The 115,343-nt window shown below is 43.5% G+C and carries 98 protein-coding genes and 1 other annotated feature (1 of these 99 running past the window's edge); of the genes, 75 read left to right on the forward strand and 23 right to left on the reverse strand.

Going from position 1 to position 115,343, the window contains the following annotated elements:
• Window positions 1-451: 451 nt before the first annotated feature.
• Both mnmA and ACTW1R_RS01945 read left to right on the forward strand, forming a co-directional pair.
• Window positions 452-1,570 carry a tRNA 2-thiouridine(34) synthase MnmA gene (mnmA, locus tag ACTW1R_RS01940; protein WP_026008140.1) on the forward strand — a complete coding sequence of 373 codons (1,119 nt, stop codon included), beginning with the start codon at window positions 452-454 and terminating at the stop codon, window positions 1,568-1,570.
• 197 nt (window positions 1,571-1,767) lie between these two features.
• Window positions 1,768-2,058, forward strand: coding sequence for a hypothetical protein (locus ACTW1R_RS01945; RefSeq protein WP_240935759.1), 291 nt, complete (start codon window positions 1,768-1,770; stop codon window positions 2,056-2,058).
• A 57-nt stretch (window positions 2,059-2,115) separates the two neighbouring features.
• Here the strand turns inward: ACTW1R_RS01945 and ACTW1R_RS01950 are convergent, their stop codons facing one another.
• Window positions 2,116-2,976 (reverse strand): AAA family ATPase, encoded by an 861-nt coding sequence (locus ACTW1R_RS01950; RefSeq protein WP_118215020.1) that lies wholly within the window; start codon window positions 2,974-2,976, stop codon window positions 2,116-2,118.
• 311 nt (window positions 2,977-3,287) lie between these two features.
• Between ACTW1R_RS01950 and ACTW1R_RS01955 the strand changes: the two genes are divergently transcribed.
• Window positions 3,288-3,665: a DUF1033 family protein gene (locus ACTW1R_RS01955; RefSeq protein WP_005227251.1), complete on the forward strand. Its 378-nt coding sequence runs from the start codon at window positions 3,288-3,290 to the stop codon at window positions 3,663-3,665.
• Window positions 3,598-5,670, forward strand: a complete 2,073-nt coding sequence (locus ACTW1R_RS01960; protein ID WP_489927380.1) for a DNA topoisomerase III — start codon at window positions 3,598-3,600, stop codon at window positions 5,668-5,670. Before ACTW1R_RS01955 ends, ACTW1R_RS01960 begins: the two co-directional genes overlap by 68 nt.
• A 77-nt stretch (window positions 5,671-5,747) precedes the next feature.
• Here the strand turns inward: ACTW1R_RS01960 and ACTW1R_RS01965 are convergent, their stop codons facing one another.
• Genes ACTW1R_RS01965 through ACTW1R_RS01975 form a run of 3 tightly spaced genes read right to left on the reverse strand, consistent with a single transcriptional unit; the run spans window position 5,748 to window position 9,742 of the window.
• On the reverse strand, window positions 5,748-7,301 hold the full coding sequence (locus ACTW1R_RS01965) for a response regulator (protein ID WP_489927381.1): 1,554 nt from the start codon (window positions 7,299-7,301) through the stop codon (window positions 5,748-5,750).
• Window positions 7,279-8,727, reverse strand: coding sequence for a sensor histidine kinase (locus ACTW1R_RS01970; RefSeq protein ID WP_074934406.1), 1,449 nt, complete (start codon window positions 8,725-8,727; stop codon window positions 7,279-7,281). The genes ACTW1R_RS01965 and ACTW1R_RS01970 overlap by 23 nt, the downstream gene beginning before the upstream one ends.
• 10 nt (window positions 8,728-8,737) lie before the next feature.
• Window positions 8,738-9,742 carry an ABC transporter substrate-binding protein gene (locus ACTW1R_RS01975; protein WP_005227255.1) on the reverse strand — a complete coding sequence of 335 codons (1,005 nt, stop codon included), beginning with the start codon at window positions 9,740-9,742 and terminating at the stop codon, window positions 8,738-8,740.
• A 232-nt stretch (window positions 9,743-9,974) separates the two neighbouring features.
• Here ACTW1R_RS01975 and chvE point away from each other — a divergent pair, with 232 nt between their 5' ends.
• From chvE to ACTW1R_RS01995, 4 genes are all read left to right on the forward strand, one after another.
• A complete protein-coding gene (gene chvE / locus ACTW1R_RS01980) occupies window positions 9,975-11,075 on the forward strand; it encodes a multiple monosaccharide ABC transporter substrate-binding protein (protein WP_005231478.1) in 1,101 nt (366 codons plus the stop codon).
• A 146-nt stretch (window positions 11,076-11,221) separates the two neighbouring features.
• Entirely contained in the window at window positions 11,222-12,751 is a 1,530-nt protein-coding gene (mmsA, locus tag ACTW1R_RS01985; RefSeq protein WP_489927382.1) for a multiple monosaccharide ABC transporter ATP-binding protein, read from the forward strand.
• A 1-nt stretch (window position 12,752) separates the two neighbouring features.
• Window positions 12,753-13,949, forward strand: a complete 1,197-nt coding sequence (gene mmsB, locus ACTW1R_RS01990) for a multiple monosaccharide ABC transporter permease (protein WP_005227258.1) — start codon at window positions 12,753-12,755, stop codon at window positions 13,947-13,949.
• A 12-nt stretch (window positions 13,950-13,961) separates the two neighbouring features.
• Complete coding sequence (locus ACTW1R_RS01995; RefSeq protein WP_261222812.1) at window positions 13,962-14,297, forward strand: PTS sugar transporter subunit IIB; 336 nt, start codon at window positions 13,962-13,964, stop codon at window positions 14,295-14,297.
• A 508-nt stretch (window positions 14,298-14,805) separates the two neighbouring features.
• Here the strand turns inward: ACTW1R_RS01995 and ACTW1R_RS02000 are convergent.
• From ACTW1R_RS02000 to ACTW1R_RS02010, 3 genes are all read right to left on the reverse strand, one after another.
• Window positions 14,806-15,915, reverse strand: coding sequence for an ABC transporter ATP-binding protein (locus ACTW1R_RS02000; protein ID WP_005227260.1), 1,110 nt, complete (start codon window positions 15,913-15,915; stop codon window positions 14,806-14,808).
• Window positions 15,916-16,022: 107 nt separating this feature from the next.
• On the reverse strand, window positions 16,023-16,853 hold the full coding sequence (locus ACTW1R_RS02005) for a helix-turn-helix domain-containing protein (RefSeq protein WP_074934403.1): 831 nt from the start codon (window positions 16,851-16,853) through the stop codon (window positions 16,023-16,025).
• A 205-nt stretch (window positions 16,854-17,058) separates the two neighbouring features.
• Window positions 17,059-17,925 (reverse strand): SHOCT domain-containing protein, encoded by an 867-nt coding sequence (locus ACTW1R_RS02010; protein WP_074934402.1) that lies wholly within the window; start codon window positions 17,923-17,925, stop codon window positions 17,059-17,061.
• Window positions 17,926-18,074: 149 nt separating this feature from the next.
• Here ACTW1R_RS02010 and ACTW1R_RS02015 point away from each other — a divergent pair, with 149 nt between their 5' ends.
• The 5 genes from ACTW1R_RS02015 to ACTW1R_RS02035 all read left to right on the forward strand — a co-directional run bounded on the left by ACTW1R_RS02015 (window position 18,075) and on the right by ACTW1R_RS02035 (window position 25,504).
• On the forward strand, window positions 18,075-19,181 hold the full coding sequence (locus tag ACTW1R_RS02015; RefSeq protein ID WP_016609602.1) for a GntR family transcriptional regulator: 1,107 nt from the start codon (window positions 18,075-18,077) through the stop codon (window positions 19,179-19,181).
• 4 nt (window positions 19,182-19,185) lie between these two features.
• Complete coding sequence (locus tag ACTW1R_RS02020; RefSeq protein ID WP_087626834.1) at window positions 19,186-20,781, forward strand: xylulokinase; 1,596 nt, start codon at window positions 19,186-19,188, stop codon at window positions 20,779-20,781.
• Window positions 20,782-20,800: 19 nt separating this feature from the next.
• Window positions 20,801-21,496 (forward strand): L-ribulose-5-phosphate 4-epimerase, encoded by a 696-nt coding sequence (locus ACTW1R_RS02025; RefSeq protein ID WP_008376133.1) that lies wholly within the window; start codon window positions 20,801-20,803, stop codon window positions 21,494-21,496.
• A 19-nt stretch (window positions 21,497-21,515) separates the two neighbouring features.
• Window positions 21,516-22,940 carry an L-arabinose isomerase gene (araA, locus tag ACTW1R_RS02030; RefSeq protein WP_005227266.1) on the forward strand — a complete coding sequence of 475 codons (1,425 nt, stop codon included), beginning with the start codon at window positions 21,516-21,518 and terminating at the stop codon, window positions 22,938-22,940.
• Between the two features lie 197 nt (window positions 22,941-23,137).
• Window positions 23,138-25,504: a phosphoketolase family protein gene (locus ACTW1R_RS02035; protein ID WP_005227267.1), complete on the forward strand. Its 2,367-nt coding sequence runs from the start codon at window positions 23,138-23,140 to the stop codon at window positions 25,502-25,504.
• Window positions 25,505-25,632: 128 nt separating this feature from the next.
• Here ACTW1R_RS02035 and ACTW1R_RS02040 read toward each other — a convergent pair whose 3' ends face one another.
• Window positions 25,633-26,553, reverse strand: a complete 921-nt coding sequence (locus tag ACTW1R_RS02040; RefSeq protein WP_005227268.1) for a LysR family transcriptional regulator — start codon at window positions 26,551-26,553, stop codon at window positions 25,633-25,635.
• Window positions 26,554-26,679: 126 nt separating this feature from the next.
• Between ACTW1R_RS02040 and ACTW1R_RS02045 the strand changes: the two genes are divergently transcribed.
• From ACTW1R_RS02045 to ACTW1R_RS02100, 12 genes are all read left to right on the forward strand, one after another.
• On the forward strand, window positions 26,680-27,834 hold the full coding sequence (locus ACTW1R_RS02045) for a cobalamin-independent methionine synthase II family protein (RefSeq protein ID WP_005227269.1): 1,155 nt from the start codon (window positions 26,680-26,682) through the stop codon (window positions 27,832-27,834).
• Window positions 27,835-27,960: 126 nt separating this feature from the next.
• Window positions 27,961-28,195 (forward strand) — a binding site (T-box leader).
• Window positions 28,196-28,503: 308 nt separating this feature from the next.
• Window positions 28,504-29,148, forward strand: coding sequence for an amino acid ABC transporter permease (locus ACTW1R_RS02050; protein ID WP_010748717.1), 645 nt, complete (start codon window positions 28,504-28,506; stop codon window positions 29,146-29,148).
• A gap of 12 nt (window positions 29,149-29,160) precedes the next feature.
• Window positions 29,161-29,793 carry an amino acid ABC transporter ATP-binding protein gene (locus ACTW1R_RS02055; RefSeq protein ID WP_005227272.1) on the forward strand — a complete coding sequence of 211 codons (633 nt, stop codon included), beginning with the start codon at window positions 29,161-29,163 and terminating at the stop codon, window positions 29,791-29,793.
• Between the two features lie 13 nt (window positions 29,794-29,806).
• A complete protein-coding gene (locus tag ACTW1R_RS02060; protein WP_005227273.1) occupies window positions 29,807-30,610 on the forward strand; it encodes an amino acid ABC transporter substrate-binding protein in 804 nt (267 codons plus the stop codon).
• A gap of 174 nt (window positions 30,611-30,784) precedes the next feature.
• A complete protein-coding gene (locus tag ACTW1R_RS02065) occupies window positions 30,785-31,102 on the forward strand; it encodes an AbrB/MazE/SpoVT family DNA-binding domain-containing protein (RefSeq protein ID WP_005227274.1) in 318 nt (105 codons plus the stop codon).
• A 7-nt stretch (window positions 31,103-31,109) separates the two neighbouring features.
• Complete coding sequence (locus ACTW1R_RS02070; RefSeq protein WP_005227275.1) at window positions 31,110-31,547, forward strand: PIN domain-containing protein; 438 nt, start codon at window positions 31,110-31,112, stop codon at window positions 31,545-31,547.
• A 130-nt stretch (window positions 31,548-31,677) separates the two neighbouring features.
• Complete coding sequence (locus ACTW1R_RS02075) at window positions 31,678-34,116, forward strand: FtsK/SpoIIIE family DNA translocase (protein ID WP_005231469.1); 2,439 nt, start codon at window positions 31,678-31,680, stop codon at window positions 34,114-34,116.
• 41 nt (window positions 34,117-34,157) lie between these two features.
• Window positions 34,158-34,859 carry a GntR family transcriptional regulator gene (locus tag ACTW1R_RS02080; RefSeq protein WP_005232219.1) on the forward strand — a complete coding sequence of 234 codons (702 nt, stop codon included), beginning with the start codon at window positions 34,158-34,160 and terminating at the stop codon, window positions 34,857-34,859.
• 61 nt (window positions 34,860-34,920) lie between these two features.
• Window positions 34,921-35,721, forward strand: a complete 801-nt coding sequence (proC, locus tag ACTW1R_RS02085) for a pyrroline-5-carboxylate reductase (protein ID WP_005227278.1) — start codon at window positions 34,921-34,923, stop codon at window positions 35,719-35,721.
• Between the two features lie 46 nt (window positions 35,722-35,767).
• Window positions 35,768-36,442 (forward strand): HAD family hydrolase, encoded by a 675-nt coding sequence (locus tag ACTW1R_RS02090; protein ID WP_074934395.1) that lies wholly within the window; start codon window positions 35,768-35,770, stop codon window positions 36,440-36,442.
• A gap of 287 nt (window positions 36,443-36,729) precedes the next feature.
• Window positions 36,730-39,435 carry a YhgE/Pip domain-containing protein gene (locus tag ACTW1R_RS02095; protein WP_074934422.1) on the forward strand — a complete coding sequence of 902 codons (2,706 nt, stop codon included), beginning with the start codon at window positions 36,730-36,732 and terminating at the stop codon, window positions 39,433-39,435.
• Between the two features lie 217 nt (window positions 39,436-39,652).
• Window positions 39,653-41,476 carry an APC family permease gene (locus tag ACTW1R_RS02100; RefSeq protein ID WP_005227281.1) on the forward strand — a complete coding sequence of 608 codons (1,824 nt, stop codon included), beginning with the start codon at window positions 39,653-39,655 and terminating at the stop codon, window positions 41,474-41,476.
• 71 nt (window positions 41,477-41,547) lie between these two features.
• Here the strand turns inward: ACTW1R_RS02100 and ACTW1R_RS02105 are convergent, their stop codons facing one another.
• Entirely contained in the window at window positions 41,548-42,438 is an 891-nt protein-coding gene (locus ACTW1R_RS02105; protein ID WP_005227282.1) for an ArsR/SmtB family transcription factor, read from the reverse strand.
• Between the two features lie 315 nt (window positions 42,439-42,753).
• On the opposite strand from ACTW1R_RS02105, the gene ACTW1R_RS02110 reads away from it, so the two are divergent.
• The 10 genes from ACTW1R_RS02110 to ACTW1R_RS02155 all read left to right on the forward strand — a co-directional run bounded on the left by ACTW1R_RS02110 (window position 42,754) and on the right by ACTW1R_RS02155 (window position 53,667).
• Entirely contained in the window at window positions 42,754-44,004 is a 1,251-nt protein-coding gene (locus ACTW1R_RS02110; RefSeq protein ID WP_311903399.1) for an extracellular solute-binding protein, read from the forward strand.
• 46 nt (window positions 44,005-44,050) lie between these two features.
• A complete protein-coding gene (locus ACTW1R_RS02115; protein WP_005227284.1) occupies window positions 44,051-44,941 on the forward strand; it encodes a carbohydrate ABC transporter permease in 891 nt (296 codons plus the stop codon).
• A gap of 12 nt (window positions 44,942-44,953) precedes the next feature.
• Window positions 44,954-45,805 (forward strand): carbohydrate ABC transporter permease, encoded by an 852-nt coding sequence (locus ACTW1R_RS02120; protein WP_005227285.1) that lies wholly within the window; start codon window positions 44,954-44,956, stop codon window positions 45,803-45,805.
• Window positions 45,806-45,813: 8 nt separating this feature from the next.
• Complete coding sequence (locus ACTW1R_RS02125; protein WP_010748727.1) at window positions 45,814-46,230, forward strand: hypothetical protein; 417 nt, start codon at window positions 45,814-45,816, stop codon at window positions 46,228-46,230.
• Window positions 46,231-46,245: 15 nt separating this feature from the next.
• Window positions 46,246-47,202, forward strand: coding sequence for a glycoside hydrolase family 43 protein (locus ACTW1R_RS02130; protein WP_016609615.1), 957 nt, complete (start codon window positions 46,246-46,248; stop codon window positions 47,200-47,202).
• Window positions 47,203-47,220: 18 nt separating this feature from the next.
• The gene (locus tag ACTW1R_RS02135; protein ID WP_271814270.1) at window positions 47,221-48,843 is read left to right on the forward strand and encodes a glycoside hydrolase family 43 protein; all 1,623 of its coding nucleotides are present in this window, start codon (window positions 47,221-47,223) and stop codon (window positions 48,841-48,843) included.
• Window positions 48,844-48,853: 10 nt separating this feature from the next.
• Window positions 48,854-50,299 carry an alpha-N-arabinofuranosidase gene (locus tag ACTW1R_RS02140; RefSeq protein WP_271814272.1) on the forward strand — a complete coding sequence of 482 codons (1,446 nt, stop codon included), beginning with the start codon at window positions 48,854-48,856 and terminating at the stop codon, window positions 50,297-50,299.
• Window positions 50,300-50,303: 4 nt separating this feature from the next.
• On the forward strand, window positions 50,304-50,570 hold the full coding sequence (locus ACTW1R_RS02145; RefSeq protein ID WP_005227303.1) for a DUF6171 family protein: 267 nt from the start codon (window positions 50,304-50,306) through the stop codon (window positions 50,568-50,570).
• Between the two features lie 136 nt (window positions 50,571-50,706).
• Window positions 50,707-51,633, forward strand: a complete 927-nt coding sequence (locus ACTW1R_RS02150) for an AraC family transcriptional regulator (protein WP_016609618.1) — start codon at window positions 50,707-50,709, stop codon at window positions 51,631-51,633.
• A 33-nt stretch (window positions 51,634-51,666) separates the two neighbouring features.
• Window positions 51,667-53,667: a glycoside hydrolase family 31 protein gene (locus ACTW1R_RS02155; RefSeq protein WP_153883001.1), complete on the forward strand. Its 2,001-nt coding sequence runs from the start codon at window positions 51,667-51,669 to the stop codon at window positions 53,665-53,667.
• A gap of 123 nt (window positions 53,668-53,790) precedes the next feature.
• On the opposite strand, the gene ACTW1R_RS02160 is transcribed toward ACTW1R_RS02155, so the two are convergent.
• A complete protein-coding gene (locus ACTW1R_RS02160) occupies window positions 53,791-55,056 on the reverse strand; it encodes a glycoside hydrolase family 27 protein (RefSeq protein WP_271814276.1) in 1,266 nt (421 codons plus the stop codon).
• Between the two features lie 120 nt (window positions 55,057-55,176).
• Between ACTW1R_RS02160 and ACTW1R_RS02165 the strand changes: the two genes are divergently transcribed.
• The 9 genes from ACTW1R_RS02165 to ACTW1R_RS02205 all read left to right on the forward strand — a co-directional run bounded on the left by ACTW1R_RS02165 (window position 55,177) and on the right by ACTW1R_RS02205 (window position 68,559).
• Window positions 55,177-56,076 (forward strand): helix-turn-helix domain-containing protein, encoded by a 900-nt coding sequence (locus tag ACTW1R_RS02165; protein WP_060792630.1) that lies wholly within the window; start codon window positions 55,177-55,179, stop codon window positions 56,074-56,076.
• Between the two features lie 40 nt (window positions 56,077-56,116).
• Window positions 56,117-57,760, forward strand: a complete 1,644-nt coding sequence (locus ACTW1R_RS02170) for a sensor histidine kinase (protein WP_271814277.1) — start codon at window positions 56,117-56,119, stop codon at window positions 57,758-57,760.
• Entirely contained in the window at window positions 57,735-59,285 is a 1,551-nt protein-coding gene (locus ACTW1R_RS02175) for a response regulator transcription factor (protein WP_271814279.1), read from the forward strand. The genes ACTW1R_RS02170 and ACTW1R_RS02175 overlap by 26 nt, the downstream gene beginning before the upstream one ends.
• A 121-nt stretch (window positions 59,286-59,406) precedes the next feature.
• On the forward strand, window positions 59,407-60,993 hold the full coding sequence (locus ACTW1R_RS02180; RefSeq protein WP_271814282.1) for an extracellular solute-binding protein: 1,587 nt from the start codon (window positions 59,407-59,409) through the stop codon (window positions 60,991-60,993).
• Window positions 60,994-61,095: 102 nt separating this feature from the next.
• Entirely contained in the window at window positions 61,096-62,019 is a 924-nt protein-coding gene (locus ACTW1R_RS02185; protein ID WP_271814284.1) for an ABC transporter permease, read from the forward strand.
• Window positions 62,020-62,031: 12 nt separating this feature from the next.
• Window positions 62,032-62,925, forward strand: coding sequence for a carbohydrate ABC transporter permease (locus ACTW1R_RS02190; protein WP_271814286.1), 894 nt, complete (start codon window positions 62,032-62,034; stop codon window positions 62,923-62,925).
• A 4-nt stretch (window positions 62,926-62,929) separates the two neighbouring features.
• Window positions 62,930-63,562 (forward strand): DUF624 domain-containing protein, encoded by a 633-nt coding sequence (locus ACTW1R_RS02195; RefSeq protein WP_060792627.1) that lies wholly within the window; start codon window positions 62,930-62,932, stop codon window positions 63,560-63,562.
• A 49-nt stretch (window positions 63,563-63,611) separates the two neighbouring features.
• Window positions 63,612-65,552: a glycoside hydrolase family 127 protein gene (locus tag ACTW1R_RS02200; RefSeq protein WP_270290067.1), complete on the forward strand. Its 1,941-nt coding sequence runs from the start codon at window positions 63,612-63,614 to the stop codon at window positions 65,550-65,552.
• A 175-nt stretch (window positions 65,553-65,727) separates the two neighbouring features.
• Entirely contained in the window at window positions 65,728-68,559 is a 2,832-nt protein-coding gene (locus ACTW1R_RS02205) for an endo-beta-N-acetylglucosaminidase (protein WP_375853071.1), read from the forward strand.
• A 131-nt stretch (window positions 68,560-68,690) separates the two neighbouring features.
• On the opposite strand, the gene ACTW1R_RS02210 is transcribed toward ACTW1R_RS02205, so the two are convergent.
• The 4 genes from ACTW1R_RS02210 to ACTW1R_RS02225 are packed head-to-tail and all read right to left on the reverse strand — an operon-like array spanning window position 68,691 to window position 72,092.
• The gene (locus ACTW1R_RS02210) at window positions 68,691-69,353 is read right to left on the reverse strand and encodes an ABC transporter permease (RefSeq protein WP_005227316.1); all 663 of its coding nucleotides are present in this window, start codon (window positions 69,351-69,353) and stop codon (window positions 68,691-68,693) included.
• 4 nt (window positions 69,354-69,357) lie between these two features.
• Window positions 69,358-70,278, reverse strand: a complete 921-nt coding sequence (locus ACTW1R_RS02215) for an osmoprotectant ABC transporter substrate-binding protein (RefSeq protein WP_087626851.1) — start codon at window positions 70,276-70,278, stop codon at window positions 69,358-69,360.
• Complete coding sequence (locus ACTW1R_RS02220) at window positions 70,278-70,913, reverse strand: ABC transporter permease (RefSeq protein WP_016609633.1); 636 nt, start codon at window positions 70,911-70,913, stop codon at window positions 70,278-70,280. Before ACTW1R_RS02220 ends, ACTW1R_RS02215 begins: the two co-directional genes overlap by 1 nt.
• A 3-nt stretch (window positions 70,914-70,916) precedes the next feature.
• Window positions 70,917-72,092 (reverse strand): betaine/proline/choline family ABC transporter ATP-binding protein, encoded by a 1,176-nt coding sequence (locus tag ACTW1R_RS02225; protein ID WP_005227327.1) that lies wholly within the window; start codon window positions 72,090-72,092, stop codon window positions 70,917-70,919.
• Window positions 72,093-72,444: 352 nt separating this feature from the next.
• On the opposite strand from ACTW1R_RS02225, the gene queA reads away from it, so the two are divergent.
• Window positions 72,445-73,476: a tRNA preQ1(34) S-adenosylmethionine ribosyltransferase-isomerase QueA gene (gene queA, locus ACTW1R_RS02230; protein ID WP_010748742.1), complete on the forward strand. Its 1,032-nt coding sequence runs from the start codon at window positions 72,445-72,447 to the stop codon at window positions 73,474-73,476.
• A gap of 450 nt (window positions 73,477-73,926) precedes the next feature.
• Here queA and ACTW1R_RS02235 read toward each other — a convergent pair whose 3' ends face one another.
• Window positions 73,927-74,637, reverse strand: coding sequence for a DUF975 family protein (locus tag ACTW1R_RS02235; RefSeq protein ID WP_010748743.1), 711 nt, complete (start codon window positions 74,635-74,637; stop codon window positions 73,927-73,929).
• Window positions 74,638-74,835: 198 nt separating this feature from the next.
• Here ACTW1R_RS02235 and tgt point away from each other — a divergent pair, with 198 nt between their 5' ends.
• Together tgt and yajC are read left to right on the forward strand one after the other, a co-directional pair.
• Window positions 74,836-75,981 carry a tRNA guanosine(34) transglycosylase Tgt gene (gene tgt, locus ACTW1R_RS02240; RefSeq protein WP_005227333.1) on the forward strand — a complete coding sequence of 382 codons (1,146 nt, stop codon included), beginning with the start codon at window positions 74,836-74,838 and terminating at the stop codon, window positions 75,979-75,981.
• Between the two features lie 83 nt (window positions 75,982-76,064).
• Window positions 76,065-76,406, forward strand: coding sequence for a preprotein translocase subunit YajC (yajC, locus tag ACTW1R_RS02245; protein ID WP_005232170.1), 342 nt, complete (start codon window positions 76,065-76,067; stop codon window positions 76,404-76,406).
• A gap of 131 nt (window positions 76,407-76,537) precedes the next feature.
• Here the strand turns inward: yajC and ACTW1R_RS02250 are convergent, their stop codons facing one another.
• Entirely contained in the window at window positions 76,538-76,969 is a 432-nt protein-coding gene (locus tag ACTW1R_RS02250) for an Hsp20/alpha crystallin family protein (RefSeq protein WP_005227339.1), read from the reverse strand.
• A 247-nt stretch (window positions 76,970-77,216) separates the two neighbouring features.
• Here ACTW1R_RS02250 and ACTW1R_RS02255 point away from each other — a divergent pair, with 247 nt between their 5' ends.
• The 8 genes from ACTW1R_RS02255 to adhE all read left to right on the forward strand — a co-directional run bounded on the left by ACTW1R_RS02255 (window position 77,217) and on the right by adhE (window position 86,476).
• Window positions 77,217-78,059: a YitT family protein gene (locus ACTW1R_RS02255; RefSeq protein ID WP_005227341.1), complete on the forward strand. Its 843-nt coding sequence runs from the start codon at window positions 77,217-77,219 to the stop codon at window positions 78,057-78,059.
• 26 nt (window positions 78,060-78,085) lie between these two features.
• Window positions 78,086-78,814 carry a GntR family transcriptional regulator, LSA1692 subfamily gene (locus tag ACTW1R_RS02260; RefSeq protein ID WP_016609636.1) on the forward strand — a complete coding sequence of 243 codons (729 nt, stop codon included), beginning with the start codon at window positions 78,086-78,088 and terminating at the stop codon, window positions 78,812-78,814.
• 25 nt (window positions 78,815-78,839) lie between these two features.
• Entirely contained in the window at window positions 78,840-80,141 is a 1,302-nt protein-coding gene (locus tag ACTW1R_RS02265; protein ID WP_271814292.1) for a Sapep family Mn(2+)-dependent dipeptidase, read from the forward strand.
• A 124-nt stretch (window positions 80,142-80,265) separates the two neighbouring features.
• Complete coding sequence (locus ACTW1R_RS02270; RefSeq protein ID WP_271814294.1) at window positions 80,266-81,213, forward strand: glycosylasparaginase; 948 nt, start codon at window positions 80,266-80,268, stop codon at window positions 81,211-81,213.
• Between the two features lie 77 nt (window positions 81,214-81,290).
• Window positions 81,291-81,584 (forward strand): PTS sugar transporter subunit IIB, encoded by a 294-nt coding sequence (locus tag ACTW1R_RS02275; RefSeq protein ID WP_489927383.1) that lies wholly within the window; start codon window positions 81,291-81,293, stop codon window positions 81,582-81,584.
• A gap of 68 nt (window positions 81,585-81,652) precedes the next feature.
• On the forward strand, window positions 81,653-83,008 hold the full coding sequence (gene celB, locus ACTW1R_RS02280; RefSeq protein WP_005227350.1) for a PTS cellobiose transporter subunit IIC: 1,356 nt from the start codon (window positions 81,653-81,655) through the stop codon (window positions 83,006-83,008).
• Between the two features lie 17 nt (window positions 83,009-83,025).
• Window positions 83,026-83,544, forward strand: a complete 519-nt coding sequence (locus ACTW1R_RS02285) for a GrdB-related putative oxidoreductase (protein WP_271814295.1) — start codon at window positions 83,026-83,028, stop codon at window positions 83,542-83,544.
• Between the two features lie 340 nt (window positions 83,545-83,884).
• The gene (adhE, locus tag ACTW1R_RS02290) at window positions 83,885-86,476 is read left to right on the forward strand and encodes a bifunctional acetaldehyde-CoA/alcohol dehydrogenase (RefSeq protein ID WP_010748754.1); all 2,592 of its coding nucleotides are present in this window, start codon (window positions 83,885-83,887) and stop codon (window positions 86,474-86,476) included.
• Between the two features lie 244 nt (window positions 86,477-86,720).
• On the opposite strand, the gene arfA is transcribed toward adhE, so the two are convergent.
• Window positions 86,721-88,253, reverse strand: coding sequence for an arabinosylfuranosidase ArfA (arfA, locus tag ACTW1R_RS02295; protein ID WP_077453702.1), 1,533 nt, complete (start codon window positions 88,251-88,253; stop codon window positions 86,721-86,723).
• A gap of 101 nt (window positions 88,254-88,354) precedes the next feature.
• Here arfA and ACTW1R_RS02300 point away from each other — a divergent pair, with 101 nt between their 5' ends.
• The gene (locus tag ACTW1R_RS02300) at window positions 88,355-89,170 is read left to right on the forward strand and encodes an AraC family transcriptional regulator (RefSeq protein ID WP_271814297.1); all 816 of its coding nucleotides are present in this window, start codon (window positions 88,355-88,357) and stop codon (window positions 89,168-89,170) included.
• Between the two features lie 43 nt (window positions 89,171-89,213).
• Window positions 89,214-89,699 carry a hypothetical protein gene (locus tag ACTW1R_RS02305; RefSeq protein ID WP_271814300.1) on the forward strand — a complete coding sequence of 162 codons (486 nt, stop codon included), beginning with the start codon at window positions 89,214-89,216 and terminating at the stop codon, window positions 89,697-89,699.
• A 244-nt stretch (window positions 89,700-89,943) separates the two neighbouring features.
• Here the strand turns inward: ACTW1R_RS02305 and ACTW1R_RS02310 are convergent, their stop codons facing one another.
• Complete coding sequence (locus ACTW1R_RS02310) at window positions 89,944-91,779, reverse strand: DUF2264 domain-containing protein (RefSeq protein ID WP_311903391.1); 1,836 nt, start codon at window positions 91,777-91,779, stop codon at window positions 89,944-89,946.
• Between the two features lie 169 nt (window positions 91,780-91,948).
• Here ACTW1R_RS02310 and ACTW1R_RS02315 point away from each other — a divergent pair, with 169 nt between their 5' ends.
• Together ACTW1R_RS02315 and ACTW1R_RS02320 are read left to right on the forward strand one after the other, a co-directional pair.
• Complete coding sequence (locus ACTW1R_RS02315) at window positions 91,949-92,797, forward strand: hypothetical protein (protein ID WP_060792614.1); 849 nt, start codon at window positions 91,949-91,951, stop codon at window positions 92,795-92,797.
• Window positions 92,794-94,461 (forward strand): heparinase II/III family protein, encoded by a 1,668-nt coding sequence (locus tag ACTW1R_RS02320; RefSeq protein ID WP_271814306.1) that lies wholly within the window; start codon window positions 92,794-92,796, stop codon window positions 94,459-94,461. Before ACTW1R_RS02315 ends, ACTW1R_RS02320 begins: the two co-directional genes overlap by 4 nt.
• Window positions 94,462-94,520: 59 nt before the next feature.
• On the opposite strand, the gene ACTW1R_RS02325 is transcribed toward ACTW1R_RS02320, so the two are convergent.
• Window positions 94,521-95,564: a LacI family DNA-binding transcriptional regulator gene (locus ACTW1R_RS02325; RefSeq protein ID WP_005232137.1), complete on the reverse strand. Its 1,044-nt coding sequence runs from the start codon at window positions 95,562-95,564 to the stop codon at window positions 94,521-94,523.
• Window positions 95,565-95,741: 177 nt separating this feature from the next.
• Here ACTW1R_RS02325 and ACTW1R_RS02330 point away from each other — a divergent pair, with 177 nt between their 5' ends.
• The 16 genes from ACTW1R_RS02330 (at window position 95,742) to ACTW1R_RS02405 (ending at window position 111,703) form a co-directional block, all read left to right on the forward strand.
• Window positions 95,742-96,164, forward strand: coding sequence for a hypothetical protein (locus ACTW1R_RS02330; protein WP_087626860.1), 423 nt, complete (start codon window positions 95,742-95,744; stop codon window positions 96,162-96,164).
• Window positions 96,127-97,968 carry a DUF2264 domain-containing protein gene (locus ACTW1R_RS02335; RefSeq protein ID WP_271814310.1) on the forward strand — a complete coding sequence of 614 codons (1,842 nt, stop codon included), beginning with the start codon at window positions 96,127-96,129 and terminating at the stop codon, window positions 97,966-97,968. The genes ACTW1R_RS02330 and ACTW1R_RS02335 overlap by 38 nt, the downstream gene beginning before the upstream one ends.
• Window positions 97,952-99,103 (forward strand): glycoside hydrolase family 88 protein, encoded by a 1,152-nt coding sequence (locus tag ACTW1R_RS02340; protein WP_087626862.1) that lies wholly within the window; start codon window positions 97,952-97,954, stop codon window positions 99,101-99,103. The genes ACTW1R_RS02335 and ACTW1R_RS02340 overlap by 17 nt, the downstream gene beginning before the upstream one ends.
• Window positions 99,104-99,148: 45 nt before the next feature.
• On the forward strand, window positions 99,149-100,420 hold the full coding sequence (locus tag ACTW1R_RS02345; protein ID WP_034857867.1) for an ABC transporter substrate-binding protein: 1,272 nt from the start codon (window positions 99,149-99,151) through the stop codon (window positions 100,418-100,420).
• 86 nt (window positions 100,421-100,506) lie between these two features.
• Complete coding sequence (locus ACTW1R_RS02350) at window positions 100,507-101,409, forward strand: carbohydrate ABC transporter permease (RefSeq protein WP_081117115.1); 903 nt, start codon at window positions 100,507-100,509, stop codon at window positions 101,407-101,409.
• Window positions 101,410-101,422: 13 nt separating this feature from the next.
• A complete protein-coding gene (locus tag ACTW1R_RS02355; protein WP_005232123.1) occupies window positions 101,423-102,295 on the forward strand; it encodes a carbohydrate ABC transporter permease in 873 nt (290 codons plus the stop codon).
• 11 nt (window positions 102,296-102,306) lie between these two features.
• Entirely contained in the window at window positions 102,307-102,963 is a 657-nt protein-coding gene (locus tag ACTW1R_RS02360; RefSeq protein ID WP_271814319.1) for a YesL family protein, read from the forward strand.
• Between the two features lie 60 nt (window positions 102,964-103,023).
• Entirely contained in the window at window positions 103,024-103,566 is a 543-nt protein-coding gene (locus tag ACTW1R_RS02365) for a GNAT family N-acetyltransferase (protein WP_010748768.1), read from the forward strand.
• A gap of 186 nt (window positions 103,567-103,752) precedes the next feature.
• Entirely contained in the window at window positions 103,753-103,893 is a 141-nt protein-coding gene (gene mazE / locus ACTW1R_RS02370; RefSeq protein ID WP_489927555.1) for a type II toxin-antitoxin system PemI/MazE family antitoxin, read from the forward strand.
• Between the two features lie 75 nt (window positions 103,894-103,968).
• Window positions 103,969-104,319 (forward strand): type II toxin-antitoxin system PemK/MazF family toxin, encoded by a 351-nt coding sequence (locus ACTW1R_RS02375; protein WP_271814323.1) that lies wholly within the window; start codon window positions 103,969-103,971, stop codon window positions 104,317-104,319.
• A gap of 304 nt (window positions 104,320-104,623) precedes the next feature.
• The gene (gene sufC, locus ACTW1R_RS02380) at window positions 104,624-105,397 is read left to right on the forward strand and encodes a Fe-S cluster assembly ATPase SufC (protein ID WP_005232112.1); all 774 of its coding nucleotides are present in this window, start codon (window positions 104,624-104,626) and stop codon (window positions 105,395-105,397) included.
• Window positions 105,398-105,410: 13 nt separating this feature from the next.
• Window positions 105,411-106,751: a Fe-S cluster assembly protein SufD gene (gene sufD, locus ACTW1R_RS02385; RefSeq protein ID WP_015508910.1), complete on the forward strand. Its 1,341-nt coding sequence runs from the start codon at window positions 105,411-105,413 to the stop codon at window positions 106,749-106,751.
• On the forward strand, window positions 106,748-107,992 hold the full coding sequence (locus ACTW1R_RS02390) for a cysteine desulfurase (RefSeq protein WP_271814325.1): 1,245 nt from the start codon (window positions 106,748-106,750) through the stop codon (window positions 107,990-107,992). Before sufD ends, ACTW1R_RS02390 begins: the two co-directional genes overlap by 4 nt.
• A complete protein-coding gene (gene sufU, locus ACTW1R_RS02395) occupies window positions 107,970-108,464 on the forward strand; it encodes a Fe-S cluster assembly sulfur transfer protein SufU (RefSeq protein WP_156237073.1) in 495 nt (164 codons plus the stop codon). The genes ACTW1R_RS02390 and sufU overlap by 23 nt, the downstream gene beginning before the upstream one ends.
• 29 nt (window positions 108,465-108,493) lie before the next feature.
• Window positions 108,494-109,885 carry a Fe-S cluster assembly protein SufB gene (gene sufB, locus ACTW1R_RS02400; RefSeq protein WP_005232103.1) on the forward strand — a complete coding sequence of 464 codons (1,392 nt, stop codon included), beginning with the start codon at window positions 108,494-108,496 and terminating at the stop codon, window positions 109,883-109,885.
• 948 nt (window positions 109,886-110,833) lie between these two features.
• Window positions 110,834-111,703: an Abi family protein gene (locus tag ACTW1R_RS02405; RefSeq protein WP_128489780.1), complete on the forward strand. Its 870-nt coding sequence runs from the start codon at window positions 110,834-110,836 to the stop codon at window positions 111,701-111,703.
• Between the two features lie 1,328 nt (window positions 111,704-113,031).
• Here ACTW1R_RS02405 and ACTW1R_RS02410 read toward each other — a convergent pair.
• The 4 genes from ACTW1R_RS02410 to ACTW1R_RS02425 form a co-directional block, all read right to left on the reverse strand.
• Window positions 113,032-113,217: a DUF6440 family protein gene (locus ACTW1R_RS02410; RefSeq protein ID WP_060792949.1), complete on the reverse strand. Its 186-nt coding sequence runs from the start codon at window positions 113,215-113,217 to the stop codon at window positions 113,032-113,034.
• 495 nt (window positions 113,218-113,712) lie between these two features.
• Window positions 113,713-114,114 carry a VOC family protein gene (locus ACTW1R_RS02415; protein ID WP_195961056.1) on the reverse strand — a complete coding sequence of 134 codons (402 nt, stop codon included), beginning with the start codon at window positions 114,112-114,114 and terminating at the stop codon, window positions 113,713-113,715.
• Between the two features lie 123 nt (window positions 114,115-114,237).
• Entirely contained in the window at window positions 114,238-114,483 is a 246-nt protein-coding gene (locus ACTW1R_RS02420) for a hypothetical protein (protein ID WP_016609659.1), read from the reverse strand.
• 809 nt (window positions 114,484-115,292) lie between these two features.
• Window positions 115,293-115,343: the 3' portion of a hypothetical protein gene (locus ACTW1R_RS02425; RefSeq protein WP_142968030.1), read on the reverse strand. 528 nt of this gene lie beyond the right edge of the window; the window shows 51 of its 579 coding nt (coding positions 529-579); its start codon lies off the right edge, out of view; its stop codon occupies window positions 115,293-115,295.

Raw genomic sequence — 115,343 nt, forward strand, 5'->3', positions numbered from 1 at the left:
ATAGCGGCATTTCTGCATTTCCTGAAGAATTCCATACGATTTTATGACAAACGACCGTTTAAAAGGTGAAATGCGGCTTCTTAGCATTCGCTTATCTAGTGGTCTTTGAACAATGGGAGTCGTTTGGACGGCTGTCGATAAGATACACAAAAAGCAGCGCTTCTTCTATTGGGCTGAATGGGGGAAGAACGAACAGCGGGTTTCCTCCAGATGACTTTTCTAAAAATGATTTTGCCCCTAGTGATTTATTACGCCAAGAACAGCAGTAATAAAAGGACGGCTGTGGATCGAATGAAAGAAGAACTTATCTAGTAACAAGGAATTTATAAGAAAAGACAGCAAACAGTGAACTTTTTTGTGTTTTGTTGTATAATGCAAATTACTGAAAAGTTGCGACCTTCAAATCGTAGATGATTTCAGAATCTATAATTGAAATGATGGTGAAACGATCATGTCTAACGAAAACACCCGTGTGGTGGTTGGAATGAGTGGCGGGGTAGACTCGTCAGTAACAGCACTTTTGCTGAAAGAACAAGGGTATGATGTTGTCGGGATCTTTATGAAAAATTGGGATGATACCGATGAAAACGGTGTTTGTACCGCAACAGAAGACTACAAAGACGTAGCCAAAGTGGCTGCGCAAATCGGGATTCCTTATTATTCAGTGAATTTCGAAAAAGAATATTGGGACCGTGTATTTGAATATTTCCTTGCAGAATACCGTGCCGGACGGACACCTAATCCAGATGTCATGTGTAACAAGGAAATCAAGTTCAAAGCCTTTTTGGATTATGCGATGGATCTTGGTGCCGATTATGTAGCAACTGGCCATTATGCGCAAGTGACCGTTGATGAAAACGGCGTGACTCATATGTTGCGTGGCGTGGATAACAACAAAGATCAAACGTATTTCTTAAGCCAATTGTCACAAGAACAATTGAGCAAAACCATGTTCCCACTAGGCGGCATGGAAAAATCAGAAGTACGAGCGATCGCTGAACGGGCAGGTCTAGCAACAGCCAAGAAAAAAGATTCCACGGGTGTCTGCTTTATCGGAGAAAAGAATTTCAAACAATTTTTGAGTAATTACTTGCCAGCGAAAAAAGGCAATATGGTTACATTAGATGGCGAAGTCAAAGGACAACACGATGGCTTGATGTACTACACCATCGGACAACGTCAAGGCTTAGGCATTGGCGGCGGCGGTGCCACTCAAGAACCATGGTTTGTCGTAGGAAAAGACTTGGCGACCAACACTTTGTATGTGGGGCAAGGATTCCATCACCCCGCATTGTATGCAGATCGCTTGGAAGCAAGCCAAATCCACTTTACTACAGAACAAGACCGCGGCACGGAATTTTCATGCACAGCAAAATTCCGCTACCGTCAACAAGATGTACCAGTAACGGTGCGTCTATTAGATGGAGATCGAGCAGAAGTGATTTTTGACGAACCAGTCCGCGCCATCACTCCTGGACAAGCAGTCGTTTTTTATGACGGGATGGAATGCTTGGGCGGCGGTTTGATCGATGCAGCCTACAAAGAAGCCAAAGAATTACAATATGTTTAACCACTAACACAATCAGTCCTAGCTAAGAACACTGAACCAATCAGTTGCACTTAGCTAGGGCTTTTTATCAATCAATTCGAAAATCCGAATAGAGCGAGCGCTTTCTATTTTAAAAAAATAGTCAAATTATGCTATAATTTAGATAGAAAATGAATGTTTTTGATGCATTGGCATTTTTAAAAGAAAGGAGGAGGAGCATGAATCGTACAAAAGCCAATCTCATGAAATCGGGGTTTGTCGTTAGTGTCGTAGGGGTGGTGGTGCTTCATCAGACTCAGGTCGTTTCAAGTCAAATCAATCATCTTGCCTTAGCCGTACTATTTGGGTTAGTCGGGTATTTGATTGTTTTTAAAAAGTTCTACTTTTTGTCCTCTCAGATTGCGGGGCATTCCGATCAGTATAACCAAGCAGAAGTCAAGTGGGGCAAAATTGCGGGAGTGGTCGCCTTCTGTATTGCGCTGATCAATTTGATTTTGGTCTTTGTGTGAGTGCGACGGAAAAAAAGCCGCCAAAAGAAATCTTTGGCGGAAACTGGGTTGCTTTGCTCATGATCGATCATCAAATTCGGCTTGGTGTGCTTGAAAAAAGCGGTAATACTGCTGGACACTGGCTAACTGGGTCCACTTCCGAACATCGACGGGCGTTTGATCCAAATCATAGATTTTGGCTTCCTTTAAAGATAAAACGAAAGGACTATGGGTAGCAATAATGAATTGACACTGTTCATAGCGGACAAAATCTTCCAGTAACTGCACCAATTCCAGCTGACGCTCAGCAGAAAGAGAATTTTCTGGTTCATCTAATAAGTAAAGGCTGTTGGGACGAATCTTTTCTTGAAAGAAGCGAAAGGCACTTTCACCATTGGAATATTCTCGGACATTGTCGATCAAGTGCTTGCGGGTGAATTTGGACTGTGTGTTGGATCGTGCAAGATTGATTTTCTTCAATTCATGGTAATCGTCAAAACCCGTGAAACGAAAGTCTGCATACTTTGCTTGGTAGTATTCTTGGAATACTTCTTCTCGGCGATGATCGATCCCTTGATTCAAATTTCGAATAGCCAGCATGTAATCAAAGACATCATCGCTGGTCAAAAGTACTTTTTCTTGCGGTTCGTCGATGCTGCCAGTAGTACAGTAGGCTAAGTAGTCCTCGAAAAAATTCGAGCGATTATACGCAGCAAAGCGCTGCGCGTGGATCTTTTCGGCAATCACGTTCAATGCGGTGGTTTTGCCAGAACCATTGCCGCCATATAAAATCGTGACCGGTTCAAAATCGATCTGCTGAAAAAGGCGGGCACTGAGAATCTGAAAAGGGTAGTAAGAATCATAAACGGTTCGTTTGATGGAAAGGAAAAAATCAAACTCGGTCTCTTGATCGGGAAAAGTGATTTGTTCGAGATACATGGGGCACCTCCTGGCAATTTCGTGGTTGTCATTATTGTAGCATATCCATCGCAGACAAATTTTTTTTACGAGGTTAAAATAAATCTTGTTTGATATTTTTTTAATCTTTTGATGTTATATTCACAACAGGAAACATCTGTGCTAGACTATAGGGGCATAGAAATAATGTAATCTTAAACAACCGATAAATCGTACAAAAAAACGAGGGTTTAATGAATTTTTAAAGCAATGTTTAAATGCTGAAACTTATTCCTTGCAAGTTTAAGTAAAAGTGACTAATATGAGGAAGGAATCGTGAAAGGAGCAATGGAATGTATCAAGTAGTAGTCATGTATGGGGACAATGAACCGTGGTGGTTTTTTGAGGGATGGCAGTCAGATATTCAAGAGGCGTTCACATTTGCAACTTTCAGCGAGGCGCAGTCATTTTATGAACAAAAATGGCAAGAAATCAGAGAAGAGTATTCGTACATAAATGCAAAATCAAACTTTATGACGGCTTTTTGGAATGAAGAAGACGAACGCTGGTGCGAAGAATGCGACGATTACCTCCAACAATATATTGGACTGGCATTGCTCAAAGAATATCAGCAAGTCGTCGATGAAAGCAGGAAAGATTTTTATGAAACAACTAATTCTAGCGGAAAAGCCAAGCGTTGCCAAAGACCTCAGCAAAGTTTTGGGCTGTGAGCAAAAACATAAAAATTATTACGAAGGACCCAAGGTGATCGTTACTTGGGCCCTTGGTCATTTATTGGGCTTGAAAATGCCTGAAGATTTAAACAAAGACTGGGCATCATGGCAGATGGAAACGTTACCGATGATCCCTAAGTCCATCGGGATCAAGCCGTTGCCAAAAACCGGTCATCAACTAAAAGCCATCAAACAGTTGGCTCAAAGAAAAGATGTCGGGGAAGTCGTGATCGCTACCGATGCGGGAAGAGAAGGGGAGCTAGTCGCTCGCTGGATTTTGGAGTGGGTTCGTTTTGACAAACCAGTCAAACGTTTGTGGATTTCTTCGCAAACCCCTAAAGCCATCAAAGAAGGCTTTGCAAAATTGCAGTCAGCCAAGCACTACGACAATCTTTACTACTCCGCCCTTGCGCGGGCAAAAGCCGACTGGCTGGTAGGGTTGAATGTCACCCGGGCGTTGACGGTCAAATATCAAGACAATCTTAGTGCGGGTCGGGTCCAAACCCCTACCTTAGCTTTGGTGCGCAGTCAGGAAATGCAGATCGAGAGTTTCCGTCCGCAAACCTATCATGTGATTACCCTAAACGTAGGCGATGCCAAGGCTCGCCTGCAGCAAAAAAATCCTTATCAATTAAAAGAACGCAGCGATGCCGAAGCATTGGTCAAACAGATGAGTCAACAGAATGGTCGCGTGACAGCGATCGAAGAAAAGGTCAAAACAGAAAGTGCACCACTGCCATACGATTTGACAGAGATCCAACGAGAAGCCAATCAGCGTTATGGTTTTTCTGCCAAGAAGACCTTGTCGCTTGTTCAAAGCTTGTATGAAACCCACAAGATCGTCACTTATCCAAGGACGGATTCCAAGTATTTGACCAATGATATGAAGGCAACCATGAAGGAACGCCTGCAGGCAGTTGCGGATTTTGCCCCAGAAGTCAAAGGATACTTGAAAAATGGCGGACAAGTGGTGCAGCAAGCTGTCTTCAATGATAAAAAAGTTACCGATCACCATGCCCTATTGCCAACGGAACAGCGGGCACGTTATGAAAAATTAACTACCGATGAACAACGGATCTATCAAATGATCGTTAGTCGTTTCTTAATGCTCTTTGCGAAACCCCATAAAAAGCAGCAGCAGAAAGTGACCGTGACCTTTGGTTCAGAAACCTTTGTATTCAACCGCAATATCGTGTTAGAAGCGGGATGGAAAACGACTTCTGAAGAAGAAACCAGTGATGTGGCTTGGCAAAAAGGCAGTACCGTCAAGCCTGAGTTTACCATCCAGAAAGAGTTGACTACACCACCGAAACCGTTGAATGAAGGAACTCTTTTAGGCAAAATGGAAAAACACAGTCTTGGTACGCCGGCAACCCGTGCGGAGATCATTGAAAAGCTGATCAAATCTGAGCTGATGGAGCGGGCCCCAAGCGGCTTGCAAGTATCGCCAAAAGGCAAGCAGCTGTTAGTCTTAGTCAATCCATCCTTGGTGACACCAGAATTGACGGAAAAATGGGAGAAGGAACTGGAAGCCATTGCGAAAGGCACCTATTCTGCCCAAACCTTCCTCGCACAAATCGAAGCAGACACAAAACAATTGGTTAAAGAAATCAAGCAAAGTGAGAGCAAGTACCAAGATTTCTCATTGACCCAAAAACGGTGTCCAGAATGCGGCGAACCCTTGCGGGAGAAAAATACCCGTGATGGCAAGATCTATGTTTGTTCCAGTGGCACCTGCAAGTACCGTCGTCGGAAAGACCCGAAAGTTTCAAACCGACGCTGCCCGCAATGCCACCGAAAGATGGAGATCATTGAAGGCAAAAACGGCGCCTATTTCCGCTGTAAATTCGATGGGACCACCGAAAAAATGGCGGATAAAAAGGAACGCAGCAAAAAGCTGTCGAAACACGAAGAACGCCGCTTGATGAACAAAATCAATCAAGAAGAACCGCAAGAAAGCCCATTAGCAGCTGCTTTAAAAGCTGCGATGGAGAAGAAATAACTGCATGAGGTAGAAAATGAAAAAGAGTGAGGACGATTTTGCTGTCCCTCACTCTTTTTTTGCATCCCTTCACTCATCTAGGCATTTTTTTGACGGTATTCTTTCGGTGAGATTTTTTCTTTCTTCTTGAACAAAAAGGAAAAATAATTTGGGTCATTGTAGCCAACATCAAAGGCGATCTCAGATAGCCGTAGATTGGTCGTTAACAGCAGTTCCTTAGCTAAGGTCAACCGTTGCTCGGTCAAGTATTCGATAAACGTAGAATCAGTGGCTTGCGAGAAGATGGTGCTGAAATGTGCTGGACTCAAATGAACTTTTTCAGCAACTACATTTAAGTAAATATTGGGATCAGAAAAGTGCTCACTAATAAAGGCTTTGGCTTGATTGATGACGCTTTGATATTTCGCCATTGCAGGATTGATGGGTTGTTTGGTTAATAATGGCAACAGTTCTGCCAGAGTCGTTTGATAGTTCTCTGGCTCATGGGTCAATGCCGCTAGATAGTCTAAGTCATGGGCGTGCTGAACGATCTGGGGCAGCGAATGACTGTCTTTTTTCTTCAACAATGCCAGCAGTTCGACTAAGACGAACAAACGGTACATTTGCGTTCGCTCAACGGTTCCTTGAGGCGCCATCAATTCAGCGATCAGCTCAGGGATCGTCTGTTTCCCAGCATTTGCCAGCCGTGAAGCAAGGTCGGTTTTGAAAGGATTGGTGGGGGACAGTTCCCCTTCGCGAATGTCGTCTTCATAGCTGATGATTTTTTCCTTGCGGATGCTGCCATAGGTTTTTAGCATGTCACGAGCTTTCTGATAAGAAAGAGAGATGCCCGAGAAGCGATCTGCTACCGGTCCGATCGCCACTGCTACTTCTTCCCCAGAACCATGAACGAGGCTTTGAGCGATCTGATAGGCTTTTTCTAAAACTTGTTCTCGGTCATGGTCAAAAAGCAAAAACTTGATGAAGCGGCTAGAAACACTGGAGAACAAGACGGCATCGTCTTGTTCATAGGCTTTGGTCAGCTGCTGGCTAAAGCGAGTGTAGTCAGAAAAGCTTTGATTGAAGGGGGTTTTTGCTAAGAGTACACAAAACTGTTTGCCTGAAAAGCGCCGGCCCAGTTCTTCTGCTTGCAAAAAGGCTTCTGAGATCGTGATCTTTTGTTTAAAGAGGTGATTCAGAAAGTGATTCTTTTTGATTTCCATTTCGAATAAATCGTCTTCTTTGGATAATTGTTGATGAGTGGCTTGTTGTTCATCTAAATGTTGAACGACGGTTTTGATGGCTTGTTCTAATTCTTCGTTTTTGATGGGCTTGAGCAAGTAATCGTCTGCTTGCAGCTGCAGTGCCGTTTTTGCATAGTCAAAATCATCAAAGCCGCTAACGAAAATAATGCGAACTTGCGGCAATAATTTCTTGGCTTCTTTCGCAAAGACCAAGCCGTCCATAAACGGCATTTTGATATCACTGATAATAATATCAGGACGCAGATCAAGGATCGAAGCCAGCGCCAATTCGCCATCTGCGGCTTCATCGCTATAAACGATCGGGTATTGTTTGGCAAGAGTCATGATTTGGTGGCGCAAACTATCGCGAATCAGATGTTCATCTTCAACTATGAACACTTTGTACATGGTTGGGTTCCTCCCTTTTTGGTACTGTGACGTTAATCGTGGTGCCTTCTTGGTATTGACTGTGGATCGTCAGTTGCGCTTCGCTGCCGTAGTTCAGCTGGAGACGGCGATAGACGTTATATAGGCCATAGCCGCTCTCAGAGGCGGGATCAGTGGTTTCTTTAAGGTTACGACGAATCTCCTCCAAACGCTCAGGGTCGATCCCAACGCCGTTGTCACTGATGGTCATTTGAATCTGGTGAGGCAATTCTGACACTGTGATTCGAATCATGCCGACACGACGGACAAATTTGGTGCCATGATATACGGCGTTTTCAACAAGGGGCTGCAGGACCATTTTCAAAACCTGTAGTTCTGGACTGACAGTTTGATCTTCAATGGTGTAAGACAGCATCCTGCCATAGCGGATCTGCAAAATCTTCAAGTAATCGTCCACATGCCGCAATTCTTTTTCCAGCGGAATCCAGTCTTGCCCTTTGCTTAAGGAGATGCGGAAAAAATCTGACAGCGCATAAGTCATTTCGGTTGCTTGCTCGTAACGGGCAGCTTCGATCAAAGAAACGATCGCATCTAAACTATTATAGATGAAATGTGGAGTGATCTGGGCTTGTAAGACCCGCACCTCACTTTGGGCTAAGTGATACTGCTTCAAGGCATTTTCTTCCAAGAGCCGAGTCAAGTCATCTGCCATTCGATTCAAGCTACTCGTCAGAGTCCGCAGCTCTGGGGTTTCGGGCAGTTCTGCTCGGTAGCTCAAATGTCCTTGGGATAGTTCATTGGAAAGGTCTAACAACCGATCCAGCGGGTATTGCAGATTGTCACGAACAAAGCGGCGGTTTTTATTGATGATCGCAAAGATGATCAAAAGCAACACGACCTGAAAAAGGATCAGCAGCAACACGGATTGGACCAATTCGTGATTGGTTTGGCTGGCTAAGCTGATCTCTACCCCGACAAACTGCTGCAAAATATCGGATAGCAAATCGATCACCGAATCCACTTGGATCATGACGTATTGGTTTTGTTCCACCGGTTCATCGTTGAGAATATTATCGATCAACTGTTGCTGATAGGTTTCTAAAGAATCGAGCGTCCGAAAGGCGACTGCTAAAATATTGAGCTCTTTGGCAGTGCTGGTATTTTCTTGAATGTGCTGCAGATCGCTCCTTAGTTCATCGATCACATTGGTTTCTTGGACTTGTGCGACGGTTTTTTGACCAAAGACTAAATCCCACATTTCTTCCAAGACAATGGCATCGACTTTTTCCGATAATTGATTGGCTTCTTCAATATTGTTGATGGTGTTTTGGTAAATAAAAATCTGTCGCGAGTAAAAGACACTGCTTACTACGAGGGGGATAAAGGCGACGAGGATCATCAGTTTGTTGGTCTGCTGGAAGATGCCCTTGATACTTTTTGTTTTCATCTTCGTCTCCTCAATAATTTCTCGGTGGAATTTGATCAAAGTCCATATCACTGGAAAAAACTGTTTCATGGACATAGATTTCACGAGGAATGGCATCGGCGCCGCGAGCCAAGTAGCGCGAGATGGCATTTTTGACGAACACACCAGCGTCTGGGTTGCATTCAACGACACAATTGACGATCCCTTGCTTCAATTTGTCGATCATTTCTTTTTGGGCATCGATCGATACGATCACCAAATCCTTCCCTGGCTCAATATCGGTTTTTTCGAGGGCTTCAAGAGCGCCAAGAGTCATCTCGTCATTGTGACTGAACAAGACATCGATCTGCTCCATTTTGCCTTCTGCGATGTATTGTTCAATGACTTCTTTGCCTTTGCGGCGAATGAAGTCACCATTTAGCTCATCTTTGACTTGGATCGTTACATTGTTGTGGGCATAATCACGCTTGATGGTTTCTCGGAACCCTTCTGAGCGCAAATACGTCGGAGAAGTAGCATCCAGTCCCGTCAATTCTAAAACATTGATCGTTTCATTTTGATGTTCTTTATAATAATTGCTGACGTAGAGACCTGCACGATTGCCCTCGGCTTTGAAGCTTGGCCCGATATGAGTCAGAAACAAGGAGGGATCGCTGACGTTGACATGACGGTCCACCACGAAAACGGGAATCCCCGCTTGCGCAGCTTCTTCCAAAATCGGTTCCCAATTGTTTTCCTGAATCGGGGTAAAGACGATGGCATCGACTTGATACACGATAAAACTGCGGATATCTTGAATCTGACGTTCTTGATTCATATAGCCGTTACGATAGAGCACTTCATAGCCTTCCTTCTCTAATTCAGTGCGAATCGATTCGGTGTGGCGCTTGCGCCAGCTGCTTTCTGTTCCCGATTGAGAAAAACCGATCACGATACTTTCTTCCGATGTTTCAGCGGTCGTTTCTTTGACTGCTTGGCAACCAGCCAAGAAAGACAAACACAACCAAACGAGTAACCCAATTTTTATATTCCTCATTTTTTTCACCTCTATGGTCTATTCTACTAAAAAATACGGAAGCGCTTTACACAAAATATCAAATCAAATAAAAACCAAGGGAATCTTAAAAAATCCAAGATTACGAAAAGAAATGGGGGCAACTGAGTCGTTTTTTCTCAAGAAATCCAAGAAACCTCGAAAAAATCTAAATGTAAGCGATTCCTTAACTGGCTATACTGAGAATGTAAGAAAAAGACATGGAGGGATCACAATGAAAGGTACTTTTGGTAAATTGGTCGTCCTAGCATCCACCTTATTGGTTGGCGGATTGTTAGCAGCTTGTGGGAATGGATCAGACAGCGGGGCAAACGGTGACGGAGACAAAGGATTTGTTGGGATCGCGATGCCGACCAAATCGGCAGAACGGTGGATCGCAGATGGCGACAACATGGTAGAAGAATTAGAGAAGCTCGGCTATAAAACTGACCTGCAATATGGAGAAGACAAAGTAGAAAACCAAGTGGCACAAATTGAGAATATGATCACCAAAGGCGTTGATACTTTAGTGATCGCCTCGATCGATGGTTCGGCACTGACAGACGTGTTGGAAAAAGCCCATAACGAAGATATCACAGTCATCGCCTATGACCGTTTACTGATGAACTCGGAATACGTCGATTATTATGCCACCTTTGATAATTTTGGAGTCGGCGTGCTGCAAGCGTCTTATATTGAAGACAAATTGGGTCTCAAAGACGGTGAAGGACCATTTAACATTGAATTATTCGGCGGCTCTCCAGATGATAACAATGCACTGATCAATTATAATGGGGTCCTTTCGGTCTTCCAACAATACTTTGACAGCGGACAGCTAGTCGTTCCTTCTGGTCAAACCAACTTCAACCAAATCGCTACTTTGCGTTGGGATGGTTCAACTGCGCAAGCTCGGATGGACAACTTGTTGAGTGCCAACTATACGGATCAAACATTGGATGCCGTTCTTTCACCTTATGATCCAATCAGCCTAGGAATCATTTCATCGCTTAAAGGCGTTGGCTATGGTTCTTCCGATAAACCACTACCTGTGATTACCGGTCAAGATGCGACGGTGGCAGGGGTGAAATCGATCATCGCGGGCGAACAGACCCAAACGATTTTCAAAGATACACGGGTGTTGGCGAAAAACACGATCGAAATGATCGAAGCTATCACCAATGGCGAGGAAGTGCCAGTCAACGATACGGAAACCTATGACAATGGCGTCAAAGTCGTACCAACCTACTTGTCAAATCCCGTTTCTGTGGATAGCGACAACTACAAAGAAGAACTGATCGATACCGATTACTATACAGAAGAAGAGCTAGGCATTTAAGCAAGAAGCGCTGATCCAGCGAGAAAAGATACTAGTTTCCCCGAAAGCAGTAGGGAAGAACGAATCATCCCCAATATTCGTTCTTTCCGCTTTTCTTACAAAGGCAGCGCACCACTTTTACATAAAAAGGAAAAGGGTGAAAGAACATGGCAGATAATATTTTGATGATGAAAGGCATCGTCAAAGAGTTTTCAGGGGTTCGCGCCCTTGATAACGTCAACCTCTCGATCGAGCGAGGAGAGATCCACGCACTGTGTGGAGAAAATGGCGCTGGCAAGTCCACGCTGATGAATGTCTTAAGCGGACTCTATCCTTACGGCAGCTATGACGGAGAGATCTATTATGAAGGGGAGTTATGCAAGTTCAAAGATTTGCGGGACAGTGAGGACAAAGGAATCGTTATTATTCATCAAGAGTTAGCATTAAGTCCTTACCTGTCGATCAAAGAAAATATCTTTCTAGGAAACGAACAAGCCAAACACGGCATCATTGATTGGGATCTGACCGAAAAGAAAACAGACAACCTCTTAAAGATCGTTGGCTTGAAATTAGACCCGAACACGCTGGTTTCACAAATCGGTGTCGGGCATCATCAGCTGGTGGAAATTGCCAAAGCATTTTCAAAATCCGTCCGATTGTTGATTTTAGATGAGCCAACCGCGGCGTTGAATGAAGAAGAAAGTGCCAATCTGTTAGAGCTGATCAAAGAGTTTCGCAACCAAGGGATCACCTCGATCATCATCTCTCACAAGTTGAATGAAATCGTCAATGTGGCGGATCGCATCACGATTTTACGTGACGGGCAAACGATCGAGACGCTGAGTGGTGCCGAAATCTCTGAAGAGCGCATCATTCGCGGCATGGTTGGGCGAGATTTGACCAATCGCTACCCCGAGCGGAACCCCACTATTGGTGAACCGTTTTTTGAAGTCAAAAATTGGACGGTCCATCATCCAATCGATCATACCCGTGTGGTGAATGAGAATTTGAACTTGATGATCCGCAAAGGAGAGATCATCGGCATCGCTGGTTTGATGGGTGCGGGACGGACTGAGTTTGCCATGAGTGTCTTCGGTCATTCCTACGGCAGTTCGATTTCGGGGGAAGTCTATAAAGACGGCCAACCGATTTCTGTCAAAGACGTGCCAACCGCCATCAAAAATGGGTTAGCCTATGTGTCGGAAGATCGAAAAGCGCTGGGCTTGAATCTGCTGATGGATATTCGCGAGAATACCACCATTGCTAGTCTTGCCAAAATCAGCCGCCAAGGGGTCATCGATAAAGAAAAAGAAGTCACGATGGCTGAAGAATTCCGCAAAAAAATGCGGACGAAAACCAATTCGATCTATCAAAACGTCGGCAGCTTGAGCGGCGGGAATCAGCAAAAGGTCGTTTTGGCAAAATGGCTGATGACCACACCAGACATCTTATTTTTAGATGAACCGACCCGTGGGATCGATGTCGGGGCGAAATACGAAATCTATACGATCATCGAAGAGATGGCAGCAGCTGGCAAAGCCATTTGCATCATCTCCTCGGAGCTGCCAGAACTATTAGGCATGTGTGACCGAATCTATACGATGAACGAAGGCCGCTTCACTGGCGAGGTCCTGCGGGAAGAGGCGGACCAAGAACGATTGATGAAACTAATGACATTAGAAGAGAGTGGGGTTTGAGATGGAAACAACCAATAAATTAAAAAAAGAACGCAGCCATTCGCTGAAAGAAAAGGCACTGGAAATCTTTAGCAAATACAGTATGATCATTATCTTAGCAGTGCTGCTGGTGGCCTTTCAGCTCATGACCGACGGGATTTTCTGGCGGCCGCTGAATATCACCAATCTCGTGTTGCAAAACAGTCATATTCTCGTTTTGGCAGCTGGTATGCTCTTGGTCGTCTTGTTAGGACACGTTGATTTATCCGTAGGGTCCGTGATGGCGTTTGTCGGTGCGATTGCAGGCGTCTTAATGGTCAATAACGGCATCAGTCCTTGGCTGGCAGTGCCTCTTTGCTTACTGATGGGCGCAGTGATCGGTGCCTGGCAAGGGTTCTGGGTCGCGTATGTCGGTATCCCAGCATTTATCGTGACCTTGTCTGGTTTACTGATGTTTCGAGGACTGACCCAAGTCGTCTTAGGTGGTCAATCATTGGCGCCGTTTCCCAAGGCATTCCAACAAATTTCTACTGGGTATTTGCCAGATATTGCAGGCGGTCAGATCCATTTACTTTCCATGATTTTAGGTGTAGTGATCACGGGCATCCTGATTTTAGGCCAATGGCGGACCCGTGAGCGTCGCAAAAAAAATCTTTTTGAAGTGGAATCAATGGCAGCCTTTGCCTTTAAAGCCGTCTTTACTGCGGTCGTATTTCTCGGCGCTACCTATATCTTTGCCTCTTATCAAGGGTATCCGATCATTTTGATCGTCTTAGGGGTGATCGTGGCTGCTTATGGCTTTTTGACTAACAAAACCGTTGCTGGTCGTCAAATCTATGCAACCGGCGGCAACAAAAAAGCAGCCGAACTTTCTGGGATCAAGACGAAGAAAATCACCTTCTGGGTCTTCGTGAACATGGGGATGATGGCAGCTTTGGCGGGCTTGGTTTTAGCCGCTCGGTTGAACGCAGCCACCCCGCAAGCAGGAACGTCAATGGAATTAGATGCAATGGCCGCAGTGTATTTCGGCGGTGCTTCCACCTCAGGCGGTATTGGTACTGTGATGGGTGCGATCGTTGGTGGGCTCGTGATGGGTGTCTTAAACAATGGGATGTCGATCTTAGGAGTCGGTGTCGATTGGCAGCAAGCCATCAAAGGATTGATTTTGCTGCTGGCCGTCGTGTTGGATATCTACAATAAGAAAAAGAAAATATCGTAGGAGGGCCTGTTTATGGAGGAACAAGCACAAAAGACGATTTTATTGATTTGTACCGCAGGTATCACTACGGGTCTCTTAGTGAAAAACATGCAGCGAGCTGCAGATGAAAAAGGATTAGCCGTGCATATCTATTCGGCACCAGCCATCATTGCTGAACAGATCCTGCAGCAGCAGACTGTCGATGCCTTGCTGATCGGTCCGCAGACGAAGTACGAAGTCAATCGATTGAAAGACTTTCTCATGGTCAAAGCGGTGCCTTATAAATTGATCAAAGAAACAGATTACGAGTTGTTAGATGGCGAAGCTGTCCTTGCAGACAGCCTGACCCTCTTGCAAAACGATCGCTAACCAGCAGCTTGGCAAAAAGCTAGGTGGTCAGCAGTTGAATAGGCTCCCCAGAGTAGTGCTTGTCATCCCCCACAAGCACTACTCTTTTTGCGGTGCTTTTCTGCCTACACTAGCCAAGAAAGCCCCTCTTAAGCAGCAATGCGTGGCAAGCCCGTTGGTTCGTTTTCTCGTGTTTAGGACATCGCATCATAGACAAACAAAAGAGAAGTTGAGGGGGAAGAGGACGAAGCTGACACCACGCGTATGCTGTCTAAAGGCAAGTGATGGGCGAGTGTCGCCCTTAAAGCATCGTGGCTGTGGGCGGTAGGAGGGGGGAAATGAGCGGATTACACCGCTTCTGGTTTCTCGTTCGTAACTAAGCGTTTCGTAGGAAACACAACGAAACCCAAAAACAGACAGTCTGCTGACTGTCTGTTTTTAGGGGATACAAATAAGGAATAAAAGTGGATATTAGTTAAATGCGACTGCCTAGGGGGCAAATCCGAGAACAGTGCATGGTAACTACAAATTAAGGAAGTGTGATGACATTTTCTGAATCTTTGTCGAAGAAGTGTGCTTTGTTGATGTTGAAAGCCAAATCAACTGTTTCACCTGGACGGTGGAAGTCACGAGCATCAACTTTCGAGATAAATTCAGTCGCACCTACGCGTGTATAAAGCATTGTTTCTGCACCTAATAATTCAGATACGACTACTTCGGCACGTACAGTTGCTTCAGGAGAAGCTTCCAATGCGATTTGTTCACTGTGAATATCTTCTGGACGAATACCAAAAACTAATTGTTTGCCTTCATACCCTTTTTCCACAAGAATCTTGTTCTTGCCTTCAGGAATACGTAAGTTCAAGCTTTGTCCATCAGAGATCATACCGTTTTTCAACGTAACATTGAAGAAGTTCATTGCTGGTGAACCGATAAAGCCGGCAACGAAAATATTTTTCGGTGTATTGTAGACTTCTTTTGGTGAACCGATTTGTTGAATGAAGCCATCTTTCATGATAACGATCCGGTCAGCCATGGTCATCGCTTCTGTTTGGTCATGGGTTACATAGATCGTCGTTGTTTCTAAACGTTGGTGTAATTTTGCGATTTCCGCACGCATGGCAACCCGCAATTTCGCATCTAAGTTTGACAACGGCTCATCCATCAAGAAGACTTTGGCATCACGGACGATGGCACGGCCTAGGGCAACCCGTTGACGCTGACCACCTGAAAGGGCAGCTGGTTTACGATCTAAGTATTCTGTCAATCCTAAGATCTCAGCGGCATTTTCTACCCGTTTTTTAATTTCTTCTTTGTCGTATTTACGCAATTTCAAACCAAATGCCATGTTGTTGAAAACAGTCATATGGGGATACAATGCGTAGTTCTGGAAAACCATCGCGATGTCGCGGTCTTTTGGTGCCACATCGTTCATTACTTTTCCACCGATGCTCAATTCGCCTTCAGAAATATCTTCTAAACCAGCGATCATTCGAAGCGTTGTTGATTTTCCGCAACCAGAAGGTCCAACGAAAACGATGAATTCGCGATCTGCGATATCTAAATTAAAATCAGTTACCGAATACGCATCATTATTATCATATTTTTTGTGGATATTTTTTAAGGCCATTTCTACCATTGGGATTACCTCTTTCCATTTAGTTTACATGAACATCATAAATGAAAACGCTTCGAAGGTGCAACGGAAACATGCACAAGAAAAAAACGTTTTCTTGTGCATGTTGTTTAATTGCTCTGATGGGTGAACTGATCGATCAATAAATAGCAAAGCAGCAGATCATCCATATTTTTTAAATTTAAGCGCGTCAGTGTTTGAAACTTATCGATCTTATATAGGAGAGAATTCCGATGCATGAACAGTTCTTTGGCTGTGGAGCTTGCATTGCCTTGATTGCGCCACAGGGATTGAATGATCGTTTCGGTCTCTTCTTCAAACCAATCTAGATACAAGGTACGAAACAAGGAAATATACTCGGAAAAGCCGTTGCGAAAAAGAGAGAAGACCACTTTGGGCAGATCCATACTTTTACTGGTGGTTTTCGTTTTTAACTCATTTTTGAACAGGCTAGACTCACTTGCCCATAAGGCAGTGAAATCGTGGCGTGGATGATGGAAGGGACCGACGAACAGCTGGGAATAGCAGTCGAAATCCATATCCAAAGCGACGAATAAGCCGTCGAGATCTTCGATGGGCAAATTGGCACCATCTTGTTTTTCTACGATCACTGCATGGTCTTCGGTGAGGAAAAAAAGATCCACCACGCTAGGGAGCATTTGCTGAATCTCTGCGAGCCATTCGGATTGCAAAGAGTCGATGGTTCGGGTGAAATGAACTTGCAGCAAGCGAATCCACTCTGGCTCTTGAACGGGCTGATGTTCAAATAAAATCGGATACCATGGATGGTTTCGGTTATCGATTTCTGGTTGCAAAGAGCCGTTTCCCAGTTGGATCAGCAATTTTTCACTGTCACTTAATTGGTCAGTTGGCAGCCAAATATATTTTTTGCCGAAGGCGATGGATTCGATATCCTTCGTTGTGGCAACTTTGTCATGCAACGTTGCCTGGGGGAAACGTGCTTTGATGTCATTAAAAGAAAAAATGAGAAAGACCTCCTTTGAGATACTCTACGTATTCTTCAATTAGTATAGCATGTTCTAAAAAAACCGTTCAAAATTTTCCCAGGAAAAAAGCACAGCCCTTCACCGAAAGCTCTGCCTTCTCATGGCAGGAGGGCGGCTTTTTTCTCCGAAGCGATTGCTTCTATAATCCTAACAGTTGTTTTTTCTTGAATGCAAATTCTTCTTCAGTCAAAATTCCTTCGTCGACCAACACTTTTAGTTCGCGTAGTTCAGCAATGAGCGCTTCCGTCGGCTTCGCAGCTGGTGGTGGCGATGGGTTCGTTAACGGGACCGACCGCTCCCGAGGGAAGTTGGTGAGGTAGCGCTGTATGATCCGAGCAATCACCAGGTCTTTTTCGGCAAAGCAAAGGGAATGATTCGGTTCCATTCGTCTGAAGGAATGAGTTTCTCTGATCGCTCCGCCGCCAATATACAATTCTAAAAAGCCATTGCCTTTCCAAAGACCTGATTCAGCAACTTCTTTCAGATTGACACTGGTGATTTGGGGAATCTGCAGAACCTGTTTCGCTTTCTTCTTGTAATCGATGATTGTGAGGGTATCTTCTGAAATGACCCAAGCATCACGATAATGATAGGAAAGTAATTTGATTTTTCCAGCCTCTTCATCCACGTAACTTTTGGCTGATTGCCCACCAAGTGCTGCCAAATGATCCGTTAAAAATTCATAGGCTTTTTGGGCATCGATTCGATTGGTGAAATAGAGCAATTGAGAATTACCTGGTACCTGCAGTCGGAGGTAGTCCACTAAGAGACCTTTGCCTATATGTAATTCCACATCGGCAATTTTTGCCATGGGGATCTTTTCATCTGGGATTTTCGGATGGGTGTTGTTTATCCAGACGCCTTTTTTCGTAATGAGCCAACGACAGCTAGCATCATGTCTGCGATTTTCTCGATATTTTTTTGAATACAAAATAATGGGTTCCTCGTAGGTTTCATTAGGTGTTCTCGTCAAAATACTTACCTCCTTAAACGTAATAAGCAACATTTTATTCAATTATACAACAAATATCATTTCGATTCGTTTTATTCTGATTAAAATAAGGGGAATTTATCATTTGCCTTCTTTTCGTTAGGTTTTTTTAGAAAAAAAGCCATAGCAGTAATTGACACGGAAGCGGTTTCTTGGTATCTTAGATGTACGGACAACTTTTGAAAGATGGGATTAAAATGGCGAATAAGTACGAACAACTTGCGGATATCTTAAGAGAGAAGATCCGCTTAGGCACCTATCAAGAAGGCGATGCGATCCCTTCAGAAGCAACCTTACAGGAAGAATTTCATTATAGCCGTCACACGGTACGCCAAGCGATCGCTGTTTTGGTCAATGAAGGCTATTTAAGAAAAGAACGGGGCTCAGGTACCTACGTTTCAAAACCTGAGACTGTCAATCATAAAAACCGCAAAACGATCGGGATCATCATGACCTATTTGTCTGATTATATTTTCCCTTCGATCATGCGCGGCGTGGAACAGACATTGCGGGAGCAAGGCTATTCACTGCTTCTAGGATCAACCAACAATGACCATGAGCAAGAAAGAGCGTGCTTGCAGCAAATGATGGATCAAGGGGTAGACGGGTTGATCGTTGAGCCAACGAAGAGCAGCCAGTACAACCCAAATCTTGCTTATTATGTCGCCCTCCAAGAAGCCGGGATTCCTCTCGTCATGATCAATGCCTATTATGAAGAACTAGACTTGCCGCATATTTGTGTCAACGATACACGTTCTGGTTTTTTAGCAACCAATTATTTATTAGAACAACAGCATCAGCAGTTGATGATGATCACGAAAATCGATGACTTACAAGGGAAATATCGGATGAAAGGGTTTGTCAAAGCATTGACCCAAGCCAAGCGGACGTTTGCAGCAGAAGACGTCTTGACGTATACGACCGAGACGAAAGAAGCCGTTATTGAACAAGCGATCCAGCGCTTGACGGCTGCCGATAATCAAGTCACAGGCATCGTTTGTTACAACGATGAGATCGCGCATCGCTTGATTCAAGCATTGACGGCTGCTGGGAAGAACGTTCCTACTGATTTTTCGATCGTGGGTAACGATGACTCGCCTCTTAGCACCTTGTCCACACCGACGATCACCACACTGACTCACCCGAAAGAAGCGATGGGGGAATTGGCGGCACAATGGATCACTACAGGTAAGGCAACAGAAGCGCAACGCTTTTATTTTGAACCGGAGCTGATCGTTCGCGGTTCAGTCAATAACCAAAAAGGAGAATAAGAAGATGACGCAACAAGTAAGGCAAGCAATTATTGACGGGCGCACGTCTCTTGGGATCGAGCTAGGCTCGACACGGATCAAAGCTGTCTTGATCGATGAGCAGTTTCAGACGATCGCTTCAGGTAGCTTTGAATGGGAAAATCAATTGGAGCAAGGGATTTGGACCTACTCACTAGAGGCGATTTGGCAAGGACTGCAAGCCAGCTACCAAGAGTTGGCGCACAACATCCAACAGCAATTTGAGGTACCTTTGACGACGATCGGCAGTATCGGTTTTTCTGCAATGATGCACGGCTATATGGCTTTTGATCAGCAAGGCACGCTGTTGGTACCTTTTCGGACATGGCGCAATGCGATCACGGAAGAAGCAGAAAAAGCCTTGACGGCATTGTTCCAATACAACATCCCGCAGCGTTGGAGTATCGCGCATTTGTATCAAGCGATTTTGAATCAAGAAGCCCACGTCCCAGAGGTTGCTTTTTTCACTACCTTAGCCGGCTATGTCCATTGGCAGCTGACAGGGGAAAAAGTTATCGGAATCGGCGATGCATCAGGGATGTTCCCAATCGACAGTACGACAAAAGACTATGATGCGAATATGCTGCAGCAATTTGATGCACAAATCAGCAGTCTAGGGTATCCTTGGCAGATCAAAGACCTTTTGCCGCAAGTGTTGACAGCAGGCGAACCAGCCGGCACATTGACGGCAGAAGGGGCAAAAAAACTCGACCCAACTGGTACTTTGCAAGCTGGCATCCCGTTATGTCCGCCAGAAGGCGATGCGGGCACTGGCATGGTTGCCACGAATAGTGTGGCACAGCGAAGCGGGAATGTTTCAGCCGGGACGTCTGCTTTTGCCATGATCGTCTTAGAAGAACCCTTAACTAAAGTGTATCCAGAGATCGATTTGGTCACGACGCCTTCTGGTGATTTGGTGGGGATGGTCCATACGAATAACTGTACCTCGGAGATCAATGCCTGGGTCAAACTTTTCCGCGAATTTGCCGACGCAGCTGGAATGAAACTCTCCACGGAAGAATTGTTTACGACCTTATTCAACGAAGCATTGAAAGGGGATTCAGACTGTGGCGGGATGCTTTCTTATGGCTATTATTCTGGTGAAAATATCACTAAGATCCCTGAAGGACGGCCGCTTTTCGTCCGATCGCCAGAGAGTTCTTTTACTTTAGCAAATTTCATGCGCTTACATCTGTTTAGTGCCTTTGGTGCGATGAAGATCGGGATGAAGATTCTGGAAGCCGAAGACGTCGCGATTGATCGAATCGTTGGTCACGGTGGGATCTTCAAAACGCCAGAAGTTGCCCAACGTGTCTTGGCAGCTGTCATGGAAGCCCCAGTCACGGTCATGGAAACGGCTGGTGAAGGCGGCGCCTGGGGGATCGCCCTTTTAGCAGCGTACCTTCGCCGTCATACGCCAGAACAATCCTTGGCAGCATTCTTAGCAGATCAAGTGTTTAAAAATGACCACGGCGTGACCTTAGCCCCGACAGAAGCCGACATTCAGGGGTTCACCGTCTTTACCCAACGTTACCAAGCAGGGTTGCCGATCGAGCAAGCGGCAATCGATGCGTTGATTTAAAAAGAAAGAAGGGAATTTTGTGTTAGAAGGATTAAAAGAAGAAGTCTTTCAGGCCAATTTGGCATTGCCTAAGCAAGGATTGATCAAATACACCTGGGGCAATGTGTCAGCAGTGGATCGCCAACAGCAATTGTTTGTCATCAAACCTAGCGGTGTTGACTATGAAACCATGCAAGCCAGTGATATGGTGGTTTGTGATTTTGAGGGCAACGTAGTGGAAGGAGCGAAAAATCCTTCCTCCGATACGCCAACGCATGCCGTTTTATACAAAGCATTTCCAGAAATTGGTGGAATCGTCCATACCCATTCTACTTGGGCGACGAGCTGGGCTCAGGCAGGACTCGATCTGCCAGCGATGGGCACGACCCATGCCGATACGTTTTATGGAGCAGTCCCATGTGCGCGCTTTTTGACGCAAGCCGAGATCGATGAAGGCTATGAAGCACAAACAGGACAGGTGATCGTCGAAACCTTTAAGGAACGCGGCATCACGCCAGAAGAAATTCCTGGTGTCTTGCTTCACGGTCATGGACCGTTTACCTGGGGCAAAACGGCGGATGCGGCGGTGATGAACGCAGTGGTCTTAGAAGAAGTTGCTAAGATGAATTTTATCACGCGTCAGCTGAACAGTTACGCACCCGAATTGCCGCAGCGGGTCTTAGACAAACATTATTTACGCAAACATGGAGAAAATGCCTATTACGGGCAAAAATAACGAAAAAGGAGCAAGTAGAATGTTAGAAATCGGGAAAAAAGAATTTTGGTTCGTCGTAGGATCACAGCACTTATACGGAGAAGAAGCATTACAAGAAGTACGGGACCACGCAGAAGAAATGGTCAAAAGCTTAAATGACAGCTCAAAGCTGCCTTATCCAGTCGTTTTACAAGAACTCGCTGTTACTGCCGATACGATTACGAAAATCATGAAAGAAGTCAACTATCGGGATGAAGTCGCTGGGGTGATCACCTGGATGCATACCTTCTCACCAGCAAAAATGTGGATTCGCGGCACGAAATTATTACAAAAACCATTGCTGCACCTTGCCACTCAATACAATGAACAAATTCCATGGGAAACCATCGATATGGACTTCATGAACTTGAACCAAGCAGCTCATGGTGACCGAGAATATGGATTTATCAATGCCCGTTTGAAAAAGCAAAACAAAATCGTTGTCGGCTATTGGAAAAATGAAGCCATCCAAAAAGAAATCGCTGCTTGGATGGACGTGGCAGTCGGCTACAATGAAAGCTTCCAAATCAAAGTCGCTCGTTTTGGCGACAACATGCGTAACGTTGGGGTGACCGAAGGCGATAAAGTCGAAGCACAGATCCAATTTGGCTGGACCGTTGATTATTTTGGGATCGGCGATTTGGTTCAAGTCGTCGATGCGGTGACTGACGAAGAAGTCGATGCACTCTTTGAAGAATACAGCCAGCTGTATGATTTCGATTATGGCGATTACGACAAAGAAGAATGGGCACGTCATGTCAAAGCCCAAGCCAAACAAGAAATCGGTCTGCGCCGCTTCCTTGAAGCAGGCGGCTATACGGCATTTACCACGAACTTTGAAGACCTATATGGTATGCAGCAGTTGCCTGGTTTAGCTGTACAACGTTTGATGGCAGAAGGCTATGGGTTTGCTGGTGAAGGGGACTGGAAAACCGCCGCTATTGACCGCTTGATGAAAATCATGGCCCACAATAAAGCGACTGGCTTTATGGAAGACTATACCTATGAGCTGACACCAGGAAAAGAAGCCATCTTGCAATCCCACATGATGGAAGTCGATCCAGTATTAGCAGCCAACAAACCAAAAATCGTGGTTTCGCCATTGTCGATGGGGGATCGTGAAGACCCAGCCCGACTCGTCTTTGACGGCCAAGGCGGCGAAGGTGTCGTGGTTTCGATGGCCGACTTTGGCACCCACTACAAATTATTGATCAATGAAGTCGATGCCTTTGAGCCAACTGAAGAAGCACCAAAACTACCGGTTGCACGAGTAATGTGGACACCAAAACCAAACTTCCACGATGGCGTCAAACAGTGGATCGAAACAGGCGGTGGCCATCACACCGTTGTCTCACTCGTCCTAAATTCTGATCAGATCGAAACATGGGCGAAGCTTGTGGGATTAGAATACGTAACGATCAAATAAGTACCCAATCACAAAAGAAACCGTTGGCGATGGTCGGCGGTTTCTTTGCGTTTTTCTTAAGCTTTCTTGCTTTCTAGCTGCAAAGTGCGGATAAGCAGACCCCTGAAAGCACCAGCAATCAGCAAAATTGACTTTTAAATATAGGGGGCATAGACTTTTATGTAAGAGTGGAACAATGGACTAAAAGGAGGAGCACAATGAAGACAACCTACGATACACCAGAGTATTATCAGAAAATGAACGCTTGGTGGCGAGCAGCCAACTACCTTTCCGTTGGTCAGATTTATTTGAAAGACAATCCCTTATTGCGCCGCCCCATCGAAGAAAAAGATTTGAAAGTGAATCCGATTGGTCACTGGGGAACGATTGCAGGGCAAAATTTTATTTACACCCATCTCAATCGCGTCATCAATAAGTACGACTTAAACATGTTTTATATCGAAGGACCAGGCCATGGCGGACAAGTCATGGTTGCGAATGCTTATTTAGACGGCAGCTACAGCGAGATCTATCCAAAAGCCACCCAAGACGAAGCAGGAATGAAACATCTATTCAAAACCTTCTCTTTCCCAGGTGGGATCGCTTCTCATGCGGCACCTGAAACGCCAGGTTCGATCCATGAAGGCGGCGAGCTAGGCTATTCCATCGCCCACGCTACCGGAGCTATTTTAGACAATCCCGATGTCATTGCAGCAGTAGTGGTCGGTGATGGCGAAGCCGAAACTGGACCATTAGCGGGCAGCTGGTTTTCAAATACCTTTATTAATCCAGTCAATGATGGCGCAATTTTGCCTATCTTGCATTTGAATGGCGCCAAGATTGCCAATCCAACGATTTTGGCTCGTAAAAGTGACCAAGATCTCACGAAATATTTTGAAGGCATGGGTTGGACCCCTTATTTCGTAGAAGGGGACGATCCAGAAGCCGTTCATCCGCAATTGGCACAGAAAATGGATCAAGCCATCGAACAGATCCACGCGATCCAAGCAGAAGCCCGCAAAGGTTCTGCGGAAGAAGCCGCTATGCCTCATTGGCCTGTTTTGATCGTTCGCACACCGAAAGGCTGGACTGGACCGAAAGTCTGGGATGGCGAGCCGATTGAAGGGGGCTTCCGTGCCCACCAAGTGCCGATCCCTGTCAATGCGAAACATATGGAACACGTGGATGCTTTGACGGATTGGCTGCAGTCTTATCGTCCAGAAGAGCTTTTTGACGAAAACGGCCGCATCAAAGCTGAGATTCAAGAATTGGCACCAAAAGGAGAGCAGCGGATGGCGGTCAACCCAATCACCAATGGGGGGATCGATCCGCAACCGCTACGCTTGCCAGATTGGCAAGCACATGCCATTGCGATCGAGACACCAGGGGAAACGACTGCCCAAGACATGATGGTCTTTGGGAAATTTGCTCGTGACATCATCAAAGAAAATCCTGACAACTTCCGCATTTTTGGCCCAGATGAAGCCAAATCTAATCGGTTGAACCATGTGTTTGAAGTCACGGACCGCCAATGGTTGGAGCCAAAACATCCTGATTATGATGAATGGCTGTCTTCAGTGGGCCGTGTGATTGATTCACAATTATCAGAGCATCAAGCAGAAGGCTTCTTGGAAGGCTATGTGCTGACGGGTCGTCATGGCTTCTTTGCCAGCTACGAGTCATTCTTAAGAGTCGTTGATTCTATGATCACGCAACACTTCAAATGGTTACGAAAAGCCCATGATCTTGACTGGCGCAACCCGTACCCCTCATTGAATTTGATCGCTTCATCAACGGTCTTCCAACAAGACCATAATGGGTACACCCACCAAGATCCAGGGATCATGACCCATATTGCAGAGAAAAAAGCCGACTTTGTGCGGGTCTACTTACCAGCCGATGCCAATAGCTTGATGGCTGTCATGGCAGAAACGCTCGCTTCTGAAGAAAAGATCAATCTAGTGGTCTCTTCAAAACACCCACGTCCGCAGTTTTATTCGGCGGATGAAGCGAAAGTGCTTGTCAAAGATGGCTTGAAAGTCATCGACTGGGCATCGACAGATGAAGGACAAGAACCCGATATTGTGATCGCAGCTGCTGGGACGGAACCGAATTTGGAAGCTTTAGCTGCTGTTTCGTTGCTGATTGAAGCCTTCCCAGAGTTGAAAGTCCGCTTCATCAATGTGGTTGATCTATTGAAATTGCGTCGTCCAGAAGTCGATCCTCGTGGGTTGAGCGATGAAGCATTCGAAGCCTACTTTACGAAAGACAAACCGATCGTGTTTGCTTTCCACGGGTATGAAGGACTGATTCGCGACATCTTCTTTGGCCGTCGCAACCAACAGCTTCATATTCATGGGTACCGAGAAAATGGCGACATCACGACACCGTTTGATATGCGGATCCTTTCTGAATTGGATCGCTTCCACTTAGCCAAAGACGCCGCCGAATGGGTCTATGGAGAAAAAGCAACGGACTTTGCCCAAAAAATGGCAGACACCGTTGCGTATCACCATGACTTTATTCGAGAAAACGGCTATGATATCGCCGAAGTCGAAGAGTGGGAATGGAAACCATTGCGTTGATTTATTCTCCACAACGCCAACGTAAGACAGTTTAAGAACAAAAAAAGCACAAAAGAAACAAAACGATCCGCAACAGGGTCGGGACACCTTACTAAGGAAGCCCGACCGACTGTCTGCGGATCGTTTTTTTAAAAGACGTCGAAACCGTAGTTTTTGATATGCTGCTTCAACAAGGCGAGATAGTCCAAAGCCATCTCACTCAGTTCCATTTTCTTGTGTTTGAGGTAACCTAGTGTCATCGCATCATCGACTTCCAAAGGGATCGCAACGATTTTTTCATCATTCAGCTCACTGCTGATGATCCCAGAGCTGATGGTATAGCCGTTGAGACCCACCATCAAATTGAAGATCGTGGCACGATCGCTGATGCGGATGTGTTTTTTGCGCTGTAAAGTGCTTAAGATCTCTTCAGAAAAGTAGAAGGAATTGGTTTCCCCTTGTTCGTACGACAGATAGGTATATGGTTCCAAATCAGCTAATGTGATGCTTTTTTTCTGAGTCAGGGGATTTTCTCGGCCGATGAAGACGTGGGGTTTGGCTTCAAATAAAGGAATGAATTGCAGGTCTTTTTCGTGGATCAAACGGGTCAAGACCGTCGTGTTGAAATCATTCAGATAAATGACCCCCAATTCGCTCTTAAACGTCTGGATATCATCCAGTACATTTTGTGTCTGGGTCTCCCGCAAGGTGAATTGAAATTCATCTTCCCCTAACTGTTTGACCAGTTCCACGAAGGCGTGGACGACGAAGGCATAGTGTTGTGCGGAAACACTGAAAACATGCTTGCGATGGCTGTCTTTGCGAAAGCGTTCGTCCAAGAGATTGACTTGGTCTAAAACATTTCGAGCATAGTTGAGAAAGGAACGGCCATCATCGGTCAAAGTCACCCCTAATTTACTGCGGTAAAACAGCTGAAGATCATACTCTTTTTCCAACTCTTTCATGGCTTGAGAGAGGGAGGGCTGACTGATGAAAAGCTGTTTGGCGGCTTCATTGAAAGAGCCAGTTTCTACGATTTTTTCCAAATATTCAAGCTGCTGGATACGCATGGGATACAACCTCCTTTTTATGTTATAGGTATTGCCTATGGAATATATAAGTTTATAAGTATTATCTATAGTATAAGATGTTTGCTAGAATAAATCTAACAATTTTGAAAACTTTGTATAGGAGGAATGGATATGGCAACAGACAAATTTCAGCTTGTGGGGTCATTGTTACGACCACAAGATTTATTGGACTACAAAAATCAAATCGAGCATCGGGAGGATATCCGCTACCCGTTTTATGATGCGTTTCCTGGCTACCAAGAAACGGAAGCAAAAGCGATCGCTGACATCATTGCAGCGCAAAAAGAACACGGCATCACAGTCATCACAGACGGCGAACACGGCCGCTCAATGTGGCACCTGGATTTTCTTTGGGGATTAAAAGGCGTTGAGCGCTATATCTCCGATCATGGGTATGCCTTTGAAGATTTGGACGGTGGACATTTTGAGACACGTAAAGACATCGGCATCCGAATCACAGAACCATTATCTGGCAAAAACCATCATTACTTGACGTTGTTTAAAGAAACCAAACGCCAAGCTGGCGACCTGCCAGTCAAAATCACCGTCTGGGGGGCTGCCCACGCCTTTACCGAGCTGACTGTCTTTAACGACCTCGTTGGTGAAGGTCAGGTGTATCCAACGAAAGAAGCCTTGCGGGAAGGGCTGCTTAACGCCTACAAAGAATTCTTGCAGGAATACCGAGAAGCAGGTGGTGAAATCGTTCAGTTCGATGATTGTTTATGGGAATTATTTGCCGAAGACAATGACAAGAGCTTCTTCACCCAAGGCAATGACGGCTTAGAAGCGTTAGCCGATGAATTCGTGGCGATCAACAACGAAGTCGCTGACTACGCCCACGAATTAGGATTAAAAGTCTGGACCCACAATTGTCGCGGCAATTACCAAAGCCGCGCGGCAGCCAGCGGTACTTACAAAGCGATCGCCGAAAAATTCTTGCGTGATCAGCATTATGACCGCTTTTTCCTAGAGTGGGACGATGACCGTGCTGGTGATATCTCGGCTTTAGAAGCGCTGAAAGATCGTCCAGAAGTGGAAGTTGTCTTAGGCTTATTATCCAGCAAAACCGCCACATTAGACGATGAAGAGCGAGTGATCGCTTTATTAGACAAAGCCAGCCAAATCATTCCTAAGGAGCGGCTTTATCTTTCTCATCAATGCGGCTTTGCCTCTTGTGACTGCGGCAATGAGCTTTCGACTGAGCAGCAATGGGCAAAAATCAAGCAAGGGCAAGCCTTAGCTGAAGCGTACTTCGGTTAAGCAGCTGCGTCTTCTTTTCCCTAAATCTTCCCCTCGAAACCGGTGCATGCGACAAAGTTTCGAAAATTTCAGAAAAAATGTTTGACATTTTCTTTAAGAGCGAGTAAAGTAAGACACAACTTAATGAAACAGACATCGAAAAGAAGAGTAGCAAGGCTTGCTGTTTGAAGAGAGTCTCTGGTTGGTGCAAAGAGATAACGCATGGTTGTGAAACACATCTTGGAGTCGTTTTTCCGAAAGAAAAGTAGGAGAGACCGGGTTTGCCCGTTACAGCAGCAGTCATTGATTGATGACTTTCTGAGTTCAGGTGCTGTGAAGCACTGATAAACAAAGGTGGAACCGCGTTGATAACGTCCTTTAGCTGTAATGGCTAGGGGACGTTTTTTTTCTCTTTTTTTGCATCTCACCGAAAACCGAAAGTGGAAGGATCACAAGGACTGCACGAGGCCTTTTCCTGTGAAGGAAAGGCAAATTGAGGTGGAACCACGTATCAAGCGTCCTCTGGCAAATGCCAGTGTGCGCTTTTTTTGTTTTTCTTTTTTAGAAAAATGAAACTTGCCAGTTGCCCCTCACCAGCCAACGCCCAGCGTCACATAAGCGTCGGAGCAAACCGTCGCGAAGCTGTATCGCTGCCAATCGAAATTGAAACCTATCAAGGAGGAAGTCACCATGTTTGAGTATTTAGTCAATGTTATGCCCCAACTAATTTCAGGAACTGGAATCACCGTTAAATTGTTCGCACTGACCTTAATCGGGTCCATTCCCTTAGGCATCTTGTTGGCCTTTGTTTTAGCCAGTCGCCTGCGTATTTTGAAATTGATCGTGCAAGTCTACGTTTGGTTGATGCGAGGAACGCCTTTATTGCTACAGCTGATCTTCGTATTCTACGGTCTGCCGATCTTAGGGATCGTCTTTGACCGCTTTGAAGCAGCCTTGATCGCCTTTATTATCAATTACGCTGCTTATTTTGCCGAGATTTTCCGTGGAGGGATCCAATCGATTCCAGCCGGACAATACGAAGCCGCGAAAGTCTTGCGTTTGTCCCCGATCCAAACGATCCAAAAAATTATCATCCCACAAGTCGTCAAGATCACCCTGCCATCTGTCGGCAATGAAGTCATCAATCTTGTCAAAGACACATCCCTCGTTTACATCTTAGGATTGTCAGACGTGATGCGAATCGGGAAAATCGCCATGGAGCGAGACAGTACCTTGCTTCCGTTAGTTGGGGTCGGCTTGATTTACTTGGTGATGACAGGCGTCTTTACGTTATTGTTAAAACAAATCGAGACCAAACTGGACTATTACCGTTAGGAGGAACCACATATGTTAGAACTAAAACAAGTATCAAAGTCATTTGGCGCTAAAAAAGTCATCGATCAGCTAGACTTGACGATCGAAGACGGCAGTATCTTAGCGGTGGTCGGTCCTTCCGGTGGCGGGAAAACCACCTTGCTTCGGACACTGGCTGGTTTAGAAACGATCGATTCTGGAAGCTTTTTACTGGATGGCAAAGCCTTTGATCCCACCGACACAAAAGAACAAGAACAAGTCGTCGGTGTCGTCTTCCAAGACTTCCAATTGTTTCCGCACTTGTCAGTTTTTGAAAACATCACTTTGGCGCCAAAAATGGTGCTAAAACAAGACAAGGCCGCGTATACAGCAAAAGCCGAACAGTTGGCAGAAAAACTAGGGTTAAGTGACCTACTAGCCCAATATCCCTTCCAATTGTCCGGGGGGCAGCGGCAACGGGTGGCTATCGCACGAGCGATGGCGATGAATCCCAAAGTGTTGGCCTATGACGAGCCTACCAGCGCCTTAGATCCAGGCTTGAGACAGCAAGTCGAACAGCTGATCTTGGATCTGAAAAAAGAAGGAGTGACCCAGATCGTGGTGACCCATGATTTGGTTTTTGCCGAAAATATCGGTGATCAATTATTAAAAGTAGCAGGAGAATAAGGGGGAGAACAAAATGAAAAAATTACTATTGACGGGAATCGCAGCAGCAAGTGTATTTTTATTAGGGGCGTGTGGCAGCAGCAATGACACCACAACCAGTGCCGCTGACAAAGAAGAAGTGATCGTCGGCCTAGACGATACCTTCGTACCGATGGGCTTTAAAGACGACCAAGGCAACATCGTTGGGTTTGATGTGGATTTAGCCACAGCGATTTTGGATCTAACAGGAACCAAAGTCAAATTTCAACCAATCGATTGGTCCATGAAAGAAACCGAACTAAGCAATGGCACCATCGATATGATCTGGAACGGGTATACTAAAACCGCAGCTCGTGAAGAAAAAGTATTGTTTACAGATACTTATATGGAAAACAAACAAGTCTTAGTCACAGCAAAAGCCAGCGGCATTACTAGCTTTGATGATATGGAGGGCAAAGTCTTAGGTGCCCAAGAAGGTTCTTCTGGTTATGAGACCTTCAACAACCAACCGGAAGTTTTGAAGGATCTCGTAGACGGCAATGACGCAACCTTGTATGCTAGCTTTAATGAAGCCTTTATCGATCTAGAAAACGGTCGGATCGACGGTCTTTTGATCGACCGCGTCTACGCAGAATATTATTTGACTCAAACAGGCAAAACCGATGACTTCAACGAAATCGAAAGCCCCTTTGAAGCAGAAGATTTTGCTGTAGGTGTGCGTAAAGACGATCAAGCCATGGCAGATAAAATCAATGATGGCTTGAAAGAATTGCAAGACAATGGCACCTTTGCTGAAATCTCTGAAAAGTGGTTTGGCGAAGATGTCACACCAAACTAAAACAAGTCAACAAGATACACTGGCTGCTTAGCAGCTGGTGTTTTTTTTACATTCATTTCTTTTGCGTATTTAAGGAAAGAAGGAACGATTGAAGTATATACTTGTGTATACATATGCGTGCTCATGTTATAATGATCGGTAGTAAGGAAAATCCGATAAAGAGGGGGGAGCCGAGTGGAACATTATAAAGAGACCGCTCATTTGATTAAGTGGGGCAATGGACAGGGGGTTCGCTTGTCTAAGAAAATGATTCGGAAATTGGATCTCCAGGTAGGTTCTGAACTAGAAATGGAACTGGCAGAAGAAGTCAATGGCAAAAAACAGTTAGTTATTACAGAAAAGCAGTCAGTAGGAGAGTTGTCCCCAGAGGAGAAACTTCGTTTAGTCGATTCTTTGCAAGGCATTTTAGCAGATTCATTTGAAACACCTGACGTTGTGGACATCAAAAAAGTAAGAAACGAACGGCGTAGGAAAAAATATCTGGGAGAATAAAATAAGCATGACCAAATACAAAGCCAAACGAGTCGTGATTGACACCAATGTGATCCTTGACTATTTATTAGGAAGAGGGTCTAAAAGCCATCAAGAAGCCATCAAACAGATATACAACAGTTCCATTTATGGACTTTGCGAGGGCGTGATTACGGCAAGTACCTTAACGGATCTTTTCTATATTCTCGATGGAGCAGCAGGAGTCGATGCTCGGAGGGAAGTCAAAAAACTGATCCAAGTGCATACCGTCTTAACAGTTACGGAAGCAGATTGCGTTCAGGCGCTTGATTCAACAATGACAGATTTTGAGGATGCTGTTTTAGCAGCTTGTGCGAAGCGAAATCAAATCGACAGTCTAGTAACGACCAATACCGCTGATTTTGAATCATCGGGACTGATTGTCTATACAGTCGCTGAATTTGTGCAGCAGCTAAAAAGAGGATGATCACTGCTATATCTGGCAGACATCCTCTTTTTTCCTTAAATTCCAACAGCTAACCAAAATTTCTCACAGGAAAACTTTTGTTCGCCTTCTTTTTTCGTTATAATAGGGAAAGATGAAAAGAGGGATAGAAATGGCGCAAAAAAAACGCGCAAAGAAACGCAAAACAAAAAAACAACAAAAACAGCAAGAGAAATTAATGCTGGTCGGCGTCGGCCTGCTCTTTGTCTTGTTTTCGATATTTGGCTTTTTCCATTTAGGTTTTTTAGGAACCTTGATTGCCAACGGGTTTCGGATCGTTGGCGGAAACACGTACCAATTTTTGAGTGTTGCCCTAGCCGCTTATGGTGTCTGGTTAGCGATCAAAACGACCGATGCTCGCTTTAAAAGTATTCGGCGAGTGATTGGCTGTGTATTGGTGTATTTTGGTTTGCTGATCATCCTCCATGCGCAAATCTTTAGTAATGTGGTGGGAGAACAAGCCAATATCTTCCAAACGACGTGGATGACGCTGTTAGGCGATATTCGGCGCAGCCAAGTGACCCAAAATGTCGGGGGCGGAATGATTGGCGCCATGCTCTATGGGGCGACCTATTTTCTTGTTTCCCAGATCGGCAGCTACATCATCGCTGTTTTACTCATGATGATTGGGGCGTTCTTGTTCAGCCAAATGAGCAGCCACGAGTTAGTCGAGCACCTGCAAGCAGCTGGTGACAAGCTGCAGCGGTTGTTAGAAGGCTCTCCAGAAAAGCAAGCCGAACGAGAAGCCCGCAAAGCGGAACGAGCAGCAGAGAAACAAGCTGCGAAAGAAGCCAAAAAAGAAGCCGAACGAGCAGCAGTCATGGCGGAGATCAAAGAAAAGAATCAAGTCCGACCAATGACAGAAGACGAAAAATCAGCAAAAGAACAACAGATGCAAGCGCCAGCTGATTTTGAACCAGAGCAGCTGAGCTTTGTACCCATCGACCACTTCCAGGAATTGCCGCAAGCGGCGGGACCAGAGGCCGCTCAAGCACCACATCCAGCAGGAAACAAACCAGGACCAAGCAAAAAGGTCAATGAAGACGGGGAGATCCTCGATGATGATGGTGAAGTATTGGAATTTGAGATTTCGGAAGAAGCTGAAAATCGTGATTATGAATTGCCTTCAGCGCAATTACTCGATTCGATCCCTTCAACGGATCAAAGCAGCGAGTACAAAAAGATCGAACAAAATATCGGTGTGTTAGAAACCACCTTCCAAAGCTTCGGTGTTGATGCAAAAGTCGTCAAAGCCAGCTTAGGACCAGCAGTAACCAAATTCGAAGTTCAACCAGCAGTAGGGGTCAAAGTAAGCAAAATCGTCGGGTTGACCGACGATATCGCCTTGGCCTTAGCTGCCAAAGATGTGCGGATGGAAGCGCCGATCCCAGGGAAATCATTGATTGGGATCGAAGTTCCAAACAGTGCAGTCAGCATGGTTTCATTCCGAGAAGTGATCGAAGCCCAACCGGATCATCCAGATAAACTATTAGAAGTACCTTTAGGACGCGATATTTCTGGCCGTGTCCAAACGGCAGACTTAACGAAAATGCCCCATCTCTTGATTGCTGGATCGACCGGGAGCGGGAAGTCCGTAGCCATCAACGGCATCATCACCAGTATTTTGATGCGGGCAAAACCCCATGAAGTCAAACTGATGATGATCGACCCGAAAATGGTTGAATTAAATGTTTACAATGGGATTCCCCATCTCTTGACACCTGTCGTGACCAATCCCCGCAAAGCGGCGCAAGCGTTGCAAAAAGTGGTCAAGGAAATGGAAGAGCGCTACGAAAAATTTGCGGCAACTGGGGTCCGAAACATTACTGGCTACAACGATTTAGTGATCAATAAGAATTTAGAAGACGGCGAAAATCGTCCGATCTTGCCATTCATTGTAGTGATCGTCGATGAGTTAGCCGACTTGATGATGGTTGCCAGCAACGAAGTCGAAGATGCCATCATTCGTTTGGCGCAAATGGCACGGGCAGCAGGTATCCATATGATCCTAGCAACGCAACGACCAAGTGTGGATGTCATTACAGGGATCATCAAAGCCAATGTTCCATCACGGATGGCGTTTGCTGTTTCCAGCGGTGTCGATTCGCGGACCATCATTGATGGGAACGGAGCCGAAAAACTGCTGGGACGCGGCGACATGCTGTATCTGCCGATGGGTGAGAACAAACCGATTCGGGTCCAAGGGGCCTTTATCTCCGACCAAGAAGTCGAACGAGTGGTTGAATTCGTGACCGATCAGCAAGAAGCCAATTATGAAGAAAAAATGATGGTTACTGAGGAAGAAACGAGTACCGGCAGCAGCGGACAACCGCAAGATGAGCTATTCGAAGATGCCAAAGCCCTTGTGGTGGAAATGCAGACCGCCAGCGTTTCTCTCTTGCAGCGACGTTTTCGCATCGGCTATAACCGAGCGGCTCGGTTAGTGGATGAATTAGAAGATCAAGGTGTCGTTGGCCCTTCTGAAGGCAGCAAGCCACGGAAAGTCTTGATCGAGCCGCAACCAGAAGACATTCCTACCTTTGATGAATAAGGAGAACAAGACCAATCCAATGAGAGAAAGGCGAGATAGCAATGAAACGCAAACACATTCTTTACCGTGATGTTGCCGATAAGCTCAAAGAAGACATCATGTCGGGTCGCTACCCGATTGGTTCATTTTTACCGACGGAAACAGAATTGGAAGCCACCTTCAATGTCAGCAAGATCACTGTCCGCAAAGCCATCGAATTGTTAGCGGCAGATGAGTATGTGGAAAAACGCAGCGGACGTGGGACGACGGTTTTAAGCAATCGCCCTTATAACAAGCTGTCAAAAGGCACGACGTTTAGCCAATTGCTTGAAAAGACTGGCAAGGAATACACGAAGAAAAACCTCAGCTATGAATTAGTCGAACTTGCGCCTGAGCACCCCGCGTATTCTTTGATGGGCAAAGAAGTCATGCGTTTACGTCGCATGTATTATTTTGACCACCAACCCTTTATTTACTATGAGTACCATTTGCCAAAGCAGCTAAAGGGTACCTCCATCGAGGTCTTTGAAGAAAAATCATTGTATCGCCTATTGGATGAACATCGAATGATCATCGATCGCTTTCAAGATGCGTTCGTGGCAACGACCTTGACCGAAGAGCAACAGAAGTTTATGATCACGCCAGAGGTCGCTGCCTTGAAACGAACCCGTTATTCGTATGATCTACAAGGAGAAGTGGTAGAATATACAGAAGGGATCTATAACACCGCCTTGCATCCGTATATGATCGAGTTTGAAGCCTAGTCATTGATTAGGCTTTTTTAGCAAAAAGTGGTACCAAAATCAGAAGTGGAGCGTGAAAACTATGAGAAAAATCGCCTTTTTAGGAGCCGGTAACATGGCAAAAGCCATCATCAACGGCTTGATTGCAGCAAACCTGTATGAACCAGCAGAGATCTTGGTTTATAACCATCGCTACGAGCCGACTTTGGCACAATTAGAAAAAGAAACTGGGATCACTGGGACAACTAAGCTAGCAGATGTCACCGGAAAAGCGGAGATCCTCGTCTTAGCAGTTAAACCTTTTGTCTTTCCCCGCTTGCTTGCTGATTTAAAAGACGGCTTGACCAAGGAGCATTTGCTAGTATCTATTGCCGCGGGTGTGACGATCGCGCAAATGGAAGAAATCATCGGTGCGCACAAAATCGTGCGGGTCATGCCAAATACCCCTGCACTGGTGGGGGAAGGGATGTCTTCTATCAGTCCCAACGGTCAAGTGACGGAAGCCGAAGCCAACGAAGTCAAACAGCTTTTTGAAAGCCTGGGCAAAGCCGAGCAAGTACCAGAAAGCATGATCGATGCAGTCATTGGTGTCAGCGGTTCTTCACCAGCCTACACATATTTGTTCATTGAAGCTTTGGCAGATGGAGCAGTGGCTGAAGGAATGCCGCGGCCGATGGCGTATGAATTTGCTGCTCAAGCGGTATTAGGCGCAGCGAAGATGGTACTAGAGACGAAGGAACACCCAGGTGTCTTAAAGGATCGTGTCAGCTCACCAGGGGGCACAACGATCCAAGCAGTCAAAACCTTAGAGGAAAATGGCTTTCGCGCGGCTGTCATCAAAGCAGTGCAAGCAGCTGCTGACAAAAGTCGGGAGATGTCTTGATCCCCAGTGAGTGAGGAAAAAATCTTAGCAAAACGAAGGAGCGTTTATGAAAGAACTTTTGATTTTTGATTTTGATGGATTGTTAGTCGATACTGAAAGAGTCTATTTTGATGGGTGGTTGGCGCTATTTAAAAAGTATGAGCTTCCGATTACAGCCGCTGATATTTTTGGTTGGCGTGGTCAAAGTTGGCAACAGACTGCCACTAAATTAGCCGACCTCGTAGGCGGTCAGCAGCGGGTGCAGGAATTACGAGCAGAACGGGAAGTCTATATTGCCCAGCAAATAACCGATGGCACCTTCAAAACCAAACCCTATGCGAAAGAAACCATCGCCTTGGCTCGTGAGAAAGGCTTCCAAACGGCATTAGCCACCTCGACGATGAAAAAAAGAGCCTCTGAATTGTTGACGCATTTCGATTTGTTGCAGGCCTTTGACTATCAGACCTTTGGTGATGACGTCTCCGCCCATAAGCCTGATCCAGCACCGTACTTGCTGACTTTAGAAAAAGCGCAAGTCGCAGCAGAAAAAGCTTTAGTCATGGAAGATTCTCTTGTGGGAGCAACAGCCGCGACACGTGCGGGCATCGATGTCGTGCTGATTCCCGATCAAAGCTTTGATCAAGTGTATTCCCCAGAGGAAAAAGCAGATCTTCAATTATATGGCGAAGCTACCTCGTTGAAGTATGTGTATGAGTTATTGGCAAAGGATCAACTGAAATAATGCCTAAAAAAGCTTCCTTTTTCGTTGCAGAAAAAGGAAGCTTTTTTTGTATAGGAAAGACCTGTAAAAAAACAGATCAAAGGATATGAGTGGTGTGTTTTTCGCCATCATGGTAAAGTTAAAGAAAGTTTAACAATAAGCGAAAAAAAACAAAAAGTAAAGGGGTTTCATTTTGACAAAAACGTCCATTTGTCAAAAGGACTTTTCTTGGTCGATCCTAGCCGTTGGCGGCGGGGGAAAAACATGGTAAATTATCCTTCGACGAAGAACTAGTGGGGGAAGAAAAAATGAATAAACTAAAGAATGTTTTCTATTTATATAAACTGGACTGGAAGCGAATTTTCAGCAATCCAATCTCTGCATTTTTGATCATTGCCTTAATGATTTTACCCTCGCTTTATGCGTGGTTCAATATCAAAGCCCTCTGGGACCCATACGGCAACACCAGTGAATTGCCGATTGCCGTTTACAGTGCGGATAAAGGGGCAGAATTTCAAGACAAGCACATCGATATCGGTGATGAAGTCATCGACACCCTCCATAAAAACAAGCAGTTGGGCTGGCGCTTCTTGGATTCAAAAGAGGACTTAGTAGAAGGGGTCAAGTCAGGAAAATATTACGCGGGTATTTATCTGCCAGCGGATTTTTCAGATGATCTGATCAGCTTTACCAGTGGGAAAATCGAAAAACCGACCATCGAGTATTATAGCAACCAAAAAATCAACGCCATCGCACCAAAAATCACCGATAAAGGAGCCAGCAGCCTTCAAGAAGAGATCTCACAAAACTTTATTGAAACCGCCAGCTCCACGTTGATAAAAGTCTTCAATGAAATCGGCTATGACATTGATTCCAACTTAGTCAGCATCAACAAAGTCAAATCGATGATCTTAGACACCGATGACAATTTGGCTACGATCGATGGCTATACGAAAGAGATCGTCACTTTGCACGATAAGTTTCCAGAAATCAAAGAAAAGATCGCAAAAGCCGAAGAATTCACCGATTATATCCCACAAGTGGATGCCATGGGGGAAAAACTGATCGGCTTAAACGATAAGCTGCCTGCATTGAAGAAAGAAGCCAGCATCATTTTGACCTTGCAAGAAAAGATCCCAGAGATCCAAAATGCTGGCAAACAATTGAAGATGATCGACGATGATTTTGATGACATTGCCAGCACTATGACGGATGGCATCGACACCGCCAAGCAAGGACTGCAAGTCATTGAACAAGTGCAAGCCGCGTTACCACAGATCGAACAACTAGGCGACCAAGCCGCCAGCTTCGCCACCGCGACCAAAGATGGGGCGCAACAATTGCAAGATGCCCTGCCAAGTATTTCTAGCAGTGTGAAGGTGACGATTGAGTCGATCAGTCAAGTGGCAACCACCACAGCCGGTCTAACAAGTACGATTCGCCAAGCACTGGCTGACAATGAACTAACAGATGAAGAGCGTCAAGCAATCAGTGCAACGATCACTGACTTTCAAAAGAACATCCAACAACAACAAGCAGCCTTGGATTCCTTGATTGCCTTTTTAACCAATATTCAGAATTCTGGCAGTAACGCCGACCTAGAAGGTATCATTGCACAACTAAGCAATGCCAAAACAACGTTAGGTGTTTTATCTGACCGCTTATCGCAATTGAATAACCTTGTTCAAAATGGGTCTGTTGATGAAATTACAGCGTATCTCGATCAAGTTACCGCAGCTGCTCAAAACGTTGCCAATCTCATGAACAGCATCAATGTTGATTCAATCACCACCACCATCAACGACATCCTAACCAAACTAATCGAAACCATCACCACCGCCGAAGATGTCTTGAAAAAAGCCCAAGAGATCGATTTTGACTCGTTGCTGTCTTCCACCAAATCAGTGGTCAGCAATGCCGTGACGATTTTGGAAAAATATCAAAAAGAATTGCCTGCCATCAAGCAAGAATTGCACGATGCCAATACGATGCTGAATGGTCACATGGATGAAATCGTCAATGCCATCAACAAAGGAGCCGACCTATACAACAACGAATTGCCAGTGGTCGAAGAAAAATTAGGGTTGGCCGTAAACTTCTTGCAAAACGACTGGCCAACCATCAAATCAGAAATCAGCTCTACGATGGCAATGGTGGATGAAAAACTGCCAGAAGTTGAAAAAGCCTTGGATGCGGCTGTCGATTTGATCAATAACGATTGGCCGAGCATCAAAGCAGGCATCCACAAAGCCGCTGATGCGATCCGAGCAGGAGAAAATGAAGTCGATCTTGGGGAAGTCATCAAATTATTGAAACTTGATGCCACCGATGAAGCCGACTTCTTCAAACAACCAGTGGAATTAAAAAGCAATGAAATCTATCCAATCGCCAACAATGGTTCAGCTAGCACCCCGTTTTATACCGCATTGTGTTTGTGGGTAGGGGCATTATTGTTGTCAAGTGTCGCTACAACGGAGTATCATTTAGAGAAGAAAGACAAAAAACGCTTTACCCAACGTGAAACCTTTGTGGCACGAATGCTGACGTTCTTGACGATGGCAGTCGCCCAAAGTTTGATCGTGACCCTAGGAAATATGTTTTTATTAGGCGTTGATGTCCACAATCCAGTGTACAGTGTCTTCTTCGCATTACTCGTCGGACTCGCCTTTATGATGATCGTTTACGTACTGGCAGGACTGTTCGGCAACCTCGGGAAAGGGATCGCCATCATCATTTTGGTTCTCTCCATCTCAGGTGGGGGAGGAAACTACCCGATCCAAGTTTCTGGGAAGTTCTTCCAATTCATTAATCCGCTGCTGCCATTTACCCATGCAGTCAATCTGTTAAGAGAATCAGCTGGCGGGATCTATTGGCCAAATGCCGTGCCACAATTGGTTATTTTAACGATTTTGTTCCTGGTCTTTGGGATCGTCGGTACCTACGCGTATCCTTATCTAGTCAACTCTACGAAGAAATTAAGCGACATTTCCAAAGAAAGTCATTTCTTCCACTAACATCGAAAAGCAGAAAGAGCATTTGTTCTTTCTGCTTTTGTGCCATCACGTGAAATTTCTAATAATCAAAAGAGGGAAAAAGGGTCGTTTTTTCATCTGATTTTCATTGACTTTTCGCGGTTACAAGAGTAGCATACAGTCTTGATAATTCAATATTTGTGAGGATATCGTTACAAGTTTAACGAAGGATTTTTTCATGAAAAGGAGTGTAGAAAAAGTGGAGTATTTGAAACGTTTGTTGGTCGGACGTCCATTGAAATCCGCAGAGAATGATGAACAAAAACTGAGCCGGACGGCGGCCCTTGCGTTGCTATCTTCTGATGCTTTGTCTTCGATTGCTTATGGGACAGAGCAGATCGTTGTCGTATTAGTGGCACTTTCCGCTGCTGCTATCTGGTATTCATTACCGATCGCTGCTTTTGTTATTATTCTTTTGATTTCATTGACCTTGTCTTACCGTCAGATCATTCATGCATACCCTCACGGTGGTGGGGCGTATGTAGTAAGTAGTGAAAATTTAGGGAAAAATGCGGGCCTGATTGCCGGCGGCTCACTGTTGATCGATTATATGCTGACAGTAGCAGTATCCGTCTCAGCAGGGGCGGAAGCCATCACTTCTGCTGTGCCAGCGTTGTTCGGCCATCAAGTGGCCATTTCTGTCGTGATCGTGCTCTTGATCATGATGATGAATCTGCGAGGGCTGCGAGAATCAGCTAGCTTCTTAATGATTCCAGTCTACACCTTTATCGCAGTGATCACAGTCTTAATCGTGGTCGGCTTGTACAACATCGTAACGGGTGCGCAACCGTTGAATGCAACCGCACTGCCGGGAGCTGTGGTGCCTGGGGTATCCGTAGCCTTGATCTTACGGGCTTTCTCATCAGGTTCCTCTTCTTTGACGGGGGTCGAAGCGATCAGTAACGCGGTGCCATTTTTCAAAAAACCACGGGCGAAAAATGCAGCTGCGACCTTGACGATCATGGCTGCGATCTTAGGGTTCTTCTTCGTCGGTATCACTTTTATCAACTATTGGTACGGTATCGTACCAGAAGCAGAAGTGACCGTCCTATCTCAAATCGGCTCTGCTGTTTTTGGTCATGGGTTTATGTACTACGTTTTGCAATTTGCCACAGCGCTGATTTTAGCAGTTGCCGCAAATACTGGATTTTCCGCCTTCCCCGTGTTGGCGTATAACTTAGCCAAAGACAAATATATGCCACACATGTATCAAGACCGTGGGGATCGTCTCGGCTACTCAAACGGGATCATCACCTTAGCTGCTGGTTCCATCGTCCTATTGTTTATCTTCCAAGGATCGACCGAGCGTTTGATTCCGTTGTATTCCATCGGGGTATTCATTCCTTTTGCACTATCCCAAAGCGGAATGGTCGTCAAATGGAAAAAAGAAGGCAAAGGCTGGTTCTTTAAATCGATCGCCAACATCATTGGGGCTTTGATTTCTTTTGCGATCATTGCCATCTTGTTCGTGTATCGCTTAGGCGATATTTGGCCATTTTTCATTATCATGCCGATCCTCTTGTATATCTTTTACAAGATCCATGATCATTATAAAAAAGTCGCAGAACAGCTGCGATTGGAAAAACAAGAAGCACTGCATGTTTATGAAGGAAATACCGTGATCGTTCTCGTCGGAAATGTTACCCGAGTAAATATCGGCGCATTGAACTATGCCCAATCGATTGGTGATTATGTCGTGGCGATGCACGTCTCGTTGGATGAAGATGTGAAGAAAGAAAAAGAGATCGAACAAGAATTTAAGCAAAAATTCCCAGACGTGCGTTTCTCCGTCGTTCATTCTTCGTATCGTTCGATTGAAAATCCCATCTTGCGTTATGTGGATCTAGTCAGCCGCAATGCAGCCAAACACAATTACACAACGACCGTCATCATTCCACAGTTTGTCCCAAGACGTCGCTGGCAAAATATTTTGCACAACCAAACAAGCCTACGCTTGCGTTTCAGACTCTCTTGGCGTGAGAACATCATTGTAAGTACGTACAGTTACCATTTGAAGAAATAACAAAAACGCTAGTTTAGCGACCTGATTCCCAAAAGAAATGTTTGGGTCAGCCGCTAAGACTAGCGTTTTTTTTAGCTATAAAACATTTTCAGTTTGATATCCTGATCGTAATTCCCAAACCCCTTGCCAAAGAGGGTACAACCGCCGACATGCTCGGCATCTTCTTTGACTTCCACTTTTAAGTGCCACGTATCTTCGTAGGCAGGTATATCCTTGATCGTAATGTCGGAAAGAGGAACACCTTCCATGTAGGTTCCGTGATCCATGATGCGGATCGTCTTCAATAACCCGTACTGATTGAGATTGTCTGGATACCAATCCGGTGTATACTTGCCGCGAATATCTGCAAAATCCCCTGGGCTAGTCCATGTACCAAGCTCCACACCATTTAAGCTGAAGGTGATGTCTGACGGCCAGTTGTTATTGGAAAAAGGAAATTCAGACGAAACTTCCATTGAAATCTCCATCATTTCCAGTTTTTCTTCTCTTGCTAAAAAGTTTGGCGATTGGTATTCAACAAATCCTTTAGTAAACCACAAGATGCGGGCATCCATTCGTCGAGGATCCATGAAAAACTTCGGTTCATCCACCATTCCCACAAAATCAGCTGAAGTAGCAAGCCCGCACGTTGGTTCTACCGAATAATTTGTATAATGACCGATCGGTATCGCCGTTTCTTTTGTATCAAAGGCATTAAAGATTTTCTCAGGAAAGTTGATATCGATATGATCCACTCTTAAACTGGAAATCTTTTTTTGCCCCACACGCTCTGTTTTGATAATTTTGGCTTCTTCTAATTTTTTGATGTGCATCGTAATGATGGCGCTGCTTAAGCCCAACTCCTGTGCCAACTCTTTGACATTCATCTTGTTTTTAGCCAGCAATTGAATGATTTTGATTCGCACGTTACTGGCAAGTGCCTCATAGACAGGCAATGCTTCTTGATTGATTTCTAATTGCATCGTGTCACCTCCGCTTAAACTGTTTGATTTACTTGAATGTTAACATATTTGCTAATTTGTGTAAATAGCGTTGTTTATTTCGCTAGTTATTAATATATTTGTTAATTAATATAGATATTATCCTAAATAAATTAATCAAAATATTGTTGACAGCGATTACAAATCAAGTTATGATTTATTTGTAAATTGAAAGTGTTTGCAAACGCTAGAAATGAATAATGCAATTATAAATGCTGGGATAGCAAATAAGAGAAGGAGGATAGGCGTGTTCGGCTTCAAAGACCAAAATTCAATTTCTATGAAAGAGGGAAAAACATGAAGAAGAAACTTATTATTATTGGTGCTTTAGTTGCAGTCGTTGCAGTTGCCCTTATTGGTTTTAATCGTTATCAGGCAGCGGAAAAAGAAAAATACACGATTAATTTTTGGTCACCCCTTACTGGTGATGATGGCGCTTATATGGATCAGATCGTAAATGAATTCAATGAACAATCAGGTTCCGATTATACAATCAATCATGTGATCACGTCTGATATGTACACTAAATTAAGTACGGTCGTAAGTTCTAAAAGTGGGATTCCAGATTTGACTTTGATGCATTCTTATAAAGTAGAGGAATTTGTCAATTCCGATATTATTGATCCGGTTGATCGTCTGGTTTCTTATCAACCTGAGTTAGAAGAAAGCAATTATTTAGATACGGCGTGGAATGCAGGGAAAATCGGCGATACTCAATATACGATCCCATTAGATATTCATGCCAGTGCCATGTATTACAATCAAGATCTTTTAGAAAAATACAATGTAACTTCTTGGTTAGACGATAACATCGTGACGTTTGATGAAATGATGTCATTAGCAGGGCAGATGGAAGAAGGCGATTATGTCGTAAATAATGCGTTACTTTCTTGGGTTATCTTAGCGCAAATCCGTAACTTAGGCGGCGCGATTTCTGACGATGCTGGGAACCCGACGGTGAATACGCCAGAAATGAAAGAAGCGTTAGAAAGAATTAAAGCGTTAACAGATGCAGGCCTGATGACACCTTATGGAGAAGATGGGTATTTGATGTTCCAAGGCGGAAACGTACTCTTATCAACAGATGGTACTTGGACTTCTACCGCTCATGATGCGGTTGAGGGCTTGAATTGGGGCGTAACAAATATTTATTCGACTTCAGATGACATCGCAACCAACCGAGCAGCTTCTCATATGTTTGGCATGTTGAAGAGTGAAAGCAGAACAGAAGAAAAAGAAGAAGTAATCGCAGAATTTTTAGAATTTGTTCGTACAAACTCGAACGAATGGGCAAAAGCCGGTCAAATCGTTGCAAGTAAAGATATTTTAGAAAGTGATGATTACCAACAATACCCACAATCATTCTTTACTTCTACACCAGAGGAAGAAGAAACACTTTACATCTTTGACTACGTTTATTTCTCTTATGTCTTAGAAGCATTAGATGTTTATAGTACAGATATCGCTTACGGTGAATTAGATATGGATGAAGGATTAGAAACGATGCAACAATATGTCGAAGACAAGATTGCAGAAGTAGCTAGATAAGTGAAGGGGGGATAATTCTATCCCCTTTTCCAATTTTTAGAAGGGAATGAAAGGAATGAAAAAAAAGAGCATTAACTGGGCATCGATCGCATTCATTGGACCACACATGGTACTCTTTATTATTTTTGTATGTATTCCAACGATCTATGGTATTTATGCTTCATTTACGCAATGGAATTTGATCTCTGATCCAGTCTGGGTCGGTTTTAACAACTATAAAACATTATTGTTTGATAGTTCCTCGACGTTCTATACCCAATTTTGGAATGGTTTGAAAAATACCTTTATTTTCGTTTTGATCATGGTGCCGTTACAAATCATCATTCCACTGATGATTGCAGCTGCATTGCAGCATAAAAAAGTGAAGCTGAAAGGACTTTTTCAAGCAATTCTATATATTCCAGGTCTTATCTCTGTTTCAGCAGGTTCTTTGATTTGGTCATTGATTTTCCACTCTCGATTAGGTGCCGTCAATAATATTTTTGGGTTCGATTTCTCTTGGGCTTCGCGACAACCCTATGCTTGGATCTTAATTTTTGTTGTCAGCATTTGGGGAGCAATCGGTGGTAACATGATCATTTATCGCTCAGCTTTAGCGGGTGTCAATGAAGACCTTTATGAAGCGGCAGAGATCGACGGAGCGGGAGCATTCCAAAAATTCTTGAATGTGACCTTGCCATCTATTCGCTTTCCACTTTTATATACGATCGTGATGACAACTGCTGGAGCATTTAATGTCTTTGCACAGCCTTTGATGATGACAGGTGGAGGTCCAAACCAAAGCACGACTGTATTGATGATGTATATCCGCTCACTGGCTTTTAGTCAAGGAGAGTCAATTGCAGGAATGGCTTCGGCAATGGCAGTCATCTTAGGATTGATCATTATGTGTGTGTCCGTATTTCAATATTTTCTTTTAGATAGAAGCAATACTTAAGGGGGCAAAAAAATGAATACACAAAAGAAACATATACCTAGTATGGTCATCGCATATTTGTTTCTGATCGTTTTATGTATCATCTGGGTTATTCCATTGATTTTTAGCTTCGCCACTTCTTTTCGTTCTCAAACCGAAATCGTCTCCACTGGGTTTCGTTTATTACCCGTAAACTGGATATTAGATAACTATGTAGCGATTTTGACTAATACGTCTACTGCACCAATAATGCAGTGGTTATGGAATTCAATGTTTATCGCAGTCACGCACACTGTTTTAGTTGTGATCGTTGTTTCAGTGACCGCTTATGGCTATGGCAGAATGCGGTTTAAATACCGTGATCGTATCTTTTATCTTTTGATGGGGATCTCGATGTTTCCCGGTGTAGTGAATTTGATTCCGTCTTACAAAATCATTGAAACCTTCGGCTGGGTCAACTCTTCTCTTGCCATGATCATTCCAGGCTTAGCAGGGATGGGAAATATCTTTCTTGTGCGACAGTTTATGAAAGGTATCCCGCTTGAATTTGACGAGTCAGCACGAATGGATGGTGCAGATGAATTTACAATTTTTGCAGAGATCATCGTTCCTTTGATCAAACCTGTGTTGATCGTTGCAGGCCTCTTTTCTTTCACAGGTTCATGGAATGATTTCTTGTGGCCAGTGATCGTGTATACGGATGTTAGTAAAATGCCGATCACAGCCGGTTTACTATTACTACAAGACATTTATGGCAACTACCGAATGATTGGTCAATTGATGGGCTCGGCATTGATTGCGATCATTCCCACCGTCATGCTGTTTCTATTTGCTCAAAAATACTTCATTGAATCTATGAACTTAAATGCAGGAATAAAAGGATAGTGAAGATCATGAATCGAAAATTGGAAAGAAATTTACTACGTGCCAGTGCGGTCTGGGATGTCTGTATTGGTCTTGTAACGATGTTTGGGTATTATCCTTGGTTTGAAGAACAAGGGATCGCAGCATTTCAAAATCAAAATCAGTATGAATACTTGCAGTCAAGTCTGGTAGGAATGATATCGAAGGTAGTTATGATCGTTGCGTTAGCGACGATTTTGATGGGCGTTATCAGTTGGATCAACGCGAAGAATATGCGAGACAAACAAATAAACAAAGGAACGATACGTTGGATGATCGCCTGTGTCATCATCCATTTGATCATCTATGATGTGATCGGTGTTGTCCTCTATTTACTAGCTACGACGATGTATATGTCTAAAAACAAAGCAATAAAAATACTAAAAACGGAAAATGGAATTATTTAAGAAGGTGTAGAATTTATGGCAGAAAATTATTTGGAACCGATTGTATTAGAACGTGCAGACCCATGGATATACAAGCATACCGATGGATATTATTACTTCACTGGATCAAAACCAGGGTATCAGGAAATCGAATTAAGGCGTGCGAAAACCTTGAAAGGACTGGCTGACGGTGAAGTAAAAGTCATCTGGACGGCTCATGCCGAAGGCCCCATGAGTGAACTGATTTGGGCACCAGAGATTCATTTTATTCAAGGGAAATGGTACATCTATTTTGCTGCTGCAGATCATGGAGAAGTCAGAAATGATCAGCATCATCATCGGATGTTTGCGATCGAAAATGCGAACGAAGATCCCTTTGCAGGCGAGTGGGTAGAAAAAGGACAGATCAGGACGCAATTTGAGAGTTTCAGTTTAGATGCTACGGTATTCGAACACAGGAACCGATTGTATTATGTCTGGGCACAAGCAGATCCAAACATTCCAGGCAATTCCAATCTTTATTTATCAGAGATGGAAAATCCTTGGACATTGAAAGGAAAGCAGATTCTGCTGAGCATTCCTTATTATGAATGGGAAAAAATTGGCTTCAAAGTGAACGAGGCACCAGCTGCTTTGATTAGAAATGGAAAAGTGATCATTACTTATTCAGCCAGTGCGACGGATGAAAACTACGCGATGGGACTGTTGTGGGCAGATGAGGATAGTGATTTATTGAATGGGTATTCTTGGCATAAGTTGAAGGAACCAGTCTTTTCAAGTTCTGAACAAAATTCCCTATACGGACCAGGACATAACTCCTTTACAGTCGATGAGGAGGGGAAACAAGAGATCTTAGTGTATCATGCAAGACCAGAAAAAAATGATTACAGTAATCCTTTAGAAAATCCCAATCGACATGCGTATGTCCAACCGTTTACTTGGAAAAAAAATGGATTACCTGATTTTGGCGAACCCGGTGTAGTCAAAGGATAGATAAAAGAGAGGGAAAAAATGAATACAAAAAGAAAAATGCTCTGTTTAACCATGTCCGTTTTTTTTACTAGTTTATTTCTTGCTGGCTGTCAAACAGGAGATGCTGCTGAGCAACTTTCACAAAAGGAGTGGGAAACAACGACAAAAAATCGAGTGTCGATTCATGACCCATCGATTACTTCTATTCATGTTGGTGACCAAGAGCTGTTTTACGTATTTGGTTCGCATCTCGCCCAAGCGAAAACAGAAGATTTACAAACTTGGGAAGTGCCTTTCACTCACGAATATGAATCAATGGAAGACAATATGATCTATGGTAACACAAAAGAAAATCTAGCTGAGACTTTTGAATGGGCAGGCTATGATGATGCCGATTCACAAGGTGGTTACAGCCTTTGGGCACCAGATGTCATTTGGAATGCTGATTATGAATGGTCAAATGGAGACAAAGGAGCCTACATGCTCTACTACTCAGCTAGTTCTACTTGGCGGCGTTCAGCGATTGGATTGGCCGTAGCTAAAACGATCGAAGGACCCTATAGCTATGCGGATACCGTGATCTATTCTGGCTTTACAGAAAAAGATTCGACAGATGGTAGTGAACGCAATACCAACTATCAAAATACCCATTTGGCCAAATTGATCAAAGAGGGGAAAATCAGTGGGTTCAGTGAAAACTGGGCGATCGAAGATGGTCTGACGTATAACACCGATTATGCACCAAACGCCATTGATCCAGCGTTGTTTTATGATGAAGAAGGGAAACTATGGATGACCTATGGTTCTTGGTCTGGCGGTATCTTTTTATTGGAAGTTGATCCAGCCACTGGAAAACCAATGTATCCTGGGGAAGATAGCACGACGGAAGATGGGCGTATCATTGATCGCTATTTCGGGATCAAGCTTTTTGGCGGCTATCATCAGTCAGGAGAAGGTCCCTATATTGTTTATGATGAGGAAACCGATTATTATTACCTATTCGTCACTTACGGTGGTTTAGCAGCAAAAGGTGGTTACAATATGCGACTATTTCGCGCTGAAAAACCAGAAGGACCTTACCTTGATGCCCAAGGAAATAGCCCAATCTTAGAACAAGGGGACCAAAATTCAAACTACGGCATCAAATTGATTGGCAACTACCAATTCTCGTTTCAACAAATGGGGTATCGAGCAGCGGGACACAATTCGGCGATCATCGATGAGAATGGTCAGTGGTCCTTGGTGTACCATACGCGCTTTAACAATGGAACCGAAGCCCATGAAGTGCGGGTCAACAGAATGTATATGAATGAGGAGGGCTGGCCAGTTCCAGCACCCTACGAGTATCGAGGCAATGAACAAGTAGCGGATGCTTTGACAGAAGATGACATTATCGGGCGCTATGAAATCATTAACCATGGTACCGACAATGGAACGACCATGCTAAAAACGCAGACGATCGAGCTTCAAAAAGATGGAAGCGTTACTGGTGACCTGACCGGAACTTGGACGTACGATGCGGGATACTTGGCATTGAATTTTGAAGAAGCGACCTTCAAAGGAATTTTATTAACTCAGGAAATAACAGAATTTGAGCAGCAAAAATTAACGTTCTCAACGATTGGCGATAATAATGAGTCCATTTGGGGAATCAAAGAATAGGAGTATAACAATGACGATTAACATTCAAAACACAAAATCAGGAACAACGATTAGCAAATATATCTACGGTCATTTTGCAGAGCATCTAGGCCGTTGTATCTATGAAGGATTATACGTTGGAGAAGATTCGCAGATCCCAAATAAAAATGGGATGCGGATCGATGTGGTTGAAGCACTGAAAAACATTCAAATCCCTGTGCTGCGTTGGCCAGGCGGCTGCTTCGCCGATGAATACCATTGGAAAGACGGGATTGGTCCTAAAGAAAACCGCAAAACGATGGTCAACACTCACTGGGGCGGCGTGACTGAAAACAATCATTTCGGGACCCATGAATTTTTTGAATTGATCAAGCAGCTGGAATGTGACGCGTATGTCAACGGCAATGTCGGCAGCGGAACGGTGCAAGAAATGTCGGAATGGGTGGAATACATCACGATGGATGGCATTTCTCCGATGGCTAATCTTCGCAGAGAAAATGGCCATGAAGATGCGTGGGAAATGAAATTCTTTGGCGTAGGAAACGAAAACTGGGGCTGCGGCGGCAATATGCGGCCAGAGTACTATGCGGATCTGTATCGCCGCTATCAAACCTATGTCCGCCAATACGGTGACAAAAAAATCTACAAAGTTGCTGGCGGAGCGAATGTCGCAGACTATCATTGGACAGAAACGCTGATGAAAAACGCCCATTGGTTGATGGACGGCCTAAGCTTGCACTACTACGTTCATCCGCAGGGCTGGGAAGAAAAAGGGAGCGCCTTGGAATTTGATGAGGCAGAGTGGCAAGTGACCTGTGAAAAAGCAGCCTACATGGATGAATTATTGACCCGCCACAGCGCGATCATGGACCAGTATGACCCAGAACAGCGTGTGGGAATCATTGTTGATGAATGGGGCACTTGGTTCTCAGCAGAACCTGGGACGAATCCAGGCTTCTTATACCAACAAAATACGATCCGTGATGCCATGGTCGCAGCGATCACCTTGAATATTTTCCATAAACATGCCAAGCGAGTGCATATGGCAAATATCGCACAAACCGTCAACGTCCTGCAAGCGATGATTTTGACAGATGGCGAACAAATGGTGAAAACTCCAAGCTATCATGTCTTTGATTTGTACAAAGTCCATCAAGATGCTGAAACCATTGATAGCCATGGAACTAGCAGTGATACCATTACGTATACGATTTCGAAAAAAGAGGATACGATCCATCTATCGGTTTGTAATTTTGCTACCCAAGGCACGGAAGAATTAACCTTCTCCCTGGAAACAGCGATCAATGAAGTGAAAGAAGCTCGTTATATCGTGGGGGACAAAATGAACGCACACAATGATTTTGATCATCCTGAAGATGTGGTGATCCAAGACTTCACCGCTTACGATGTTAAAGAGAACAAAGTCAGCTTGCGGGTGCCAGCAATGAGTGTTCTAACGATCTCATTGACAGTCTGATTCCATGACTTGTAAAGGATGCGAAGTGAAAGATGCTGCTGCAGCAGCACAGGAAGACATTGAATCCTTGATTGCAGAACAACTTTCTTTAGAAAGCGACTTGGCTTCGCCGGAGATCGTCAGTAGGAGAATCGCTGTTTGTGAGACTTGTCCATTGCGATTGAATCATACCTGTACCAAATGCGGCTGCTTTTATCGGTTTCGCGCAAATTTAGCTAAGAAAAACTGTCCTGCAGGAATGTGGGAACAAACAGGACAGCTCGTCAAGTAGCTGTCCTGTTTGTTTCAATTGGTCAGAAGGATCAACAGATAAACTATTTTTTGATTACGCTTACATAATCGTTGTAGATACGCTATGATTAAACGAAAAACAATGTTAACAAAGTGGAAAGTGAGCGAGTGATTCAATGAAAATAAATCAACCTGCAGCGCTTGCTTATTATGAAGCTGCGAACCATGGCACGGAAGATTTCCCATTAGCATATTATCCTAATTTAGTGAGTGTTTGGCGAGAATTCTTTTTTGTGCCACATTGGCATAAAGAAATCGAAATTTTATGTGTCCATCAAGGACAGCTAGAATTAGTCGTTAATGGAGTCTCACGCAAGATTAAGGCAAATACGATCGTCCTGATTCCTCCCAACACTTTACACACTGCCTATCGAATCGCACAACAAAGCTGCCGTTTTTCGTGTATCGTTTTTTCTGAACAATTAATCACGAGTCGACAATCAGATAGAATTCAAAGCCAACAAATCGATCCTTTTTTGATACAAGAAGGTGTTACTTCTTATGTGGATTTTCCAGATAAAAGTCAACAAAGTCTCACCTTGTTTCAACTATTTGATCAATGCTTTATGGGGAAATCGTCCTATCGTGAATTACGTCTGAAAGGGATTGTTATCCAACTCTTGTCACATCTATTAGAAGTTGGGACCGACCAGCCAGCAAAAAAATCAAGCGAGCGCCTCCAAGAAAAACGGGAAAAAATAGTTTTATCTTATATTCATAGTAATTATCATGAAATGATCCAATTACAAGATTTGGCCGATTCTGTTTCCTTAAGTAAAGAGCAATTTACACGATTTTTTAAACAATCATTTCGAACTTCCCCAATGGCTTATCTAAATCATTATCGCTTGATCCGATCGGCAGAATTGTTGCGAGAGACTGATTTGACCATGGTGGCGATCGCTCAAGCTGTCGGTTTTTGTAATAGTAATCATTTTTCTGTGTGCTTCAAAAAGATGTTTGGTGAGACCCCTACACAATATCGGAAAAATGACATGATTACGATAGAACACGCCATAAAATCGAAGGATAGCCCTCTGTAATCCAGCTATACTGAAAAAAAGGAGGGTTCAAAAATGTCGTTTTTTTCAATAGGTGAGAATTACCTCGAATTTCAAAATGGAAATGAAGTCGTGCGCATTATTGCTTGGGGCACGAACAGTTTGCGGGTGGTGAGTGCACCGTCTGGTGAACTAGATTTATCCTGCTGTGCATTATTAACACAAGATTCTAAGGCCGAGGTTGCGATTGAGGGGGATGTAGGATCTATCGGTAATGGAAAAATCCACGCAATAGTCACCAAAGAGTCAGGCTGGAACAACTATGGCAAGATCACTTTTTACAATCAAAAAGGCGAAGTGATTTTGAAAGAAGCAGCATCTGGCGGTGCGCTCTTGAAAAAGGCGCGGTTTTTTAAGTCGATTATTGGAGGAGATTTTCAACTAAAAGCTACTTTCGAAGCCAATCATGAGGAGAAAATCTATGGTATGGGGCAATATCAGCAGGATATTTTTGATCTAAAAGGGTGTAATTTAGAATTAGCGCATCGAAATTCACAAGCTTCGATCCCCTTTTATTTATCAAACAAAGGATACGGCTTTTTTTGGCACAATCCAGCAATCGGTTCGGTCTCTTTTGGTAAAAATACGACCGAATGGCGTGCCGAAAGTACGAAGCAATTGGATTACTGGATCACTGCTGGAGAGACACCAGCTCAAATCGAAGAACAATTTAGCCAAGTGACAGGACGGGCACCTATGATGCCCGAATATGGTCTAGGATTTTGGCAATGTAAACTTCGCTATGCGACACAAGCGGAAGTAGTGGCGATCGCTAGGGAACACAAAGAGCGGAACATTCCCGTTGATGTACTAGTGATCGATTATTATCATTGGCCGCGCTGTGGTGATTTTCGCTTTGATGAAAATTTCTTTCCAGACCCCAAGGCGATGGCAGAAGAAGTACGAGATAAATATGGAATCGAGCTAATGGTATCGATCTGGCCCCAAATCGACACGCGTAGTGAGAATTTTCAAGAGATGAAAGAAAAAGGCTTATTAGTCAAAACGGATCGCGGCATTGATGTACAGATGTTGTTTCATGGGAATAACATTTTTTATGATCCAACAAATCCTAAAGCTCGAAACTATGTCTGGGAGAAAGTATCAAAAAATTATGTCAATAACGGCATTCGCTTGTTTTGGTTGGATGAGGCTGAACCAGAATTTGGTACGTATGACTATGATTCCTATCGTTATTATGTAGGGAGTGTGTTGCAAAAAGGCAATATTTATCCCCGTGAGTATGTTCGTGGTTTTGATGAGGGAGAAGCCTCCTCACAAAAAGAACATTCAATCAAATTGGTTCGTTGTGCTTGGGCGGGCAGCCAACGATATGGGGCATTGGTTTGGTCCGGCGATATTCATTCGACTTATCAAGACTTTCGCAACCAAATCGTTGCTGGCATGCAAATGGGGTTAGCAGGCATCCCGTGGTGGACAAGTGACATCGGCGGATTTCATGGTGGTTCTGTGACAAGTCTAGATTTTCAAGATTTATTGATCCGCTGGTTTCAATACGGGACTTTTTGTCCAGTCATGCGATTGCATGGTTCACGTACTCCCCATAAAAAAATCTTCAAGGCAGATGGTGAAGAAACAGAGCAAACCGGAGCAGCTAACGAAATATGGGCGTTTGGGGAAAAGAACTATGAGATTATGAAAAAATTTATTGGAATTCGTGAATTGATGCGGGACTACTCGCGTGAATTGATGCGCGCAGCTCATGAAAAAGGAACGCCAGTCATTCGCCCAACTTTTTATGAATTTCCAGAGGATCACCAGGCATGGGAACTGACAACACAGTATCTCTATGGTTCTGATATTCTAGTAGCGCCCATCGTTGTAGCGCATGCTACTGAGCGTGAGGTATATTTGCCAACAGGAGCAAAATGGACCGATGCTCGAGATGGAACTATCTATGAAGGTGGACAATGGATTGTCGCACAGGCACAAATTGATTCCTTACCAATCTTTTTACGAGAGGGAAAACAGAGTTACTTGATTCATGAAGTGTAACTGGAAATGGTTACGGTGAGTTGTTTGTAAGACTAGTAGGTACCTTGTTGAGAGGGGAAGAACCATATGAATAGAAAAGCAACACAATGTGCTCAGCACATTGTGTTGCTTTCATTGAGAGGACTATTGTAATGGGCTTTTGAGTAACAAGACACCATGAGTAGGAACCTCAGCATCGGCAATTGTTTGTTCTTTTTGTTGCCATAACTCAGTGCCGCTTTTAATTGGTAGTAAAGCAGCGATCGATTTTGGGATGGTTTGCGTTTGATCAGAAACATTGAAAATGGCATAGTAGATGGCTGTGTCGCTCAACGCCTCCCAAATGATCCACTCTTGATCACGATAGAACTCTTTTTTCGTATGAATTCTTCGATACATTTCTAAGACTTCAGTATTCGTCAATAAACGTAAGGTAAAGGGATCGATGTCTGGTAAAGTACCACCGAACATCAATGGAGATTGGAAGATCGTCCATAAACTCATCAATAAGTATTGCTCGTCTTCCGTAAAACGTGTCCAACTATCACCACCGCCACCATCAACTGCCCGAATGCCGATATGACCCAACGGTAGCATATCACAGTCAGGCCAGTTACCTGGACGGACGAAAGGTGCCCACTCTGCTGCTCGGTCAAACATGGCGTAAAGGGCGTCCCAATGATCCCAAAAGTCATCCGTCAAGCGCCACATATTGGCATGATTTTGAAAGAAACTACCATTTTTGAGGGCAGCTGGTCCGGGAGACAAAGAAAGGACGATCTCTCGACCCGATCGATCGATCGCACGGCGAATCGCTTTGATTTCTGCTTTATGGGCATCACCGTAAATTTTCGAATCGCCGATATCATCCACCTTTATAAAGTCAACACCCCAAGAAGCATATAATTCGAGCAAAGAATCATAATAAAGCTGTCCTTCAGGCAATGAAACATCGACCCCATACATATCGGAATTCCAAGGGCAGATTGAATTCATAGCAATGTCCCGTGCCCGTTTATCCGTTCCTTTGATCGGCGTATTTTGATGAACTGCTTGTCGTGGAATGCCGCGCATGATATGGATACCAAACTTCAGCCCTTTTTGATGCAGATAGTCACCAAGTTTTTTGAAACCAGCGCCATCTTTTGCTGAAGGGAAACGGTTCTCAGCAGGAATCAAGCGAGAATAGTCGTCCATACACAACGGATAAAAATCATTGTACCTTGTAGACTTTGCTTCTGGTTCGCTCCATTGAATATCCACGACGACGTACTCCCAACCATAAGCTTTCAAATGCTCTGCCATAAAATCTGCATGGGCGATCACTTCTGCTTCGGTTACAGAAGCGCCATAGCAGTCCCAAGAATTCCATCCCATTGGGGGTGTTTGTGCAAAATGTAAAAAAGACATTGATTTCCTCCTAGTACGTTTTTCTTATAGTATAGTAAGCAATAAAAAAGAGAGGGAAAGTTTTGTCTACTAGAAATAAAAAAGAAAGAAATCGTCAACGAATGAAAAAGGAGTTGATCAATGGTGTTTCCACAAGAAACAAACTATGCGAAGATTACAGCATACTATAGTGTTGCCCTTGAGCGTTTTTCCATGGATCCACATCAACACCCAGCGTGTGAGATCATGTTTGTGACCAAAGGGAAGTGTAAGATAAAGGTGCAAGATCAAGTAATTGTTCTGGAAAGAAATGATTTCGTTTTCATAAATGCGTTTGTGGAACACGCCTTACTCGTTGAAGGAGATTCCTGCACCTTACTGAATATTGAATTTCTTCTGAGTGAGACACCGTCCGGCCTTTGTGTTCGTGATGTTTTTGCATACATCAAAGGAAATGTACAATTGAATGAGCCTTACGCGAAAAGTCGCGATGTCCGCCAATTTGGACAAGCGATCAAGTCATTGCTGCAGCTGCTAATGATCGATGATACTCAAGAGCAACCGTCTGCTGAACGGCAATTTACGATCGAGCTCTTGTTTAAGCGGATGTTGATGGAATTAGCCTTTTCATTACGTACGAAAGAAACCAAACGGGGCAATTGCTATGTGAACGCTGCGGTCAACTATATTCAACAGCATTTTGATGAAGATATTCAAGTCTCCCAAATCGCAGCGGCTGTGGGGATTACGAAAGCCTACTTGCATAAACTCTTTCATGAGCAACTGGGAGTGACGGTCAACCATTTTCTCACTAGTGAGCGTCTGAAGCAGGCAGCATTTTTACTAAGCAATAGTCAGCTGCCAATCGTCGAAATTGCCGCTCAAGCAGGATTCAACAGTAGGCAGCACTTTACCAATACCTTTAAACAGAAAAAAGGCATGAGTCCTAAAGTTTATCGTCAAATCTACACCCATCAAATCAAAGAAGAAGCCGGACAACATATATTAGGGGAACATACAGCTTTTTTAAGAATGAAGTAAAGACAGATAGTTAGAAAGTGTGAAGCGATTGAAGATAAAAATGAAACTTATGGTAACGATCATTATTGCGAATGTCGTTACTTCGTCACTGATCATTCTCTTTTTTTCTAATACCGCGAATAAGATCATTGATAAAAATATGGAGATCCAAGCGAAAGAGATCGAGGTCTCTATTTTACGTAATATCCATACGATCAGTACGGATCTTAATCATATCAATTATAAATTGATTATGGATGGCTACGACACGTTGAAAGAGGCCAGTGAACAACCACGGATTACGAGAGACACCTTTGAGAGCATCAAACTGACCATGGAATTGAAGGAGATCGTGGAACCATTGTATCAATTTCAACCTTATTTGCTGGGAATGGCGATTTATTCCAAAGAAAATCGGTTGATGTCGTTTGGGTTAGTTGATCCAGTTGTTGAAGAAACGTTGATTGGTTACACCAATGAGGCCGCTTATGCAAGAGAAATTGATGATTCGACTGTTTATATCAAAAATGAAATCAAAGTCGGACAAGTAGTCCTAGGGCACTTGGTGGGATTTCTTCATACAAGCGAGTTTCTTAATGATCAATTAGAAAACCTCCCAGCTGGGACGCAGATCGCCTTGTTAGATCAAAAGCAAACGGTGCTTGCTGAAGTTGGCACCATTGATGAAGACCAAGCCAATTTGTATGAGAAATCATTCTATAGTGAAGAAGTCGAAGCGTGGTTTCATCTCCATCTCCCCAAAAAACCATTTTTGGGACCGTTGACACAGAATTTGCGACTGATGATTTTCCTGTGTATCGTGATCGTCAGCATGAGTATTTTTGTGGCTACGCTGATTATATTAAAACTGTCGAAACGAATCGATCAATTAAACCAAGCAATGGAGCGGGTCAAGAATAAGGACTTATCGACCACTGTTGAGATTCAAGGAAATGACGAATTAAAACAAATGAGTATAGTCTTTAATTCGATGGTTGCCAATATCAATACTTTAATGGAAGAAAATAAAGCCAGAGAAAAAGAGAAAAAAGAAATTGAAATCGACTTTCTACAAGCTCAAATCAACCCCCATTTTCTGTCCAATACGCTAAACTCGATTACCTGGATGGCTGAATTACAACAGGCTAACAATATTGCCCATCTTTCGAAATCACTTGTATCATTGTTGCATGCCACGATGTATAAGGGACAAGACTTGATTCCTTTGTCTGAAGAAGTAGCCCATGTCAAAAGCTATGTTTCCATCCAAAAAGTTGCCTATATTGATAGCTTTGATGTTCATTGGGCGCTTGATCCAGCGATTTTATCTTGCCGTATCCTTCGATTTATTTTGCAGCCCATTGTTGAAAATAGCATTTTGCACAATTTTGTTGGAACGAATAGCGAAAAAGGGCAAATAAAAATAAGTGGAGAAAAAAAGGGAGATAAGCTTTGTTTAATGGTTGAAGATAATGGCAATGGACTAACAGAAGAAGCGATAAAACAGATAAATGAGCGAGAAAAAAGCAATGGAAAACACTATTCGAAAATTGGTATCCATAATATCGATAAACGAATCAAGCTCTACTATGGTCCAGACTATGGGATCACATATGAAACAGAGTTAGGGGTTTATACCCGGGTCATTATTGAGCTTCCTATGATTGGAGAAAAAGACGATGAAAAAAATAGCCCTCTTAGATGATGAGTTGATTTCACGCAACAAAATAAGTACTATTTTACAAAATTTCCCTCAATTTGAAATTGTACTCAGTACGGCAAATCCTTACGAGTTGTTAAATTATCTGGAGATTTATTCTGTAGATCTCATTTTTTTAGACATGAATATGCCAATTATGAATGGCTTAGCCTTTTTAGAACAATTGGAACTGATCGATCGCACGACTAAAGTGATCGTGATGAGTGGCTACGCCGACTTTAATTATGCGAGTGGTAGCATGAAATATGGAGTCGTTGACTATCTTTTGAAACATGAATTGAGCGAGGATGTGATTTCGGAAGCGCTGAAAAAAATCAATTTTTTTACAGACGAGCCAATGGCTGCGCCTGCTTACGAGACACCCTCTCTACGAGACTTTTTTCATGGAAATACAAGCTTCTTGATGCAACAGTATCCGCATTTTGTAACTGAAAAAATGGTAGGACTTGTTATGATACCTATCTCTATCAGCAAAAATGTTTGGGACAAAGAAAAGTATAAACGAAAAGTGAGCGCTGTTTTAGAGCAATTGATTTTAGACACAAAGAATGAAACCATAGAAATGCTCTCTTTCGTGACTGATGATGGGAAGCTTTTTATGCTTTACTCGTTTGCAAAAATCAAATCCTATAAAGCGATCAATGATTACTTGGAAACGATCAAAACCAAGTGCTACCATGCTGCCAAGCGCTTACTAGATGTTGAACTTTTTCTCCTGCGATCCCCAGTAAGCAATCAACTGTCGGAGGTATTAGAACTATTTAAGAGCGATGAACGAATCTCAGATTTACTCTTTTTTTCACGTCCGAATGAGTTGCTGCATTTTTCAAGCCAAGAATGCAGTAAAAACGTCTTTCAACAGCATGAGATCGCTTTGTATCTGAAAAAAATCTATTTTTATACCAAATACATCGAACCAGAAAACATCGAATATTATAGTAAAAAACTGTTTGAGTATATAAGAGAAAAACGGGTCGCACGTTCGCTGGCCTTAGAGCTAATTGCACAAATTGATTTTCAAATCAGTTTAGCGATGAGTAATAGCTTTAGACAGCCGATGGAAACGATGATTCAAATCAATTATTATCAACAGTTCGATACGTTACTAAGAATCGAAGCAGATTTTTTTGAAGCCATTTCATTAAGTGTAAAAAATTTCCAAAAAGAAGTCTTTAAGCCTGTTGACGAGCCGGTAAAAAAATGTATTCTTTATCTTCATCAACACTTCAAAGAACCGATCAGCTTGCAGACCTGCGCCGAAGCGATTGATTTAAATTATTCCTATTTAAGTAGGGTGTTTAAGCAGCAATGGGGACAGTCTTTTTCAAAATACTTGTCTGAGTTGCGGATCGATTATGCAAAATTATTGTTGAGTACCTCGTCTTGTAGTGTCAATGAAGTCGCAAGGCAAAGCGGATTTGCGAACTATAATTATTTTTTTCGTGTTTTTAAAGAACGTGTAGGAATCTCTCCATATCAGTTTAACCGCAACATTATGGACTATGAATGAAGCGGATCATGTAAAAATGGTTGGCGAGTAAAAAAAAGAGAGTAGAAGTAAAAATTGTTAATAAAAGCGTTTTCATTTTCGACGTTATACTTAGTGTAACAAGAGTGAAAGGGATGAGAAAATGAAAAAATTAGGTTTGGTGTTTTGTTCTGCAGCATTGATCGGATTGCTCTCTGGATGCGGGGGAGGATCTTCAAGTGAGGGAGATGGAGAGTCGTCAAGCAACCAGTTAAATGTGTTAGTGGTAAAACATGGCTTGACGCAAAAGAACAAAGATATTGAGTGGTTGAACAAACTAGAAGAAGAACTTGAGCTGACCATAAAGTGGGAGGAAGTTTCCGCTGATTGGGATCAGAAAAAAGCCCCAATGTTGGCTTCTGGAGATATTCCCGATTTGATTCTGGGACCAAATGTTGTGACGGATGCGGAATTTGCGAAGTTTCCTGGCTTGTTCACCGATTTATCTGATCACTTAGATGCCCTGCCAAATGTTCAAAAGATGTTTGAAGAAAAACCAGAAACAAAAGCACTTGCTACTCAACTGAATGGAGAGATCTATGGCTTACCAAAATACCAGCGTTTTTGGCCTAAATCTGCTTCTCGTCAATATATCAATCAAACGTGGCTGGACAATCTTGGGTTAGACGTACCTGAAACATGGGATGAACTATTCGAAGTGTTGGTCGCATTCAAAGAAAACGATGCGAATGGAGATGGGGATGCCAGCGATGAAATTCCAATGGATTGGAGTCCAGTTGGAACCGGCGGTTTTGGCTATTTCCAACCAATGCAGCTTTTAGCAAGTACGGGTATCGTTGTTTCTGAAGGAGGAAATACCGGCTACTTTGCTGAAAATGGACAGGTAGGCAACTTCTTTGTTGATGAGCGTTACAAAGAAACAGTGGAATTTTTGAACAAGTGCTGGGAAGCTGGCTTGATTAATCCTAAGGCTTTTTCTCAAGATTATAGTGCCTATCAGTCCACTGGTAGAGGAGAAGGCGAGACGGCAAAAGTCGGTTTTACTTGGGGCTGGGAAGCTTCAGACCGATTTGGTAATCAGTTAGCAGATCAATATACATCAATGGCACCATTGATTCAAAAAGCTGGAGTGGAACCGACATGGAGCTATGAAACCTCGCTTAATTATGGGGTAAACTTTGCCGTTGTTTCCTCTCAAACCAAAAATATGGACGGAGCCTTAAAATTCGTCAATGCGCTATACGATCCAGAAATCGGAATCCAAGCATTGTTTGGGTCATTGGGCACTAACATCGAAAAAGACGGGGACACTTACCGCGTCTTGCCACCTGCAGATGAAAATGTCGATCCAGGGACATGGAAGTGGACAACAACTTGGGCGGACAATAGTCCAATGTATATTTCAGACGCTCTTGATGTCGAACTTGGCGCAGATATGAAAGCGAATGAGGTCCAAGATGAAGTGTTGCATCCTTACGTGGATCAAATCGTTCCTGAAGAACAAGTAGTACCATTCAATCTCTTGAAATTTAGTAATGAGGATGCCACAACACTAGCAAACAACAATACAACGATCCTCAATGAAGCAATGACAAAATTTGCTAAATGGGTGACAAAAGGCGGCATTGAAGATGAGTGGGAGCAATATGTCACAACCTTGCAAAATAGCGGCTTAGATCAAAATATCGAGATCGTTCAAAAAGGATTTGATCAATATTACGGGAATTAAGTGAGTGGTGAGGCTGGTCAGAGTTGAGTAAAGCAATCGCAAGTTCATGCTTGAATAACAAAGACCAGCCATTTACCTAAATCTATCAAAGGAGTGAAGATCATGGACACAGTTCTCGTGAAAAAAAATAATCGGTTACTTTCTCATTTCAGGCGACAATGGCAGCTATGGTTGATGGTTTTACCGGCATTAGCGATCATTTTGGTTTTTAATTACATACCAATGTATGGTATCCAACTAGCATTTCGGGAATTCGACTTTACGAAGGGACTCACTGGTGGCGAATTTGTCGGTTTCAAGTATTTCCAACAATTTTTCGAAAGCCCGATGTTCCAAACCGTGATAGTCAATACGTTGCGGATCAGTGTGACAACGCTGGTTTTTGGGTTCATTGCTCCCATTTTATTGGCATTGATCATCAATCAAATCAGAAACCCTAAAAGAAAAAAAGTCATGCAAACTGCGGTTTATTTACCTCACTTCATTTCTACGGTCGTGATGGTAGGGATATTGCAAGTCTTTCTTTCACCAGAAACAGGTGTTTTAGTCAACCTCTTGAACTTGGATTCTTCTGTCAACTTAATGGGGAGCGACAGTACGTTCGTGCCCGTCTATGTCATTTCTGAGGTTTGGCAGCACTGTGGCTGGAACAGCATTATTTACTTAGCGGCACTTTCGAGTATCGATACGCAACTCTATGAATCAGCAGATATCGATGGCGCCAATCGTTTTCAAAAAATCCTCCATGTTGATATACCAGCATTAGTGCCAACGATGGTTATTTTGTTGATTATGAATATGGGTGGGGTTTTAAATGCTGGCTTTGAGAAGATTTTCCTGATGCAAAATAGTTTGAATTTGAGCGTCTCAGAAGTCATTTCTACGTATGTGTATAAAATTGGGATTTTAAACAGTCAATTTAGTTATTCAACAGCGATCGGGCTATTCAATAACATCATTAATTTTCTCTTTTTAGTTTTAGCAAATGGTCTTTCGAAAAAATACACGAACCGTAGTTTATGGTAAAGGGGTGGCTATATGAATCTATCACTAACAAACAAACCTAAATCAGATCTTCTTTTTAACCTAGCGATCATCATACTTTGCTTGAGTATCTTTTTGATTGTCGTCTATCCGCTCTTTTTTGTCGTCATCGCTTCAATTAGTGATTCCAACATGGTTTCTAAAGGATTAGTCACACTCTTTCCTAGGAATATCAGCTTTTTTGGTTTTGAAAAAATTTTACAAGATGCTAGGATCTGGACGGGCTATCGCAATACCTTGATTTATACGTTAGGAGGAACTGCGGTCAATTTAATTTTTACTTTGCCCGCAGCTTTTGCCTTATCAAGAAAGGAATTTAAACCTCGAAAACTTTTGATGTTTCTCTTTACCTTTACGATGTTTTTCAATGGTGGCTTGATCCCTACGTATTTACTTTATCGAGATGTGGGGTTGATCGATAGTATGTGGGTCTTTATTATTCCCTCAGCAGTCAATGTCTATAACTTGATCATTGCAAGAAGCTTTTTTGAGACAAGCATTCCGGATAGTCTCTATGAAGCAGCCGCTCTAGATGGTTGCTCCTATGCAAAATTTTTTGTTACTGTGACGCTACCGCTATCCAAAGCAGTCATTTCTGTGGTGGGTCTTTACTATTTGGTCCAACATTGGAACGATTTCTTTACAGGACTCGTATTTATTCGCGACTACGAAAAACAACCTTTACAGATCGTTCTGCGAGATATTTTACTATCAAATCAAGCATCTGCAGGTGGTGCGGGCGCTTTGGGTGATGGCTACGGACAACAATATGCAGATCAGATCAAATATGGCGCCATCATTGTTTCGACCTTACCGATTTTGGTGATCTATCCTTTCCTACAGAAATACTTTGATAAAGGAGTCATGATTGGTGCAATGAAAGGGTGAGTACATGAATAAGCTAGTCGATTTACATGTGAGCATTGGGAAAAAAGGCTTACTGTTATTTCTGTTGCATTGCTATTGGCTGCTGTTTACCTTATTCGGCTTAGTTCTTTTCGGACTATTGCCAGCAACCAATGCGGTTTACGAACTTTGCAATGATGAAAAATATCAAGAAGCAAATGCGATAAAATTGTTTCAGTCCTTTGCAAAAAGCTTTCGAAAAAACTTTTGGAGAATGAATCGATTAGGACTCTTTATCCTTCCTTTAGCAGCCCTTTTTTCGATTGACTTGATGCTAATGAGACACTATGTCTTTACCGAAGCCGATACAACCGTTTATTTGTTGATCCAACTTCTGATAGTAATTAGTCTCCTTTTTTTAGCCAATCTCTTTTGGTTTTTTCAACACGAACGAGCTTGGAAACCCATGCTTAAAAAAAGTTTGATTCTAATGCTTGGCAAACCTGGATTGACCGGTCAAATTTTCGTCCTTATGGTCGGGATCAGCTGTTGCTACTACCTACTACCGGGTTTATTCTTCGTATTTGGTGTTACACCGCTGGTTTATTTTCAACTTAATTTGTTTAAACAAAAAGATGCGTATGTCTTTTTACCTGAAAAAAAGCATACGACTGTCTAAGCTCGTACATTTACCATAAAATCTCAAAATAAAAGAACAGGAGAACGTAATGAAAGAATTCGCATTAAACAAGATCCAGCTCACGGACGAGTTTTGGCAAGGATACCAAGAGCTTGTTCGCAAAGAAACGATTCCTTACCAATACCAAGTCCTAAATGATGAAATCGATGTAGATGTTCAAGCAGAACGGGAAGATCCCAATTTGCCAGCTGGGAAAAGCCATGCATTGGCGAATTTTCGCATCGCTGCAGGGCAAATGGAAGGGGAACATTTTGGCTGGTTTTTCCAAGATAGTGATGTCTACAAATGGATCGAGTCGGCTGGGTATAGCTTGTTGAATACTAGCGATCCGCAATTGGAAACGACAGTAGATGAAGTGATTGACTTAGTTGCTGCTGCGCAAGAAGCGGACGGCTACTTAAATACCTTCTTTCAATTGACCCGACCGAAGTTAAAATACCGTCAGCTGTATTTCAGTCATGAACTTTATTGTGCCGGGCATCTAGTCGAAGCGGCTATCGCTTATGATCAAGCAACAGGCAAGGATAAATTACTGACCGTGGCAGAGAAAAATATCGCCAATATTTGCACGTATTTTGGGCGGGAGCCTGGAAAAATTCAAGGTGCTGATGGCCATCAAGAGATCGAATTGGCACTGGTGCGTTTGTATGAATACACTGGTAAACAAACCTATTTGACATTAGCTGATTTCTTTCTTGAAGTACGTGGGGAAGATCCTGCCTTTTACGAAAAAGAAATCTTGAAAAACCAAGCGGATGGCTTATCAGATGAAACACCAAGGGTAGACCTCACCTATTTACAAGCCTACGATCAACCTAAAAAGCAGCATGAAGCCAAAGGGCATGCGGTACGAATGCTGTATATGGCAAGCGGTATGGCAAAAGTCGCCCAGCATACCCAAGATCAAGCATTAATTGATGCTTGCGAAGCGATTTGGGAAGACATCGCCTGTAAGAAAATGTATGTGACCGGTGGCGTCGGCTCAACCGTTCACGGGGAAGCCTTTGTCGGTCCCTATGATTTGCCAAATGATACGATGTATTGTGAAACCTGTGCAGCTATTGCATTGGTCCAATTTTCTTTTGAGCTGTTCAAACTAACCAATGAACCAAAATATTTAGCGACGATGGAACGAGCGTTGTATAATAGCGTCCTTTCTGGTGCGGCAATTGACGGTAAACACTTTTTCTACGTGAATCCTTTGGAGGTCAATCCCCAACGAGATCAAAAAAATCCTGGCAAAGGTCACGTCAAAGCCCAACGACCCGATTGGCTCGGTTGTGCGTGTTGTCCGCCGAATTTTGCACGGATGGTCGCTTCGCTGCAGCGCTTGGTTTACACTTGCGATCAAGAGAAGCTTTACGTGAATTTATTTGTAGCAAGCCGTTTAGAAGAACCTGATCAATTTACGTTTGAACAAACGGGCGGGTTTCCTTTTACAGAGGACCTCACGATTCGCTATCAAGGCATTCCAAAGACGCTCATCATCCACAAACCTAACGGACTAAGTAAGTTTCAAATCGATAGTGAACACGAATGGCAGGAGACGAACGAGGCAATCATCTTTGAGGCAGTCGAAAACGTGACGGCCAATATCCGTTTTGAACAACCATTGCAAATCTTGCGTGCGAATCCTCAAGTTATTCAAGACATCAATCAAGTCGCATTGCAACGTGGCCCATTCGTGTATTGCATAGAAGAAGCCGACAATGGTCAAGCACTCTGGCGTTGCCGCATCGACCCACAGGCGCTGGAGGCGACATTTTCGAAAGAGGATACGTTGTTGCCAACTACTTTACGCTTGGCGATCAAAGGCTACCAAAGCGAAGAATGGTCGGGAACAACCCTTTACGAAGAACGAGCGGAAACGGTCATACCTCGTACGTGGCAACTGATCCCATACCATTTATGGGGCAATCGGGGCATAGGCGAAATGCGCGTTTGGCTGCCGCTCGTTGGAAAGGAGTAAGAAGTAAGCAGGGCCAAAGAGCTTCCCTAAAAGGAGGCTCTTTTTTTTCTAAACTCAACCTTCTTGGATTTGTTGCATGATTTCTTTAATTTGTTCCTATATTCCTATCTTTGAAAGCGTTATCGTTTTAGTGTAGGAATGTTGGCGGGTTTATGTAAAACAAGGAGGAAGAAGTGTGACAAGGATAATCAGTAAAGTTGGCGCATCTTTGTTGGTATTGGCAGCGGCAACGGCAATCGGCGGCTGCACCCAAAGTGAGGCGAAGACAACTGGAAAAGTCGTTTACCAAGAAACAGCCAAAAGTACGTTGGAAAAAGCGATGGACAATCAACCGGAGTCGTCTTATTGGTTCCCAGAAGATTTGTTGGCATGGTCTTTTGAAAAAGATCCAGATGCGAAATACAATACCAGCGTTGTTCCATTAGCGCAGCGGGCAGCTAAAGAGACGTTGCCGAAGATGAATGACACGCAAACGGCAGAAACCAAAGTCGTAGCGCTTTCGATCATGAATAGCAGTACGAGCGGCAATGCACCACGAGGGATCAATACCTTTGATGCCAATGTCTTTTCTTATTGGCAATACATCGATCAATTGGTTTATTGGGGCGGCTCTTCTGGCGAAGGGATTATCGTACCTCCAAGTCCTGATGTGACAGATGCTGCTCATAGGAATGGCGTGCCGGTTTTAGGAACGATCTTCTTTCCGCAAACTGCCCATGGTGGGAAGTTGGAATGGCTAGATACGTTTTTAGCTAAGGATGAGGACGGCAATTTTCCGATCGTAGAAAAAATGATCGAAGTTGCCAATACGTATGGCTTTGATGGCTGGTTCATCAATCAAGAAACCGATACGGCGGTCACTAGTTTTGATGATGCAGCGGAAGGTGTCGAACAATCGGGGACTGATGGTAAAGGATTAAATGAAAGCCACGCCAAAGCGATGCAAGAATTGATTGCCCAATTCAAAGAACAAGCCGACGAGCATTTAGAGATCATGTGGTATGATTCCATGACGAGTGATGGGAAAATGGATTGGCAAAACGCTTTGACGGATAAGAACAAAGCCTATTTAGTGGATGCAGAGATGAACCCATTGGCAGATAGTATGTTCTTGAATTTCTGGTGGACCACTGACAAACTGGCGGACAAAGAGCTGTTGAAGGCCTCCAATGAAAAAGCCCGTGAAATCGGTGTCGATCCTTACAATCTTTTTGCTGGGATTGATGTGCAAGAAAATGGCTATTCAACGCCTGTACGCTGGGATTTGTTTACGGATGAAAAAGGCGTTCCTTATACCTCATTGGGCCTGTATGTGCCTAGCTGGACCTATTCTTCTGCTAGTACGCCGGATGATTTCCAAAGCAAAGAGAATGCTTTTTGGGTCAATAACACGGGCGATCCTCGGGAAAGCCAGCTGCCAGAAGCGACAGAGTGGCCTGGGATCTCCACCTATGCCCTGGAACAGACCGCTATCACAGAGCTGCCTTTTGTGACGAATTTTAGTCTGGGGAATGGCTACAACTATTTTATCGAGGGAGAAAAAGTGTCCAGCCGCAATTGGAACAACCGAAGCTTGCAAGCTGTTTTGCCGACCTATCGTTGGGTCTTTGACCATGGAAAAGACAATGATCTGGCTGTATCAATCAATTATGCGGATGCCTATAATGGCGGAAATGCACTGAAACTACGTGGACAGTTGACAAAAGGCAGTACCAGTCACATGGCATTGTATCAGACAGCATTTCCTGTGACGAAAAAGACGAAATTGACGACGACTGTCAAAGCAACGGTACCGACAGCTCTTGATTTGGTCGTGACTTTAGCTGATGGTTCAACACAAACGATCAAAGGAGACAAAGAGGTCGCAACAGACTGGACGACGATCACTTACTCATTGAAAGACATCAAAGGGGAAGTGACAGCGATTGGTTATGACATAACCACGAAAGAAACCAGTGATGTCTATGAGTTGAATCTAGGGCAATTAACGATCGGAGATCAGAAAGCGGAGAAATTCGCTGCCGAAGCATTGACGGTTGAGGATGTGCTCTTTGATGAAGAAGAGGGCAACTATGCGGGGGTCCGTTTAACGTGGGAAGCTGCCAAGGACAAGACAGCTGCGGTTTATGAGGTCTACCAATTGAACGATGACGGCTCACGCTCCTTCTTAGCAGCTACGCCAGCAACCAACCACTATTTGAATGCCGTTGAACGACCAAAAGGGACGAAAACCAAGTTCGCGGTGGTGGCAGTGGATCGCTATGGCAATCGCGGCAAGCTATCCGATACGGTGGAGATCACTTGGCCAAACAATCAGCTGCCAAAAGCAGCCTTTACAGCCTCTAAAACCTTAGCGGCACCGGGGGAAACGATCACCTTCACGAATACCTCATCTGCGAATGCCGAAGCATTTGAATGGACGTTTGAAGGCGGCGATATCACAAGCAGTACAGAAGAAAATCCCCAAGTGACCTATTCGGAACCAGGTACCTACAAAGTCACGCTTGTTGCCAAAAACGAAGCAGGAGAGACCCCTCTGGAAATGGCGGGATTGATCACGATTTCTGCTGATGCGCCGAAAGAGTTGCTGCTGCTTTCAAAAGATGCCGAAGCAACTGCTTCATCGTTTGTCAATGATGCCGAAGCACCAGCTTTTGCCCTCGATGGTGATTTGAGTACGAAGTGGTGTGCGACAGGCAATGCGCCTCATGAGTTGATGATCGATCTCGGTCGACCACAAACGGTCAGTGAAGTACGCCTCGCCCATGCGGAAGCTGGTGGAGAAGGACCAGACATGAATACGCGGGCGTATACGGTGCTCGTCAGTGAAGATGGCAAAGACTATGAGCCAGTTTCACGAACGTTGAAAAATGAAGCGGGCACTAGCACCAATACGTTTGCCGTCAAGAAGGTGCAATATGTAAAAATCAGTATCGATAAACCAACACAAGGAGCAGACTCAGCAGCCCGAATCTATGAAGTCGAAGTATACGGAATGGATAAATAGCAAAAAAGAGCAGGGCGTTAACCCTAAAAAGGGAAGCGGCTGAAGCGATGCTTTTCTGAAAAATGACCGAACCAAAAAAGCCGTTGCGACCAATAAATGGTCACAACGGCTTTTGCTTTTTCCAAATAAGTTTAGCGTGAAGTACGGCTGGCGGGATCTAAGCGGCGTTCAATAAAGCTCAATCCAAGATCCGTAATGATCGCCATCAAGGCAGTTGGTAAAGCACCTGCTAAGATGATCGATGCACCATCCGTCGCATTGGTTCCGCGGATGATGATGTCCCCCAGTCCACCAGCACCAACGAAAGCGCCAATGGCGGTGATACCGATCGCCACGACTAAGGCGTTTCGAATCCCTGCCATGATCACCGAAACAGACAATGGCAATTCGATCATATACAATCGCTGCCAGCTAGTCATCCCCATCCCTTTGCCGACATCTAACGTATTGCGGTCGACTTGGCGCATGCCGGTATAGGTATTTTTGATGATCGGTAACAAAGAATAAAGGAAAATCGTTAAAATCACGACATTCACACCTAAGCCCATGCCGATCATTAAAATCGAGATCATCGCTAAAGATGGAATCGTCTGGATGATATTGGCGAAACGAATCACCCAATCTGCCAAACGCATTTTTTTAGAAATCAAGATCCCGATTGGAATCCCGACGATCGAGGCAAAAAGTACCCCGTAGATTGAAATCAAGAAGTGACGAATGAACTGAGCAAAAACATAGCCGCCATTTTCTTGGAAATAGAAAAGAAATTGTTGGAATAAATTCATGTCTGCCATTTCGTCACTCTCCTTCGAAGTAATTATTTTCTTCTAAGAAACGTTCGGCAACTACCGTTGGTTCTAGAAGGTCATTATCCACTTGGTAATTCAATTCTTGCATTTTTTCGGTATCGATTTTGCCTGCTAATTTGTTCAGGGCATCGCCGATTTCAGGTGTTTCTTGCAACAATTTGTCATCGACGATCGGTGCGGCATCATAAGGCGGGAAGAAGTTTAGATCATCTTCTAGCATCACGAGATCGTAACTGCCGATCCGGCCGTCGGTTGAGTACCCTAAAACGATATCCATTTTTCCGTTATCAACAGCATCGTAGACGAGACCGATCTGCATCGGTAGGATGTTTTGGAAAGAGAACCCATAGGCTTTCTGGAAGCCATCGTATCCATCGCCGACCCGTGTGATCCACGCGGTATCGACCCCTGCAACCAATTGATCTGCGACATCTTTCAAGTCACTGACTTTTTCCAATCCGTATTTTTCGGCAGTATCTTTTCTGACAAGAAAGACATATGTGTTATCAAAGCCGTAAGAAGGGAACCAAGTCTGTTGGTACCGTTGCTCAAATTCTGATTTGACTTTGTCAAAGGCGGCTTGCGGATCAGATTCTGGCTCCAACCCTAACGTCGTGGTCAAGTCAGTTCCTGTGTAGCGGGCAGCTGAGATCGACGCATCGCCATTCATCATCGCTTGGTGATTGATGGTCGTTGTTGCTAAGTTGTTAATGACGGTTGTGTTTTTATCCGTATAGTGTTCGACCATACCTGCAACCACTGCGCCAAGAATTTGGGCTTCGGAAGTGATGCCACCTGTGATCGCCACGGTATTCTCATCAGAAGTCGAGGCTAAACCGGGAAAGGAACAGCCGGACAGTAAAGCGACACTTAAGGAAAACAACAGCGCTAATTTTGAAGTTTTTTTCATTACGCATCCCCCCTTAAGGCAGCTGGTGTCAGTTTGTTTTCTAACAAACCCAGTAACCAGTCAGCTAATAAAGCAAAGATCGTCACTGGAATCGTCCCAGCGAAAATCAAAGGCGGTTGGTAGTTATTTAGTCCGCTAAAGATCAAATCACCAAGTCCACCGGCACCAATGTAAGAAGCCAAGGTAGCCCAGGCTAAAACATACACGGCCGATAAGCGGATCCCTGCCATGATCGTTGGGATCGCTAGAGGTAATTCCACACTGATGATCGACTGCAAGTTGGTCATCCCCATCCCTTTGGCAACATCGCGGTAATTCCAATCGACTTTTTTCATTCCAATGTAGGTATTTCGCAAAATCGGCAATAAGGAATAAATGAAAAGAGCGACGATAGCAGGGACTTTTCCGACACCTAAAATCGGGATCATCAATGCCAATAGTGCCAAAGAAGGCACGGTTTGCAACGCACTGGTGATGCCGATCACGACCGTTGCTGCTTTGGGGAAACGGGTCAAGATCACACCAATCGGTACAGCAACAAGAATCCCTAAGAGCAAAGCCGCAAAGGAGATATACAAATGTTCGAGACTTTTGGTGACCAATTGGCCGCCATATTCATTAAAGAAGCTTTGCATGCGCTAGACCTCCTCAGTTTCTTCAGGTTTCGCCGACTCAATGGCTTCCATGATCGATGGCTCATCGCCCCAAATCACGTCATAAACGATATCAACTAAGGAAGCACGGGTCAAAATCCCGACTAAATGTTTGTCGGCATCTACTACCGGCACATATTTTAAGCCGCGTTTTAAAATGCGTTGCAAGGTATCCCGCAACAAGGCGGTTTCACGAACGAAAAAGACATCTTTGTTCAAGATATCGCCGACACTAGTAACTTTGCCACGGTTGCGGTCGATGGATTCGACATCGATGTAGCCTTTTAGCACGTTGCTATTATCGGTAACCAGCAAGGTATCGACCCGTTTTTCCCGCATCAAGTGAATCGCTTCTTGTAAGGATTTTTCTGGTGTGATAGCGATCGGGGTATTCAACATCACGTCTTTGACTGGCGTTGTGTCAGGTTTTGCTTGCAACAAGCGGTCTTCACCGATCAATTCTTCCACAAACGGTGTTGCTGGGTGTTGCAGAATATTTTCTGGTGTATCAAATTGAATGACTTTTCCTTCACTCATGATCACGATGCGGCTAGCAAGCTTCAATGCTTCGTCCATATCATGGGTAACGAAGACGACGGTTTTTCCAAGCCGTTCTTGCAAGTCTTTGACCAAATCTTGTAAGGAGTCACGAGTGATTGGGTCTAGTGCGCCAAAAGGCTCATCCATTAAGATGACATCTTGGTCAGCTGCCAGGGCACGGACAACACCGATCCGTTGCTGTTGGCCCCCAGATAATTCGTTGGGGTAGCGGTCGAGCATTTCTCGCGGCAATTCCACCAAGTCGATCATGCGCTCGGCAGTTTTGTTGCGTTCTTCTTGGCTGACTTTTAACAATTTTTGAACCAGTGTAATGTTTTCCCGAATCGTCATGTGAGGCATCAAACCGATGCTTTGGATCACATAGCCGATTTGACGGCGTAATTCCACTGGGTTGATCTCTGTAACGCTTTTTCCATTGATCAAGATTTTTCCTTTAGAAGGATCCGTCATACGGTTGATCATCCGCATACAAGTCGTCTTTCCGCTACCACTTGTCCCGATGAAGCAAATGAATTCGCCTTTTTCAAAGGAAAGATTCACATCTTCAACAGCGACTTTACCACCTTTGTAAATTTTGGATACCTGCTGAAACTCAATCATGATGTCACCTCTATTTTTATTTAAGCAATCTGAATAATGGCTTAGAATCTGTACTAAGTATGCCGAAAAGTCCCTTGTTATTCAAATAATCTGCCCATTTTTTTCATAATTGTATAGACAAAACCGAAAATAGCGCCAGAAGCAAGTCCAAATTAAGGAGCGATGCATAGGGAATAGAAACGGCGAAGATCCCCCGTTATTTTTCATTGGGAAAAAGGGGGTTTTTCTGCAGAACGCCTTGGCAGCAGTCTCTTTATTTTTTTCTAAGAAAGGGCAGAATAAAAAGCTGTTTTTTCAATTTTTATAAAAACATGCTAGAATAGAGAAGAATTTAGGGAAAGAGAGGAACAACATGCTTACAACTGAAGATTTTGATTTTGAATTACCGGAAGAACTGATCGCCCAAACGCCATTAAGCGATCGCTCAAGTTCCCGTTTATTAGTGGTTGACCGTGAGACTGGCAAATTTGAGGACAAGCACTTCTATAACATCATTGATGAATTGGCACCAGGGGATGCTTTGGTGATGAATGATACGCGGGTATTACCAGCTCGTATCTATGGCGAAAAACAAGAAACAGGTGCCCATTTGGAAATCCTTTTACTGAATAATATTGAAGGGGATACGTGGGAAACCTTGATCAAGCCAGCCAAAAGAGCCAAAGTCGGCACGAAGATCACCTTTGGCGACGGACGATTAGAGGCAGTGGTGGAAGAAGAGCTCGATCACGGCGGCCGGATCATTCGTTTTCAATACAAAGGGATCTTTTTAGAGATTCTGGAATCACTTGGCGAAATGCCGTTACCGCCTTATATCAAAGAACGGCTAGAAGACCCAGACCGCTATCAAACGGTTTATGCCAAAGAAAACGGCTCAGCTGCTGCACCGACTGCCGGCTTGCATTTTACCCCAGAATTGCTGGAGCAGATCGCAGCAAAAGGCGTCAAGCTGGTTTATCTGACTTTGCACGTTGGTTTAGGAACGTTTCGTCCAGTGAGTGTCGATAATATCGCTGATCATGAGATGCACAGCGAATTTTACCGTTTGACAGAAGAAGCTGCCGCTCAATTGAACGAGGTTCGGGCAAATGGCGGCAAGATCGTTGCAGTCGGAACGACTTCGATCCGTACGTTAGAAACCATTGGGACTAAGTTTGATGGGCAAATCAAAGCCGATAGTGGGTGGACGAGTATTTTTATCACGCCAGGCTATCAGTTTAAAATCGTGGAAGCTTTTTCTACCAACTTCCATTTACCAAAATCAACCTTAGTGATGTTAGTCAGTGCCTTTGCAGGACGCGACCTAACACTTTCTGCCTACCAGCATGCCATCGATGAGCGGTATCGCTTCTTTAGCTTTGGCGATGCGATGTTCTTAAAATAAACAAAAAAACTGAGCGACGTAAGCGGCTCTTTAAGTTGAAACAATTTCTCAACTTTTAGAACTGCTTTTTTGTCGCCCAGCTTACTACTAGAGGAAGGTATAAGTGGTGGTCGCTTTTTGTGGTCCATGCAAAGCAATGTTTCTCGAAAATTTGTTTTCATTTACAAACTTACACATGTTTCGTGTATTCCGATACAAAATGAGACGTATCATTTTTCGATATGGAAATGTTCGATCCTTGTTACGTTTTTCTTCTTGTTACTTTACACGTTTGGTACTAGGTGAAACTTGTACGTTCAACAACTTTTAGTAGATTGAGTTTGCGATATTTACGAAAACCACCAACAGAGTTGCTACCTTCCTTACACGTATACTATAACACGAAACGGAAGCGTTTGCAAAAGAAAAAGGTCGTTTTCCTCAAAAAAAAAAGACCGGCGAACCGATCTTTTAAGCAAGTGCTCGTTTAGGCAGATTGTCATAAAACGCTGCTTTGGTTGCACTGATGTAAGGTGTCAGCCATAAGTAGCCGATTCCTGCAGTCATGATGGCCAAAATGTGCCAGCCAATGAAGCTCAGATCAAGGATGAACAGTTGACCTTTGTAGCCTCTCATTAAATGACGACTACCTGTGATGCAGCTGAGAAAATCTGGTCGCATGCCCGTTTCTTCATAGGTATCATAAAAGACAAAATATGCTTGAGAATAAGAATAAGCTTTAATGATCCCAGGAATGATAAACAGGAACGTCCACAACGTCGTGAAAATAGTCGACAGAATATAAATGACGATGATCCCTAACACGAAAGCACCACTGAAGCCACGAAAGACATCAGAAAAGGGTTGGATCGACTGTTTTTTACCGCGTAAAAGATCAAGGAAAGTCCAAGAGATCCCAGCACCGAATAAGGCAGAAAATAGACCGCTGATCAAACCGCCGCCGCCACTGCCACCACTGCCGCTAGCGGAATTGACTGCATCGGTAGAACCAAGATCATTGAACATACCGCTTTGATATAATGGAATAACAGTAAGGACGATAATGACGAATGCGATAGCGATCGAGATCAAAGTCGGTACAATACACATCAAAACACTGTCTTTCCAGCGTCCTCGCAGCATTGCTTTTGCTTCTGCTTTTAGTTCTCTATTTGATTTCATTTCAAAAAACCTCCCTTCAATATAAATAACATGATAGCAAACTTTCGCTAAATCTTCAAAAAAAAGTAATAGATGTTTCGCATGACTAGGAGAAAATACTCTTAGTTTCTTTAAACTTCCTTGCAAAATGTAAGGGCAACCCTTATCATAGATAGCGTTGCACAGTTAATCGAGTATAGAGAGAAAGTAGGGAAATGAATGACGGAACCAGCCATTCGTTATCGTCTGATAAAGAAAGAAAAGCATACCGGTGCCCGTTTAGGCGAACTGATCACGCCTCACGGAACCTTTCCAACGCCAATGTTCATGCCAGTCGGCACATTAGCAACGGTCAAAACCCTTGCCCCTGAAGAGTTGAAAGAAATGGGTGCAGGCGTCATTTTAAGCAATACCTATCACTTGTGGTTACGTCCAGGAGAAGACATTGTTGCAGAAGCAGGCGGCTTACATAAATTTATGAATTGGGATCAACCAATCTTAACAGATTCAGGTGGTTTCCAAGTCTTTTCATTAGCCGAAATGCGCAACATCGTCGAAGAAGGTGTCCATTTCAAAAACCATTTGAATGGGTCGAAAATGTTTTTATCTCCTGAAAAAGCGATTGATATCCAAAACAAATTAGGGTCAGATATCATGATGAGTTTTGATGAGTGTCCGCCATTTGATGAAAGCTATGACTACGTCAAAAAATCGGTGGAACGGACGTCTCGCTGGGCGGAGCGTGGCTTGAAAGCCCATGCCAATCCAGATCGGCAAGGCTTGTTTGGGATCATTCAAGGTGCAGGCTTTGAAGACTTGCGCAAGCAAAGTGCCCAAGACTTGATCAGTATGGACTTCCCAGGGTATTCCATTGGCGGCCTGTCAGTTGGCGAACCAAAAGCGGAAATGAATCGCGTGTTGGAATTTACGACCCCTTGGATTCCAGAAAACAAACCACGTTACCTGATGGGCGTTGGGGCAGCCGACTCCTTGATCGATGGCGTGATTCGCGGAGTTGATATGTTCGACTGCGTTTTACCAACACGGATCGCAAGAAACGGTACCTGTATGACTTCAAAAGGTCGTTTAGTCGTGAAAAATGCGCAATATGCCCGTGACTTTCGACCAATTGACGAGAAATGTGATTGCTATACATGTAAAAACTATTCTCGTGCGTACATCCGCCATTTGATCAAATGTGATGAAACCTTTGGTATGCGTTTGACGTCTTACCACAATGTCTACTTCTTATTGAATCTGATGAAAAATGTCCGTCAAGCCATCATGGATGACAACTTGTTGGAGTTCCGTGAGCATTTTATTGAAGAGTATGGGTTCAACAAGGAAAATGCGAGGAATTTCTAACATTCTCTACTAAAATGGTGGGAATAATAGAGGAATTCTGATAAAGTATCTTATAGGAAAGAAAATAAATCGAGGTGAAAAAAATGGCACAATCTTTACCAATGCTCTTTATGCTGGTTGCCTTAGTGGCAATGTGGTTCTTTATGAGTCGTTCACAAAAGAAACAACAGCAAGAGCGTAAAAATCTTTTAGAAAATATGAAAGCTGGCGATGAAGTCGTAACCATCGGCGGACTCCACGGCGTTCTTTCTGAAGTCAACACAGAAAAAAGCACCGTGATCATCGACTGTGAAGGAATTTTCTTAGAGTTTGATCGTTCAGCGATCCGCACAGTGAAACCCGGAACTGTTGCATCCGTTGAGACACAAATCGAACCAGCTGATGTCGAAGACGCAACGAGCATCCAAGACGAAACCAAAGAATAAGCACAAACGCACCGTCGCTTTCTCAGAAGCGATGGTGCATTTTTTTAGTAGTCGGACAGTTTCTAAAATAAAACAAGCACCGCAGCAAAACAGAGATCGCTCGTTTTGCTGCGGTGCTTTGATTGCCTTCGTTACTCGATCGGAATCAGTTTCTTTGACGCTTGTTTGCCTTGGTCTTTTGGCAACGTCAATTTCAAAATTCCTTCAGCGTAAGAGGCTTTGATTTCATCCTCTTTGACGTTTTCTAACAGGTATTGCCGCCGAACGCTTGTCAAGCTGCGCTCGCTGCGAACCAGACGTCCTTTTTCATCTTCGGTCGCATGATCCGTCTGGTGTTGTCCCGTAATCGTTAAAACCCCATTTTCATAGGTTACTTGAATATTTTCTTTAGGGATGCCAGGCAGTTCTGCTTCAACGAGAAATTCCTTGTCATTCTCGTGAATATCGGTTTTGATCAGGTTCGATGGAAACCCATCAAAAAAACTGCGGCCAAAATCTTCAAAGAAATCAAAAGGTGTCATACTGTATGAATCTGAGCGGCGTGGCACAATCTCATGTGTCATAAGAATCATCCTTTCTTTATTCTTTTGTTTTTACACTTTTTATTTTATTCATTTTTTAGCGAATTTCAAGTGATTTACTCGCTTTAAAAAAATCTTAAAAAACCTTTGATACCAACGTTTTTCTCCTTGATTTTGGCGTGTTTTTACCTTGCTTCGTTCCTGTTTTCCCCCTCATTTCGCCTGCTTTTTCTGCGTGACAGTATATACTTAATGATATATACTAAAAGCGAAGTGGAGGAGGAAAAACATGGCACGTTATAGAAAACGAATGCTTGTTGCTTTGATCTATGCATTGCTGTCGTCGATTGCCCTAAATCTCTTTTGGCTGCCGGGAAATATTTATGCGAGTGGGATCACTGGTTTGTCGCAATTGTTGTCGCAGCTTTTAGATGAGCAGTTGAATCTGCAGCTTTCGATCCCGCTTTTGGTGCTTTTTTTTAATGCGCCATTGTTAGCGGTTGCTTGGGTCAAAATCGATCGAGAATTTACCATCATGACGGTTTGTACCGTCGTCCTGTCTTCTGTTATGATGAAGGTGGTACCGGTCATTGCTTTAACGACCGATCCGGTGATCTGTGCCGTGTTTGGCGGATTGCTGCACGGGGTGTCGGTGGGCTTGACATTGAACGACGATTTTTCAACGGGTGGGCTTGACATTTTAGGGATTTTAGTGAAAAAAGCCACTGGTAGAAGTATCGGCAGTTTCTTTATAGGCTTCAATGTCAGTTTGCAGCTAGCAGCTGGGCTGATCTTTGGCTGGCCTTATGCTTTTTATAGTGCCATTTCCTTCTTCATCAGTGGGCGGATGGTCGACTACGTCAACCTGAAGCAGCGGCGTGTGCAGCTGCTGGTCGTTACAGAAAAAGCAGAACCCGTCATTACGACGTTGCAATGTGCCTTGCAGCGAGGCATCACGGTCATCAACGATGTCGAAGGTGGATTTGATCATCAACAGAAAAAACTATTATTACTTGTCATTTCCCATAGAGAACTCAAGACTGTCGAAGGCATGATCCAAGGAATCGATGAACAAGCGTTTGTCAGTGTTTCTTCTGGCGTCAGTGCCAATCGATCGTTTTATGAATGGTAGCAAAGTGAAAGAAAGTAGGAGAAACGTTGAAAAAACAAGCAGTATTTCAAGAAGTTGCCCAGCAGATTGCGCAACGGGTTCATGAAGGTACGTACGTGACGAGCCAAAAGCTTCCTTCCGATTATGATTTAGCAGAGGAATTTCAGTGCAGCCGTTTAACGGTGCGCAAAGCCATCGATCTATTGATTGGCCAGAATTTGTTAGTGAAAGAAAAAGGCAAAGGAACCTATGTCATGAAACAGCCCAAGATCCAAAGCGGCTCTGGCGGGCTCCAAAGTTTTACCGAGACTGCCAAAATCCAAGGGAAAAAGACCCGTACGGAAGTTTTGCATATCGAAACCGTCAAAGAGCTCCCGATAGAGATTGGTCAGCTGTTTGGCGATTACGCCAAGGAACCAATCGTTTATTTGGTGCGCTTGCGCTACTTTGATGATGAGCCGATGACGGTGGAAAATCTTTACGTACTGAAACGCTATCTGCAAGAAGACACCGCAGAACTCACGAAAGCTCAATTAGAGTCGTCTTTGTATCAAGTCATTGAAGCCAACATCGAGATTGGTTATTCCCATCAAGAGGTGGAAGCTGTGAAAAGTCCGGCCGATATTGCGAAACTTTTACAGGTGCCTCAAGAGGAACCGATGCTTTTGGTCCATTCGATGACCTATTCCGCATCAGCCAAACCGATCTTATACGATACATCCTATTACCGAGCAGACAAATATACCTTCAAAAATACATTAGTGCGTCAAAAATAAAATCAATCCTTTAGAGGTGAAGACAATGGATCCACTCACAGTAAGTATTGAAGCCAATTGGTCAGAATTTCTCACGCTTTTGAGCGAGGTGATGCAGATCGCAAGCGTCAAAGGTGAGCCGGCGCCTCATGCGCCTTATGGCACAGGACCACGAGAAGTGTTAGCATACGTCATGGAAAAAAGCGCAGCATACGGGTTTCAAACAACGGTCATCGATGATGCGATCGGCTATGCCCATTGGGGACCAACGGATACCGACTATATCGGTGTGTTAGGACACTTGGATGTCGTCTCGGCAGGTTCTGGTTGGAGCTACCCACCGTTTGCACTAACTGAAAAAGACGGCAACTTTTATGGCCGAGGGATCTTAGATAACAAAGGCCCGATCATCAGCTGTTTGTTTGCCATGAAAGTATTGAAAGACCTTGGTCATCAACCGCAATTACCGCTGCGGATCATTTTCGGTACAGATGAAGAAAGCGGCATGTCGGATATCCCGCATTATCTAGCGGTTGAGCAGCCACCGCGTTTTGGTTTTACGCCAGACTGCAAGTATCCAGTGGTTTACGGCGAACGGGGTGTCGTCAATGTGCAACTTGATTTTCCATTGCCCGTCCAAGAACAGCAGCTGTTAGCTGCGTTTTCTGGCGATCAATTCCGCGATCATGTGCCAGACCACCTATCGGTAACCGTAGGCAGCCAGTCCTTTGAAGCACTAGGCAAACGCTCCCCTAGCAATGCCCCTGAGCTAGGGGACAATGCCATTACAAAACTTGCGCAGCAAGCGGCACCGCAACTGGCGGCGACACCGTCATTGCAAGCAGCTTTGCAGTGGATCACCCAAAGTTTTCACCAGCAGCACTATGGCAAAGGCCTTGATTTGGTACTAGAAGATGCCGACTCAGGAAAATTGATCTTGACCCCTGTGGTTCTCCAAAAATCCGCCAGTGGACTAGCGTTAGAAGTGGCCTTTCGCTATCCTGTATCGGTAACGGAGGAACAAGTGCTCGCTGGGGTGCAAAAGGCATTGCCAAAAGGGGCAAGCCTTACGATCCTTCGCAGCATTCCAGGGTTCTGCCGATCAAAAGATGCCCCCGAAATCCAAAAGCTATCGACAATCTATCACCAAGTAACGGGCAATGATCCAACCCCCGTGACGACTACAGGAGCAACCTATGCCCGCAAGATGCCAAACATCCTTGCTTTTGGTCCGTCTTTTCCAGGGCAAAAAGGGATCGCTCATAACCAAGATGAGTACATGGCGGTTGCCGATCTACGGACGAATCTTGAAATTTATTTGCGCAGTTTACAAGCACTGACAAAATAAGCGAAGACACGAACGAAGAAGAGTTTTTCCAATTTTTTTGAGAAACTCTTTTTTTAGTATAGACATAGTAGTATATACCGTATAGAATATACTTGAAAGCGCTATGAAAAATGGAGGGATAGTTATGTGGGGAATGATTGCTACATGGCGGATGGCACACGATGGCGTGCTCGCTGCTAAAGCAATATTAGAACAACAAGGCTCCTGCCAAGATGCAGTAGAAACAGCCATTAAAGCAGTGGAAGATTATCCATTTTATAAATCGGTGGGGTATGGCGGGCTGCCCAACGAAGAAGGCGTGTTGGAAATGGACGCTGCCTTTATGGATGGTGATACCTTCAAAATTGGTGCCGTTGCAGGGATCGTCGATGTGGGAAATCCTATTTCCGTGGCACGCCGCCTAAGTGAGGAAAAATTCAATAGTTTTCGGATCGGCCAAGGAGCGGTTGCTTATGCGCTTGCCGAAGGATTCCAGCCCAAAGAGATGCTGACACCGCGAGCCAAAACCATTTGGGAAAAGCGCAAAGCAGAGATCGCTGCCAACAACCTCGATCCCTATGACGGCCACGATACAGTGGGAGTAGTTGCGCTGGATGAACACCAAAGCATGGCAGCAGGAACCTCTAGTTCTGGTTTATTTATGAAAAAAAGCGGTCGTGTTGGCGATTCACCTTTATCTGGATCTGGTTTTTATGTGGATAGTGAAATCGGCGGTGCCGCTGCCACAGGGTTAGGGGAAGACTTGATGAAAGGCTGCCTTTCCTACGAGATCGTCCGTTTGATGGGAGAAGGGCTAGCACCGCAAGAAGCATGTGATCAAGCCGTTTACGACTTTGAAGCGCGATTGAAGAAGCGCTACGGCAAAGCCGGCGCCTTCTCGCTGATCGCCTTAGATAAACAGGGTCGCTGGGGGGTGGCAACCAATGTAGAATTTACCTTTAGTGTCGCAACCACCAATCAAGAGCCTGCTATTTTTATGGCAACGCCAGGACCTGAGCAGACAACCGTGATCGAACCCATCACGAAAGAATGGTTGGAGGCTTATGAAAAACGAATCAAAGCGCCGGTCTAACAACCGCGATTGAGAAAAACAAACATTGGAGGAATGGATATGGCAACGAAAAAATCTATTTGTTTTGTGAAGCTGGAATGTCAACGAGTATCATGGTCAATAAAATGATGGAAGTCGTCAAAAAGCACAACATGCCTTTGACGATCGAAGCATTCCCTGCGATCCATGCAGAAGAAAAAGTCGAACAAGAAAAACCAGTCGCTATTTTGTTAGGTCCACAAGTACGACACTTAGATAGCAAAATGAAAGCAACGTTCGAGCCAATGGGGATTCCAGTCGGCACGATCGCGACAGAAGCATACGGCATGATGGATGGCGAACGAGCGTTGAAAGATGCCTTAAGCTTGATCAAAAAAGCCAAAGCAAAGTAATAAAAGTGTTGGAGTAACAGGGGACTACGTGTTATCTGCCAGATAGCACGCAGATGGGAGGAAGAAAAATGCAGAAATTTTTAAACTGGTTAGAAAAAGTGTTAACACCGATGGCAAAGACGATCGGTGAAAACAAATACTTGATTGCGATTCGTGATGGTTTCTTATTATCCACACCGTTGTTGATCGTGGGTTCACTCTTTTTAGTCTTGACCAATTTTCCGATTCCAAATTGGAACGAGATGATGAGCAGTTTGCTGGGAGACAACTGGGCAACGATGTTGAATATGCCAGCAACAGCCAGCTTTGACATTATGACGATTTTAGCCGTTGGTGGGATCGGGTATAGTTTGGCAAAACAGTTTAAAGTTGATGCCATGCAAGCAGCCATTATTTCACTCGTTTCTTTTTTTATCGTGACACCATTTACGACCGTTTTCACACCAGAAGGCTCTACGGAAGTATATGAAGTTGGCAGCCTGCCATTACGATGGATGGGTTCTAGCGGTTTGTTCTTAGGGATGGTCGTTGCCTTGATTTCCACCAGAATGTTCGTTGCGTTATTACGTAAAGGGTGGACGATCAAAATGCCTGACGGTGTTCCCCCAACCGTGGTGAAATCCTTTGAGGCATTGATTCCCAGCTTTGTGATCGTGACGGTTTTTATGATCGCCAACTGGTTAGCCAACTTGACATCTTATGGCAATCTGCAAGAGATACTCTTTAAGTTCTTACAGACACCATTGTTAAGTTTAGGAAATACTTTAGGTGCCATGATCATAGCCTACCTATTTTTGCATTTTTTCTGGTTCTTTGGGATCAATGGTTCCAGTGTGGTCGGCGCTGTCTTCAACCCTATCTTACGGGCATTATCTATTGAAAACTTAGATGCTTTCAAGAATGGCGCAGAAATCCCTAACATCATCACCGGTCAATTTCAAGACATGTTCGCGACCTTTGGTGGGGGCGGTTCGACATTATCTTTGATTTTAGTCATGATCTTAGTCTGTAAAAGTCAACGGGTCAAAAAACTATCACAGTTATCGTTGATCCCAGGTATTTTCGGGATCAATGAACCCATCATCTTTGGGTTACCGATCGTCTTGAATCCAGTTCTGCTGATTCCTTTTGCTTTAGTACCAACGATCAATATTATTATCTCATACTTCTGTATGGATCTTGGGTTAGTCAACTATACCAATGGAATTCAACTGCCATGGACCACGCCACCGATTATTTCTGGTTTCTTAGTCAGTGGTTGGCAGGCGTCTGTTTTACAAGTCTTGTTGATCCTCTTAGGAATGGCTATTTATTATCCGTTTATCAAAGTCTTAGATAATCAATATCTAAAAGAAGAAGCGGATGCCGTTGAACAAGAAGAAGAGGAAATCAATTTTGATGATTTCGATTTTGATGATCTATAAGAAAAGAGGCACCGCTCATGAAAAAAATAATTTTGATTCTCAATCATGTCACTGCAGGGATGGGAAGTGATGAAAATGCTCAGTTGCCGCCAAGCGGCAAAAAAGCTGCCCTTGGTCCAGGTCGAACCTTGAATCCACTTTTTCAAGAGCAAGACGCACAAATCGTTGCAACGCTTTATTGTGGTGACCAATATTATCACGAGCATCAAGAAGAAGTGAACAAAAAATTTGTGGGGTTTGCTAAAAAATTTGCCGCCGATGCCGTTCTTTGCGGACCTGCGATGCATTATCCTAATTTTGGCGAAATGGCAGCAGGATTGACGAAAGTATTCAATGCGCAAGGAATTCCAGGGGCTGCAGCGATGTCAGAGGAAAACCCAGCAGTGGCAATCTATGCCAAAGACATCTATATCTTGAAGATGCCGAAAAAAGGTGGAATCGGATTGAATGATTCCTACAAAAAGATGGCGCACGTTGTTTCCCAGCTTGCCCACAGAAAGCCTCTAACAGAAGCAGACCAAGAAGATTTGTTTTAAAGAGAAAGACGATCAGCGCTGGCTGGTCGTTTTTTTGACCTCAAAGGTCACTTTGAGCAATGTAAAATACTAGAGGGAAGAGATCGTTTCTAAATGTGAGCAGTAATCCAGTGTAATTTATAGATTGTTCAATCAAACACATGACATTTTTCTTAATAAAAATCGAAAATTTTGTCCACTTCTTTTCTTGAAAAGGCTTTGTAAACGGTTAAATACCAGAAAATAAAATAAACTGTGAAAAAAATCACAAAAACTATTTACAAACGAAAAAAGATGTTGTATGATCTGTATGTGAAGTAGTTAACAAACAAAACATGTTTAAAAACTAGGAGGACATACAATGGCTAAGACATTGGAAAAAGAAGTGACAATCGACGTACAAGCAATGATCGACGATTTAGCAACGAAGGCAAATGTGGCGTTAAAAGAAATGGAAAGCTTTGATCAAGAAAAAGTGGACCACATTGTTCATGAAATGGCAATGGCAGCATTAGACAAACACATGCCTTTAGCTAAAATGGCAGTAGAAGAAACTGGCCGTGGTATCTATGAAGATAAAGCGATCAAAAACATGTACGCTTCAGAATATATTTGGAACAGTATCAAACATGACAAAACAGTCGGCGTGATCAATGAAGACAAACAAAAGGGCTTGATCGAAATCGCTGAACCAGTTGGTGTCGTTTGTGGGGTAACACCAACAACCAACCCAACATCTACAACGATCTTTAAAGCAATGATCGCTTTGAAAACACGTAACCCGATCGTTTTTGCTTTTCACCCATCTGCACAAAAATGTTCAGCAGAAGCTGCACGTATCGTTCGTGATGCAGCCATCGCTGCTGGGGCACCTGAAAACTGTGTGCAATGGATCGAACATCCATCAATTGAAGCGACTGGTTTATTGATGAACCACCCAGGAATTGCGATCGTATTAGCAACTGGTGGCGCTGGCATGGTCAAAGCAGCATACTCAACTGGTAAACCTGCATTAGGTGTTGGACCAGGGAACGTACCTGCATATATCGAAAAAACAGCGAAAGTGAAACGAGCAGTCAATGACTTGATCGTATCAAAAACTTTTGATAACGGAATGATCTGTGCCTCTGAACAAGCAGTGATCGTTGATAAAGAAGTCTATGCCTCTGTGAAAGCAGAATTTGAAGCACATCAAGTCTATGTTGTAAAAGCAAAAGAATTACAAAAACTTGAAGATGCCGTGATGAACGAAGGAAAATATGCCGTAAATCCAGCAATCGTTGGACATTCAGCAATGGAAATCGCGAAATTAGCAGGCATCAACGTACCAGAAGGAACAAAATTATTGATCGCTGAACTTGACGGTGTCGGTGCTGATTACCCACTATCAAGAGAAAAACTTTCTCCAGTTTTAGCAATGATCAAAGCAAACAACACGGAAGACGCGTTCGAAAAATGTGAAGCAATGCTTGATTTAGGCGGATTAGGCCATACAGCGGTGATCCACACTGAAAACGAAGACTTGCAATTAGCATTCGGCCTACGCATGAAAGCTTGCCGTATCTTAGTTAATACACCATCTGCAGAAGGTGGTATCGGAAATATCTACAACGAAATGATTCCATCATTGACACTTGGTTGTGGTTCATACGGGAAAAACTCTGTATCACGAAATGTTTCTGCTGTGAACTTGATCAACGTGAAAACTGTAGCGAAACGGAGAAATAATATGCAATGGTTTAAATTGCCACCAAAAATCTTCTTTGAAAAGAACTCTCTAATGTACTTGGAGAAAATGGAAAACGTTGAACGTGTCATGATCGTTTGTGACCCTGGTATGGTTCAATTCGGCTATTGCGATACGGTTCGTGAAGTACTTGCTCGTCGTAAAAATGACGTGAAAATCGAAGTCTTCTCTGACGTAGAACCAAACCCATCAACAAACACCGTTTACGCTGGAACAAAAATGATGGTTGATTTCAAACCAGATACAGTGATCGCCCTTGGTGGTGGATCAGCAATGGATGCTGCCAAAGGCATGTGGATGTTCTATGAGCACCCAGATACTTCATTCTTCGGCGCGAAACAAAAATTCTTAGATATCCGTAAACGGACATACAAGATCGACAAACCAGAAAAAACGCAATTCGTTTGTATCCCAACAACGTCTGGTACTGGTTCTGAAGTAACCCCATTTGCGGTTATCACTGACAGTGAAACACACGTGAAGTACCCATTAGCTGATTACGCATTGACACCAGATGTTGCAATCGTTGACCCTCAATTCGTAATGTCAGTACCTGCTTCTGTTACAGCAGACACTGGAATGGACGTTTTGACTCATGCGATCGAATCTTATGTGTCAGTAATGGCATCTGATTACACTCGTGGATTGAGCTTACAAGCAATCAAGTTAGTCTTTGACTACTTAGAAAAATCAGTGAAAACACCTGATATGGAATCTCGCGAAAAAATGCATAATGCCTCAACAATGGCAGGTATGGCCTTCGCCAATGCATTCCTAGGTATTTGTCACTCAGTAGCCCACAAAATCGGTGGTGAATATGGTATTCCTCACGGACGTACAAATGCGATTCTTTTACCGCACATTATCCGTTACAATGCCAAAGACCCACAAAAACATGCAATGTTCCCTAAATATGACTTCTTCCGTGCCGATACAGATTACGCAGACATTGCGAAATTCTTAGGCCTTAAAGGCAAAACAACGGCTGAATTGGTTGAAGCATTGGCAACAGCTGTTTACGAATTAGGACAATCTGTTGGTATCGACATGAGCTTGAAAGCGCAAGGCGTCACTCAACAAACACTAGATACAACAGTTGATCGCATGGCTGAATTGGCTTACGAAGACCAATGTACAACAGCAAATCCAAAAGAACCACTAATCTCTGAATTGAAACAAATCATCGTTGATGCCTATAACGGCTAAACAATGAATCAAGAACACCCTGCGGTATCTTAGCTGCCGCAGGGTGTTCTTTTGTCGTCTCTTTTTTTGGAAAAGTAAGCCGACAGTTGCCGCCTTTTTGCACAGATCAGTTAAGAATGCGAAAAATAGCAAGTGAACAGGGTGGATCATAAAAAAGGAGTGGATTTCTCCACTCCGTAAAAGTCTCGTTTTTTCAGGATGTCACCAAGGCTGCTGCTTTTTTTTGCTAAAACAGATACGCTCGTTACTTGCTGACGTTTTTCTTCAAGCGTAGCATCTGGAAGCTTTGTTTTTCCAAGACGACACGCAAAATGCCGTCATTCAATTCCGCTGTTTTTCCATTGACGGGCACAACGTTGTTCGGGGTTGCTTCGGTATTGACGGCATGCAAGTCTGGGTGGTGCAAGACTTGATGGGTAGCGATTTGCAATGAATCATATTGACGCAAGTCGCAAGTGAATTCATTGGCATCCTGCAAATCCTTATTTACTAAGAAAAAGGTCAAATAGTCATCTTCGTTTTCGATCGCAATGGCATCCACATAAGAAGCTTTTCCGTGGCTGCTATCGAAATCAGCCCCTCGAAGGATGCTATGCAACACGTGACCGCGACCGTAGTTGCTGATCATTTCATAGGGATAAAAAATCGTTTGTTTCCAAGCGGCAGTATCGGAAGTCATGATCGGTGCGATCACGTTGACCAGCTGTGCCATGCAGGCGATTTTAACGCGATCTGCGTGATGAAGCATTGTGATCATCATGCTTGCGACGAGTAACGCATCTTCAAAGTGATAGACGTCTTCTAATTGTGGTGGGTGTTGACTCCAAGGTTCAATTTTTTGATCCTGTTCATTTGAGTGATACCAGACGTTCCATTCGTCGAAGGAAATATTGATCGTCTTCTTGCTTCGGCGTTTGGCTTTCACTGCATCACAGATTGCTGCAACTTGACTGATGAACTGATCCATTGCGACATTGCTTGCTAGATAATCTTGGCTATCGCCGTTACGGTTGCCATAATATTGGTGCATGGAAATGTAGTCGACTTGATCGTAACAATGACTTAATACTGTATCTTCCCACATGCCAAAGGTCGGCATCGTGAGAGAAGAACTACCACAAGCGACGGTTTCGATCGTTGGGTCCACCAAACGCATCGCTTTGCCAGCTTCTTCTGCGAGACGGCCATATTCATCGGCTGTCTTATGTCCTTCTTGCCAAGGACCGTCCATTTCATTGCCTAGACACCAAAGTTTGATGTCATGAGGATCGGCCACCCCATGGGCACGACGGAGGTCACTATAATAGCTGCCGCCTTTTAAATTGGTATATTCGATCAAGTTTTTCGCTGCTTCGATTCCTCGTGTCCCAAGATTGATCGCCATCATCGGTGCCGTATTGACTTGCTTGGTCCAATCCATAAATTCGTTTAAGCCGAACTGATTGCTTTCGATTACCCGCCAGGCCAAATCGATTTTTGCGGGCCGTTGCTCTTTAGGGCCGACGCTATCTTCCCATTTATACCCAGAGACGAAATTGCCTCCTGGGTAACGGACGATCGGCACATTCAACTGCTTGATCAAGGCAGCGACATCTTGACGAAAGCCTTGCTCATCGGCAAAAGGACTTTCTGGTTGATAGATCCCTTCGTACACACAGCGCCCTAAGTGCTCCACAAAAGAGCCGTAGATCCGTTCGTCGACTGGTGCCAAAATAAAGTGTTTGTCTAAATACATCGTAGTTTTCTTCAATTTTGCAACCCCTTTCTTTTCCTTCATTGTAGCGGTAGTCCATGAAAATAAACACTACATTCTGTCTTATTCTATTGACGTTTTGTCCGTTTTCTTTATACTAAAGGCAAGGAGGAAGGAGTGAGAAGTTGAACGTAACCTATTCAGGATTTCAAATGCACAATGCTGTTTCCGATCATATTTATCGCCCCTCTGGCTTAAAGCATTATCTTTTCGTGTTGACGTTGTCTCCAATGGTTTTCACTTTTGAAGATGGTCATCAAGAAACTAGTGAAAAAGGTAGCTGCATTCTTTTTCCTCCAACCGTCTATCAAGATTATCGTGGCAAAGAAGATTTTTTTAATAGCTTTGTTGAGTTTCAAACGGATCAGGTGATCGAAGAAACCTATGCGATCCCTTGTAACCAACTGTTCCAGCCGAAAAATATTCAACAAATCAACAAATTGATCCAAAAGATCAATCATGAATCCTTGTTGCCGCAACGACACACGGAAGAATTGATCGCGGCGTATATGACAAATCTATTGGTCTTACTTGAACGCAATTTTGAAGAAAGCATCCCGCAACCACAAAACGAACACTATCAACTGTTTCAAGCGATGCGGTTGAAAATGTTAGTCAATTGCGAACAGCAATGGGATTTTTACCAGTTTAGCCGAGAGCTTTCCATCGGTAAAAGCCAATTCTATAAGCTCTATCAACAGTTTTTTCATACCACGCCCAAAGAAGATTTATTGCAAGCTCGGTTTCAAAAGTTTTTTTATTTACGCAGCAACGAAACACTGACGATTCGAGAGGCGGCGTTTCAATCAGGGTTCCAAAACATCAACCATTTTAATCGGCTCTTTGCGAAGCGCTATGGCTGCGCACCGTCAAAGTACCAACAGGAGCAATCGGCAGGTCTGATCGGTAAAAACGCTGAAAAAAGTCCGACGAATTCTTGACGGATGAAAGAGAAAACGGGACAATGTCATTAGGAGGTGGCATATGGATACAGAAACGATCGTAAGCGAACTTTCTAAACGTTCAAACGAATTGGAAGCGCTACAAAGAAAATTGAGTCAAAGCCAATTAATGAACAATGAAGCGGCACAAACGTTCATTTTTGACTTAAAGGATTATTTAGATAGCTTAAAGCTCGTAACGGATTTAGTACCGTCAGCGGCAACTACAGCAGCGGAAGTTGACCAGTTGTCGTACGTCTTAGGTGAACAAAATCAAAGCATCCAGCAGCTGCTGGTTATTTTGGAAGAAGCCGAAGCAAATGACGACCAGCGCTTTTTCGGCAAAAGTGCGGGAGAAGTGCGGCGGATGATTGGCAGTCTGTCTGGGATCCTGGAACTAAACGGTCTGTTGCTGCAAGACAATCGTGGCTTTCAGCAAGTCGTGAAGGAAACTGGACCGCTTCAGGTGACTGAAACAAAGGAAGTCCCTGAGAAAAAAGGGTTTCTCCAAAAGCTTTTTGGGAAATAAGCACTAATCGTCGATCAAAACATGGATCACTTGTACCAAAAAAACGGCACTTCACAATACGTGAAGCACCGTTTTGTGGTACAAGTATTTTTTTGCTTTTTGCCAATAGAAACGGAGGGATCAGAAGGTACCGACGCTGAAACCTTAGACTGAAATCGAACTTCTGGGGGGACATTCTTCAATCCCGTAAATCAGAAAGGTGTTTTCGGTAGCTTTTCTACTAGCATTTGCCAGTAATTTTTTGCTAGTAGCTAAGCTGAATGGTTTTTCTCTGATCTCCTTGGCTCATTGCTACTTTGTCCGCTGTGATAGTGAAATCAAAGGGTGGAATCTGATCAGAAAAGGCATTGCCTAAACACGCAACGAGCCATTCCTGTTGTCCGGCGAGAACGGTTTTGCTTATTTGAGGGATGACTGTTCGACTATAAAGTAGATTCGTGTTGGGTTCTGGCATCAAGAGGGTACCTTCTTGATGCGTCGGGAAGCTTTTGATACCGACACAGCCAACCGAGCTTTGATAAAAGATGCCTTCTTTGCTAGAAAGCGCAGCACCATCAGCTGGTGCTGCAAAGCTGCCATTGACCAGTTGCAACCTTCGATCCGTTTGAATCCGATGGTAACGCAGATGCCAAGGATACATCGGAATCACAAAGGTTTCGATGACGACCTGCTCGTAGGGACGCCAGCGACTATAGACGTAGTCATCTTCAATCGCAAAGGCTTCGTAACCAAAAGCTGTTTTGAAATCCGTCTGCCCCTCTGAGATCGCCAATGTATTATCATAGGCACCTTGTTTCAATAAAACGGTTGCTTTCGGTACGCTAAACCCAAACGTTGTCGAATAGACAAACTTTTCGTATTTGGCATTCCCGTGAGCATGTTCGTGGGAATGTTGCCCCGCAGTGAAAGCTTGCAATTCTGTGCCTTCTTGGTTATGCACCAAAAGCATCCGACTATGCGGATTGCGCACCGGTGTGGCAAAGGTTGGCACCTGCTCCTCAAGCGTCCAAAATTCAGCATCCGCTGGGATGGCCAATACACAGAAATTTTTGAAAGCCCAATAAGGCGATCCTGGTGCGTTATAGCCTTCAGCCATATTTAGGTTGGGGTAGGCATAGCCAATACTTAAAAAGCCTTCTTGCGTAAAGATTGGTTGGCGAAACCAGTAACGCATGTTTTGTAACAGTAAATATTTTCCTTCATTTTTTGTGAAGCCTTCATATTCTATATTGGCGAAAGCACCGACAGCAAAGAAACTTGATTGCGCAAACCGATACGTTAGACTACGACCAAAAGGCAATGCCGCACCGGTTTTCGTGAACCACTGCTTAAAGGATTGCGCAAACGTAGCGGCTCTTTGACGATAGCTAAACTGATACGGGCATTGGGAACGACAAGTAAGAACACTGTAAAGGAGTCCGTAGTATTGCATCCCAAAAGGAATATAATAGTCGATTTGGTTTTCATAGCCATCAAAATACCAGCCGTCTGCTAAGTAATACCTCTCGATCTCTTCTTGATCAGCCAAAAGGGTGGTTTCTAAAAAAGGCAATGCTGCCATTTCAAAGAAGGTATTAACTAAAATCCGAAAGAAGAGCCAATTGGTTTTAGGGATCGTGTGCTGATTGATCTGATTGAGCCAATCAAAGAGATTTGTTTGCTCTCTTGGTGTGAGGAGATCCCAAAAGATGGGTTTGGTAAAAATCAAATAGCTGGCAAGGGCACCCATTTCCACAAACAATTGGTCGTAGTCATGCAGTTTTCCCCAGTACTCCTGAGAGGTCGGGGTGGTGCCTGCAACGATCCCGGCATTGGCTTGTTGAAAAAGTTTTGGGTAACGAAGACACGCTTCTTCTTGGCTGAACAATGGGCCCAATCCCCAGAGTGTCCGTAAAAAGCCTTCGATGTCACTCTTTTCCTGAGTATACACAGCTCCTGAATTTCCTAGGTGGACCCTTCCGGGAGTTCCTTGTTGTGCCATACATTCGTATACGGGAGTGACCAGATCAACAAGGGCCTCTTCTAGATCGGTTTTGGTTCGAAGAGGGTTCTTACTTAATGCTTCTTGGAAGTTTCTCATGTAAACAGCTCCTTTTATTTGTTATTTTACTTTATTTAGTAAAATAAAGAAATGGAAACTGTTACATTTTTCGATTTTAAGTAAAAAAATAGTAAAAAATCGCTGGAAACAGTTACATTTTTTTGTCGACATCGCTATAATGGAGAAAATACGAGAGGAGCTACATGCAATGACCCAGATTTCCTTAACGATTTATGACCAAAAGCATCAAGTAAAAAAAGGCAAACGAACACCTGAAAGTGAACCTACCCTTCTTCAAGCGACGGCGGAAGACTTTGTCACGTTGGCATCCCAAGAGTATGGTTACGAGGACGGAGATAAAATCGTTGTCTCACTCTCACGCAGTGGACAATTTGTGTGGGTCACACTCGATGAAACGCTGGCGACTACTTTGGTGTACATCAAAGGCAACGAGTGGATCTACCCCGTACATCTTAGTGAAAATGCCAAAGAAGCCGCGCCAGAAGGCCGTTTTGCTGGGAAAAGCCATTATTTGAGTGTGCGGGTAGCAACAAAAGAAGAACTAGCGGCTTACCGCAATGTCGCCTTAAACCCTCATGATCAAAAAGAATTCTTGGGTGCCTATCCGCATGCCCATGCCAATGTTGAAACAAGAGATGATGCGACGTTTTTCGCTTGTAACGCTATTGATGGCATTTTTGCCAATACGTCTCATGGCAATTATCCCTATGGCTCATGGGGGATCAATCAACAAGCAGATGCCGCTTTGACGATCGACTTTGGTCATGAGGTCCGCATCGACCAATGTGCGCTTACGTTACGGGCGGATTTTCCCCATGATAGCTATTGGCAACAAGTCACGTTGGCGTTTTCCGATGGCAGTCAAGAAATCTTGCAGACGGTCAAAAGCAGCCAGCCTCAACGGTTTTCTTTCCAGCCGCGAACGGTCACTTGGGTGAAATTGCATGAGCTGATCCAAAATGACGATCCCTCACCATTTCCAGCGTTGACCCAAATCGAAGTCTTCGGACGCTCTATCCAGGAGGAAAACGCGTGAATCCAGCAGATGTAAAAGAAGAAATTTTACAGGCAGCACAGGCGTGCCTTGACACTGGTGAGGTTCCCTATTTGCCTTATCAAGGCTATCAAGAGTATCTCGAATCGGGGAATCGTGTTGTCTTCGAATCCCATTATTTTGCCCGCCGACGGATGTTGGTGGTTTTAGGACTTGCTTATGAAATGGAGCGTAAGGCAGCTATCAAAGTGCTGCTGGAGCAAGTGATTTGGGAAATCTGCAATGAATATACATGGTGTCTGCCAGCGCATCTGCCGATTGTCGATGGCCAGTTTTCTTCGCAAGCGCGCCACACAGTCGATCTTTTTGCAGCTGAAACTGGGCAATCCTTAGCAGAGTTGTTTATGTTGGTTGGGGGAGACCTTTCACCAGTCATCACAGAGCGAGTGTTGTATGAGATCGATCAACGGCTTTTTTTACCCTTCGAGGAGCAAACCTGGGAGTGGGAGACAAAAGAGAACAATTGGTCCGCAGTTATTGGTGGCTGTCTTGGAATGACGGCGCTCTATGTATTGCCGAAAAAAAGCGAGCGACAATTGCGGATGATCAAACGATTGGATACTGCAATGCAAAGCTACCTCAACAGCTTTGGCGAAGATGGGGCTTGTGTGGAAGGTGTCGGATACTGGGCGTATGGGTTTGGTTATTTTTTGTATTATGCACAATTGTTGGCAGAAGTATTGCAAGAAGATACCTACCTTAAGCAGCCTAAAACCAGAAAAATTGCTGCTTTTCCTTACTACACGATGATTTCTCCAGGCCATTACATTCCTTTTTCTGATTATTCGGCGATCGAACTGCCTAGTGGCTTGGTCAGTTATTGCTACGAGCATTTAGGCGTGGCGGTTCCCCAATTATCGGGGGTCAGTCCGTTAGATTTTGATCCTTGCTACCGGTTTGCCCATAGCTATCGAAATTTGTATTGGCATAACGAGGCGATCACACGAGAAACGAATGCCTCGTTTCATCACTATTTTGAACAAGCGCAGTGGTTCATGGCAAAAGATGTGCAGCAGGATCTCTTTTTTGCTGCCAAAGGGGGGAGCAATCAAGAAAGCCACAATCATCTCGATGTCGGTCATTTTGTATTAGGAACGACAGAGGAGTTGTTTCTGACGGACCTTGGTGCAGGGGAATACACCAAAGAGTATTTTGACGAGAACACGCGTTATCACTACTTTCCCGCAGCCGCAATCAGTCATTCGCTGCCGATCATCAACCAGCACACCCAACGCCCAACAGCCGAGGAAGCAACGGTGCTCCAGGTCGATGACCAGCAATTTGACTTAGACCTCAGTGCGTTCTATCCGAAAGCAGCGGTCACTGAATACCAGCGGCGCTTCGTTGTCTCGCAGCAACAAGTAACGATCGAAGACCATTTTGTCTTTGACGAGCACCAACCAAAGAATCTGGTGGTGGAAAACTTTATTACGAACATACCACCAATGGTGCAAGATAAGACCGTTCAACTAATGACAAAAAAAGCACGCTGTGTTCTTGGTTTTACCAGTGATAAGATCCAAATACAGCCAGTCACTTATCAAGATCACCATGGTGTACAGGCACAAGCGTATTTGATTCAAGCCGAATACGCGCTTGAGCAGACAGGGGAAATCAAAACGACCATTAAAATAAAAAAAGGGTGAGAAGGATGCGGTGCTTCCTTGCAATGACATTGATCAATGCAAGAAGACACCGCAGCTTCTCAGCCTTCTTTTGGTTTTGCGGTAGATTGACGAATCACCAGCTGGGTACTTAAAAAGATGCGTCTGGCGATCCCAGGATTTTCGATGCGGTTATAGAGTAGCTCTAACCCCGTTTCACCCATCTCTTCAGTAAATGCTTGGACTGAAGAAAGGGGTGGAGAGACATAGCGGGACACCGAAATATCGTTGATGCCCATAACACTGATGTCTTCAGGAATCTTGATTCCATGAGCCGTTAACGTATGGATGACCCCGATCGCAAAGGCATCATTGGCTGCCAAAATCGCAGTCGGCAAGCGGTCTTGCCACAAAGCCAAAGCCTGCTCCGTTAATTCTTCCCCCGTTTGGACATCCAACCGACTATTTTCTTTCACGATGAAATAATCCTCATCAAACAGCTGATAATGCTGCATCATATCGACATAGGTGTTGACCGTTGGCGTTTTGTACCGCCGATACCCATACATATTTTGACTTTCCTCGGCGCCGATAAAGGCGATTTTTTGATGACCAAGTCCCATCAAGTGAGAAAGAGCCAACTCCGTTGCTTGCGTAAAATCGGTATTGACAGAATCGTAGTCATCCAGGGGAAAGTTACTGCCAATCACACAGAGGTTGGGGTGTAGCTCATGGAGTTTTTTGACCCGCTCTTCTGTAAACTTGCCGATCGCCAGTAAGCCGTCGACGGACTGGATCACTGACTCATCAAGGTTGGAGATTTTTAACAGATCGCAACCCAGTTCGGCGGCTCGTTTTTCCACACCCAAACGAATCGACATATAGTAAATGTCTTCCAATTCTTCATCATCCATCCGCCACTGAACGATCCCAATCGATTTGTTGTGTTTTTTTGGTACATCCACTGGTAGTTCACGCTGCTTTTGCTTGTTTTTGTATTTCGTATAATTTAGTTTTTCAGCTGCCTCGAAAATCTTTCGTTTGGTTTCTTCGGTCACTGAAAGACTAGGATCGTAGTTCAGAACCCGTGATACGGTTGATATTGATACCTCAGCTATGGTCGCTATGTCGGTAATCGTAGCCATAGAATCCCTCCTCCAATGCTTCTCCTCTTCAGTATATTTCTTTTTAGTAAAAAAACCAAGAGAGAAATTGCCCTCAAGTAAAAATTTTACTTTTTTTAGGAAAAACTATTGATTATTTTCCTAAAAAAAAGTATGATTTGAAATGAAGAAAGCGTTTTAAAAATGAGGGTGGCATGAATGAAGTGGATTAATTCGTTATTTATCCTGGGTCTACTTATAGGGTTGACTGCTTGTTCTCCAAATGAAGCAACGCAGACGCAAGCATTTTCCCAAAGCAGCGAAAAGCAATTAAAAGAACGAGCGCTTTGTTATTCTGACGAAGATTTTTCGCAAGGTGTCGTCCCGTTGCATGAATTCGTGAAGCTATCTGGCACCATCGTAAAGAGTGATGCGAAAACAGCAGACATTGAGAAAGGGGATCGATTTATTCTAGAAACAGCGGCTGGACAGTACCAAGTATTCAATGAACAAAGTCAACAACTGAAACTGCAAGATGTGGTGACGGTCTACGGAGAATATTATGGTTTTATTAAAGCGACATTGATTGAAAGGAAGGATGCGGATGCAATCACAGAAGCTGCAGCAATTGAAAAAAAATAAATTTGAAAGTTATGAAGATGTAGCAGCCGGCTTCAAAACGATCATGGACCAACTCAAACCCGCTTTTGCAAGCAGTCGTCCCGGTCATTTGGCTTTAGGCAGCCATGGGACTGTCTATGAGAAAGAGGTACAGGAACTTGAAGCGTTCTTGCGACCGCTTTGGGGACTCGCGCCTTATCTAACCCAGCAAGAAGATTCATTCATGGAAACCTATCTCTCAGGAATTATTGCTGGTACAGATCCAGAGAGTCCCGATTATTGGGGTGTTGTGGAAGACTTCGACCAACGAATCGTGGAGATGGCTTCGCTAAGTACCTTTTTATTATTAAACAAGGAAAAAACGTGGGATGTTTTATCCCAACGCCAAAAAGATAATCTCCATGCGTGGCTGATCCAAGTCAATCAACGAGAAATTCCCGCAAACAATTGGCATTTCTTTCGGGTTCTCGTCAATGTAGCCATGAAGCGTTGTGGCCGCAGCTTTTCCCAAGAAAAGATCGATGCTGACTTGGCATTGATCGAGACCTTTTATTTAGGGGAAGGATGGTACTGTGACGGAGTAGCCACTCAAATCGATTACTATGTATCTTTTGCGATCCACTACTATAGTCTTCTGTACTGTCGATTTGTCCCTGAGGATCTTGAAAGGGGAAGGAAGTTCAAACAACGAGCCACCGAGTTTGCTCAAACCTTCAAGCATTGGTTTGCAGCAGGTGGAGCTGCCGTTCCATTTGGTCGAAGTTTGACGTATCGCTTTGCGCAAGTTTCTTTCTTCAGCGCATTGGTTTTTGCGGATGTTGAAGCATTGCCATGGGGAGAGATCAAAGGGTTGATCAGTCGTCACCTGCATCAGTGGATGCAGCAAGACATTTTTACTTCCGAAGGGATACTGACGGTCGGCTATTCGTACCAGAATCTGATCTTTGCCGAAGGCTACAATGCACCAGGTTCACCTTATTGGGCGTTAAAAACCTTTCTTTTGTTAGCGGTACCAAAGGAGCATCCCTATTGGCAAGCCACCCCGACGCCATTAGCGATCACTGAAAGAACACTGGCTCATCCCATCAGTAAGAACTTTTATCAACACAATCAAGACTTGACGCATGCCTTGATGTTTCCTGCAGGACAATTTATCAACTATCAAAGTCATGCCAGCAGCAAATATAGCAAATTTGTCTACTCAACGACGTTTGGCAATAGCGTGCCCAAAAGCAATTATTGGTTTTATGAAGGAAATTATGACAATACGTTGGCTTTATCAGAAGATGACCATTACTTTCGCACTAAAGGATTGGATCGCCAGTATCAGCTTTTACCTGATCGGATCATTCATGAATGGAATCCATGGGAAGACGTCCAGATAAAAACAACAATCATTCCACTGATAGGCAGTCACCTTCGCATTCATGAGATCAATTCTCAGCGCGCCCTTTCTTTCTATGAAGGTGGGTTTTCATCACCGAAAGAGCCTACTGCCATCACTGAAAAAAACGCACGCAGCGCTGCGGTACGAACATCGATCGGCTATTCGAAAATCGAGGCGATCGCTGGCTATGAAACGAGCGATGTCCTACGAACGGAGCCAAATACGAACCTCTTGTATCCTGCAACGTGGCTGCCGTATCTAACTGCTCAACGACAAGCGGGAAAGCACCTGTTCGTTTCCCTCGTCACCGGCTTGCTTCCACAAGAACAAGAACAAGCAGTGACCGTCGAAGTGACAACAAACAACATTACGATCAATCAATCCGGACATATGATCCAGGTTGAGCGAATAGGAGGAAAAAATGGAAACCAGCTATGACGTACAGCTATCACAATGGGTAGCCGAGCAAATCGACTTCACCGTTAATCAAGTAAGAAAGAATACTAAGACCTTTGACACGTTGGTCCCACCGGCAGCAAGTGAACAGCTTGTCTATCGACCAGAAGCCAACCATGATTGGACGGCGAGTTTTTGGACTGGCATGTTGTTTTTGAGTAAAGAACTGACGGGATCAACAGAATTTGATGAAACCATCGAAAAACAACTGCACTCTTTCCAAGAACGATTGGACCAAAGAATTGGACTAGAAACCCATGATATCGGGTTTTTGTATAGTTTGACTGCGATTGCCGACTATCGAGTGAACGGACGGGAAACTTCGAAAAAACTCGCGATTGCCGCCGCCGATCTATTGATGGCCCGTTACTCACCCAAAGCCCAGATCATTCAAGCGTGGGGCAATCTCGATGATCCGCAACAACGGGGGCGCATCATTATTGATTGCTTGATGAATTTGCCGCTATTGTATTTTGCTTCCCAAATGACGGGGGATGAATCCTACAAACAAGCAGCCTATGCTCATGCCAAGCAGACCCAGAAATACATCGTGCGAGACAACGCCACGACGTACCACACCTATTACTTCGACGTTGAAACTGGAGCGGCGATCGGCGGCAATACCCAACAAGGCTATGCCGATGATTCCTGCTGGGCGAGAGGGCAAGCGTGGGGAATCTACGGATTTACGCTGAGTTACCTTTACACCGGTGATACCAGTTTCTTGAAGACTGCTCAAGACCTTGCGGATTACTTTATTGCTGAATTACCGGCGGACAAGGTCAGTTATTGGGATTTAGTGTTTAACGATGGTAGTCAGGAAGAAAGGGATAGTTCGGCCGCCGCCATCGCAGTCTGTGGCTTGCTAGAACTGGCGAAACATTTACCGATCACGCAGCCAAACCAAGCCGCCTATCAGGAAAACGCCTTGGCGATCTTGGCGTCGTTAGCCCAAAACTATACAACGATCGACCATCCCGAATCAAACGGACTTTTGATGCATGGGGTTTATGACAAGAATTCCCTCAAAGGGGTCGATGAATGCATGATCTGGGGCGATTATTATTATATGGAAGCGCTGATGCGGGTGTCACAAAGTTGGTATTCCTATTGGTAGTTTTAGGGGCGACCCTTTAAAAAAATGTTTAATGGAGGAATGAACATGCACTTTTTGAAAAAAGGTTTATTAGCAGCAACGATGTTTGGGACAATCGCAGCCTTGGCAGCGTGTGGAGGCGGAGCGACAGATGATTCCGCTGCTTCTGAAGATGGCGACATCAAATTGACCGTAACCACTTGGAATTACGATACGACACCTGAATTCGAAAAACTATTCCGTGCCTTTGAAGAAGCGAATCCGGGCATTACCGTTGAACCTGTCGATATTGCTTCAGATGATTATGATACCAAACTGACGACGATGCTCTCTTCAGGAGATACGACAGATATTTTGACCATGAAAAATTTACTTTCTTACTCTAATTATGCGTTGCGGGACCAATTGGTGGATCTCACCGACCATATCGGATCATTGGATATTGCCCCAGCGCAAGAAAGCTATGACATGTATGACGTAGAAGGCAAAACCTATGCACAACCGTATCGGACGGATTTTTGGGTCTTGTATTATAACAAAAAAATGTTCGATGAGGCAGGTTTAGACTACCCATCAAACATCACCTGGGACGAATATGAGGAGCTTGCCAAGCAGCTAACAAAACCAGACGAACAAATTTATGGTGCGTATCAACACACGTGGCGTTCCACTACCCAAGCGATTGCAGCTGCCCAAAATGGCGCCAACTTGATCGATCCTCAATACGACTACTTGGAAGCGTACTATGATCGTGCATTGCGGATGCAAGACGAAAAAGCGCAAATGGACTTTGGGACAGCAAAATCAACGAAAGTTACGTATCAATCACAATTTGAAAATGAAAAAGCAGCCATGATGTACATGGGAACTTGGTATATGGGAGCGTTGATGACCAATATCGACGATGGCAAGACAGATGTTGAGTGGGGCATTGCGGAAATGCCGCAAAATGAAAAAGGGGAAGTAACGACATTTGGTTCTCCGACTGCTTTTGCCATCAATAAAAATTCAAAACATCAAGAAGCTGCACAAAAATTCTTAGACTTTTGTTCTGGTGAAGAAGGCGCCAAAGTATTAGCAGAAGTCGGTGTCGTTCCTTCGTATAAGACTGACGCCATTGATGAACTTTACTTCTCCCGTGAAGGCATGCCCGCCGATGAAGTATCGAAAAAAGCCTTCAATCCAGAAACCGTCGCGATCGAGTTTCCTGTCGATGAAAATGGACCAGCGATCGACAAAATCTTGCAAGAAGAACATGACTTGATTCTTGTAGGGGATGAAACACCAAAAGAAGGCATTGCGAATATGGAAAAAAGGGTGAAATCTGAAACCGAATAGTCCTAACGAGAGAAGGGACTTGGGCAAAAAAGTTCCTTCTCTTTATTAATGAAAGGGGGCCTGCTGGCAAGCAGCAGGAGACAAATATGGAAATAACCTCAAAATCAAAAGCAGCCAATAAGTTGAAACGCAAAAATACGCTAACCGCGCTGTCTTTTATTGCACCGAACTTTATCGGCTTTTTCTTATTTACCTTAGTGCCCGTTGTGTTCTCATTGATTCTGGCTTTCATGGAATGGGATTCCTTTCGTTCACCTGAATTTGTGGGAATGAAAAATTTCAGCAAAATGCTAGGGGACGACACCTTTTGGATATCGTTAAAGAACACCTTTCTCTATACGATTGGCGTCGTTCCATTGACGTTAGTATGTTCCTTAGGCTTAGCGATTTTATTGAATAAAAAAGTACGTGGAATGAAGTTTTTCCGTACGGCCTTCTTCTTTCCTTATGTCACCTCGTTAGTTGCGATCGCTGTCGTGTGGAACATGTTGTTTCACCCAACGATGGGACCAATCAATCAGTTTTTGAAATTTTTTATTGAAAATCCTCCTGGTTGGACCTCCAGCTCTGATTGGGCTTTGACGGCGATCATCATAGTCAGCGTCTGGCGTGGCATGGGGTATTACATGATCTTATACTTGGCAGGGTTACAAAGTGTGCCAAAGGAATTGTATGAAGCGGCTTCGATCGATGGCGCCAACAAGTGGCAGCAGTTTCGCAACGTGACTTTGCCGTCCTTACGACCAACGACCTTCTTTGTTTCGATCATGCTGGTCATCAACTGTTTCAAGATCTTCGATTTGGTCCAAGTCATGACTGCCGGCGGACCCGGTCGAGCCACCAATGTCTTGGTGTATCAAATTTACAACGAAGCGTTTGTGAAATTTAATTTTGGTTACGCATCTGCGATCGCCATGGTCTTGTTTGTGATCGTTTTGGGCATCACGGTGATCCAGTTTAAGTGGAACCAAAGACAAGAACGGGTGTAAGGAGGGAGTACAGATGGAAAATACACTGAGTAAAAAGAATGTTCAAGCCAAACCAAAACAAAAAGCCAAGCTGTCGGTCGGCAGTGTCTCCTTGATTCTTTTATTAACATTTCTCGCGTTAGTGACACTGATCCCGTTTCTTTGGATGATCTCTGCTTCTTTTAAGACCAATAACGATGTTTTTAGCGTACCGATCCAATGGATTCCAAAAAGTTGGCACCCTGAAAACTATACGGTGATCTGGGATCGCATTCCTTTGCTGACTTTTTTCAAGAACACAGCATTTTTGAGCGTCATCATTACCTTGATCCAACTGTTTACCTCTAGCTTTGCGGCCTATGGGTTTTCGAAGATGCATTTCAAAGGACGCGACCTGTTGTTTCTGACATACATCGGTACGATTGCGATTCCTTGGCAATCATATATGATTCCTCAGTTCATCATGATGCGCCAGTTCGGGCTGACAGACACGCTTTGGTCTTTGGTCCTCTTACAAGCCTTCAGTGCCTTTGGCGTCTTTTTGTTGAAACAATACTATAGTAGTATTCCTGACTCATTGTGTGAAAGTGCGCGGATCGACGGCCTGAGTGAGTGGGGGATCTATCGAAAAATCATTCTACCACTGACGAAGCCCGCTTTAGCGAGTCTGACCATCATCACCTTCGTCAATACGTGGAACGATTATATGGGACCATTTATCTACCTTTCCTCAACCGAAAACAAAACCATTCAGTTAGGGTTGAAAATGTTTGTCGGCTTATATGATGCCGAGTACGCCCTGATCATGGCAGCATCTGTGGTCTCCATTTTGCCAGTGGCGATCGTCTTTTTAGCAATGCAAAAATACTTCGTAGAAGGAATCGCTACTTCGGGAATGAAAAATTGAGGTGATCAATCATGTTTACCAAACCTACATTTGAAAATAATCTTTACATGCGGATCTTCCGCTGGCTATATATTGGCTTTGCCCTGAATATCAGTTTTTGGGTCGTGAATACACCCTACACCCTCACGGCAATGTTCTTGGCAGTCGATCCTAGAAACCTCCTTTGGTTTGCACTGGCATTTTTGCTGATTGGGCCAAGCATGATCAGCCTCCTGGCTGCGATCGATCGCTTTGCAGAACACAAAGACATCGATCCAGTAAAAGATTTCTGCTACTTTTTACGAACCTTTGCCGTGCGCGGGTTTCTCTATTGGCTCATCGGCTGGCTGGGAAGTGTCATTGCGATCGTGGATATTCTGTTTGCGGTTCAATTTGAAAGTGGCAAATGGCTCGTTCCTTTCTTTCTTTTGTTAGGGATGCTTTCCATAGCTCTAAGTATCAACGCTTGGTACTTCCAAGTGCGTAATCCAAAAGCCGCTAAGAAAGATGTCCTGCGTACCGCACTTTTCTTCACTTTGAAAAAATGGCCTGTTAGTTTGTTAGCAACCTGTTTGTTTGTTGCCGTTTTTGTCGCCTTGATTTTGAAGCCGCAATTTGGCTTTACTCTTTTTCCAGTCCTTTTTTTCGGACTCCTTTATTTAAACTTACGGAAATTTCAGATAAAATAGAAAGAAAGTCGTCTACGAATAAAGGAGACGACTTTTTTTAGGAGAAAGGGGGGCTTGATGATGGCAGAAACAGTCACACTTCAACCGATTACGGAAGAAATGATTGCTGAACTTTGGTCGATCAGCTATGGGCCTAAGGCAGATTTAGAATGGAAAAAATGGGACGGACCGTATTTCCAAGACCCCGTGTTGACGTGGGAAGAATTTCGAACGGGGTTTGGCGCTAGCTGTATCGACAACCCGTTACGTAAAGCGATCAGCTATCAAGGAAGAATCGTAGGGATCGCGACCGCTTATTGGGAAGACAATACCTTGCAGCAGTGGTTGGAATTCGGGATAGCCATCTATGATGCTTCCCTTTGGAATCAAGGTATTGGCAGCCAAGCAATTCGCCAGTGGATCAATGAGTTGTTTGAATCACAGCCTCATATCCAGCGTGTCGGTTATACCACGTGGTCGGGCAATCACCGCATGATGAAACTAGGAGAAAAGCTAGGGATGACCAAAGAAGCCCAGATCCGCAAAGTCCGTTTCTGGGAAGGCACCTATTATGATTCCATCAAGTATGGCATCTTGCGAGAAGAATGGGCACAGCAGAAGTGAAGGTAGGGGATGCGAGATTTTTTCGTGTCCTCTTTTGTTGTAGATGATTTATCAGATGCATTTTGCGTATAGTAAAGTACCTAGTAAAAAAGGGGCTGATCTCCTAGCTGTATTTTGTAATTACAGTAATTACGTGGTGAAATAGACTATATATGTTATGAAGGAAAGGTGATTGTTTTGGATACAGTGAAAACAAGAAAGCAAGGAAATGCGGTAATGGTCACGCTAGCAAGTAAGTTTGAGATTCCTGCTGGTAAGGCCTACTTTATCAGCAAAGAAAACGATGGTACGATTTCCTTGATTCCTAAGATCGATGATATTTTTTAGCTGCGAAAGAGAAAGAATTTGTTGATGAAGAAGATATGCTAGCTGCTGATTTTATTGTTGAAGGCAGGCAGCTTGATGAATAGGCTCGAACAAGGGACTCTTGTATTTATTGATTTTGATCCCTCGAAAGGGAGTGAAATCAAAAAGCGCAGGCCTGCTTTAGTCATCAGCAGGGATGAGTACAGTTACACTTCAAATTTGAACATTGTTTGTCCAATAACGAGTACAGATAGGAAGCGTCCTTACTTTGTCGATATTCAACACGATAAATTGAAACCTGGAAGTAAAGTAAATACAAAGCAAGTTTATACGCTAGATTATTCCGAGCGTGACGGTAGAAAGATTGAAATTTTAGGGAAACTATCAAAAAAAGAACTGATTAATGTTGCACAGCATTTTATGATGAACTTTAATTTTCCATTATAGTTAAAAAAAAGCAGGATGGAAAAAGTGAGGGACCCTCACAAAAAACGAGTGAGGGTCCTTCACTTTGATTTCCTAAGAATACAAGGTTTCAACAATAGAGAAAAGAAGATAGTGGAAAGATAAAAGTAAAATTTCAAAAATAGTCGACATTCTGAACAATAACCATGTACTATCTCTATGTAATACTTTATAATAATTCCAATGTACAGATTAGAAATATTTTAAAAAAGTCGGGAATAGCGTTTGAAGTTCATTCTCAATTAGTCTAAAATAGTGAGAAAGAAAAGATACTGGAGGGAAAGAAATGTCAGTTTTAGAAATTAAAAATCTACACGTCCAAATCGAAGATAAAAAGATCTTAAAAGGCGTTGACTTAGTGTTAAAAACTGGAGAGATCCATGCCATCATGGGACCAAACGGTACAGGGAAATCAACCTTGTCCGCTGCCATCATGGGCAACCCGAATTATGAAGTGACAGAAGGGGAAATTTTGTTCGACGGCGAAAATGTCTTGGAAATGGAAGTGGATGAACGGGCGCGTTTAGGTCTGTTCTTGGCGATGCAATACCCAAGTGAAATTCCAGGCATCACCAATGCGGAATTTATGCGGGCAGCGATCAATGCCAAACGTGACGAAGACGACAAAATCTCTGTCATGGATTTCTTGAAAAAATTAGATGAAAAAATGGATTTATTGAATATGCCAGAAGAAATGGCGGAACGCTATTTGAATGAAGGCTTCTCTGGTGGAGAAAAGAAACGAAATGAAATCTTACAATTGTTGATGCTAGATCCAACCTTTGCGATTTTGGATGAGATCGACTCTGGTCTAGATATTGATGCCTTGAAAGTCGTAGCAAAAGGCGTCAATGAAATGCGCGGCGAAGGCTTTGGCGCTTTGATAATCACCCATTACCAACGTCTGTTAAACTACATCACACCAGACGTGGTTCATATCATGATGGAAGGCCGTGTCGTGATGACCGGTTCGGCAGATTTAGCCAAACGCCTAGAAGCAGAAGGCTATGCTGGGATCAGTAAAGAGTTAGGGATCGACTACAAAGAAGAAGAAGCGTAAGGAGGCAAGGTAAATGGCAAAATTACAGGATTATCTTGAACAAGTCAACGTTTTTTCAGCGTTAAAAGAAGAGCCTGAATGGATGTTGGAATTACGCCAAGCAGCCCTTGCGAAAGTGGATGAACTTGCGTTTCCAAAAATCGAGCGGGTGCGTTACGAGCGTTGGCCATTGTTCAATATCGACGAACAAGCACTTGCAGGTGAAAAAGAATTTGCAGGCTTCATCGATCCAACCTTACCTGCAAGTGAATCTAAGGAGACAGGTGCTGGCTTGGTTCCCGCCTTTGACGCGATGGATAACCATCCGACTCTCGTTCAGTTTGATGACACCACCATCTTTGAGCAATTACCGCAAGAGTTGATCGACAAAGGCGTGATCTTCACTGACTTGTTTACAGCAATGAAAGAAGTACCAGAGTTGGTCAATCAATACTACATGACCAAAGCAGTGCCAATGGATGAAGACAAAATGACCGCAGCACATGCGGCGTTTATGAATAGCGGCATGTTCTTGTATGTACCAAAAAACGTGGTGATCGAAGAACCCCTTGAAGCGATTTTCTATCACAATGGCAATAGTCAAGCGCATTTCTTCAAACACATTTTGATCGTTGCTGATGAGCACAGTGAGTTCAGCTACTTGGAACGTTTCCAAACCAAAGGCGACCAAGCGAAAAAACTGTCTGGCAATATCGTAGTGGAAGTGATCGCCAAAGCAGGTGCGAAGGTCAAATTCTCTGCGATTGATCAGTTAGGTGTCAACATCACTACGTACATGAATCGTCGCGGCTACGTATTACGAGATGCGATGGTAGATTGGGCAATTGGAGTCATGAATGACGGCGACGTCGTGGCGGACTTTGATTCTGATCTTGTAGGCGAAGGCGCGCATTCGGAAGTCAAAGCGGTCGCAATTAGTGCTGGGCGTCAAACACAAGGGATTGACACCCGTGTTACCAACAAAGCACCGCATTCCATTGGCCATATCCTGCAACACGGCGTCATTAGAGAACGCGGCGTCTTAACCTTTAACGGCATCGGACACATTTTAAAAGGAGCAAAAGGGGCGGACGCGCAACAAGAAAGTCGGGTCTTGATGCTTTCTGACCAAGCCCGGGGCGATGCCAACCCAATCCTTTTGATCGATGAGCACGAAGTAACCGCCGGACACGCAGCCAGTGTGGGACGGGTCGATCCAGAAGAAATGTACTACTTGATGAGTCGTGGGCTGCGCAAAGCAGAAGCGGAACGTTTGGTGATTCGTGGTTTCTTAGGCTCCGTCTTGACCGCGATCCCAGTCAAAGAAGTGCAACAAGAATTGGTTGCCGTTATCGAAGGGAAGTTACTCGCATGATCGATGCCCAAAAAGTGAAACAAGCGTTTCCCATCTTGGATCAGCTCGTAAATGACGAACCATTGATCTACCTCGACAATGCCGCCACTACGCAAAAGCCAGAGGCGGTGCTGCAGGCGATCGCCGATTATTACCATCAAGACAATGCCAATGTTCATCGTGGGGTCCATACCCTCGCAGAACGGGCGACCCATTCCTATGAAGGCGCACGGGAAAAAGTGCGCAGCTTTATCCATGCGAATGAAACGGCGGAAGTGCTGTTTACTCGAGGGACGACCACTGGTTTAAATTGGGTCTCCCGCAGCTACGGCGACCGTTTTGTCAATGAAGGTGATGAAATCGTGATTTCCTATATGGAACATCATTCCAATATCATCCCTTGGCAACAATTAGCAGCCCGAAAAAAAGCTACCTTGAAATATATCCAGCTGACGCCAGAAGGCACCTTGGACATGGAAGATGCCAAGAAACAGATCACAGAAAAAACCGCTATCGTTTCGATCGCTCATGTTTCCAATGTTTTAGGCGTGATAAATCCGATTGCGGAGCTAACCAAATTGGCGCATCAGCACCAAGCCGTCATGGTGGTGGATGGTGCTCAGGCTGTTCCACATATGACAGTTGATGTCCGAGCACTGGATTGTGATTTCTATGCCTTTTCTGGTCATAAAATGTGCGGACCAACTGGTATCGGTGTCTTATACGGCAAGCGGCAATGGCTGGATCAGATGGAGCCCGTCGAATTTGGCGGTGAAATGATCGATTTTGTCCATCTGCAAGAAAGCACGTGGAAAGAACTGCCGTGGAAATTTGAAGCTGGTACACCAAATATTGCCGGTGCGATCGGTTTAGGTGCAGCGGTGGATTACTTAACAGAAATCGGCTTAGAAAACATCCACGCCCATGAAGCAGACTTAGCTGCTTACGTTTTGCCAAAACTGCAAGCCATTGAAGGCTTGACCATCTATGGCCCCCAAGAAGCAGCGAAACGCACGGGAGTGATCGCCTTTAATCTAGCAGGCATCCATCCTCATGATGTTGCCACCGCTTTAGACATGGAAGGCATCGCGGTACGGGCAGGTCATCATTGTGCCCAACCCCTCTTGACCTATTTGCAAGTCCCAGCGACTGCACGGGCCAGCTTTTACCTGTATAATACAAGAGAGGACGCCGATCGACTGGTTGACGCCATCAAGCTGACGAAGGAGTTTTTCCAACATGGCACTAACGAAATTAGATAATTTGTATCGACAAGTCATTCTGGATCATTCCAGCCACCCACATCATCGGGGCACCTTGGATGATTCAACGTATAAAGTCGAATTGAATAACCCTACCTGTGGCGACGTGATCCACTTGGAGCTCGCTGTCGAAGGAGACACCATCAAAGACATCGCGTTTACTGGCGAAGGCTGTTCCATCAGTACCGCCAGTGCATCCATGATGGGGGATGCGATTATCGGTAAGACACTAGCAGAAGCTGGTGAGCTATCAGGCTTGTTTTCTGAGCTCGTCCAAGGAAATGACATTCCCCAAAGCGATCGCTTAGGCGATGCTTCCATGCTTGGAGGTGTGGCGAAGTTTCCTGCACGCATCAAGTGTGCGACTTTAGCTTGGAAAGCATTAGAAAAAGCCATTGCTGCCGGCAGTACACAAGCATCTGTCAGTCACAGCCACGCCAATGAATCTGACACTGAAGAAACCAGCGAATAGACAACCGCACTACAAAAGGAGTGAGAACCATGGGTGTACCCGAATTAGAAGAATATAAATTTGGCTTCCACGATGACGTGCAGCCTGTTTTTAGTACCGGCGAAGGATTGACCGAAGACATCGTCCGTGAAATCTCACGGGTCAAGCAAGAGCCAGAATGGATGCTTGAGTTCCGCTTGAAGTCTCTTGAAGCCTTCAACAAGATGCCCATGCAAAACTGGGGCCCAGACCTGTCTGACATCGATTTTGATGCCATCAAATATTACCAAAAACCAAGTGATCGTCCTGCCCGTGATTGGGATGACGTACCAGAAAAAATCAAAGAGACCTTTGAACGCATTGGTATTCCAGAAGCCGAGCGGGCATACCTGGCTGGCGCTTCTGCTCAATACGAATCAGAAGTCGTTTACCACAACATGAAAGAAGAGTTTGAAAAACTTGGCATCGTCTTTACCGATACCGATTCAGCCTTGAAGGAATACCCTGAGCTGTTCAAACAATACTTTTCAAAATTAGTCCCACCAACCGATAACAAGCTTGCTGCTTTAAACTCAGCCGTTTGGTCAGGTGGTACCTTTATCTATGTACCAAAAGGCGTTCGTGTCGATGTGCCATTACAAACCTATTTCCGAATCAATGCCGAAAATACCGGTCAGTTCGAACGCACATTGATCATCGTTGACGAAGGCGCCAGCGTCCATTACGTCGAAGGTTGTACCGCCCCAACCTATTCAAGCAATAGTTTGCACGCAGCCATCGTTGAAATTTTTACCCTAAAAGACGCTTACTGCCGCTACACCACCATTCAAAACTGGTCAGACAACGTCTACAACCTAGTAACCAAACGGGCCAAAGCCTTAGAAGGTGCTACCGTTGAATGGATCGATGGCAACTTAGGTGCCAAAACAACCATGAAATACCCAAGTGTGTATCTTGATGGCAAAGGCGCACGAGGCACGATGCTTTCCATTGCCTTTGCAGGTGCCAACCAAATCCAAGATACTGGTGCAAAAATGATCCATAATGCACCAAATACCTCCAGCTCCATCGTCTCAAAATCAATTTCTAAAGACGGCGGTGCAGTAAACTACCGTGGACAAGTCACCTTCGGCAAGAAGAGCGCAGGCTCTATCTCCCATATCGAGTGTGACACTATCATCATGGATGACCTATCGAAATCCGATACCATCCCATTCAATGAGATCCACAACAGCCAAGTGTCCCTAGAACACGAAGCCAAAGTCTCCAAAATCTCAGAAGAACAACTGTACTACCTAATGAGCCGCGGCCTCTCCGAAAGCGAAGCAACCGAAATGATCGTCATGGGATTCGTCGAACCATTCACCAAAGAATTACCGATGGAATACGCAGTCGAATTGAACCGGTTGATTAGTTATGAGATGGAAGGTAGTGTGGGGTAACAACTATTTTGAAGCTAGAAACCTTTATGTATAAGGGTTCTAGCTTTTTATATTGCTCTAAAGTGCAAAATATCAGTGAAAAGGTCTGTGATACGATTAAGAACAAACAAAATTAGCAAACTTTGTAGCTGAGTTTTTAGCTTCCTCAGACATCATATGATAATAAATTTCTAAGTCAGGTTACTTGATCGTTTTGTTTGAGCTTTATTGATGCCTGAACGATTCATTGAATTTTTGGCACAGCTACCGCAAGTGTAGTTATGGTTACAATTGTTATTAGGATATTAAAACCTTAGTAAACGATGCTTAACAGAGGACTAGCATATGAGAATAAAAACTTGAAGGTACTAACAGTAGGAATGAATTTCAAAAGCGATTAAGTGTGTAATTTCTAGAAGATAGGTTACAGGAATGGTTACGAGAGAATTACGATGTAACCATTCATCAGATCAAACAAAGTAGTGATAGTTATGATCACAAGACAGTCACAACAGTTATTTCTATCAGGTGCACAGGCTAAATGAGGGGAGTAGCATGAGGAAAACAAGCAGATGTTCGTATCGTTACACCTCTTTTTAAAAATAATTGATTGTAGTACTGCAAGAATGAATGCAGTACTAAAATAAATAATTGAGAAGGAAGGAATTTAGTGATGATAAAATTACTCATGTTATTATCGGAATTTTATAAATGATATGGCATGTTTGTTTTCGTTGTTATTTAATACATAAAAATGGAAAATTTCATACAGTTGCTAAACTAATCTAAACGAATGTTTTTTATTTATTGAGGGAAATATGATTTAAATAATATTTAAATTAATATTATTATTTGAGTGAATTTTATTTACAATTATTGGTGATGATGTTATATTATAGTTAATAGAACCCCGCACACCTCTTAGCAATGTGTCCCAAGCGGGGACGTTTTTGTATATAGGAGAAAACAATGGCGTATAATCGATGTGCTACAACGCTTGATGAACAAATCGAAATACTGCGATCAAGAAATTTAACGATTGATGACGATTCTTTTGCGAAAAATGCAATTAAAAAAATAGGGTATTTTAGGTTTAAAGGATATTGTTTACCATATTATCAAGCGAAAGACTTCTTTGAAGACGAGGTAACCTTTAACCATATTTATGAGAATTATCGTTTTGACGAAAGGCTAAGGTTATTAGTGTTTCAAATTATAGAACATATTGAAATTGAATTGAGATCAGTTATAGGTAATGAATTTTCGCTATCAGCGTCACCAGTAGCCCATTACGATAGTCAGTATTTTGAGAATGAAACCTATCATCAGATGTGGCTAGCCTCTTTTCAAAAGCTTGTGGATCAGTCAGTGAAGCGAAAAGAGCTATATACGCATCATTACATATCTAATTATGAGAATACGTTTCCGATATGGGTTGTACTGGAAATATCCGATTTTGGGACCTTATCAAAATTTTACAGTAATTTGATGGCTGACTTTAAAAACAATATTGCTAAACAAAATTATGGAGTTTCAAGTAAATTCTTAGCGAACTGGATCTATGTCCTTTCGGTAGTTAGAAATATTTGTGCGCATAACGGTAGACTATACGATAAAATCATTCCGATTCGTGCTAAATGGTCAAAGAAAGAACGAAATTTAACAAACGATCGGCTTTTTGCAGCTATATTAATTTGCAAAAAATTATGTCTTGATAAGGAATATTTTTCTTTGTTTTTCAAAAATCTACGTACACTGATTAATATTTATGATGAATATATTGATATTTCTCTTATTGGGTTCCCAGAAAATTGGGAAGATCTTCTTGAGGGAGTATAAGCAAACGATGGATAGGGAACTTTTTCCGGCTCTTCGACATTTAGTGTTGGTAGAGAAAGATACGACTGAAAATTTAGGATCAGCTCCTTTTTTGGTTTTGAATATAGAGTGTGCATGTAAAGAGTTCGTAAAGGAAGTACGAAGAAATCCATAAAGTTTTTTAGCACAAAAGGGGCTCCAAAATTGTACGCTCCCTAATGTCTTGGATAAGGGCGAGATTGCGCTGACCAGTACAGGTCTACGACAATTCTATCACACCCATACAGCACCAATGATATTGGTATACTTATGGGTGTTTAGTTACGACTCTCTTTGTGAACGATGCGAGGGTAATCTTTAGGATCAGTGTAGGCACAAAAATGAATAGAAATTCTGCATTAGATGTCGATGTAGATATTTGAGAAGTCCATCACTTTGATGGGCTTTTTTGGTATAATGATAAATAAAAGGAGTCGGTTAAAATAGAATTTGTAGACTTAATAAATAAGGTCAAAGATTGTTTAGAAAAATGGTATGACTTGCACATAAAACCTACTTTACCGATAATCATTTCGTTTATCGTATTGATTATCATAGCGATAGCACTTATGATTTTCATTGACTGGAAATATAGAGGAAAGTATAAAATTAAGATCAAGACACGCACACTTCAAAATGACCTTGGTGGTGGACAAGAAGAATATCAGAAATATTGGTTATGGCAAAGACAAAAAAAGAAAATGATAGTTGCCTATTTTTATAAAAAAAATAAAGTGCCATATTCAAGACATGCTAGGAAGCGAAGGAAGTACATAAAAACAAAAGTTCCATTTAGAAAAGAAGTATATTGTGTTCTTTAATACGCATGAAAAAACGTCCATAAAATGAATAGTTACCCCTCATTAAATGAGAAACTGGCGTCGGTGACCTGTGAAAAGGTCTGTGAATGTAGGTGAAGATATACGTTCTTATCAGAATGCCATAATCATATATGCTGAATTGATGAGGCATACTTATCTACTCTAATCTATCTGAAACGTATATTTTAGATGGAAGAGTCTGTGGGTAATACCTATACACCACTGCTTTCAGAACTTTACTAACTAGTATATTGCTGTTTTCCACAAAAACAGTGAAAAAGGAGTACTCTCGGGAGTGCTCCTTTTTGTCTTTTTTTTTATTTGATAAAAGAAATATGGAGCACCACGAAAAAACTGTATCCAAAACCACACCATGTCTATTTTCCTTACCTTATCTGGAACTCAAACAAATGAATTGGCTTGATCGTTGTACTAACAGAAGAAAATACCAACTAGGAGATAAAAAAGATCAACAAAAGTTGATCTCACTTACTCTTTATAATGAATACTTCCATCTGGCTCTATTCTTGGTGTAAGTGCAACACTTTTTCCACTAGCACCTGTAACTATCGTTTGAATATACTGCACTTGTGTCTCAGGGTCGGTAATAATAAAGATTTCATTGGTGCTTTTTTTATAGACTTTTTCAACTGTAAACTCTGTATTGGTGGTCATACAATCACTCCTTTTAAATTCAGTATCAACAAAGGTATCAAACTCAAAAACTTTTTTAAGTAAAAAAGGCAACTCAAGAGTTCCCTTTTTCCGATATATTCTGTTTATTTTTCCTGTCTATGCCATAAGTAGCGAAAGCAGGGAGAAAGAGGACTGCCAAGAATATACCTACCCATTTGAATACTTTAGGAACTTTATTCAATAAAAAACGCCTCCTTGATAACAATGATCATAGACTGAATTAGTTATTAGACGTGTACAAAAAATAAAGAAAAGACCATTTTTGCAAGAAAGGAACCAGCGACAAAAGCAAGCGCAATCAACAAAATTTTCCATAGACTTAACCGAGTACTATTCTTTTTCATCGAATCACCTCTAGAAAAAGAATACCACGATAAATAAATAATATCAAAAGTAAATGGTACTAAAAAAACAAACATCCAATTTATTGAAATAAAAAAATAGCTAAACGAGTAGTAAGTAAAAGGCAGTTTACTAATGCGAGGTCATGATCATCCATGTGATACCATATTGATCTTCAACCATACCATAGAGCGAGGACCAGAATACTGGTGCAAGGGGATCAATCACTTTTCCGTCTATCGAAAGGCTATTGAAAATAGTAGTAACTTCATCAGCGGATTCTTTTACAAGACAAAAGGAGAAAAAATCATTTGCTGGTCTATTTAGTCTGCCGTCTGTCATCATGATTCTCTGTCCGTCGATGATGATTTCTGAGTCCATAACGAAATCATCAGGCATCTCAGGATCTAAACCTGAATCTACCGGAGCTTCACTCGCATAAACGATGGACTTAACTTGAGCATCTAACGACTCTTGATAAAATTTTATTGCATTTTCACAATTTCCTTGAAAACTTATAGCTGGGATAAGCATATAAAAATTCTCCTTTTTACTGATAGTATCACAAAGAAGTTACTCGCTTCTTTCAGTTTTTTCGTAGAGATCGGAAAATTTTGAATTGGTTATCCAAAAAAGGAGCAGAATACGTCGCTGCAATTAAATGACAAAATAATGTCTTGGAAAAATCTCAGTAGGTTTTTCTACGTTATATTTGATGGTCATTGTATTGCCCACACCATATCTCATTGGAACAGGAATACTATTTTCTGAGATATAATATTTTCCATCAATGAAGTAGCTAAAAGTTGCAAGTTTTGAATTGCGAAAATCCATCAGGTCGGGAAGAACAGTAGTGAATGCGACAATATTTCCCACGACTTCCTTTTTTTCAATTTTACCCATAGCTAATCACGCTCCTACTATAATTTTTATAGTGACAATTATAACATGCAGGAGTGTGCGTTAGGTGACATCAATGTCAATAATTCTTAATTTAAGTTCAAATAAACTGTTTAATCATTAGATAAGTATGTAAATATGATGATTAACTTAATTTTGTCTAGTCAAATGAGTATTTTCTGAATTTGTCTGATAAATGGTAGCAGAATAGGTACAAATTAGTTTTTACTGTTGTCATAGCATCGCTGGCTAAAGTAAATTTTTCATCGATAGAGGTAAATAACTACAAGTTAATCACCTCAAATAAAAATATAAATATGAAGTGATCTAGATTATAGAAAACAAAGATGTGAAAATAAAACAGTGAAATAAGTACTATAGTTAGAATTAATCTTTTCATCAATCATTGAATGAGGGAGAACAACAAAAAATCTGAGATAGAATAAAGTTCATTCTATCTCAGATTTGTTTTTGCACAATTTATAAGCCTATGGTGAAAAAGGGCTACTTTTTTGCTGTGCATGATCGAAATATTTATATTTCGCCTTTTTCATCTATCAAGGAATACCTAGAAAATCAAAATGTTAAGGCTTTGAATTTTTTGGATAGCAATTCTAAAGACTCAGTCTTTTTTGAAAAACATTCCTACTACAGTCACTATGAACATTAGTCCGAAGGTAAGCAAGAAGTCCCTGAACGCTTCGTTTAGTGGTGTTCTCAAGAATATAGTTGAGATTAAAAAATATCCGATTGGAAGAATTGCCGCTATAACAACACATATAAGTATAAAACCAATTATTTTTTTCATAAATCTATATTACCGCTTTTATCCCACATTTTCCAGCACTGAAAATAATTTGAGC

The sequence above is a fragment of the Enterococcus sp. R12 genome (assembly GCF_058135755.1).

What these genes read in the sequence shown, in the direction of transcription:
- mnmA (WP_026008140.1), top strand. Translation starts at nt 452, where the DNA reads ATGTCTAACGAAAACACCCGTGTGGTGGTTGGAATGAGTGGCGGGGTA.
- ACTW1R_RS01945 (WP_240935759.1), top strand. Translation starts at nt 1,768, where the DNA reads ATGAATCGTACAAAAGCCAATCTCATGAAATCGGGGTTTGTCGTTAGT.
- ACTW1R_RS01950 (WP_118215020.1), bottom strand. Translation starts at nt 2,976, where the DNA reads ATGTATCTCGAACAAATCACTTTTCCCGATCAAGAGACCGAGTTTGAT.
- ACTW1R_RS01955 (WP_005227251.1), top strand. Translation starts at nt 3,288, where the DNA reads ATGTATCAAGTAGTAGTCATGTATGGGGACAATGAACCGTGGTGGTTT.
- ACTW1R_RS01960 (WP_489927380.1), top strand. Translation starts at nt 3,598, where the DNA reads ATGAAACAACTAATTCTAGCGGAAAAGCCAAGCGTTGCCAAAGACCTC.
- ACTW1R_RS01965 (WP_489927381.1), bottom strand. Translation starts at nt 7,301, where the DNA reads ATGTACAAAGTGTTCATAGTTGAAGATGAACATCTGATTCGCGATAGT.
- ACTW1R_RS01970 (WP_074934406.1), bottom strand. Translation starts at nt 8,727, where the DNA reads ATGAAAACAAAAAGTATCAAGGGCATCTTCCAGCAGACCAACAAACTG.
- ACTW1R_RS01975 (WP_005227255.1), bottom strand. Translation starts at nt 9,742, where the DNA reads ATGAGGAATATAAAAATTGGGTTACTCGTTTGGTTGTGTTTGTCTTTC.
- chvE (WP_005231478.1), top strand. Translation starts at nt 9,975, where the DNA reads ATGAAAGGTACTTTTGGTAAATTGGTCGTCCTAGCATCCACCTTATTG.
- mmsA (WP_489927382.1), top strand. Translation starts at nt 11,222, where the DNA reads ATGGCAGATAATATTTTGATGATGAAAGGCATCGTCAAAGAGTTTTCA.
- mmsB (WP_005227258.1), top strand. Translation starts at nt 12,753, where the DNA reads ATGGAAACAACCAATAAATTAAAAAAAGAACGCAGCCATTCGCTGAAA.
- ACTW1R_RS01995 (WP_261222812.1), top strand. Translation starts at nt 13,962, where the DNA reads ATGGAGGAACAAGCACAAAAGACGATTTTATTGATTTGTACCGCAGGT.
- ACTW1R_RS02000 (WP_005227260.1), bottom strand. Translation starts at nt 15,915, where the DNA reads ATGGTAGAAATGGCCTTAAAAAATATCCACAAAAAATATGATAATAAT.
- ACTW1R_RS02010 (WP_074934402.1), bottom strand. Translation starts at nt 17,925, where the DNA reads ATGTTGCTTATTACGTTTAAGGAGGTAAGTATTTTGACGAGAACACCT.
- ACTW1R_RS02015 (WP_016609602.1), top strand. Translation starts at nt 18,075, where the DNA reads ATGTACGGACAACTTTTGAAAGATGGGATTAAAATGGCGAATAAGTAC.
- ACTW1R_RS02020 (WP_087626834.1), top strand. Translation starts at nt 19,186, where the DNA reads ATGACGCAACAAGTAAGGCAAGCAATTATTGACGGGCGCACGTCTCTT.
- araA (WP_005227266.1), top strand. Translation starts at nt 21,516, where the DNA reads ATGTTAGAAATCGGGAAAAAAGAATTTTGGTTCGTCGTAGGATCACAG.
- ACTW1R_RS02035 (WP_005227267.1), top strand. Translation starts at nt 23,138, where the DNA reads ATGAAGACAACCTACGATACACCAGAGTATTATCAGAAAATGAACGCT.
- ACTW1R_RS02040 (WP_005227268.1), bottom strand. Translation starts at nt 26,553, where the DNA reads ATGCGTATCCAGCAGCTTGAATATTTGGAAAAAATCGTAGAAACTGGC.
- ACTW1R_RS02045 (WP_005227269.1), top strand. Translation starts at nt 26,680, where the DNA reads ATGGATATGGCAACAGACAAATTTCAGCTTGTGGGGTCATTGTTACGA.
- ACTW1R_RS02050 (WP_010748717.1), top strand. Translation starts at nt 28,504, where the DNA reads ATGTTTGAGTATTTAGTCAATGTTATGCCCCAACTAATTTCAGGAACT.
- ACTW1R_RS02055 (WP_005227272.1), top strand. Translation starts at nt 29,161, where the DNA reads ATGTTAGAACTAAAACAAGTATCAAAGTCATTTGGCGCTAAAAAAGTC.
- ACTW1R_RS02060 (WP_005227273.1), top strand. Translation starts at nt 29,807, where the DNA reads ATGAAAAAATTACTATTGACGGGAATCGCAGCAGCAAGTGTATTTTTA.
- ACTW1R_RS02070 (WP_005227275.1), top strand. Translation starts at nt 31,110, where the DNA reads ATGACCAAATACAAAGCCAAACGAGTCGTGATTGACACCAATGTGATC.
- ACTW1R_RS02075 (WP_005231469.1), top strand. Translation starts at nt 31,678, where the DNA reads ATGGCGCAAAAAAAACGCGCAAAGAAACGCAAAACAAAAAAACAACAA.
- ACTW1R_RS02080 (WP_005232219.1), top strand. Translation starts at nt 34,158, where the DNA reads ATGAAACGCAAACACATTCTTTACCGTGATGTTGCCGATAAGCTCAAA.
- proC (WP_005227278.1), top strand. Translation starts at nt 34,921, where the DNA reads ATGAGAAAAATCGCCTTTTTAGGAGCCGGTAACATGGCAAAAGCCATC.
- ACTW1R_RS02090 (WP_074934395.1), top strand. Translation starts at nt 35,768, where the DNA reads ATGAAAGAACTTTTGATTTTTGATTTTGATGGATTGTTAGTCGATACT.
- ACTW1R_RS02095 (WP_074934422.1), top strand. Translation starts at nt 36,730, where the DNA reads ATGAATAAACTAAAGAATGTTTTCTATTTATATAAACTGGACTGGAAG.
- ACTW1R_RS02105 (WP_005227282.1), bottom strand. Translation starts at nt 42,438, where the DNA reads ATGCAATTAGAAATCAATCAAGAAGCATTGCCTGTCTATGAGGCACTT.
- ACTW1R_RS02110 (WP_311903399.1), top strand. Translation starts at nt 42,754, where the DNA reads ATGAAGAAGAAACTTATTATTATTGGTGCTTTAGTTGCAGTCGTTGCA.
- ACTW1R_RS02115 (WP_005227284.1), top strand. Translation starts at nt 44,051, where the DNA reads ATGAAAGGAATGAAAAAAAAGAGCATTAACTGGGCATCGATCGCATTC.
- ACTW1R_RS02120 (WP_005227285.1), top strand. Translation starts at nt 44,954, where the DNA reads ATGAATACACAAAAGAAACATATACCTAGTATGGTCATCGCATATTTG.
- ACTW1R_RS02125 (WP_010748727.1), top strand. Translation starts at nt 45,814, where the DNA reads ATGAATCGAAAATTGGAAAGAAATTTACTACGTGCCAGTGCGGTCTGG.
- ACTW1R_RS02130 (WP_016609615.1), top strand. Translation starts at nt 46,246, where the DNA reads ATGGCAGAAAATTATTTGGAACCGATTGTATTAGAACGTGCAGACCCA.
- ACTW1R_RS02135 (WP_271814270.1), top strand. Translation starts at nt 47,221, where the DNA reads ATGAATACAAAAAGAAAAATGCTCTGTTTAACCATGTCCGTTTTTTTT.
- ACTW1R_RS02140 (WP_271814272.1), top strand. Translation starts at nt 48,854, where the DNA reads ATGACGATTAACATTCAAAACACAAAATCAGGAACAACGATTAGCAAA.
- ACTW1R_RS02145 (WP_005227303.1), top strand. Translation starts at nt 50,304, where the DNA reads ATGACTTGTAAAGGATGCGAAGTGAAAGATGCTGCTGCAGCAGCACAG.
- ACTW1R_RS02150 (WP_016609618.1), top strand. Translation starts at nt 50,707, where the DNA reads ATGAAAATAAATCAACCTGCAGCGCTTGCTTATTATGAAGCTGCGAAC.
- ACTW1R_RS02155 (WP_153883001.1), top strand. Translation starts at nt 51,667, where the DNA reads ATGTCGTTTTTTTCAATAGGTGAGAATTACCTCGAATTTCAAAATGGA.
- ACTW1R_RS02160 (WP_271814276.1), bottom strand. Translation starts at nt 55,056, where the DNA reads ATGTCTTTTTTACATTTTGCACAAACACCCCCAATGGGATGGAATTCT.
- ACTW1R_RS02165 (WP_060792630.1), top strand. Translation starts at nt 55,177, where the DNA reads ATGGTGTTTCCACAAGAAACAAACTATGCGAAGATTACAGCATACTAT.
- ACTW1R_RS02170 (WP_271814277.1), top strand. Translation starts at nt 56,117, where the DNA reads ATGAAACTTATGGTAACGATCATTATTGCGAATGTCGTTACTTCGTCA.
- ACTW1R_RS02175 (WP_271814279.1), top strand. Translation starts at nt 57,735, where the DNA reads ATGAAAAAAATAGCCCTCTTAGATGATGAGTTGATTTCACGCAACAAA.
- ACTW1R_RS02180 (WP_271814282.1), top strand. Translation starts at nt 59,407, where the DNA reads ATGAAAAAATTAGGTTTGGTGTTTTGTTCTGCAGCATTGATCGGATTG.
- ACTW1R_RS02185 (WP_271814284.1), top strand. Translation starts at nt 61,096, where the DNA reads ATGGACACAGTTCTCGTGAAAAAAAATAATCGGTTACTTTCTCATTTC.
- ACTW1R_RS02190 (WP_271814286.1), top strand. Translation starts at nt 62,032, where the DNA reads ATGAATCTATCACTAACAAACAAACCTAAATCAGATCTTCTTTTTAAC.
- ACTW1R_RS02195 (WP_060792627.1), top strand. Translation starts at nt 62,930, where the DNA reads ATGAATAAGCTAGTCGATTTACATGTGAGCATTGGGAAAAAAGGCTTA.
- ACTW1R_RS02200 (WP_270290067.1), top strand. Translation starts at nt 63,612, where the DNA reads ATGAAAGAATTCGCATTAAACAAGATCCAGCTCACGGACGAGTTTTGG.
- ACTW1R_RS02210 (WP_005227316.1), bottom strand. Translation starts at nt 69,353, where the DNA reads ATGGCAGACATGAATTTATTCCAACAATTTCTTTTCTATTTCCAAGAA.
- ACTW1R_RS02215 (WP_087626851.1), bottom strand. Translation starts at nt 70,278, where the DNA reads ATGAAAAAAACTTCAAAATTAGCGCTGTTGTTTTCCTTAAGTGTCGCT.
- ACTW1R_RS02220 (WP_016609633.1), bottom strand. Translation starts at nt 70,913, where the DNA reads ATGCAAAGCTTCTTTAATGAATATGGCGGCCAATTGGTCACCAAAAGT.
- ACTW1R_RS02225 (WP_005227327.1), bottom strand. Translation starts at nt 72,092, where the DNA reads ATGATTGAGTTTCAGCAGGTATCCAAAATTTACAAAGGTGGTAAAGTC.
- queA (WP_010748742.1), top strand. Translation starts at nt 72,445, where the DNA reads ATGCTTACAACTGAAGATTTTGATTTTGAATTACCGGAAGAACTGATC.
- ACTW1R_RS02235 (WP_010748743.1), bottom strand. Translation starts at nt 74,637, where the DNA reads ATGAAATCAAATAGAGAACTAAAAGCAGAAGCAAAAGCAATGCTGCGA.
- tgt (WP_005227333.1), top strand. Translation starts at nt 74,836, where the DNA reads ATGACGGAACCAGCCATTCGTTATCGTCTGATAAAGAAAGAAAAGCAT.
- yajC (WP_005232170.1), top strand. Translation starts at nt 76,065, where the DNA reads ATGGCACAATCTTTACCAATGCTCTTTATGCTGGTTGCCTTAGTGGCA.
- ACTW1R_RS02250 (WP_005227339.1), bottom strand. Translation starts at nt 76,969, where the DNA reads ATGACACATGAGATTGTGCCACGCCGCTCAGATTCATACAGTATGACA.
- ACTW1R_RS02255 (WP_005227341.1), top strand. Translation starts at nt 77,217, where the DNA reads ATGGCACGTTATAGAAAACGAATGCTTGTTGCTTTGATCTATGCATTG.
- ACTW1R_RS02265 (WP_271814292.1), top strand. Translation starts at nt 78,840, where the DNA reads ATGGATCCACTCACAGTAAGTATTGAAGCCAATTGGTCAGAATTTCTC.
- ACTW1R_RS02270 (WP_271814294.1), top strand. Translation starts at nt 80,266, where the DNA reads ATGTGGGGAATGATTGCTACATGGCGGATGGCACACGATGGCGTGCTC.
- ACTW1R_RS02275 (WP_489927383.1), top strand. Translation starts at nt 81,291, where the DNA reads ATGTCAACGAGTATCATGGTCAATAAAATGATGGAAGTCGTCAAAAAG.
- celB (WP_005227350.1), top strand. Translation starts at nt 81,653, where the DNA reads ATGCAGAAATTTTTAAACTGGTTAGAAAAAGTGTTAACACCGATGGCA.
- ACTW1R_RS02285 (WP_271814295.1), top strand. Translation starts at nt 83,026, where the DNA reads ATGAAAAAAATAATTTTGATTCTCAATCATGTCACTGCAGGGATGGGA.
- adhE (WP_010748754.1), top strand. Translation starts at nt 83,885, where the DNA reads ATGGCTAAGACATTGGAAAAAGAAGTGACAATCGACGTACAAGCAATG.
- arfA (WP_077453702.1), bottom strand. Translation starts at nt 88,253, where the DNA reads ATGAAGGAAAAGAAAGGGGTTGCAAAATTGAAGAAAACTACGATGTAT.
- ACTW1R_RS02305 (WP_271814300.1), top strand. Translation starts at nt 89,214, where the DNA reads ATGGATACAGAAACGATCGTAAGCGAACTTTCTAAACGTTCAAACGAA.
- ACTW1R_RS02310 (WP_311903391.1), bottom strand. Translation starts at nt 91,779, where the DNA reads ATGAGAAACTTCCAAGAAGCATTAAGTAAGAACCCTCTTCGAACCAAA.
- ACTW1R_RS02315 (WP_060792614.1), top strand. Translation starts at nt 91,949, where the DNA reads ATGACCCAGATTTCCTTAACGATTTATGACCAAAAGCATCAAGTAAAA.
- ACTW1R_RS02325 (WP_005232137.1), bottom strand. Translation starts at nt 95,564, where the DNA reads ATGGCTACGATTACCGACATAGCGACCATAGCTGAGGTATCAATATCA.
- ACTW1R_RS02330 (WP_087626860.1), top strand. Translation starts at nt 95,742, where the DNA reads ATGAAGTGGATTAATTCGTTATTTATCCTGGGTCTACTTATAGGGTTG.
- ACTW1R_RS02335 (WP_271814310.1), top strand. Translation starts at nt 96,127, where the DNA reads ATGCAATCACAGAAGCTGCAGCAATTGAAAAAAAATAAATTTGAAAGT.
- ACTW1R_RS02340 (WP_087626862.1), top strand. Translation starts at nt 97,952, where the DNA reads ATGGAAACCAGCTATGACGTACAGCTATCACAATGGGTAGCCGAGCAA.
- ACTW1R_RS02345 (WP_034857867.1), top strand. Translation starts at nt 99,149, where the DNA reads ATGCACTTTTTGAAAAAAGGTTTATTAGCAGCAACGATGTTTGGGACA.
- ACTW1R_RS02350 (WP_081117115.1), top strand. Translation starts at nt 100,507, where the DNA reads ATGGAAATAACCTCAAAATCAAAAGCAGCCAATAAGTTGAAACGCAAA.
- ACTW1R_RS02355 (WP_005232123.1), top strand. Translation starts at nt 101,423, where the DNA reads ATGGAAAATACACTGAGTAAAAAGAATGTTCAAGCCAAACCAAAACAA.
- ACTW1R_RS02360 (WP_271814319.1), top strand. Translation starts at nt 102,307, where the DNA reads ATGTTTACCAAACCTACATTTGAAAATAATCTTTACATGCGGATCTTC.
- ACTW1R_RS02365 (WP_010748768.1), top strand. Translation starts at nt 103,024, where the DNA reads ATGGCAGAAACAGTCACACTTCAACCGATTACGGAAGAAATGATTGCT.
- ACTW1R_RS02375 (WP_271814323.1), top strand. Translation starts at nt 103,969, where the DNA reads ATGAATAGGCTCGAACAAGGGACTCTTGTATTTATTGATTTTGATCCC.
- sufC (WP_005232112.1), top strand. Translation starts at nt 104,624, where the DNA reads ATGTCAGTTTTAGAAATTAAAAATCTACACGTCCAAATCGAAGATAAA.
- sufD (WP_015508910.1), top strand. Translation starts at nt 105,411, where the DNA reads ATGGCAAAATTACAGGATTATCTTGAACAAGTCAACGTTTTTTCAGCG.
- ACTW1R_RS02390 (WP_271814325.1), top strand. Translation starts at nt 106,748, where the DNA reads ATGATCGATGCCCAAAAAGTGAAACAAGCGTTTCCCATCTTGGATCAG.
- sufU (WP_156237073.1), top strand. Translation starts at nt 107,970, where the DNA reads ATGGCACTAACGAAATTAGATAATTTGTATCGACAAGTCATTCTGGAT.
- sufB (WP_005232103.1), top strand. Translation starts at nt 108,494, where the DNA reads ATGGGTGTACCCGAATTAGAAGAATATAAATTTGGCTTCCACGATGAC.
- ACTW1R_RS02405 (WP_128489780.1), top strand. Translation starts at nt 110,834, where the DNA reads ATGGCGTATAATCGATGTGCTACAACGCTTGATGAACAAATCGAAATA.
- ACTW1R_RS02410 (WP_060792949.1), bottom strand. Translation starts at nt 113,217, where the DNA reads ATGACCACCAATACAGAGTTTACAGTTGAAAAAGTCTATAAAAAAAGC.
- ACTW1R_RS02415 (WP_195961056.1), bottom strand. Translation starts at nt 114,114, where the DNA reads ATGCTTATCCCAGCTATAAGTTTTCAAGGAAATTGTGAAAATGCAATA.
- ACTW1R_RS02420 (WP_016609659.1), bottom strand. Translation starts at nt 114,483, where the DNA reads ATGGGTAAAATTGAAAAAAAGGAAGTCGTGGGAAATATTGTCGCATTC.